The organism is Streptomyces sp. NPDC041796 (assembly GCF_055590785.1).
In genome coordinates this window covers 170875-283745 of sequence record NZ_JBVJAH010000008.1, presented here as the reverse complement: position 1 = coordinate 283745, position 112871 = coordinate 170875, and the positions used below count along the sequence as shown (strand labels likewise).

The following is a 112871-nucleotide window of genomic DNA, read 5'->3' as shown; positions in this document are numbered from 1 at the left end:
GTGCTGGTGTGGGTGCGGCTGGACCGGTGCGGTGGCGAGGAGCCGACGGACCTGCCCTCGGTGCCGGCCCGTCCCCACCCGGCCCGGTCGGTCGCGGCGGTCTGGTCGGGCGTGGGGCGGTGCGAACCGGAGGACGTCGTCGCCAACCGCCTCGATCCGTGGCACGGTGCCTGGTTCCACCCGTACTCCTTCGTCGATCTGACGGTGCTGGACACCGACGAGCGGGAGGACCACTTCCTGGTCGACGTGTCGTTCCGGCTCTCCGACCGGGTGGTGGTGCCGGTCAGGGCGCGGTTCACCGCTCCCGGACCGAGGACCGTCGTGATGGAGATCGAGGCGGGAGAGGGACGTGGCTCGGTCGTCGAGACGCATGCCACGCCGCTGGGCGCCGACGGTGCGGGACACCCCCGCACCAGCGTGGTGGAGGCGGTGGTCGCCACCTCGGGACGGCGGGGTTTCGCGGTGGCGAGGGCGAGTGCGCCCCTGATGCGTCCACTGATGCGGGCGGCGGCGGGACGGCTGTGGCGCGACGACCTGGCGTACGCCGAGAGGCGGTGGGAGCTGCGCTCGGCGGGCCGGTTCCCGGGCTGAACCGGCCCGGAGGGACGGGACGCGAGCGCCGGTTCCCGGGCCGAACCGGCCCGGAGGGACGGGATGCCCGGGACCGGCGGCGTGCGTCAGTCGGCCGCGAGCCGGGCCAGGGCGCGCAGCGGGGCCGACCGGCCCCGGGCGGGGACGGTCCACAGGGTCTGTCCGCGCACCCCCCACCGTTCCAGCAGGGCGTTCGCGGCCAGGAACCCGCTCGTGGCGGCCCGTTCCATCAGGGCCACCGGCAGGCCGGTGCGGACGAGGTCGCCCGCCACCATCACCGCCGGGTCCGGGGTGCGCACGGTGGGACGGTCCTCGTAGCCGCCCACGGGGAAGTGGGGGCAGTCGGCACGCCATTCGTGGCGCTCGTCGACGACGAGGGCGTCCCGGGTCTCCGGGTAGAGCGAGTGCAGCCGGGTCAGCATCCGCTCGGCGAAGGCCTGCCGGTGGATCCCGGGGGCGGTGGCGTACGCGTGCAGTTCGACGACGCTGCCGCCGGCGCGGGACGCCCACCGCGCCGCCTCGCCCTCCCAGCGTTCGAGGACGCTGACGTTGTCGAGGCCGTCGTACCCGCTGGTGGCGAGGAACCCCGGGCGGTGGCGGCCGACCGGGCGGTCGAGCCAGTAGCGGGAGACGAGGAAGGGCGGTGCCGTGCGCAGCCGGCGGATGCGGGTGCGCCAGGCCCGGTCGCCCAGCCGGGGCGAGTGAGCGACGACGCGGCGCAGGCCCGCCGTGTCGAGGGCGAGGACCACGGCGTCGTGGTGGTCGCTCCCGCCCTCCGCCGTGACGGTGAAACCGCCTCCCGGGCGGGGTTCCACGGCGTCGACGGCCCGGCCCTCCAGCAGACGGACGCCGTGTCCGGCGAGGTAGTCCCCGAGGGGCTCCCACAGCGCCTGGGGGAAGGGCTCGTCGGGGACGTCGAAGAGCAGCCCCTCGCTGGAGCCGAGGAAGTAGATGTGGAACATCAGCGCCAGCTCGGCCGCCGACAGGGTGTGCGGCGGGACGAAGAAACTGCGCGAGAACACCTCGAACGCCAGGTGGTGCGCCGCCTCGGGGAAGCGGATGCGCTCCAGCAGGTCGAGGGCGCTGACGCCGTCGAGCCGCCGGTACACGTCGGGTACGCGGACGTCGAACAGCGGCAGCGCCGCGCGGGGGTTCATACCCGTCAGGTCGGCGGCCCGGAAGCTCGGGCTGAGCGCGGCGAAGGCGAGGGCGTTCCAGGGCGGGGTGCGCGGGATGCGGGCGAAACTGTCGCGCAGTCCGCCGCTGTGCCACAGCGGATAGTCGGGCAGCGCGTGCAGCCGCTCGAGCCCCGGGTCGGCGCGGCGCAGCAGTCCTCGCAGGTTGTAGTACTGGCGGAAGAAGGCGTGGAAACCGCGGCTCATGGTCGCCGTGGTGCCGTCCGCCAGGGTCACCGGCCGGCCGGCGAGCCGCCCGCCGAGTTGCTGCTCGCGTTCGTACAGGGTGACGCGTACGCCGCGTTCGGCGAGCGTGGTGGCTGCGGCCAGGCCGGCGATGCCGCCGCCGATGACCGCCGTGCGGGGCGGCTCGCCGGTGATGCGCGCCCGCCCGGGCGGCGGTGCCACGACGCGGGCCTTGCGGTCGCGGCCACGCCGGGGAGCGGACCTCGCGCTTGAGCCGTTCGTGCGGCCGGACGCGTGGGCGGGGCCGGGCGGGGTGGTCGGGTCGCCCGCGTGGGGCCGATCCGGTGGATACGCAGGGGGTGGGGTCCCGCGGTCGGGTGCGGCGTACGCGGAGTCCGGCGCGTACGTGTGGTCCGGTGCGCGCGGGTGGTCCGCCGCGTACATGCGGTCCGGTCCCTCGTCGTGCGGCACGGTCATGGGCGGTTCCCTTCTCGACGGTCGGCCGGCGCCTGGCGGCGGGCCAGTCCGGGGAGTTCGGCGACGGTGCGCAGCATCGGCACCAGCGGGGTGCGCAGTCCGATGCCGAGGTCTTCCAGGAGGCCGGTTTCACCGTCGAGGAAGCGCAGGAGGCGTTCGGTCGGCACCGTGCGGAAGAGGCCGGTGAAGAAGGCCGGTCCGTCGATGCGCCCGGTGTCCAGGGCCCGCAGCACCACGGCGTCCATGGCCCTGGCCCGGGCCGGGTGCGGGAGGGGCGGCAGGGGGTCGCGCCCGTCCCGCAGCGCGGCGGCGACGGCCCGCGTCTGGCGCTGTACGCCGGCGAACGTGTAGCCGGTGGAGGGCCGCGTCGCGCCGCCCGCGGCACCGATACGGAACACGGAGCGTCCCGCCCGGCGCCGGTGGTGCCCGTCGCTCATGGGGATCACTCCGCGCTCGGTGCCGGTCACCTCGTACCGCCCGATGCCGAGCACGTCGTGCGCGTAGTGGTGCAGTGCCCGGTCGTATCCGGAGGGGTGGAGGGGCGCCGCGGAGAACTCGGTGTACTCGACGAGCGCGTGCCGGGCGCCGATCGGCAGCACGTACCCGAAGGCGAGCCCGTGGCGGGGCTGCGGGACGCGGAAGTCCATCAGCTCCACCGTGGTGTCGTCGAACACCGGCTCCTCGGTCCGCACGAACCAGCCCTGGAAGTGCTGCAGGAGCAGCGTGCGGGCGGGCGGCGGGCGCCGCGGCGGGCGTGAGTCGAAGACCCATCGGGCGCGTACCCGGAGGTGACGGCCGTCGGCGGTGACACCGAGCACCTCGGCCCCGCCGGTCCGGTCCCGTACGGCGCGGACGGCCGCCTCGACGCGGGTGACGGCGTCGAGGCGTTCGCCGATCGCGCGGGCGAAGTCGCCGGAGCGCAGCATCTTGTAGCGCAGCCGGCCCGGGCTGCCGGTGACGGCCCCGCCGTCCGGGGCGCGCACACGCAGCCGGTCCCAGGACCGGACCAGCAGGTCGTCCCAGTCGCCGCCGGGTTCCTCCCAGTAGCACCAGGTGCGGTCGGGCGGCCTGAGAGGTCCGGCCGGCGCGTCGACCAGCACGACGCGCCGCGCCCCCCGCAGATGGCGGACGAGGGACAGGCCGGCGGCGCCCGCTCCCACGACGGCCACCTCGGTGTCCACCACCAGGTCGCCGTCGCGACCGACGTGTTTCCCGTGCACGGGCGGCTCCTCCTCCTGCTGCGGCTCCTTCTTCCCTTCGGCGGGCGGAGGCCGTTCGGATGCGGTGGACTTCGCCCGACCGCCCGGCAGCGGCTCCGCGGGGCGGGCGGCTCCATCCTGTGGGGCGGTTCAGGGACGCCGGGCCGGTGGTACGAGGGTGTTCTCACCGGCTCGTCCGGCGAGGTAGTCCTCGATGTTGCGCACGGTGGTGTCGATGATCTGCCCGACGGCGTCCCGCGTGAAGTACGCCTGGTGGGAGGTGATCAGCACGTTCCGGAAGGTCATCAGGCGGGCCAGGGTGTCGTCGGTCATCACCTCCAGGGACTTGTCCATGAAGAAGACGCCGGCTTCCTCTTCGTAGACGTCCAGTCCCACCCCTTCGAGGCGGCCGTCGCGCAGAGTCTCCACCAGGGCCGGGGCGTCGATGAGGCCGCCGCGGCTGGTGTTGACCAGGATGGCGTCCCGTTTCATCAGTCCGAGCGCGGCGGCGTCCACCAAGTGGTGGGTCTCCGGCACCAGCGGCACGTGCAGGCTGATCAGGTCGGCCTCCGCGAAGAGACGGTCCCGCTCGACGTACTCCATGCCGAGCTGCCGGCATTCGCTGTTCTCGGCGATGTCCCAGCCGAGCAGGCGCATGCCGAACCCATGGGCGATACGTGCGAACGCGGTGCCGATCTTGCCGGTGCCCAGGATGCCGGCGGTCCGGCCATGCAGGTCACGGCCCATCAGACCGCTGAGGCGGAAGTCGAACTCACGGGTGCGGCGGCGTACGGGGAGTAGTACGACACCCGGGCCACACCGATGCCGAGCCTGCGGGCCTCCTCGACGTCGATGTTGTTGTAGCCGGTGGAGCGCTGGACGATCATCCGTGTGCCGCCCCGGCCGAGGGTCCGCAGGACGGCCGCGTCCAGGACGTCGTTCACACTGCTGCTGACGATCTCGTACCCGGCAGCCGCCACAGCGCTGTCCGCGTCGAGCGGGAACTCCAGGCACCGCACGCCGTGCCGCCCTTCGAGCGCCTCCTCCAGCAGCGGACGCTCGTCGGCCACCACCCCGTACGCGACGATCCGAGCCATGGACCTGCTCCTCTCCCGTAGCCGCCGCGCGGTACTCCCGGCACAGCGGCCGCCCGTGCGGAACGGTCGGCGGACACGCCGCTGTGCGGGAGCATGCGACCGACCCGGCTCCCAGCATGCCGCCGCGTCCCCCGATACGGCCGGAGCCACCCGCCGAGTGCCGCGGCCGGGCAGCCCTGACAGCCCAACGGGTGTGCGTACCGGTCGGAGGACGTCACGGGCCTCGACGCGGGACAGGGGCTGCCGTCCGCTTGCTGTCAGCGGACGGCAGCCCCTGTCAGAGGGTGAGAGGTGGGCTCAGTCGGGGAGTCGCTCGATGAGCCAGGCGCACAGCTCCTCGGTGATGGCCGTGTGCGCGGTGGTGGTGGACGAGCAGAGGTACTCGTCCAGCTCGCTCTCGTCCGGAGCCAGTCCGTACACGTCCGCGTACAGGTCGTCCTGCTTCTCGATGTCCCGGATGGCGACCGCGCTGACCGAGGGGACGAAACACACGTCCTCGTGCCGGAGGTCCGCCTTGCCGCCGAACCTTTCCACCGTGTCGGCGAGGATCTTGTAGGTGTGCAGCGTTCCGCCCGGCGCGCCGTCCAGTTCGGGGAACCCGCTGGTCGTGATGGTCTTCTCGGCCTTGGGGAGCCTGCGGTTGAGGTAGGCGGCCGTCACGTCGTTGCCCTGCGCCTGGGTGTAGAAGGTGGTGCCCGGGTAGATCTGGTCGATCCGCAGCGCGACCTCGCCGGGCTTCACCTGCGGCAGGCCGATCCCGTCGCCGCGGCCGTTGGCCACACCGATCGTCATCGGCACGCGCGGCCACCCGCCGACCCGGCGCAGGGCGTCCAGGAACTCCTCCCGCAGCGGGGAGACACCGATCTTGCCGGTGTCCGGGTCGTAGTGCTGCCACAGCATCTGGCGCGCCGCCGGGCTGCTCATCTGCCTCGCGAAGTTGTTCGGGAATGGGATGAAGTGGGAGAACGCCTGCACGCCGACCGGGATGGACGCGCCGCGGTGAGGGCTGTCGTAGGAGAAGTACAGCGCGGTCCGGTGGTCCATGCGCTGTACTTCGAGGCGGGCGAGCGCGTAGCGGGTGACGATGCCGCCCATGCTGAAACCGCCGACGACCAGCCGGCCGTCTCCCTGCTGCTCGGCGATGGTCCGCATGATGGCGGCCTCGGCCGCCCGCGCGTTGTCCAGGATCGACGCGCTGCGCTCGTCGAAGCCGAGCAGGATCACGTCCCTGCCGCGCCGGCGCAGCTCGCTGATGAACCGATAGCCGCTCTCCAGCCCGTGGTAGAGCACGTCGAGCTTGCTCCGGCCGAGGTTGAAGCCGTCGGCCATGATCACGGGCCGGACCAGACCGCTGTTGTTGCCCTCACCGGGAAAGACCCAGGCGAAGCCGTTCGGAAGGGGCCATTCCTTGTGCTCCGGCACCTCGATCGGCCCGGCGGGCTCGGCGGTCAGCGGACCGGCGAGAGTGAACGAGCCGACGTCGGGCTCAGTCGTCGCGGACATGGATGAGCTCCTGGCGTGGGGGGTGGGTGAGACGACGCCATCATGGAGGACGACACAGCCGCATCACGCCTCTGAACTGCGGGGTTCAGCACATCTGATGGAACAGTACGAGAAAGGTTTGACGCGCCCGGCATGTGCCACTGGCCTGTTCTCCCCGCTTGTCCGTTCGCCGCGCCCCCGCCGGGACGGCTCACCGAGCCGCTGTACGGCCACGATCGTGGCCCACCGGGTCATCAGTCCGTCACATCGGCCCTACGCGCGGTCCATCAGGCCCCTGTAGGCATCGGTCAGCATCTGCGGCCAGGTGCCGGCCCGAGGTGGACGCATCCGGACTTCGGCCGCGAGGAGGGAGGCAGACGGTCGGCGGCCGATCATGGCCAGCTTTAGGATCGAATTTGCGCCAAACCGCCCCAGAAGGATCGTTTCATTCTGTACAAACCACTCTGATCGCAGGCCGGTAATGGCTGCCCGGGGTTGTGGATCGGCCGGGGCGGGCAGGTTTGGGGCGCCAAAGTACTGGAACAGCTCGGTGTCCGTCCCGCGACAGCAGTGGATCGTCGCCCTATGGGCCGTCTCGGAGGGAGAAACGATGCCCCAGGAGCTGACATTCGCGATCACCTTCCCGTCACCACTCGAGGGACACGCTGCAGACACCCCGCCCCGCCCTTGCCGGTGGAACAGGGGGAGCCCGCGGGGGTGGCGCGGGGTGACGACGAGCAGTCGCGTGCTGGGACGCGCTTGAAGCCGTCGCACACGCCTCAGGACCGTCCCATGTGCCGGTTTCCCCACGTCGCACCTGTGTTTTCCCGCACGGGCTGCTGGATGCGCCTCGCCTCCACGTGTGCGCCGCGTGGCTGAACCCGTGGGCGGCAGCGGGACGAAGCGTGTCGCGCCTTTCCCGCCATCCGAATGTGCGGCGCGCTGCCTTGACGTGACGTACCCGGGCATGACCGGACTCTGCCGGGGCGAAGGAGGGGTCCCATGACCGTGCGGGCCATCAGGCTCACCACACCGTGGACACCCCGCCCGGCTCGCGTGGCGCCGTACCCGCCGGCCCCACGCGGGAAGGCGGTACCGGTGCCGCCGAGGGATCGCTCGCCTCCCGGCCCGCGCACATTCCGGCGTCGGCCGCTTCGCGGTCCACCAGGTCCTCGCCGCCCACGACGACGCAGTGAGCCCTGCGGGTGTAACCGAGGAACAGCACGTGCTGCTTCCAGATCACGGAGACGAACGTGACAAACGGCAAAGCACCAGAGGAAGTTCCGCAGATCATGCGGAGAACAGCGGAGTTGATGGAGAGCTATTCCGCCCCCGAGCACCATCGTGAGGACTGGACGCTCTTCACCAAAGTGACCCTGGAATGGACGATGCACTGGCTCGCCGGTGCCGACGAGACCGACTGCGTCCGTTACATCGTCTACGGAGCGTCTCACGACCGGCCCTGGCTCCTGGAAGAGCAGGGCAAGGCGAGCGTTCTGGACTGCACGGTCTTCGGGGAGACCATCGGTGAAACGATCGGCCGTCTGGCCAAGGGCGACCGTGAAGCGGAACGGCTGCTGGCCCAGGGCCTGGAGAAGGAGCTCGCCACCACCCACACCAAGGTGGATTTCGCCGGACAGCTCGACCGCGCCGTCCTCACCGACCCGGCCGCGTACTCCGCGTACATACGGTTCCGCACCGATGACTCCTTCATCCGGGCCACCCTGCACGCGCTGCTGTGTGCCAATGGCATCCCCAGCAGCTCCTGGGACCGGGCCTACATCGACAAGGTGGTGGAGGCGTGCATCCTCTTCCACGACCTCTACGGCTTCCAGCGCCACACCTACGAGCGGGAGTGCGCCAACATCTTCCTGATCGCCGGGCTCACCGGCTCCGACGCGCACCTCGTGGACCAGGTGCATCTCAAGGCGCTCTCACTGCAGTACGACGCGGCTCGCGACGCGGTCGTGCCGCCCCTGATGAAGGCGGTGTGCCTGCAGTACATCACCGGCTACCCCAGCAGCCACATGCACATGTCCCGCTACGGCATGCGCCAGCTCCTCAGCCAGGCCGTAGCGGGCAGCGTCACACGCACATACGCGAGCACCGGTAGCACCGTCAGTTACAGCTCATATCCGGGTAACGGAACCACCGCACGCCTGAAGCCGGTGAGTTCCCAGGCCTCGCGCTCCGCGCCGGCCCGAGGCGCCATGCTCATCGAGGGCGCCGACTTCCTCCTGAGCCCGCGGCCTCCTCGCCGGCAAACCGGTTAGCCGGCGAAGCCCCGGGCGGGGTGGCCGGAGGGGCCACCCGGTCGCAGCCGTCGCGCGGCGCGCCGTCACCGCGCAGCGGCTTCGGCTGTGAGAGGGCTGCCGGCCCACGCCGTCCGGCAGCCCTCTCGGCCGTGATGCCCGCCCTGAGGCGGCCTGAGGCGGCCTACCGTCCCCGCAGGAACCGCCTCACCCTCGTCCGCCAGGAAACGCGGGGTTCGGGTCGGTGGATCAACTCGGGCAGCGGCTGTGGCGATTCCATCGGCAGACCGCTGCTCGGCGAGGGCGGAGCCGGCAGCGGTGCCGGCAGATCACGGGCTTCCGGGGCACGGGAGGCGAACTTCACCGGCAGTGCGGTCAGGTGCCGCGACCAGGTGGAGGACCGCCAGGAGAGCTCGCTCTCCGGAACGGCCAGCGTGATGTCGGGCAGCCGGGTCAGCAGGATGTCGATGCCGGTGTCGGCGATGACACGGCTGATGTCCTGACCGGGGCACTCATGGGCGCCGGCGCTGAAGGCCAGGTGCGCGCGGTTGTGGTGCACGCGGGTCGAGGGATCGGGGCGGACCGCCTGGTCGACGTTCCCGGCGGCCAGGCCCAGCAGGAGCATGTCCCCCGCCTTGATCTTCTGTCCTCCCAGGGTGGTGTCACCGGTGGCCCAGCGGCTTGGGCACACCATCAGCGGTGGCTCGTCCCAGAGCACCTGTTCCACGGCTTCGGGCAGTGTCATCTGTCCGCCGGCCAGCGACCCCCGGAACCGGGGATCGGTGACGACCATCCGCAGGACGTTGGACATCAGGTTCGCCGTGGTCTCGAAGCCCGCGAGCAGGACGAGGCGCAGGTGATGCTGTACCTCCTCGTCCGTAAGGTTGGCGGGGTGGGCCATCAGTACGGATGCGACGTCCTTCCCCGGCAGGGCGCGCTTGGCGACGACGAGCTGCTCGAGCGTCTCCAGCACATAGGCGTTGCTGGCGATCGACGTCTCGGTTCCCTTGAACAGGTCGCGTGCGGCATGCACCAGCTTGGGGCCGTACTCGTCCGGCATTCCGACCAGGTGGGTGAGAACGAGCATGGGCAGGTGCTCGGTGAACTGCCCGACCAGCTCCGCCTTTCCCTTCTCACAGAATTCGTCGACCAGCTGGTGCGCGAAGCGCGTGATGTGGCGGCGGATACCGCGTTGGTCGAACTGGCTGAGGCTGGCTGTGACCGCGCCCCGCAGACGCTGGTGCTCCTCGCCGTCCGCCGAGACGCAGTCGGGACGCCACCCGATCATCGGCATCAGCGGCGAGGTGGCCGGGTCGATCTCGCCGCTCTTCCAGCCGTGCCAGATGCGGGAGTCACGGGAGAACTGCGTGGAGCGGCTGGCCACATCGCGGTTCTCGAGGTAACCCAGGACGAGCCAGGCACGTACGCCCCCCTCGAGCAGGACGGGCGCCACCGGGCCGTGGGTGGCACGCAACTTCTCGTACAGGCCCATGGGGTCCGTCTCGGCGACGGGGCCGTAGAGCCGGGTCACCCCGTCGGCTCCCGTGGCGTCGTGGGCCGGGCAGCCCGGGGGCGGGATCAGCCCCGGTTCTGTGGTGGTGTGGTCGGCCGGTGGGACGGTCATACGGACTCCTGAGCGGCGGCGAGGGTGCACAGGTAGCCCATCAACGAGAGCAGGGTGTCGCGACAGGAGGACCGGTCGCGTGCGTCACAGGTGATGATGGGCACCGATTCGTTGAGGGCCAGAGCAGTGCGCAAATCCCCTATCGGGTGCTTCGGGGCCTCGGGGAAGGTGTTGACGGCCACGACGAAGGGGACGCGGCGGTCTTCCAGACGGGTGATGATCTCGAAACAGACTTCGATCCGCCGTGTGTCGACGAGGACCACGGCACCGAGCGCCCCTTCGAAGATGCCGTTCCACAGGAACCAGAAGCGCTCCTGTCCCGGCGTGCCGAAGAGGTAGAGGATCAGCTCCTCGTTGATGCTGATGCGGCCGAAGTCCATGGCGACGGTCGTGGTGTTCTTGCCCTCCGCACCGGGATTGTGATCGATCCCGACACCGGCCTGGGTCATGGTCTCTTCGGTCGTCAGGGGCGGGATCTCGCTCACCGCCCCGACCATGGTCGTCTTGCCGACCCCGAAGCCGCCGACAATGACGACCTTGACTCCCTTGGCGCTGTGCGGCAGGAGCACGTCCGTGCTGCGGGGGCCGGAGACGCGTGCGTCAGAGCTTACGTAGTCCATGGATCACCGCCTCCAATAGGCCGAGTTCGGGTACCGCCGCCACAGGAACCGGAGCAATGGCCTCAACCCGCTCGCTGTCGACGAGCTTGGAGAGCAGCATCGTGACGACGCTGAACGGCAGACTGAGGTACGCGGAGATCTCGGCCACCGACAGCGGGTACTGGCACATGGTGATGATCGCCGCCTGCTCGGGCTGCATGCCGGGTTCGGGCGTGGACCTCGACGCGATGAGGGTGACGAGGTTGAAGGTCTTGGCTATGGGACCCGGGCCACCGGAAATGACATAGAGCGGCACGGGACTGCCTTCGTCCCACGCGTGCTGGTTCTCTGACGTCACATCGCCTGCCCGACGTCCTCACGAGGCGGGCTGGTCATGTGCTGGCCGATCCGGACCACCAGCGTACGCATGCGGTCGCCCAGCAACCCCGCGTCCACCTCCTCGTCGGCCAGAACCGCGAGATAGGCGCCGGGCCCGGCCGCCATCAGGGAGAAGTATCCGCCGTCGACCTCGATCCCGACCATGCGCGTCGAGCCGTCCCCGTGCGGGAACTTCTGCGCGATGGCCCTCGCCAGACTCTGGATACCCGAGCAGGCAGCGGCGATCGCGTCAGCGGTGTCCGTCTCCGTGTTCGCTTGACCGATGCACAGGCCGTCCGACGACAACACGATCACGTTTCGTACGTACGGGACGCCGGCTGTGAGCTCCTTGAGCATCCAGTCCATGTTGGGCAGTGGCGGCACGGTTACTCACCTTCATCTGATGGCTCGCTGTTGTGGACGGAAGGGTCGGTGCTCGGTCTCTTCTCGCCGCTGAACGCCTCCCACATCAGTCCCGGTTGCCGGGGTACGCCGGTTGTTTCCGGGGAGGAGGCCGGAGCAGTGGGGGGACGGGGGGGTGGGGGGGTACGGACGACCGGTGTCGGGACGGGCGACTCGCGTCGCCGCTGCGGGAGTCCGTTGGCGGTCCGTTTGGTCTCGCCGGAACCTGCTGCGGTGTCGCGCGGCATCATCGGCCTCGACACGGTCGGTGCGCCGGTGTGCTTCGGCGCGAACGGTTGGGACTTCGGGGAGGGCTGCTGGACCGTGGTGATCAAGTGCCTCGGAACGAGCACGACGGCCCGTACGCCTCCGTACGCCGAGGTGCGCAGGTCGACGTCGAGGCCGTGCTCACGGGCCAGCCGGCTGACGACGGGCAGGCCGAGCTGTGTGGCCTCGCCCAGGTCCGACAGGTCGAGGCCGGACGACGCCTGCGCCATGACGCGGTCGATGCGCTCCCTGACCTCTTCGGTGAGCCCGACTCCACGGTCCTCGATCTCGATCGCGATGCCGGAGGGCACCTCGATCGCGGTCACCTCGACGGGGGTGTGCGGCGGCGAAAAGGTCGTGGCGTTGTCCAGCAGCTCGGCGAGCAGGTGGATCAGCGGCTCGGCTCCCTGGCCGATCACCGCCACCTCTGTCACCGACTGCAGCTTCACGCGTGGATAGTCCACGATGCGTGACATGGCTCCCCGCACGACGTCGTACAGCGGGATCGCCTTCGACCACTGCCGTCCGGGACGGGCGTCGCCCAGTACGGCGATGCTGGCCGCGAGGCGCCCGATCAGGGCGTTGCGGTGGTCGATGTCCTGCAGGCCGTGGGAGACCACGAGATCCGTGCCGTGGAGGATCTGCATGTCGCGCAGGTCCTTGGCGAGTTGATGCACGATCGCCTGGACCCGGCGCGCGATCGCCACCAGGGCACGCTGGGAGGAGTCCCGGGTGTGCTCCTCCGCCTCCACGGCTTCCAGGAGCGTCCGCAGGGCCGCCCGGAGCGCCTCGGCGAACTCGCGGTCGAGGTGTTCCCCGAACTTGACGGACTGCAGGATCTCGGAAGCGGGGTCACCCTTCTGCATACGGGCGACGGCCGCGGGAAGGAGCTCTTCGGCGAGCCAGACGGTCGTCGCCCTCTGGTCGGACAAGCGGGCGAGCAGCGCGGCTTCGCGTTGCGCGTGGTAGTGCTGTACGTCGGCGGCCGCCCGGGCGTGGTGGGCCGTTTCCGCCGAACGCACCCGGCGTGTGGTCTCAGCCGACGTGATGGCCGTCAGGACGACCGCGACGAGGCCGCACCAGGCAACAGGCAGGCGTATCTGCGCGGGAACATTGACCAGCGCTATGCCGCAGGCCCCGGCGAGGACGCCGGGGGCGATGAGCCATGCTGAAAGCACTGCACGTGGCAGGGCTCTGGGGGTTGAACCTGCACGAACCATCAAGGGTCCCTAAACAGTCTGAAGTCAGTGGACTTGGGCTGATGCGGTACGCCGACGAATCGCGTCGCGACTTCGCCCGGCCGAGCACAAGGTTCCGATAGGTGCCCCCGATGGGTCGGTTCGAGATCGCATCGGGGGTCATGCCTCCCGGCGGCCAGGCTCGTCCGCACACAACACGGCGTTCGGTGACTCTCCGTGTGTGCACCGCAACATGCGAGGGGAGCATAGTCAGTTCGGGTTCGCCATGTGACCATGCCGGAACGGAGACCTCCGTTGGCCGATCTAGGCCCTCATTTGATCGCCAACCGCGATTACCCGCGCTGCGAATGCGCGAAATCGACCACATCGGCGACCAGCCGATCACGCCGCCCAACGGCCACCTGCCCACAACCGCACCACCCACCACTCGGTGCCCCTCGGGGGATGCGAGCCGTCCGTTGCACTGCCTCCGCCTCTGGCACCGGCCCGGCCGGCGAACCCATTACCTGCGAGTAGAGTCGCCAAGTGCCCTGCGGGACCTGGCCACTTGTGGAAGCATTTGCACGTCCCCGACCGGGCGAACGAATCGACCCGAACCGCACAGGCCGGAGACGCTCCGGACCATGGGCGGTCGGCACAACCTGTTCAAGGTCCGGTATCGCCCCAGGACGAGCACGGGCGAAGGCGCGGCCGGGTGCCGGGCCGAAGCGACGGAAGGACACCCCTTGTCCGGTCCTCCTACCGCTGCCGACCGGGCCATGGCGCTCCTGCGCGAGCTCGGTGCTGTGGACATCACCCATCCGGGCGGCACTCTCGCCGCCCATCTCCAGCGCGTCCAGGGGCAACTCGCCGCATGGGGTGCCCGTCCCGCGCTCCAGGTCGCGGGCCTGTGTCACGCCTTCTACGGCACGGACGGCTTCCCCACCTCCTTGCTGTCTCCGAACAGCCGTGCCGGACTCGCAGAGGTGATCGGCGCCGAGGCCGAAGCCATCGTGTACCTCTACGCCTCGTGCGACCGGAAGGCCACCTATCCGACGCTCGGGGATGCCGGCGGGGCCTTCCGGGACCGGTTCACCGGCCGTCTCCACACTCCCGAGCCGCAACTTCGACGGGACTTCGCCGAGTTGTCCGCCGCCAACGAACTCGACCTCGCCCGCATCGACCCTGCCTTCCGGGAGAGGTGGGGGACCGAACTCCTCACCCTGTTCACTCGCGTCCGCCCGCTGCTGAGCCGGCCGGCCTGGTCGGACTGCCACACGGTGCTCGCCGCGGACCGGCGGGGCTGAGCGGTGGTCGTCCTGGCCTGAACCCCCGGCCCCATGCCTCCGGAGAGCGGATCCACCCGCCCTCGCCGCGCCCGCGGCGCCCTAACCGGGGTGACGGAGGCGGTGTACGCGGGCGAGGACGAGCACCGTGTCGTCGTCGGGCGGGCCGGGCAGCAGGCCGGCCAGCATGCGGTCCGCCGCCGATTCCAAGTCGTGGCAGTCGCCGCGGAGTTGGGCGCGCACCGCCTCCAGTCCCTCTTCGATGTCCCGGCCGCGGGCCTCGATGAGGCCGTCGGTGTACAGGGCGACGACGGCGCCCTCGGGGAGCACGGCCTCGGTCGTCGCGAACGGCTGACTGCCCACACCGAGGGGGACGCCCAGCACGTCGTCGATCGTCTCGACCCTGCCCTCCGGGGTCCGTACCAGGGGTGGGGGGTGCCCTGCGCTGGCGATGCGGGCGCGGCCGGTGGCGGGGTCGTACTGGAGGTAGAGGCAGGTCGCCAGCTCGATTCCGGCCTCCTGGGCGCAGGCGTCCAGCTCGGCGAGCAGGTCGCCCGGTTCCTGGTTGTGCCGGGCGAGCGCCTTGGCCGTGATGCGCAGCCGCCCCATGGACGCGGCGGCCGGCACACCGTGACCCATGACATCGCCGACCACCAGGGCGATCCGGCCGCCTGACAGGCTGATGACGTCGTACCAGTCGCCGCCGACCTCGGTGATGCTGCTGCCGGGCACGTACCGGTGGGCGACCTCCGCGTACGGGCTGGTCGCCAGGGCGCTGGGCAGCAACGCACGCTGGAGGGTGAGCGCGATGTCCTGGACCCGGCTGTAGAGGCGGGCGTTGTCCAGGCACAGCGCGGCACGCGAGGCGAGCTCACCGGCCAGGCCGTGGTCCTGGTCGGTGAAGGCGGGACGAGCCGTCGACCGGCCGAACATGGCGAGGCCCTGGACCGTGCCCCGGGCGATGAGCGGGGCGATGAGGATGCAGGTCAGGCCGCTGTCCCTCAGCAGTTGTGCGCGGTCCTGGTGGATGACGGTCCGGGTCACGAACTCGTCGTCCACCGGGACGGAGACGACGCCGCCCGTCTCCAGCATTCGGTGGATCGCGGAACCGGGCGGGTAGGTCACGTGCTCCAGTCCGCTCACGAGTTCGGTGGCGGGTGGCGCCAGGGTGGTGCCGGAGGCGATCCGGCGGGTGATCAGTGGGCGGTCGGGGTCGAACACCTCGTGCTCGTCCATCCACTCCACGACCTCGACGACGGAGGCGTCGGCGAAGTCGGGTACCGCGGCGTCGACCAGTTCGCGGGCGGTGACGTTCACATCCAGGGTGGTGCCGATGGCGGCGGCGGCCCGGTTCAGGAGGGCCAGCCGCTGACGGCCGGCGGTGGCCTCCATGATCGCCTGCTCCCGGTCGGTCACGTCCACCAGCAGGCCGCCCAGGCCGGTTCGGCTGCCGACGGCCCCGCTGAGGGGGAAGAAGCTCACCGACCGCACCTGGTCGCGGTCCGGACGGCCCGGCGTGCGCACCCCCACCAGCGCGCCGACGACGGGGCGGCCCTCCCGCTCGACCTCCCGCAGCATCCGCAGGTACGCGCCGTCGTCGGACGTGACCATGATGTCGTCCATCCGCCGGCCGAGGTGCTCCTCGATGGAGAGTCCGTCCATGTCGGCGAGCGCCTGGTTGAGGTGGACGTAGCGCAGTTCCTCATCGAGCATGACCAGGCCGATGGGGCAGGTCTCGAAGAGGGAGTCGAGGAAGGCCAGGTTGGTCTTCACCCGGTCGAGCTGGTCGCTCCGGCTGGCCAGGGCCATGACCACGGTCGCCCCTCCGACGCCGGTCACCGGAAACACCCGGAAGCCGCAGTCGAAGTCCGTGCCGTCCCGGTGGCGGGCCCGCAGCCGGCCGCGCCAGTACCCGAGGGTGCGGCCCCGCTCCCCCAGCGACATCGGGGCGTCGGCCGCGTCGGGGTCCGGACCGGTGAGGAGAAGGCCGGCCGGCCGGGCCAGCGCCCCTGCCGGGTCGTGCCCGAAGAGCTCTTGCGCGCCGGGCCCCCAGTAGCAGATGCGGTTGTCCTCGCCGATACCGAAGACCGCCACACGTACGTGTTCCAGCAGCGTCCCGGGCTCGGACCGGAGTGAACCGGGAGCCTGCTCACGCTCAGCCCCGTCTGACGCCACCACCGGCCCCTTCCACACCTGGCACGGCGGTCCGAGTCCGCGCGGGCGGCACGGCCGGCACGTGATTCGGGCCCTTTGACTCCATTGTGCGGACATGGGCCCGCGTCGTCCCTCCGAACGGGCCGGCGGGGCCACGATGCCCCTCGCGCCCCCCACTGCCCGGTCGGTCGGCCGGAGGCGACCGGGGAGGGCGACTCCCGAGTGCTGCGGCAAGGAGAAGTGGAGCTTCAGCCTCCGGGCAGGCAGGCTGGATCCATGCGGTCAGTATTTCCCTCGCCCCTTCGACCAGGAGCGGGTGGGCAGGACCCGATCTTCTTCTCCCTGCTCCAGGGGCTGCCGTTCATGATCGCATGTGCCGTCCTGGTGATCGAGCTCACGCCGGCCCACTTCATCTACACCGGCCCTCTCCTCACCGCGACGCCGGCGCTGGCAGCGGTGACCATGGGACCCAAGGGCACACTCTCGGCGGCGGCCCTGGCTCTGGCCGTCAGCGTGATCACCGCCACCTACAACCAGGCGTGGGCCACCCTTCAGGTCTATACCAACTTCCTGGCTCTTGGCCTGGTGTCCGTCGCCGGCTTCATCACCAGCAGCGCCGTGCAGACGCGCAGGCGCGACGAGCTCGAGCAGGTCCGCAGGATCGCCCTGGCCGCCCAGGACGTCGTGCTGCGGCCCGTACCGGCACGCCTGGGCCCCGTACGAGCGGCCAGCCTCTGCCTCGCGGCCGGGACGGAGGCGCAGATCGGCGGTGATCTTTACGAGGCGGTGCAGACCCGCTACGGGGTCCGGATGATCGTCGGCGATGTCCGCGGCAAAGGACTCAAAGCCATGCGTGCGGTCGGCGTCGCGCTGGGCGCGTTCCGGGAGATCGCACACTACGAGCCCGACCTGACGGAGGTGATGAACCACTGCTCGGCCGCGCTACGACGCGAGGCCACCATCCTGGGCGACCAGGAAGTCGTGCTGGAGGGTTTCACCACCGCCCTCATGGCTCAAGTGCCCGATGAACCCGTGGTGCAGGTGGTCAACCGCGGCCATCCCCCTCCGCTGCTCCTGCGCCAGGGCAGGGTGCGGCCCCTGCTGCCCGCCTCGCCGCTCCCGCCGCTCGGTCTGGAGGACCTCGTCACCGGCGCTCCCGCCACATCCGAGAGCTATCCGTTCGCGTCCGGCGACCGTCTGCTGCTGTACACCGACGGGGTGATCGAGGCACGGAATCACGACAACGACTTCTTCCCCCTTCCGGAGGTCATGGAGGGCATCCGCGCCGGCACGACCCCGCCGGAGTTCCTGGAAGAACTGCATCAGGCACTGACACGCCACACCGCGGGCCCCCTGGCCGACGATGTGGCGATGATCCTGGTCGACCGGCTCGACGAGGAGACCGTGTCCCACCACGATCACCCCCGCGCTTGACGGAAGGCACGTGGGCCGCCGCCCCGGCCTCGGAGCCCGTGCGCCGTCCGGCCACGTACCGAGGTGGAGGAAGGGGTACGCCGAGGGTGCCGTGCCGGCCGGCCCGACTGTCAGGTTCCGAGCGTGGTGAAACCTCCGACGATGGCTCCGTAGCCGATGTGTGCGAGGACGGTGACCACGGGCGTGCTCGCTCCGTAGTTGAGCATGAGGAAGCCCGGTGGTTCCAGGAGGGCGGCATCGGGGGCGCTGGTGTGCGTGCTGCCCATCCGGGGATGGATGAGCGGCAGGAGCACGTTGACCAGCGCGGTGCCGGCGAACAGGCCGTGGAGGAGACCGAAGAGGGCGCCCAGCCACCAGCCGGCCTGGTCGATCGCGAGGAACACGGCGTAGTAGACGAACGCAAAGACCTCGCCGTTGAGGAAGTGCATCAGGTAGCCGACCGCCTTCGCGCGCGTACGGTTGGCGGTCACCGCCGTGCCGAGCAGGAACGGCAGGTCCATGCGCGTCAGGCGCATCTCGCCTGCGGCGCGCAACGCGGTGGTCAGCACCAGCGTGCCGACGAACGCCCCGGCGGCCGTTCCCCAGGCGCTCACCCGCCGGCCTCCTTGCCTGCGGTGTCGACAGCGGCGTTGACGGCGCAGGCGGCGCTGATCAGCGCCAGGTGAGTCAGTCCCTGGGGCAGGTTCCCGAGGAAGTCACCGGTGGCCGGGTCGATCTCCTCGCTGTACAGGCCCACGTCGTTGGCCAGACGCACCAGGTCGTCCATCAACGCGGTCGCCTCGGCGAGCCGTCCGGTGCGCGCCAGGGATTCGGCGAACCAGAAGGAGCAGGCGAGGAAGGCGCCCTCGGGCCCGCTGAGCCCGTCTTCGCCGGAGTACCGGTCGACGAACGGCCCGTGCCGCAGCTCGCGTCCCACGGCCGCGATCGTGGCCCGCATCCGCCGAGCGTCGCCCTTGTAGCCGTAGAGGTGGCCGAGCAGGACAGCGGCGTCCAGGTCCCCGGCGCCGGCGGAGCGCACGTAACAGTTGCGGCGTGGCGAGACGCACCGGGTCTCGATGAACGTGGCGATCTCTTCGCGGGCGGACCGCCAGCGAGCCAGGTGCCGGTCCGGGATCGAGCGGCGTTCGGCGAGGTCCGCCGCACGGTCCAGCGCCACCCAGCACATCATCTTCGACTGGGTGAAGTGGCGGGGCGCGCTGCGGACCTCCCATATGCCCGAGTCGGGCTCCCGCCACGTGGCGACGACGAGGTCGGCGAGTTCTGCCAGGCGGCGGGCGACGTCCACGTCCAGCGGTCCGGTGGCCCGTGCGTACAGCCAGGCTGTCTGCATCAGCTCGCCGTAGGTGTCGAGCTGGGTCTGGTCGGCGGCCGCGTTGCCGATACGGACCGGCGACGAGCCTCGGTAGCCCTCCCACGGGAGGGTGCCTTCCCTGGTGCGGGCGCCGCCGTCCAGCCGGTAGAGCACCTGCAGGCGCGGGTGGGTGCGCTGGGAGGCGTGCATCAGCCACCAGAAGTAGGCATGGGCTTCCGCGGGACAGCCGAGCTGGAGGAAGGCGGCGAGGGTGAAGGCGGAGTCGCGGACCCAGGAGAAGCGGTAGTCCCAGTTGCGCTCGCCGCCGACGTGTTCCGGCAGTGACGTCGTCGCCGCTGCCGCGACCGCGCCCGACGGGGCGAAGACCAGCATCTTCAAGGTCAGCAGGCTGCGCATCACCGCCTGGTGCCACCTGCCGGACGGGGTCCGGTCACCCGCCCAGCGCCGCCAGGCCGCGCACGTGTGCTCCAGGCGCGCGTCGCATTCGGCACGGGCCGGCAGGACGAGTGGTTCCTGATGCGCGTAGGGCATCGCGATCACGGCGCTCCGGCCGGGTACGGCGAGGAAGTCGCCGCTGATGGAATCCCGCTCGCAGCGGGGTTCGCCGGCCTCCCAGGCGCATATGGCGAGCGCGTCGGCACCGGCTGTCGCCATCGGGACCCCGGCGCGCTGGACCACGTCCGTGTTCGCGAGGCCGTAGCGGAACCGGGGCTGCACGCTCCACCGCATCGGCACGGCACCGGAGACACCGTCGGTACGCCGTTGCAGCTCGCGCAGCGGGGCGAGCGCGGCCTCGTCCCGCAGGGTCAGCACGTCGGTGACCCGCACAGTGCCTCGCGTGGTGATGAACGTGGTCTCCAGCACGTTCGTGTCGGGCAGATAGCGGCGTTCAGTCCGGTAGGGCACGGCCGGTTCCAGGCGGAACCGGCCGCCGCGGCCGGCGTCGAGCACGGCACCGAAGACCGTGGGCGAGTCCAGGTCGGGCAGGCCGAGCCAGTCCACCGATCCGTCGCGGGCGACCAGCGCCGCGCACCGGCCGTCGCCGATCACCGCGTAGTCGCGCAGGGGGACGTAGCCACCGGTCGGCGGGAGCGTGCCCGGCCGACGGCGATCGGTTCCGGCGGAACCATGCACGGTTCCCATGGCTTCACCATCTCACCGGGCGTGCTCCACCGCTCTTGCTGCGGGCAGGCAGAGCGGGCTCGGGGGTCAGCGGCGCTTGGCGTGGGGGCTGCCCGGGACGACGCCCGCGGGAGGCTGTGCGGACCACGTGGTGCGACGCCGGCCGCACCCCGTCGGCCGGGACGAGGCGGCCGCCGCCCTCGGGCCGGCCGGACGCCGCGCCTGCCCCAAGCCGTGGAGGAAGCCGAGCGACCGGTGAACCGGTACGGACCGCGCTGCACCACAAGACCGTGGAACTCGGCACGCGAGTGGGCGAGCAGAACGAGACGAACGTGTTCGACCTGCTGGAGCGACACGGTGGGCTCGCTGTCTCCGGGTACGCGGCACACGGGGATCGGGCCGGCGCACGATCCGCCTCGGCCATGCGGTGAAGGCGCCGCCCATGGTGATCCACCGCTCGGAGGAGTGCGTGGGAGTGGGGGCGCGCCGATCGGCGCGTGATCGGGACGGGATGCGCGACGGATGGCGGGTGACCCCCTCGGGGGGTGGCCGTGAGGATGGCCGTCATGGATCCCGAACTCGAAGCATTCATCCCGCTGTTCCCCTCGACCGACCTGACCGACCCGGTCACAGCACGCAAGGAACTCGCCGAACTGGCCGCCGCGGTCCCGGCACCGGACACCTCAGGGATGGTGGTCGAGGACCGCACGGTGCACGCCGGTCCGGACGTACCGGTGCGGATCTACCGCCCGCATCAGGCGCGGGGAGCCCTCGTCTGGCTGCACGGCGGCGGATTCGTCATGGGGGACCTGAACACCGAGCACCCCTGGGCCACCCGGCTCGCGGAGGGCTCCGGCGCGGTGGTGATCTCGGTGGGCTACCGCCTGGCCCCCGAACACCGGTTCCCGGCCGCCCTGGACGACGCGTACGCCGTACTGACCTGGGTCGCCGAGCACGCGGCCGAACTCGGCGTCGATCCCGGGCGGATCGCGGTCGGAGGCCACAGCGCCGGGGGCGGGATCGCGGCCGCCGTGGCGTTGCGGGCGCGGGACGAGCAGGGGCCGGCGATCCGGTTCCAACTGCTCAACCAGCCGGGACTCGACGACCGGCAGGAGACGTGGTCCGCCCGGAACTTCACCGACACCCCCTGGTTCAACCGCGGCAAGGTCACGGCATCGTGGCGGCACTACCTGGGTGCGCGGACCGCCACACCGTACGCCGCCCCCGCACGGGCCGCCGATCTGTCCGGCCTGCCACCGGCCCACATCGCCACGGCGGAGTTCTGTCCCAACCGCGACGAGGACATCGACTACGCGCTGCGCCTGCTACGGGCGGGCGTACCGGTCGAACTGCACCAGTGGCCCGGCACGTTCCACGGCTCACAGGCGATCCTGTCCGCCGAGGTCTCGCAGCGGCAGAACGCCGAACTCGGCGCAGCCCTGCGCCGCGCTCTGGCCGAGTGAGCCGGGAGGCCGACGAGCACGGGGCGGGACCCCGTCGCATCTCATGGGGAACAAGGCATGAAAGGACGACGTTGTGAAGACCCGAATGGTGTTGTGCGCCGGCCTGGCCGCGCTGAGCGTGTGCGCGGGAACGGTGGCGGCAAGTCCCGTTCCCAACGCGACAGGGGCCGCCCCGACGGTGGGCACGGGTTCATCGGCCCCCTTCGCTCCCGAGGAGCTGAGCTCCGCCCTCGACGGTGTCCACCGCGCGGGAATCCCTGGGGTGTACGCCGAGGTGCGCGACTCCGGCCGGACATGGCGCGGCGCCTCCGGAGTCGCCGATGTCGGCACCGGCCGTCCCGTGCGGCCCGACATGCGGCACCGCGTCGGCAGCGTCACCAAGACCTTCACCGCCGCGGCGATCATGCAGCAGGTGGAGCGCGGCCGGATCCGGCTCGACGCGCCGATCGGCGGCTACCTGCCGCGGCTGGTACCCGGCGAGCGCGGCAAGAGGATCACCGTACGGATGCTGCTGAACCACACCAGCGGCATCCCCGATTACATCCCCTACGCGTTCCCCTCCCTCCAGGAGTCCCCTCCCCGGGCGGAGAGCCTGGACAGCAACCGGTTCAGGCAGTTCAGCCCGGACCGGTTGATCGCGGTGGGACTCGCGGCGCCTCCCACCGGTGAACCTGGGAGCCCGACAGGGGTGTACTCCAACACCAATTACCTGATCCTCGGCCGGCTCCTGGAACAGGTGACCGGCACCACGGCCGAGCAGTACATCACCCGGAACGTCATTGAGCGGGCCGGCCTCCGGCACACCGGGTTCCCGGCCGGGCCGCGCGTCGAGGGACCGCACTCGCGGATGTACGAGGCGCTGCACGGCTTGATCGACCCGCCACGTGACTACAGCGTCTACAACATGTCCTGGGTGTGGATGACAGCCGATCTGGTATCGACCATGGAGGACCTCAACCGCTTCTTCGGCAAGCTGCTCGACGGCAGGATCGTCAACCACGCGTCGCTCGCGCAGATGCGGCGCACGGTGCCGGTCCGCGCCCTGGACGGAACGACGATCGAGTACGGCCTCGGTCTGCACAAGGTCAGCCGCCCGGGCTGCGGCACCTTCTGGGGCCACGACGGCACGACCTGGGGAGCCGGGACGATGTCCCTGACCCGGGCCGACGGCAAGCGCCGGATGTCCGTCGCGTTCAACCTCATCAGGTGGAACGAGCTGGACCCGTCGGGGAAGCCGCAGCCCCATCCCATCGACGACGCGCTGGACACGCTGTACCAGCAGGCGATGTGCGGTGACGCCCACGCCCGGGCCGGGGGTTCCTCTCAGGTCGTCTTGTAGTGGCCGGAGTGCCGCGCGGCGTGGTCAGCCCTGGCCGCGCCCGGTGAGCATCCGGCGGCCCCGGGTGGCGGGCTCGTGAGCTCAATGCGTCCGGGCCCGTCGCGCGACACCCGCCGCCGCACAGGCCAGCAAGGTGGCGGCGGTCAGCCGGCGCATCGCGGTGCGGCGGCGTCCGCCCCACCCACCATGGGCGGCGCCGGTCCCGGGCGCCGGCACGTGCAGGTTGCCATGACCGGCGGGGGCGGACTCCTCTCGGGACAGATGGGTCTTGTCCACCTGGCGGGCCATCATCCGCTCCACCATGCCGGGCATGATCCTGGACTCCAGCACCATGGAACGGCCCATGGGCCCGACCACGACTTCACGGCGGGGCACGCGCACCAGGTCCACGATGGTCCGTGCCACGCGCTCGGGGCTGTAGACCGGGGGCATCGCCAGCGGCTTGCGTCCCGTGTAGTTCGCGGCGTGCTCGAACAGCGGTGTGTCGATCGTGGCCGGCAGCACCGTGCACACGTGGACGCCCTTCGCCTTGTCCAGCATCAACTCCTGGCGCAGGCTGGCGCTCAGCGCCCGTGTGGCGTACTTGGACATGCCGTAGGCGTGGGTGTACGGCTGGCTGACGACGCCCACGATGGAGGACACGTTGATCAGCGTTCCGCTGCCCTGCTCGCGCATGACCCGCAGGGCGGCGCGGGCGCCGTGCACGTACCCCATGACGTTGACGTCCAGGACCTTGCGGAAGTCTTCCAGCGGGGTCTCCTCGAAGGGGCCGAAGACGGTGACGGCCGCGCAGTTGACCCAGACGTCGATACGGCCGAAGCGTTGCACCGCGCGCCGGGCGAGAGCGTCGACAGCCCCCGGGTCCGTGACGTCGGTCGGTACGACGAGTGCCTCCGCGCCGCGGTGGCGTTCGCATTCCTCCCTGACCGTCTCCAGTGCTTCCGCGCGCCGCGCCGCCAGGACCACGGGGCACCCCTTGCGGGCGAAGGAGATGGCGGTCGCCCGGCCGATGCCGCTGGAAGCGCCGGTGATCACGACCACGGAATCACGCACTCGCATGGAGAACCCTTTCTTCGTGCCAGGTCGGACGACTCACTCAATCACCGGATCGTTCGTTCCACCGCTCGGCGGGTGCCTTTCGGGTGTTCGGTGACGTCACCTGCGCCCGCACGAACGCGGACCGCCCCTCCCCGCGCCCCGGCGGCGACCGGCTTGCGCGGCGCCGTGTGCTCGGCTCGGCGCCTCCTCCTCCGCGCGGCGCTCCAGCCAGTGCGGCTCCCGGTATGGCTCCGCCTCGACGCCACGCGCATGCCGATCACCCCTTCCGACGGCGCCGAGACGGAAGCGTTGCCGGTCCACTTACCGCGCGCCGTCGTGGACCACGGGTGTGTCCGGTTGCCGGCGAGTGACGGCTCGTAGCCGCGTCACTGACCTTCGGCTCGGCATACTGTCGGATATGTGAGAGATGACAGCCATGGTGGGCCGGGAGGCGAGGCGTCGTCCTTGGATGACGTGCTCAGCGCCACGGTGCGTCGTACGGGGGCTTTCGCGGGAGGCTTGTACCTGTTGTCCCCGGCCGAGCCGGTGCTCGGTCTGGCGGCGGTGTGCGGGGTGCCGACGATGGCGGCGGCGCCGTGGTGGCGGGTGGCGGTCTCGGCCGCCGGCCCGCTGTCGGAGGCGGTACGCGAGGACCGTCTGGTGTGGGTGGGGCGGCAGGAGGACATGGCCCGCCTGTATCCCAACGCCGCGGCCGGTATCCCCTACCAGTGCGCGCTGGCCTTCGCTCCCCTGCACGGCGCCCGCAGGTGGGGGGCGCTCACGCTGGTGTGGTCCGCAAGCCACCCGCCGTCCCTGACCCGCCGCGAGCGCGGCCACATCCTCTCCAGCGCCCGTCGCCTCGCCCAGGCACTGGACCAGTCGCCCACCCACTGGACCGTTCCGGACACGCCTCGCGCCGTGCCCCTGCGCCGGCCGGGCCCCGACCCGGAACAGAGCGAGCTCGCCGCCGCGGACCTGGTCCAGCGGCTGCCCGTCGGTGCCCTCAGTCTCGACCTGGAGGGCCGCATCACCTACCTCAACGACGCCGCCGCACGGCTGCTCCACGGCAGCGCCGACCGCCTCCTGGGCACCCTGCCGTGGCAGGCCGCACCCTGGCTCGACGACCCGGTCCACGAGGACCACTACCGCACCGCGGTCTTCAGCCGGGAACCCGTCGCCTACACAGCGCCGCTCCCGCCCGAGCAGTGGGTCGACATCCGGCTGTACCCGAACGACAGCGGCATCAGCGTCCTGATCTCCCCCGCTCGCCACCACAACCCCCAAGAGGCGCCGCCGCCCCGCATCACCGCGCCCCTGGACGCGCCCAAGGGCGCCGGCACGGGGCGGATCCACCAGCTGATCCACCTGGCGGCCGCCCTGAGCCAGACCGTCACCGTGGCCGATGTGATCGGTGTCGTGGCCGACCAGATCCTGCCCGCCTTCGGCGCCCAGGGCATGGTGATCTCGGCCGCCGACGCCGGCCGTCTGAGGATCATCGGTCACCGGGGCTACGACCCCCGCAACATCGCCCGCCTGGACGGCCTGCCCCTGGACACCGACCTCACCCCCGCGGGTCACGTCCTCCGGAGCGGCGTCCCCGCCTTCTTCACCGAGCCGGATGAGATCGCCCGCGCCTATCCGCGGGCGCCCGTGGTCAGCACCAAGCAGGCGTGGGCGTTCCTGCCCCTGGTCGTCGGGGACCGCCGGGTCGGCTGCTGCATCCTGTCGTACGACCGGCCGCACCCCTTCAGCGCCAGCGACCGCGCCGTACTCGTCTCACTGGGCGGGCTGATCGCCCAGGCCATGGACCGCGCGCTGCTGTACGACGCCAAACACGACCTCGCCCACGGCCTCCAGCAGGCACTCCTGCCGGTGACACTGCCCCACGTCCCCGGCCTCACCGTCGCCGCCCGCTACCTGCCGGCCGCCCACGGCATGGACATCGGCGGCGACTTCTACGACCTGATCCGCCTCGGTGACACCACCGCTGCCGCCGTCATCGGAGACGTACAGGGTCACAGCATCTCCGCCGCAGCCCTCATGGGCCAGGTTCGCACCGCCGTCCACGCCTCCGCCGGCACGGCACCCGGGGAAGTCCTCGCCCGCACCAATCGCGTCCTGCTGGACCTGGAGACCGACCTCTTCGTTTCCTGCCTCTACGTCCACATCGACCTCGCCGCTCGTCGCCTCCACCTCGCCAGCGCGGGACACCCTCCCCCGCTCCTGCGCAGCCCCGCGCCCGCCGCGGAAACCCACGTCCTCGAGGTGGAGCCCGGCCCCCTGCTCGGCATCGGCCTGGGCATCGACCCCGTCTATCCGGTCACCACCACACCGCTGCCCGCGGGATCGCTCCTCACCCTCTACACCGACGGCCTCGTCGAACTCCCGGACGTCGACATCGCGCAGTCCATCGCCGACCTCGCGGACCAGCTCACCCGCAGCGGTGACCAACCGCTCGACCACCTGGCCGACAGTCTCGTCCACCACGCCTTCCCCAACGGCGCCTACACCGACGACATCGCCCTGCTCCTGCTGCGCAGCGGCTGAACGTCCGCCGACCACGCCGAGCCGCGGGGCCGCCGCCGCTCGAGCGACGTGGAGGCCCCGCCCGGGCACGCCAACGCTCGCCGGGAGGTCGGCCGCCGGGCGTCCCCGCATGGCGGTGTGCCCGCGAAACGAGCGGGAACCAGTCGACCATGGCCGACGTGAACCAGTTGCGAAAAGCGGACCGGCGCCTCACCCGCCGTGCAGCCGCCTGGACCTCACCCTTGGCGCGCCGGCTCCTGCCACGAGTGCGCTCCGCGGCCGAGCACACGAAGCTGTGGTGGGGTGCCGCGGCGATCATGGCCGCCGTCGGCGGCGTTCGCGGCCGGACAGCCGCGGCAGCGGGGCTCGTCGGCATGGGCGCGGCGGAGTTGGTCTCCAACGCGATCTGCAAGCAGCTCTACGAACGCCGCCGTCCGCCCGAGGACCTCGTCCCCCACAGCGGGGTGCGCGACCGGCCGGACAGCTCCTCCTTCCCTTCCGGGCACACCGCGGCCGCCGTCGGTTTCACCGTTGCCGCGACAGGTGCCTGGCCGGCGGCGGCAGCCGCCTCCGCCGTCCCGGCCGCGGTCGTGGCCGTGGAGCGGGTGCATTCGGGCGCGCACTATCCCAGCGACGTCGCCGCCGGTGCTGCCATCGGCCTGGCGATGGGCCTGCTGGTACGCCGGTCACCCCGCCTCCTGCTGAGCCACGCCATGAGGAAGGCCCACATCGGCCGAGTTGGATGAAGGGGTTGCCGCTGACTCGGACCGAGCATGGGCTCGGTGCCCTTCGGAAGCCGGATTCACGGAACCAGCATTCGCGGAAGCCGGATTCACCGGTTCGGCTCGACCACGGCGCGCGAGCCGCGTCCTGCCGCGCTCACCCGGTCGGGACGCGATCCGCTACGAACTTTCCGCCCGGCCGCGGGCTCGGCAGGTTCCGGGTGGTGGCGCCGGAAGCCCCGCACGACCTCCTCGGCTACACGGTGTGAGCGTGCCCGGCGACCCCGACGGCCGGGTGAACAACATCGAGTTGACCGTACGCGCCCGTAAACCGCGGGAGGCGGAGGAGACGTACGCGAAGATGTTCGCCGCGACCGGTCCCTGCCCGCGCGGATGCCGGTCTTCCGGGACGACTCGGGGATCATTTCCTACTCCGCCGCCGGCGAACCACCGCTGCGTTGTGTGACGTCCTGCCCCGACTCCGTCGTGGTCAGTGTGACGGTGCGGAACGTGTCCGAGCGGCTCAGCGCCTCGGCGACGGCCACCTGCCGGATCACCGGCCCCGACATCAGGGTGATGCCGCGGAACGCCGCGACGGACGAGGAAGGCCGAGGGGTCGTGCACTGGCGGACGTCGGACGACATCGTGTACGGGGACATCACCGCGCCGTCCCCTTCGGCGGAACTGGGGCGTTGCCCGCGATGGGGGCGCCGTCGAAACCGAACTCGGCCGGGACGACCACTCGTTGCCCTCCTGCTCGACGCGCATTCTGCCCATTTTCGCATTATTATATGGAATATGACTACAGAAGAGACGAACGTGACAATGTACACGATCAAGTCTGGTGACACACTCACCTCGATCGCCGCCCGGTTCGGGACGACGGTCGAACAACTGGTGAAGTGGAACGGGATACCCAACCCCGACTTCATCGTCGCCGGCCACCGACTGATCGTCGCCAAGGCGGACTCGCCCCAGGAGACCTTCTACACGGTCAAATCGGGTGACACCCTCACCTCGATCGCCGCGCGCTTCGGCACGACGGTCGAAAAGCTCGTCAAGTGGAACAGGATTCCCAACCCCGACTTCATCAAGGTCGGCCAGCGGCTGGTAGTGGCCCGGTCCGAGCTCATGTCGGCGTGAATCGAGTGAATCAGGAAGGCGGCACCATTGCGGCACACCCGGAGGCCGCGGTACCCGAGTCCTCGGTTACCGCGGCCTCTTCGTGGTTCCGGTGGTCACATGGTCGTGTGGTCGTGTGGTCGTGTGTGCGCGTGTGGTCGTGTGTGTGATGGTGGTTCCGGCGGTCGTGTGGTTCGGGCGGTCGTGTGGTTCCGGCGGTCGTGTGGTTCCGGTGTCGTTCGGCAGCTTTCGTCATTCGTCAGCTGGTGGGCGCCTGGGGTTCGCGAGCCGGTTTCCCCTGTGTGTTGTGCGGCCCGCCCACGGAGTTCAGGACCGTCTGCGCCTGATTGTCGACGAGCTTGGTGAACAGCTGTTGTGCGTATCCGAAGATGACGGCCCAGGCGATGATCTGCGCGGATGAGTCGAGGGCCTGCAGGCCGGGGACGAATTCACCGCGCATGAGCAACAGACCGAGTACCGCGGTCAGCGCACCTGTCGGAAGCTTGAGCAGGGCCAGCGCCACGGGCACGTTGTACGGGGTGGATGTTCCCTTGATCCGCCGCAAGGACGTGGCCGCCGCGACAGCGGCCGCGACGATGCCGGTGAACATGACGACGGGGTAGTCCCACTTTGAAGCCACCTGCGCGTAGAGACTGTCGATGTCACCCCCCGGCTCCGCGCTGAGCGACGACATGTCACTCCCCGTCGGGCAGACGATCCCGATCTTCTCCGGGCGGAAGCACAGGGGCACCGTCTCCGGGGACAGGGAACCGAAGACGCCCATGAGGACGACGACCAGGGACAGGACGATGGCCATCCCGTGGACGACGTAGGTGAAGCTGCGGACCCGGAGGTTCTCCCGCAGGTGCGACTGACGGGCAACAGCCACCGTGTCGACCACCACTTGGCGCTGCACCTCCTGCAGAGGCGTGCCGCTGCGAATGGCCAGCGCGATCTCCTCGACCTGCACTCTCCGTTCGTCGTTGACGGGCAGGTGTTCGCGGACGTACGCCACCAGGCCCGGCAGCATCGCCGTGACCTCGTCCGGCGTGGACAGCCGCAGCATGAGGTTGTGCGCCGCGTCGAAGCGCGTCTGGGCGACGGCCAGGTGCGCGGCGGGAATGAGCCGGCGGTGGTCGTGGCGGAGGGTGCTCCTGGCCTCCTCCAGCTCCTTGAAGGCCTGGGCGGCCAGGGCCTGCTCATCAGCCGGCATCACTTCCCGCGCCGCCCGGGACCGGAGGAGTGCCTCGAGTTCGCTGATGCGCGAACCGAGCCCCTCCCGTAGCTCCCACAGTCCCTTCTCACGGGAATCGGCTCGTCGGCGGTCGAACGGCCTCGGCCTGTCCGCCATGTGGATCAGGCTCAGCAGACGAAGTCGGGACTGTTGGCCCAGAAGGTGAGATGCGACCAGGTCTGTGCCCCGCAGAGGCCGTCGACCGTGATGTCCGCACACGCCTGGAACCGGCGCACCGCCGCGTCCGTGACGGGCCCGAAGATTCCGTCGACGAGGAGGTTCTCACCCGTGAGCGAGCTGTTGAGGTAGCACTGGGCCTGCCTGACGGCCGAGCCCGACGAGCCCTTCTTGATCGCTGGTCGTGCGGTGGTGTGGGTGCAGATGTCGGTGGCCATGGCGCACTCCTGTCTCGCAGCGTTCTCCCGAAGCGCCCTGGGCCGTCGCGCCACGACGGGATCCGTTCCCGGTGCGGCACCGGGAACCGGGCTCCTCCGGGTGGTGGGAGGCCGTGCCACGTCGTCCGGTACTGCGCGACCGCGGCGCCGATCGCGGCGGCGGCCGGTCCACGCAGGGTGCCTGTGCTCCGACGATGTGGGACACGCCTATACATATGCTCCTTTTCATGCTACATGTCCGGTTCACGGATTTCCACCGTCTGCCCTTGCTCTCAAAGGAGTTGAAGCCGGAGCACCCGTCCGCGACAACGTACGTCGTCCTTGGCCGAGTCACGATCCGTCCGGCGCGCATATTGTGCATGCGCGGCGGGCCCCGCGCATTTATGTGGAGATTCAACAAGGCAAGTTTCCACCACATTTGATTCCGCGGCTCACCGGCCCCGAGAGTTAGCGTGGTGTGGAGGAGTGAATTCCGTACTGCGCACGCGAGGGGAGCATCCATCATGGGCAGGCAGAACACCCACCATGCCTTCGAAACGTACCGGGCCGTCGCCAACAGTGACCGGGCCGAGGAGTTGGCGGCCACCACCTCTCCGTTCCAGATCGAGGTGCGGTTCGTCAGAGGGCTGACCAGCAATCAGAAGGACGTGTTCGCGGAGGCGGCGGACCGCTGGACCCAGGTCGTGGTCGGGGACCTGGAGACGGCGATCGTCCATGACTTCACCGGTGAAGTCGTGATCGACGACATCCTGATAGACGCCGAGGGCGTCCCCATCGACGGGGTGAACAACGTCCTCAACGTGCTCGGTGAGGCCGGCCCCACCCGGCTGCGCAGCGACGAGGCGGCCAGCGGTGCGGGGCTCCCGGCGACGGGGCACATGAGGTTCGACAGTGCCGACCTGGCCCAGATGGAGGAGGAGGGCACCCTCCTCGACGTCATCACGCACGAGATGGGACACGTCCTCGGAGTCGGCACCATCTGGACGGACTTCGGCCTCCTCAAGAACTTCCCGGGACCGGACCCCACCTTCGTCGGCCAGGGGGCCATGGAGGAGTACGGCAAGCTCAGGGGAAGAGGCCCCACCCCGGTGCCGGTGGCCAACGTCGGCGGCCCGGGAAGCGCGGGCGGCCACTGGCGGGAGAGCGTGTTCGACAACGAGCTGATGTCGCCGTCGATCGAGGAGCGCGACAATCCGCTGAGCCGGCTGTCAGTGGCGAGCCTCGGGGACCTCGGGTACACGGTCGACCTCGACGCCGCCCAGGACTACGGGCTCCCGGACCTGCTCGCGATCGCCAGCTCCGAGCGCGTCCCACCCCCGGTACCGCAGCACGTGGTACTCCCGACCCTCCCGAGCCGTGTCCCGGCGGGCCGGCCCTGACCGGCCCTGACCGGCCCTGACCAGCGGACGGCGGACGCACGGCCACTGCTGTCAGGACAGGACCGAAGACCGAAGACCGTGACGCCCCGGACCCACCGCCGGGGCGTCACGGCGTCATGGTGAGGCCGGGAGGCCGGTCCGCGGCGTCGCGTCCCGCCGTCGCATCCCGCCGCGGTGTCGCTGCGGGACGCGGCGCGCGCCGGGGCCGGAGCCCCGGAGCGCGCCCTCCCCCGGCCCCCCCGCCCCCGGCCTCGCCCTCATCGAGGCCGGGTCCACGGTGGCTCGGTGGTGCTCGGTCAGGCCGCGGCGATCACGTGCCCGATTTCCGCGGCAACCTCCGGGTGGGTGAGGTACTCCTCGATGTGGTGGGCCCGGTCACGGGAGTTGGTGACGGCCAGGTCGGTCAGCTCGCCCTTCCAGGTGTCCCTGAGCGGGCAGCCGATGGCCACGGCGTCGGTCGGGCACCAGGCGTTGATCCAGGTGTAGTCACCCTCGGGACGCTGGGGGCCGCCGACGAGGAGGCGCTGGTGGACGGAGTCCAGGCCCAGGGGGCTGCCGGCGGTGACGAGCAGGGCGATGTCCACCTCCGGCCCGAGCCGGGTGAGGAGATCCATGCCGACGACGGTGCCGAGGCTGTGGGCGACGAGGACGACCTCTCCCGAGGTCGGCATCGAGGCGAGCACGGTGTCCAGGACCGTGTCCCTGACCTCGGTGTCGTCGAGGTACGCCGCCACGTCACGCAGGATGGTCGCGATGACCCATTCGTCGAGGTCGCTCTTGGCGGCCAGCCAGCTCAGTTGCCGCTGCAGCGTGCCGACCACGGAGGCACCGAACCGCTCCTCCTCCAGCTCCGCCTGCGGCGGCATCTGCGCGCTCGCCGCCGCTTCGGCGATGAGCCGCTCGTAGGTGCCCCGGGCCGGACCGGTGGGCGCGCACGCCTCCGCCACCGGGGCGGCCGTCATCTCGGCGTACGGGCGGGGCACGGCCTCCTGCTGCTTGAGCGCCCCCACGAGGGCATCGCCGTAGAACGGGAACCACGCGTCCGCCGGGTCGATCGGTGGCATTCCGGCCCGTGTGAGCCCGTGGTTGAGTCCGGCGGACCAATCCCGGCGCAGGTTTTCCGTGTTCTTGCCCTGTTGGCTCCTGCCGTGCAGGAAGACCAGGTGCCGGTGACCGTCGCGGGCGGCCGTGTCGGGGCGGAGACCGACGCGTTCGGTGGTGGTGGAGCGCGCGGGAACGTGGCCGGTGGCAGGGGCGGTGTCCTGCAGTACGGCCGAGGCCGCCTGCGGTACGCCAGGAACCACCTGCGGTCCAGCAACCGCCTGCGGTCCGGCGCCGCCCTCCGAAAGACCCGAGTCCTGCCCCATCTCGGCCAGTAGCGCACGCCTTTCCGGATCGAGCCGGACGGCGGCGAGGTGCCGCAGGATGGAACTGATGCGTACGCCTTCGTTGGCCACCCAAGCGACAGCGTCGTCACCGTCACCGGACTCCCACACCTTGCCGTCCTTGCGCAGGGTGCGACCCTCGGCGTCCTTCTCCGGCACACCGCTGTGGTGGAGGGCCACCACTTCCCATTGGTCGTTGAAGACCGGTGAACCGGAGTTGCCGGGCTCGGTGTCGGTCTTGTAGTGCAGGAAGTCGTCCAGACGGACCTGCAGTGCGTTGTCGCGGACGGCGATCTCCTTAAGGCGGCCCATCGGGTGGCCGATGACGTTCACCGGTTCTCCGACGACCAGCTTGCCGAGCTCGACGCTGAGCCTGTTCCACCCGTAGACCTCGCCCGGCGGCCTGCCGTCGGCCGTGGGACGCACCAGCACCAGGGCGAAGTCGAGGCGCTCGTCGGCGACGAAGAACGCGCCGGGATCGAACTCCAGCCTGGTCGATGTCCCTGGGGCGTTGTCGATGGTGACCTGGGCGTCGAACTCGAGGAGGCACTGCCCCGCGGCCGTCGCGTCGGGCAGGACGTGGTGGTTGGTCATCAGCAGGCGTGGGGAGACCAGGAAGCCGGTGCCGATCGGCAGTTCGCGGCCGTTCTGCCGGATGAGGATGCGGGCCACGGTGCGCGCGGCACGTGCGCCACGTGGCAGGAAGCTCCAGGCCTGCAGCTCCTTGGAGAGGCCGAGGATGCGTTCGTACGCGGCGGGCGCGGTCAGCTGCTCCTCGCGGATGCTCTCCACCGCCGCCACGGCCGGCAACGCCCGGCGATCGAGCAACCGTGTGGCGCGGACGGCGATCGCCTCGGGCGAGTCCGGGAACTTGACCCCGGCGTCCATCCGCCGTTCGACGTCATGACGCTCGGTGCTCGTCCGTTGGTACCGCTCCGCCGCGGCCTCGGCCTGCTTCAGCCATTCCGCGCGTGCGCTGCTCGTCACTGCCATGACCAACCCTCCGGTCCTGTTCCGGGGATGTGTTGCCGGCCGCAGAGGCCCGTGGGGCGGGACGGGGCCGGGCGATCGCCTCTTCCGGCGATCGCCGACTCTTCCGGCCGGTGCCGCCGGTCTCCCGCCGGTCTCGCGTCGAAGCGCACACCTCCATCGGAGGCACTGTGCGTTGTACGGTGCCATGTCGCCCGGGTGGCCCGGCACGGGTGATATGCGGCCCCGGTTCCGGGCTCTCTTCCATTCTCCGAACCGTCACGGGCCAGTGCCCACAGTGTGTCGCCCGTCTTTACTGTGTGCTAAGCGCCTTCCGATTCCATAAGTTCATGGTAGGCACGCCCACCGCCGCTTGCCTACGGGAACTCCTCATTTTCCAGAACAATCTCGGCCGGTATCGGCTTTACCGATGGGTAGTTGACGCCCGGTCCGCAGACGCCCGTGGATATCGAGCCCGTACCGCCCGAAAAAGTTCCGCAAGGTTGACCAGGTGATAATTGCATTGGTGACCAACAGTGAAAGCGGAAAACGGCGCACAGGGAAAAGCGGACTCCGGGCGCATCGCGAACACACCGACGGGGACGCTCCAAGTGCGTGCGCGTCAGGGCGCCCCGGTCACGGATCCGGCACCGCGGGAACCGGTTGGACAGCGGTCCGGCGGGACGAGATCGTCGACGGCCGACGTCATCCGCGACCGCGAGAGGAGCTCGCCCGAGCAGATCAGGGGGCGCTCGACCTCGTGACGCACTCCACACGACCAACAACGCCCTCTAAATGGGAATCTCGGGTTCGTATTTGTTAGCCTCCGGCCGTGCGACTGACCAAGTTCACCGACCTGGCACTGCGATCCGTCATGCGCCTGGCGGTCTGTGCCGACGACGAAGTGCTCACCACCCGCGAGGTGGCCGAAGCCATGGACGTGCGGCACACCCACGCGGCGAAAGCGATCACACGCCTGCAGCACCTCGGGGTCGTCGAGGCCCGGCGCGGCCGTGGTGGGGGGCTCGCCCTGACCCATCTGGGCCGGCACGCATCGGTGGGCTGGCTGGTGCGGCAGCTGGAAGGCGAGGCCGAGGTGGTCTCCTGTGACGACCCGCCGTGCCCCCTGCGCGCGGCCTGCCGCCTGCGGCGCGCACTGCACGATGCCCAGGAGGCGTTCTACGCCACGCTCGACCCGCTGACCGTGGCCGACCTCATCACCTCGCCCACCGGGCCGGTGCTGTTGTCCCTGGTCGGCCCTCCACCGCCGTAGCCCGAGCGCATCACGCCCACCCCTCAACCGTGCGTCACGGTGGCACGGCACACACACTTCAAAACACGAAGATTATCTACCTATTAGAAGGAGGAGTCGCAGTGCTCTCCGAGCAGTCCGCCGCCGTCGTCCGGGCCACCCTTCCGGTGATCGGAGCCTCCATCGGGAACATCACCGAGCTGTTCTACCGAAAGCTGTTCGATGCCCATCCCGACCTGCTGCGCGACCTGTTCAACCGCGGAAACCAGGCCAACGGAGAGCAGAAAAAGGCACTGGCCGGCTCCATCGCGGCGTTCGCGGGCCTGCTGCTGGAGAAGCCGGACGCACGCCCCGACGTGATGCTCGCGCGCATCGCGCACAAACACGCCTCGCTGGGGATCACGTCCGACCAGTACAAGGTCGTCCACAGGCACCTCTTCGCGGCGATTGCCGAGGTGCTCGGTGACGCGGTCACGGACGAGGTGGCGTCGTCGTGGGACGAGGTCTACTGGCTGATGGCCAACGCCCTGATCGCCCTCGAGGCCGGCCTCTACCAGGAGGTGGGCGCCGCCGAGGGCGAGGTCTGGCAGCGCATGGAGATCACTGAGCGACGCCAGGAGACGCCCGATGTCGTCTCCTTCCTCCTTCGGCCCCGCGACGGCCGCCCGGTCACGCCCTTCCGGCCGGGCCAGTACGTCAGTGTCCAGGTGGAACTCCCCGACGGTGCCCGGCAGATCCGCCAGTACAGCCTCTCTTCCGCCCCCGGCGGGCCGAACTGGCGGATCAGCGTCAAGCGCGTCCGCGACGCCGAGAGGCCGGACGGCGAGGTCTCGTCCTGGCTCCACCGGCACGCGCAGCCGGGCGATGAGCTGACCGTGTCGGCGCCGTTCGGCGACCTGGTCCTGCCGGAGGGCGACGGCCCGCTGCTGCTGGCGTCCGCGGGGATCGGCAGCACGCTCATGCTGTCCATGCTCGACCACCTGGCCTCCACCGGCTCGGACCGCCGCGTCCTCGTGGTCCACGCCGATCGCTCCCCCGCCGACCACCCGCACCGCGCGGAGCAGATCCGCCTGGTGCGGGCGCTCCCGGACGCCCGGCTCCACCTCTGGTACGAGGAGCCCGACGACCAGGCACCGGAGGTGGCGACCGGCCTGGCCGACGTGAGCGGCCTGGAGCTCCCGGCAGACCTGACCGCCTACCTCTGCGGGCCGCTGCCCTTCATGCGGGCGGTCCGTGGCGACCTGCTGCGGCGCGGCGTGCCCGCGGAAAGGATCCACTACGAGGTCTTCGGCCCGGACCTCTGGCTGGGCCACGAGTAGGATCCGACGACCAGGTGGCGCACCGGGAGCGGGGGGACGGGTGCCGGGAGGGACGGGTGCCGGGCGTGACGGGCGCAACGGGCGTGACGGGCGCACCCGGACCGTCCACCTCGCCATGCCCAGCGCTGGCCGGCCCCTGTCCGGCGTCCGCCCCTCCGCGGGCCGCCAAGTGCCTCACAGCACTCGCAGGTCGTGGGCGCGGAACTGGTCGCGCACGCGCTCGACCAGAACACCGTCCGGTACGGGGTTGTCCCGGAGGGGGAAGGGGATGCCGAGCGCGTCGTACTTGGGTGCGCCGAGCTTGATCCGGCCGCGCCCGTAGGCGTCGGGGAGGCCCGTGATGATGCCGGCCACCGCTGACCGGCCTTGTCGTGTCGGGTGAACAGGGCCGGTGGTCCGGTGGGCCCGAGGGACCTTCAGCCCTCCCTCACGAGCGGGGCGGCGCCTTCGTCGTCGCCGAAAGAGGCGGGAGCTACCCGCCGGGGCGGCTCGGCTGCCCGTCTGTCCTGGGCGGATGCGGAACCGGCGGGTTGCATTGGTGTGCGCCGCTCGGCCGTCGGGCCCGTTCAGTCGTGCGGTACGACCGCGACCGGGGCCAGGCAGTGGTGCAGGACCGCGTGGGTGACGGCCCCGATGTGGGTGCCGATCCGTGCGCGCCGGACCCTGCGGCCGACGACGACGAGCCGCGCGTCCTGCGACAGCTCGATCAGGTCCCGCGCCGGCCGCCCCTGACGGCAGTCGCGCACCACCACCACGCCCGGGAACTTCTCGGTCCAGGGCGCCAGCGCCTCGTCGAGCGCCCGTCGGGCGTCTTCGGCGACCTCCGTCATGAGCAGCGGCAGGGCGCCGCCCATGTCGGGTCCGTAGAGCGCGGGGACGGCCCAGCTGTGCACCACCCGCAGGCCACAGCCGTACCGCTCGGCCGCGGCGAAGCCGAAGGCGAGCACCTCGTCACTGGGGGCGGACACGTCCAGACCGATCACCACGTCCCCACCCACGGGGTCCTCCTCGGGCTCCAGGGGGTCGTGCGGGCGGACGAGGACGACAGGTCGCCGCGTGCGGGCGAGCACCGCCAAGGAGACCGATCCCGCGAGGAAGCCGGCCAGGCCGCCCAGACCGCGGGAGCCGAGCACCAGCAGTTCCGCTTCCTCGGCAGCGGCGCACAACTCCTCCACCGGGTCGCCGGCCACCCACTTCGTCTCGACGTCCAGGCCCGGGTGGCGGCGCCGCAACCGCCTCTCGGCCGCGGCGAGCGTGCGCTCACCCCATCCGCGTGCCGTTGCCGGGTCGACGAGACGGGTACGCGGGTCCTCGTCGCCGCTCCATGCCCGGAGCACCCGCAGCGGCACCGCGCGGCGCAGTGCCTCTTGGGCGGCCCACTGCGTGGCGTTGAGACTTTCCTGGGATCCGTCGAGGCCGACGGTGACGGTGCGGGACATGGGGACTCCGTGGGTCTGGCGGCCGGAAGGGCCGGATGCGGCATACGTGGGCCGGCCTTCGGCGGCTCCCAAAGGAGTTGGCCGTCCGGCACTCCGAGGGGCCCTGCTGGGCGGGCCTGCCCCTCCACAGTGATCGGCCGGGGCGGTTCGCGCAGGGGGCCGGAGGTCCCTGTGGCGGGCCAGTGGACCTCGCGGCCGCGTATCACCGGCTCGACGGCCACGGCACCGTGACCGAACGGCCGGGAGACAGGGCCGATGGGCCCTCGGCGGATCGCCACATCCTCACGCATGCTGAGGACAGGAGAGGGCGGCCGCAGCGGCCGTGCCCGTCGAACCGTATGGAGGCACCCCCCATGAGCAGCGCCATCACCGTAGGAGTGGACGGTTCCGCGGAGAGCCTGGCAGCGGCCGATTGGGCGGCACGCGAAGCCGAACTGCGTGGGATGCCGCTGCGTATCGTGCACGCCTGGCTCTGGCAGCCGCTGGATGTCCCCGTCGTCCAGGACAGGGAGACGCAGGCCAAGTCCGCCCACACGGTGCTCCGCGAAGCCGAGACACACGTCGCCGGCCGTCACCCGGCGCTCACGGTCACCGCCGAAGTCGTCCAGGACACCGCGGTCACCGCTCTGTTGAGGGAGGCCGAGGCGTCCGAGATGCTGGTGCTGGGTTCGCGGGGGCACGGGGCGCTCGTCGGCTTCCTCCTGGGCTCATACGGCCAGCAGGTGATCTCGGCCGCGAAACGGCCCGTCATCTCCGTGCGCGCCCGTGACGGGCGGACGGAGGCGGAAGGCGGCGAGATCGTCGTGGGCCAGCAGGGCACACCGGAGGACAGCGACGCGGTGCTCGGCTTCGCCTTCGAGGAGGCCGCAGCACGCGGCGCGGCCCTGCGCGCGGTACGGGCCTGGAGCCTGCCGCCGATCTTCGCCTACAGCCCCGGCTCGATGCGCCTGGCGGACGAGGCCGGAGGACTGGAGCCGTTCGAGAAGAAGGCTCTGGCCGAGGCGCTCGCTCCGTGGCGGGAGCGGTTCCCCGACGTGCTCGTGACCGAGCACGTCGAGATCGGCAGCGCGGGACAGGTGCTGCTGTCGGCCGTGTCGAACGCGCAGCTGCTCGTGGTCGGCCGACGGACGCGGCGCGCACCCGTCGGTACCCGCATCGGATCGGTCGCCCATGCCGCACTGCACCACGCCCCCTGCCCCGTCGCTGTCGTTCCGCACGACTGACGACCTCCGCCGGCGGGGACACGCCATATGGCCGGCCCCCGCCACGAGACGACACAGCCCGGACTGCCGAAACGGCCGGATCGCAAAGCAACCTGACGACAAGCCACGACGAGTCACGACACGGACGTACCGGCTCCAGGGGTCTGGGCCAGGGCTCTCATCGATTCTGGCCCGTTCGCGCCGACTGTGTCAGCTGAGCGTTGTCCCGTAAAGGATCTTCGGGTGGGTGCGGGCTGGCTGGCTGGCTGGCTGGCTGGCCAGTGTTCGGTCCGCTTGTCTACCCGACGAGAATGAGGTTGTGCAGGCGGGCGATGCCGCTCACCGCGTGGTGCAGGCCCTCGCCCTTCAATCGGCAGTCGCGGAGAATCTTCCAGGGCTTCATCCGGGCGAAGGCGTGCGCAACGCGGGCACGGACCTGACGGTGGGAGGTGTTGTGCTCTTCCTTCCGAGCCGGCAGTTCGTGCTGCCCGCGTGCGCGACGGTGAGGGATGACAGACCAGTGCCCCGGTAGCCACCGTCGGCGACCACAGCGGTGCGGCCGACAGCGGCTTCGGCGCCGGACGATTCCCATGCCTTGCAGTCATTACGGTTGCCAGTAGCGGTAGTTCTGACTGCTCGGCCACGATGTGAGCACAGTGTCCTTACGGAACCGCTTGCACGGCCGGAGGAGCGCGAGCAGGGGGCCGAGGTGTCTGATGACGCGGTCGGCCGCGGACTTCGATGTCCCAACGAGCGGGACAAGCCGGCGCAGCGTCAGTTCGTGCGCCAGGACGTCGTGGCCAGCAGGACCCGATCCTCCAATGGCAGCCCCACGGCCGACCTCACCGCACCTCATCGGCCCCCTCTCGGCGTAGCGCGGTCACCAGCCTGTCGAAGCAGTGTGGGCTCAGCCCCGTGAACGGGGTTGTCCAGGACGGTGCCGAACGCCGTGATCACCCCAGTCACAGCGAAATCATGACGCCAAGCCGGGGCCCCCTGTAGCACCGCCCCGTCACGGGCCGCCTGGCCAGGGCCTCACCCATAGCTGCACCATGCTCAAGACACCGCCGGGGCCGGCACGACGATCTTATGAGGAGCAGGACGTGGGAAGTCTGTTGAGGAGCGCCTGCGGGGTCCGCTGGGGAGAACTGCGAGACGCGACGGGCGCCACGGCCAGCGGTATCCCCTCTCTGCTGTCCCGGATCGCCTACGGCGATGCGGACACGGCCCGCAACGCCATCGACGACCTGGGAGACGCCATCTGTGCGCTGGGGTTCGTCGTCGGCGAGGCGACAGCTCCCACGGTGCCGTTCCTTCTTGAACTGGTCGGCTCCCCGCACGTGGCCTGCAAGGCCGAGCTGCTGGACCTTCTGGGAAGTATCTGCAGGGCCGACCAGTGGCACTCCGCCGCTGCGGCGACGCAGGACCGCGCGCACGATGCGAGCCACCGGCAGCAAACCGGTTGGGAGACAGCCTCAAGGACAGCCGTGTACGTAGGCCGGTCAGTCATCGAGGGCATCGCCTCCTCTGTACGGCCAGAGGAGGCGACACCTGCTCGGAAGCTGTTGCAGGTGATGGACGACACCCCGCCGCTCCCGGAGCTGTGAGCGGTCATCGCGGGACAGCCCTTGGGCAGCGGGCCGACCCCAGGACCCGGACCTGAGGTGATCACCGCAGGCACCCCCTTGACGGCAGGGCCGGGTCTCCTCCTCTCCACGCGGCGCGGAAACCGGCTCCGCGAGGACAACCGGGCCACGCCCGTCCGGTGTTCCCGAAGCCGACCTGGGGCCAGGGCAGAGCTCACGCGCGACACAAGATCGGCAGCCGTCCAGGTCGGCAGTCGCCTGCCCTGCTGCCGAGCCGGTCGTGCTCTTCGTACGCCGAGGATGCCAGGGGTGCCGAGGATGCCAAGGGTGCTGAGGATGCCGACAGCGGCCCCTGGTCGGCTCCGGGCGAGACATCGAGCAGGGGCCGTTCATCCCTACCCAGACGCGTGTGGGGCCGGCGTTCAGCCTCGCGGGCGTCCCTCGCGTCCGGCCGAACCACCCTGGTCGTTCTGGGCGGCCAGTGCCTGGGTGGCGATCACGGCGGCCTGCACCCGGCGTTCGACACCCAACTTGGCGAGCAGCCGGGAAATGTTGTTCTTGACCGTCTTCTCCGCCAGGTACAGCCGCTTGCCGATCTCCCGGTTCGTCAGTCCTTCTCCCACCAGAGCGAGGATCTCCCGCTCCCGTTCCGTCAGACCGGGCAGGCCCTGAGGTTGCTCCTCCTGGGGGGCTCCGCCACGCAGCCGGGCCATCACCCGTGCCGTGGCGCCGGGGTCGAGCATGGACTGGCCGGAGGCCACCGTGCGCACGGCGGTGACCAGGTCCGTGCCGGTGATCTGCTTGAGGACGTAACCGGACGCGCCGGCCATGATCGCGTCGAGCAGCGCCTCCTCGTCGTCGAACGAGGTCAGCATCAGACAGGCCAGGTCGGGCATGCGGGAGCGCAGTTCCCGGCACACGCTCACGCCGTCCCCGTCCGGCAGACGCACGTCGAGCACGGCGACCTGCGGCCGCAGCGCGGGCACCCGCACCAGTGCCTGCTCGGCCGTGCCGGCCTCCCCGACCACGGTCAGGTCGGGCTCGGCGTCCAGCAGATCGTGCACACCGCGGCGCACCACCTCATGGTCGTCGAGGAGAAAGACCCTGACCGGCTCCTTCTCCGTGAGGCCACCACTGCTGTCCGTCATCGCACACTCCGTGTTCGCCGAGGGGTCCGCCGTAGGCGGATCCGTCTGCATCGTGCCGCTTCACCGGGCCCGCCGACCAGGGCCGGATGGCCCTCATCCCCCTGTCGGATCCCGGAAGCCTCGGTACCCGGTGCCGCGGAGCCCCATGCACTCCCTGCGGCCGACGATCTCGGAACGGGTGCACGGCGCACGGGGGTCCGCCCCATGGCGGTTACGCGTTCCTCTCGCGACGACGAGGCGTCACCGGAGAGGGACCTTCGGCCCCCTGCGAGGGACCCGCCGGACCTTCTGCCTTCGCTCGCGTTCTGGTGGACTTCCCTGCGCCGGCACGACCGGGGAAAGCAGGGCCCCGGGACACCGCCTGGACCGAGAGAGCAAGGCTGCCGCCATGACGACACCCCAGATCAGCCTGACCACGACCCCCCTGGACCACAGCACGACCGCCGTCGCCCTGGCCGGGGAGCTCGACCTGTACTCCGTTGCGCACATCGAGCCGGAGCTGACCTCCCTCACACGGGACACCGAGCGTGAACTGCTGCTCGACCTGACAGACATGACCTTCTGCGACAGTTCCGGCGCGGCGTTGTTCCTTCGGATGCACCGCCGGTGCACAGCGGCCGGTGTGCGTTTGAGCCTGTGCCGCATCCAGCGGCTTCCTGCTCGTGTCATCCGCGCCCTTGGTGTGGACCGCGCCGTGCCCTGCTCCTTCGCCTGACCAATCAGCGAGATCCGGCCGGCGGTGATGGGGAACCGGCCCGGCTGAAGGTCCGATCGGCCCTACTGAGGCAGCGGGCAACGGGAGACGCTGGCCGCAGGCAGCGAAGTCGTCCAGGACCGAACTGGAGCACGGCCGAACGGCCCGCGGTACAGGTCTTGACCGGTTCTGTCCCCTCCTTGCGCGTCGCACGTGCGGCCGGAATCGCGTGCTGCGGCCGCTGAGGTCGATCGCACACGCCCACCCCACCGCTCCACCCGCGCCGACGGCCGGCGGGCTGATGTCCACTCCCGCGGTCACTGTGCGTCCCGAACAGCGTGTGGTCGAGGCAGCGCGGATCACGGAACGCTGCCGCATCGACCGGCTGCCCGTCGACGGTGGCGTACCGGAGTGCCTGGTGGACGAGGAAGACCGTCTCATCGGCATCACCACACGCCGCGACCTCCTGCACGTCTTCCTGCGCACCGATGAGGAGATCACGAAGACGTGGCCGGCGCTGTCCGCCTCCACAGTCCCGCCCACGACGCCGACAACCTCCACGTCGATGTTCGGGACGGCGATCGTCACCGTCGAGGGCGCCGCCGGACCGCAGATCAACACCACGGCGCTGATCCGGGCCGCATGGCGGGGCGACGGCGTCGTCGGCGTGGTCAACCGGCTGACGGCCGACCGTCGAGACGCCTCGTCCGTACCGCCGAGCGATGCAGAGCAGTTGGGCCTTCCGGAGTGCTGAACGTTCGGCGCCACCGCCTGTCGGCGGCGTTGCCTGCGAGGGCCTCCAACGGGGCGCCCTCGCAGGCGTACTGAACCGGCAGGATCACCTGGTGACCGGTACGAGGTGACCGGAACGACAAGCGGGTGCCGGGGCCGTTGGTCCCGCGCAGCCGGCCGGACGGCGCTGCATCAGCGGTGGCACCCGGCCGGGACAGCCGGCGTCGCGGGATACGACGCGGGGACGGTGGAATCATGCCGGATGCCGGTCGTTGCTCCAGGTCCAGTCGGTGACTTCGGGCAGGTCGGTGCCGTGCTCGCGGATGAAGGCGTGGTGACGGGTGCGGGCGTCGGCCATGGCCTGGCGCACGCCCACGGCTCGTACGGCGAGGCCGGGCACGCGGTCGATCACGTCCATGACGAGGCGGTAGCGGTCGAGGTCGTTGCGCACGACCATGTCGAAGGGGGTCGTGGTGGTGCCCATCTCCTTGTAACCACGCACGTGCAGGTTCGGGTGACCGGTACGGCGGTAGGCCAGGCGATGCACCAGCCACGGGTAGCCGTGGTAGGCGAAGATCACCGGCTTGTCGCGGGTGAACAGGGCGTCGTATTCCAGGTCGGTCATGCCGTGCGGGTGTTCCTCGTGGGGCATGAGCCGGGTCATGTCGACGACGTTCACCACGCGTACGGCGAGATGGGGCAGATGGTGCCGCAGGAGGCCGGCCGCCGCGAGGATCTCCTGGGTGGGTACGTCACCGGCGCAGGCAAGGACGACGTCCGGGTCGCGCGTGCCGTCCTCGGTGCCTGCCCAATCCCATACGCCGGCTCCGCGGGCACAGTGGACGCGGGCCTCCTCCAGGGAGAGCCAGTCGAAGCACGGCTGCTTGCCGGCGACGATCACGTTCACGTAGTCACGGCTGCGGAGCGCGTGGTCGGCGACGGACAGCAGGGTGTTGGCGTCCGGCGGCAGGTAGACCCGGACGACCTCGGGGCTCTTGTTCAGGACGTGGTCGACGAAGCCGGGGTCCTGGTGGGAGAAGCCGTTGTGGTCCTGCCGCCACACATGGGAGGTAAGGAGGTAGTTGAGGGAGGCGATGGGTGCGCGCCAGTGCAGGGTGCGTGAGGTCCTGAGCCACTTGATGTGCTGGTTGACCATGGAGTCGACGATGTGGACGAACGCCTCGTAGCAGGAGAACAGCCCGTGCCGGCCGGTGAGCAGGTAGCCCTCCAGCCAGCCCTGGCAGGTGTGCTCGGAGAGGATCTCCATCACCCGGCCGTGCCGGTCGAGATGCTCATCGGTGTCCTGGACCGGGTCCTGCCATGTCTTGCCGCTCGCCTCGTACACGGCCTGGAGGCGGTTGGAGGCGGTCTCGTCCGGGCCGACGAGGCGGAAGTCGCGGCGCTCGCTGGTGGAGGCCATGACGCTTTCGAGCAGTTCTCCGAGTACCCCGGTCGGCTCGTGGCGGGTTGCGCCGGGCTTGTCCACGGGCACGGCGAAGCGTTCGAGCGGAGGCAGGGGCAGGTCCCGCAGGAGCAGGCCGCCGTTGGCGTGCCGGGTCGCACCGAGCCTCCGTTCGCCCTCCGGCACGCATTCCAGCACCTGGGGGATCGGTCGGCCGGTCTCGTCGAAGAGCTCTTCGGGACGGTACGAGCGCAGCCACGCCTCGAGCTGGGCCCGGTGGCCGTCGTTGTCGCGGACTTGCGCGAGGGGAACCTGGTGGGAGCGCCATGTTCCCTCGACGGGCAGGCCGTCGACCTCGGCGGGCCCGGTCCAGCCCTTGGGCGTGCGCAGGACGATCAGCGGCCAGCGCGGCCGGCCGGCCCACGGGCCGGTGCGGGCTTGCTGCTGGATGTGCCGGATGCGGTCGAGGGCCGTGTCCATCGCGGCGGCCATGGCCCGGTGGACTTGGCGCGGGTCGTCACCGGTTACGTGCAGGGGATCGTGGCCGTAGCCGCGCAGCAGCTCGTCGAGCTCCGCCTCGGGCAGCCGGGCGAGCACGGTGGGGTTGGCGATCTTGTATCCGTTGAGGTGGAGGATGGGCAGGACCGCTCCGTCGTGGACGGGGTCGAGGAACTTGTTGGAGTGCCAGGAGGCGGCGAGTGGTCCCGTCTCCGCCTCGCCGTCGCCGATGACGCACGCCACCAGCAGGTCCGGGTTGTCCAGGGCGGCGCCGTAGGCGTGCGACAGGGAGTAGCCCAGTTCGCCGCCCTCGTGGATGGAGCCGGGAGTTTCGGGCGCCACGTGGCTCGGCACGCCGCCGGGGAAGGAGAACTGCCGGAACAGCCGGGCCATGCCCTCCTCGTCCCGGCTCACGTCCGGGTAGACCTCGCTGTAGCTGCCCTCCAGCCAGGAGTTGGCGAGGACGGCCGGCCCGCCGTGTCCGGGACCCCAGACGCACAGCGTGTCGATGCCGTGCCGCTTGATGATCCTGTTGAGGTGGGTGTGCACGAGGTTGAGGCCCGGAGAGGTGCCCCAGTGACCGAGCAGCCGGGGCTTGATGTGCGCCGGTTCCAGTGGCTTCTTCAGCAGCGGGTTGTCCATCAAGTAGATCTGGCCCGCCGACAGGTAGTTGGCGGCCCTCCAGTGCGCATCGAGCGCACTGAGCTCCTCGTCGGTCAGCGGGACGCCGCCCGGTCGCTCGTCCTTGCGCATGCTTCCTCCATTGTGTGGTGGCGGGTGGCAGGCGGGAGCCCGGCCGGCGTAGCCGAAGCGTGTGGCACCCCGCGTCGCAGGAATGCGAACCGCCTCAGCACCGCCCGGGCATGGTCCTCCCGCGATTCCACGGGCACATACCCCCATGGTTGTCAGTGCGTGACCACCAACGACGCTGACACGGCGGAGGCGTCGCAGTAAGGGCCGGATGGGCCACTTCAGCAACCCGCCCCTGCGATGCCCCGGCAAACCAGGGCCACGTGCCTGTGCCTGTACCAGAAGGAGCAACCAAGATCATGTACATGCTGTGGTGCGGCGATCAGGTCGGCATGGCGGCTGTGGCTGTTCGCGGTACGGCTCCAGTGCCTCCGGGGACGCTGAGGGTGATGTGCGCGTAAGGCGGCGTGGATCAATCCGTCCCCATCCCACACCCCTCCCGCAGCGCCGAAGGCGCAGCAACCCACCGGCGCAGGGTTGAAGCCGTCGACCGCGGCCGGCGTCCTTGGCGCTGTCGTTGTGCTCGCCCCGAAGAGGATGTCTCACGTGACAAGTTCGGCGCCCTCCTTGGAGCAGGTCAGGGCGGCGACCACGGCCAGACCTCGCCTCTGCCTGTCGTTGCGGACCTCGTACGCGATCTTGAGACCACGAGCAGCCCATGGCAGGCTCGTGCCGCATGATCGATGAATTCGCGAAAGACAACCTGCACGGGAGACTGCGGCGAGACCGCAAGGCGCTGCTCTGGAAACTCGACGGCTTGTCCGAATACGACGCCCGCCGACCTTTGACAGCCACAGGGACCAACCTGCTCGGTCTGGTCAAACACGTTGCCACCGTCGAAGCAAGGTACTTCGGCGAGGTTTTCGACCGACCGTCCCCGGAACCGCTGCCCCGGTGGCAGGACTCCAACGGCAGCGACCTGTGGGCGGCCGAGGACGAGACCCGCGATCAGATCATCGGGTTCTACCGGCGTACATGGGAACACTCGGACACGACGATCAACGAGCTTCCTCTCGACGCCCCCGGCCACGTGCCCTGGTGGCCGAAGCCTTATGCCGACACCAACCTGTTCGCCGTCATGGTCCATGTTCTCGGCGAGTCCATCCGGCATGCCGGGCACGCCGATATCCTGCGCGAGGGCCTCGACGGCCGGACCGGGTTGCGCGCCGAACTCGAGAAGCAGATCGATGGAGAAGCCCGTGAAGCGTACTGCGCGAAGATCGAGCAGGCCGCCAGGTCGGCCGCACCAATCAAGGCCTAGAGGTCGTCTCACGTGATGTGAAGTCCGTGCGGCATGATGCCGGTCGCGGGTGCCGACCCAACAAAGCGTCTGGTTCCTGATGAACTCTGGAAGCAGACCATCCCCGTTGCTGCCGTCGCTCGCTGCTCGTCCGCAAGGTAGTAGGACCGCTCCGTGGGACGAGCGGGCCGTGGTCACGGCAGCGGTGTACGCGCTGACCAGCGGCTGTGCCTGACGGCATCTGCCGCCGACGTTCGGCACGTCGCCCAGCGCTGGACGAACTCAGGGCCCGGGGCGCAGGGATTGGGTCTCGGTGATCGTTGACGCGGCCTCCGTCCGCGCCAAAAAAAGGGGGTGGTCAGCGGGGCCGGCTCAAAGGAGTCGGAGTACGCGCGGAATCGGTCGGTGGCCAAGGCCCCGAACTCCCGCTCGCCGAGGACGCGATCCGTGATCAGCTGCCGGGCGGCGGGCTGTGCCGGCGTCTCGCTCAGCAGGTCCGCGAGGAGGTGGACGCGCGCGCCGCGGTCGGGGAGCGTGTCGGCGAAGGCGTCGTGCTCCTCGCGGGTGCGCTTGACCCACAGCACGTCGTCGAGCGTGGGCTCCGTCACGCGTCCTGGTGTGGCACCACGGCCACAGGGGACACGCAGTGGTGCAGCACGGCGTGTGTGACGGAGCCCGTATGGGCGCCAAGCTGCGACCGGCGCGTGCGGCGGCCCACGACGAGCAGTCCCGCGTCCCGCGAGGCGTCGACCAGATCACGTGCAGGACGTCCGAGCCGGCACAGCGGGGTAACGGGCACCGAGGGGAACTTGTGACGCCAGGGCTGCAGCGCCTCGTTCAGTGCTTCCTCCTTCACGATCGCCACCCCGGCCGTCAACGCCCGCCCTGACTGGGTCGATTCGGCTCCACACAAGGGCGGAGGGCTCCAGCTGTACACGACCCGCACAGATCGACCGTGCCGGGCAGCGTGAGCGAAGGCGAACCCCAACACCTCGTCGTTCCCGCCCGATAGGTCGACCCCGACAACGACGGGACCGGAGTCCTGCCGTGCGGGAAGACCCGGCAGCCCCGGACTCTCCCGCGGCGCGCGGACGAGCACGACCGGCCGGGAGGCGTGTGCCACCACGGACAGCGACACGGAGCCGAGGACGACCCCGGCTACGGCGCCGAGCCCCCGCGAACCGAGAACGAGCAGTTCCCCCTCCTGCGCGAGATCGCACAAGGTCTCGACCGGATCGCCGCACACGTACGCGGTCTCCACGGTCAGGCCCGGATGGGCGTCGCGCACATGCGCAGCGACTCGGCGGGGACTCCATTCGGGCCGGTGGTACGCCGCGTCCCGGCCGACGAACGGCGTGTGGACGTCAGGCCGGATGTCCCACACATGAACCAGCTTCAGCGCCGCACGCCGACGTGACGCCTCCCAAGCGGCCCAGCGGACGGCTTCCCTGCATACTCGGGAACCATCGAGGCCGACGGTGACGGTGCTGGACATACGCGGACCTCCGGTGTGCAATCGGGTGTTCCCGTCAGCATGCTGGCCGCAGCAGCTTCGCTGCAGGGGCCGCTGGTCCCTTCCACAGGTCCGGCCTGCCCTTCGCGTACGTGGCCCGCCTCACCACGCCCAGGGACGGCGGGGTCACGCCAACGTCGGGGCAGCAGGGTGCCCTTGAGCTCGCCCGTTGGCGGCGAACGGCTCGCATCCGGTGTTGGCGGTGTCGCGCCCGTTCAGTCGGCGCTACGTTGACGGGTCGGCCTTGAGTCGACAGGCAACGGTGCGGCTTGTCGGTTCTGCCTCGTGGCGCCACGGAGCCCCGGTCCGCAGCGACCCCAGCACCCGCGACCTACCGGTGATCACGCCACGGGACGACCACACCCATCCAGCCGGGCGACAAGGGCGCTGTTCGCTCCCACTCCGCGTCCGCCAACTCACCTCGACCTGCCACAGGGTCAGTGATCAGCGGACTTGTGCTCGGACTCCCGCCCGGAGCCCGTCACGAACCGGCTCAGCCGGTAGGTGGTCGAGAGCGCCGGACGCCCGCACAGCGTGTCGATCCGGATCATCGACCCGTCGACTCCCGCCTCGCGAAGGCGGCGCAACTGCGTACGCACCTCCGCCCGGTCCCCAGTCTCAACGATCACTTCCCACTGCCCCGCGTCCGGCGCGGTGCGAGCGGCAAGCCGCTGACTCTCGGCCTGTCGTCGCCGCCTTCTTCTCCCTTGCCCTGGCACCAGCCCAGACTCGCTCGCCGACGTCAGGACGGCAAGGCAATTGGGCCGGGCACCGGAGGGCGGTCGCCATGCGAGCCGCACACGACGCGGTTGGCCGCCTGGTCGGACCTCCTCCGGGATGACGTGCCGGATACCTCGTCTGCGCGGGCGGGTAAACCCGCGTGCGGCGGTTGCTGCAGGTCTTATCGGCACTGACGCCTCCGGGCGGGTACGGGGACCGTCGGCACCGATGCGCGGGGCACGAATCTTCTCCATGACCGGCTCGAACTCGTTGCAGTCCGCCCGCTGCCCCGGCCGTAACGACCCGGGACAGCGGGCGGCACCGGCCGTCGGCGGCCAGGGCCTGCCTCAAGGTCCGGCCCATTCGATCTTGTGGCAAGATCACGGGATGCTTCGACTAACCGACTTCATCATCGATTGCCCGGACACGATGAAGCTGGCAGCCTTCTACTCCGCGGTGACAGGTCTCCCGGTCAAGAAGGGCAGCAACGAGAACTGGGCCGGTATCCAGTTCGGCGAGATCGAACTGGCCTTCATCCAGGTGGATGACTATCGCGCTCCGCAGTGGCCCGACAGCGAGCACCCCAAGCAGTTCCACCTCGACTTCGAAGTCGACGACATCGAGGCCGAACAGCACCGCGTCCTGGCCCTCGGCGCGACCCTGCAGCGGGACTGCATCGGCCCCGACGGCTACGGCTTCCGCGTCTACACCGACCTCATTGGCCACCCCTTCTGCCTCTGCCGCAACAAGGGCGTCATCTGGACCGATCAGGGCCCCATCTGGCCCGAGCGCGACCAGTAGGCCGCGTCTCTGTTGCTCGTGCCGGTCGAACCGGCACGAGCAACAGGCAGGTGGGTGCCGCCAACCGCAAACGTCGGCGCTTTCGACCGGGACGCCCGGCTTACTCGCGGTCCGCTACAAGGCGACCGTTCTCGTCGCAACCCCCAACGAGCGGCCGTGACCAGCACATTCCCACGGCGTCCGGCCGTGGTCGGGGTGGGCCGCCGACACCCATATGTCGAAGCCAGCGGGTTCACGGTGGGCGTGGGGCACCAGTCCTGAGCCGGGGTTACGGCAACTCGCGGCGCACCAACGCACGCGCGAACGGTTCACCGGTCCTTCGCGCGTATGTCATCCGCTCGCGCACCTCGCTGAGTGTGCGCGGACGGTAGCCAGGGCCGCCACAGCAACTCTTGTGGAAGCGGACACCGGCATGCAAGAGCACCGACAGGGTCCGCCAGGCAGCAGTGTCGCGCCGCCGCGGCGTTGCGAAGGCGGAACCCACATGGATCAACGGCTCGGCACAACGCGGGCAGAGCCGGTCGTGGCCACCGAGGTAAGGCTGCTTGTAGGAGGCCCGACAGGGCAGGCAGACGTAGGAGGTCTTCGCGTGGGCCATGCCGGCCAGAGTACGGCCCGTCCGGGATGAATTCGAGCAGGTTTTCGTGACGTTCAGCCCACCCGAGGACCACGATGCCGGCCACGAAGCTCGGGACTGCGTGGCCCGGAGCAGGACGGCGAGCGGGTGCGTCGGCGGGGCAGAGACAGGGGCCGACCGGCCCCGTCCACTCCGGGGAGAGGACCGGATGTCCGCAGTCCGCGGCGCGGGCCCGCCGCAGGAGATGGAGGAGGGCCGTTCGGCCCCGAGCTCTGCCTGAGAGGCCCTTCAATCGGGACCGCACCCCGGCGCACCCTCGGAAGTGGAACCACTCGCACACCGGGCGGAACGCGTTCAGCACACCGCCCGGCGCTCGGAGAAGGGCGGTGGAGACAGTGCCCAGGAAGGTACTGGTCACCTATGGGACCAAGAACGGTTCGACCGCCGAGATCGCCGACTTCATCGCCTCCGTCCTGCGGGACGAGGGGCTGGAGGCGGAGGCCCGGCCGCCGTCGGAGGTGACCGACGTCGCGCCCTACGACGCGGTCGTGATCGGTGGCGCCCTCTACATGGGCCGCTGGCACCGGGACGCCAGGCACTTCACCCGGCAGCACCGCCGGGCGCTGCGGGAACGGCCGGTCTGGCTCTTCAGCAGCGGCCCGCTCGACCCTTCCGCCTCGGAGCGCGGGATCCCACCCGTCCCGGGCGCCCGGCGGGCACAGCGTCGCATCGACGCGCGTGATCACGTCACCTTCGGCGGGCGGCTCCAGGCCGGAGCAAAGGGCCGCATGGCCAAGGCGATCCTCGACGAGGACCGTGGCGGTGATTTCCGCGACCTGCCCCGCATCGCGGAGTGGGCCGCCGGCGTGGCCACCGGGATCAGGGCCCCGGAAGGGGTATGAACCCCATGCCCGCGCCGGTCTGGACACGCGGATGGCGCGAGCATCCCCTGCGCCGGCGCGTGGACGTTCTCGAAGCGCGGCTGCTCCTGCTCATCGGCGGCGCGGTCCTGGTCGGCGCACCGGCGGTCGGCGCGACTGCCGGCTGGTACGCCTACGACCACGACCGGGCCGCCGCGGCCGTGCAGGAGGCATCACGACGCCCTGTGCGGGCGGAAGTGCTGGAGGACGCGCCCGCGTCCTCCCTCCGGACCGGGGAAACCGGGCGCCTGGCACAAGTGCCCGTACGGGTCCGCTGGACCACCACCGACGGGCACTACGCCACCGGGGCCGTCTCGGTGCCGGCGGGAACCGGCCGCGGAGCTCGCACGGAGATCTGGCTGGACCGGGAAGGCCGGGTGGTGACCGCCCCGCTGAACGGCCGCGACGTCTGGGTGGGCGCACTGACCGCCGGTCTGTTGGGCGGCGCGCTGGCCGCGGGTGCCGGTGCGTTCGCCGCGACGGCTGTACGCGTCACCTGCGGTCGACGCCGCGCGGAGGGCTGGGCGAGCGAATGGGGCCGGGTGGAGCCGGAATGGAGGCGCCGTCTTGCCTGAGGTGTGGCTAGAGACAAGCGAACGCCGCGTCGGTGCAGGCCGGCCGGCCTGAGCCGAGGAGGCTTGCGACGACCGCGTCACCCCACACCGTGACCGGCGTCATGACCGTACACCGTGACCCCGTCATGACCGTGATGAACCCGTGCTCACTGCGTGAGCCGACGCCCCTCCCCGGCGCAGGCCCGGGCAGCCGGCGGTCGGCGGTCGGCCCGGGCAACCGGCGCCAGGGCCTTTCGGCCCAACACGTGCCCGATCGGCCCCTGCCCGTCCGCTGTCTGACAGGCGAGGCTGGACGTGTGACCGAGAGGTACGGCCCTCCAGCCCCGGAGGAGGCTCCCATGAGCGGCAACGTCACCGTCGGCGTCGACGGTTCGGCGGAGACCTCACAGCCGGCGTCCCGACGACTCCGCACCCGCCGTGTCCTGCACGTATGGGGTCTGCCCGCCACGTACAGCCTGACGGAGGACGCCGCCCCGGAAGCCGGGCTCGAATTCCGGACGGTGGTGAACAAAGCCCTCGAAGAAGCACTCGCCCCTTGGCAGCAGGAATTCCCGGCGGTCCCAGTGGTGGCACAGGCCGTTACCGGCGTCGCCGGACCCCGATTGGTGTACGCATCCGCCGGCGCCGACCTGCTGATCGTCGGCCGTCACGAGCGAAGAGCCCCCTTGGGACCACGCCTGGGTCATGTGGTGCACGCGGTGATCCATCACGCCGCCGCTCCCGTTGTCGTGGTACCGCAGACCGCCATCCATGACCGCATCTCTCGGAGGTGGCTTCGATGACCACTCGTACACCCGACACGATGTCCATGACCTCCTGGGTCACCGACGCCACCCTGGCGCCGTCCATGCACAACGCCCAGCCCTGGCTGTTCCACTACAGCCGGGCCGATGGTGTGCTGTCGCTGCGCATGGACTCCGCGCGCACGATGCCGCACACCGACCCCACCACCCGCGGGCTGCACATCGGCTGCGGTGCCGCGCTGTTCAACCTGCGGGTCGCCGCGGCGCACGTGGGGTGGGAAGCGCGGATCCGGCCGATGGCGGAGGGTGCGGACCCCGAACTGCTGGCCGTGACGACCTTCGTACAGTCCGGCGAGCGCAACGACATCGCCGACCTGTATCCGGCGATCCGCAGGCGGCACACGAGCAGGGAACCGTTCAGTGACGAGTCGGTCCCGGAAACCCTGCTCGACGGACTGCGCGGTGCCGCACGGGCCGAGGGGGCACGTCTCGACCTGCCGGGTGACTGGCAGATCGAGACCGTGCTCGAGCTCGTGTGGGACGCCGAACACGCGGAGGAACTCTCCCCGGGCGTGCGTGAGGAGATCGCCCGCTGGACCACCGGCACGGAGAGCGCGAGGCCCGAGGGCATCCCGTCCTACGCACTGGGCCCCCGGCGCTACGACGGACGGGCGCCCGTCCGTGACTTCACCGGTGGCCGCCAGGTCGAAGGCCGTCGGTCCGCGGTGTTCGAGCAGTCGCCCTGTCTGGCGGTCCTCGGCACGCGGGAGGACGAGAGGGAGGACTGGTTGCGCGCCGGCCAGGCGATGGAGCGGGTTCTGCTGCAGGCGACGCTGGACGGGCTGTCCACGTCCCTCAACTCCCAGGCCCTCGAATGGCCGGAGCTGCGTTGGGCCGTACGTGATCCGGCGTCGGGGACGAGCTACCCACAGATGCTGATCCGACTCGGTTACGGCCCCGAAGCCCCCGCGACCCCTCGCAGGCCCGTCTCCGAGGTCCTGGTCGTCACCTGACGATCCGCGTCCACGGGGTGTACCTCACTGGTCCCCTACGACGATCCGGCGCCCGGTCACCCGACCGGGCGTCACCGTGATCCACAAGTCCCTCACACCGCCCGCCCAGGGCGTGCTGCGGCTGTGCGTCTCCAGTCTTTCCACGGCTGCGGATTCGGTGACCGTACGTGCCTCACCCACGACGAGGACGCTCCATCCCCGGCTGAACGCGTCGTCGATGCGGTCCACCTCGAAGGCGACCTCGTGTCCGGCGGCGCGGGCCGGCGCGGCGTCCGGGGACGTCCGGTAGGCCACCTCACGACCGAGCACCAGGTAGTTGACCGGAAGGATGGCCGGTCCTGCCTCGGTGGTCACGCCGACACGGCCCACGCCGTTGCTTCCGAGCAACTGCCGGCACTCCGCTTCGCCGAGCTCGACAAGTTCCGGACGGTAGGCGGCCTGACCGATGCCCGGCGGGAGGTCCACGTTGCCACCGGTCAGCTCGTCGACGCTCGTTTCGAGGGCGTCGGCCAGCCGGAGCAGGAAGCCGATGCCGTGCGTGGCCGGATGCGTCTCCAGGTACTGGATGTACTCGGGTGCCGCACCGGTGCGCCGGGCGAGGTCCTCGTACGACATGCCGAGCTGCTCGCGGCGCGTCGCCACTCGCCTGCCGAGATCACCGCCCCTGGCACGCGGTCCGGACGGCGCCGCACCGGTCTGCGGTCGGTCGGACATGACGGCTCACACTCCTGTCTCGGCTGCCCCGGGCCGGCTGGGCGCACGGGACACAGCGGTGCCGGGGGTCACCTCGGTTCCGGATGTGCCCGCGCGATCTCCACGCTAGGCAGTGACGGAGGTGGTCGCACCAGGAGGCCAGGAAGCCAGGAGGCCAGGAGGCCGGGAGGCCGGTTCATGTGCCGGCCGGGGCCGCGGTCGCCGCGGTGGCTTGCAGGGCCGCGCGTCCGGCTTCGAGCCGCGCGATGGGCACCCGGAAGGGGGAGCACGAGACGTAGTCCAGGCCGGCCCCGTGGAAGAAGTGGACGGAGTCCGGGTCTCCGCCGTGTTCCCCGCATACGCCGATCTTCAGCCCGGGCCGGGTCGCCCGGCCTTCGGCGACGGCGATCTCGACCAGACGTCCCACGCCTTCGCGGTCGATGGTCTCGAACGGGGAGGTCTGGAAGATGCCCTTGTCGAGGTAGGCGGAGAAGAACGCGGCCTCGACGTCGTCACGGGAGAAACCCCACGTCGTCTGGGTGAGGTCGTTCGTGCCGAACGAGAAGAACTCCGCGTCCTCGGCGATCCGGCCCGCCGTGAGAGCGGCGCGCGGCAGTTCGATCATGGTCCCGACCGGGCAGTCCAGAGGGATGCCGCTGCCGCCGGAGACCCGCTCCAGTACGCGGGCGACTTCCTCCCGTACCAGCCGGAGCTCCTCCACCGCGTCGACCAGCGGCACCATGATCTCGGCGCGCGGATCGCCGCCGGCCCGTTTGCGGGCCACGACGGCCTCCGCGACGGCGCGCACCTGCATGGCCACGAGCCCGGGAACGACCAGCCCCAGCCGTACGCCACGCAGCCCCAGCATCGGGTTCTCCTCGTGCATACGGGTGACCGCCGCCAGCAGTTCGGTCTCTCGGGGGTCCGGCTGTCGCCCCTGGGCGTCGTGCCGGGCGACGCGTACGGACAGCTCGGTCAGGTCGGGCAGGAACTCGTGCAGGGGCGGATCGAGCAGCCGGATGGTCACCGGCAGGCCGTCCATCGCTTCGAGGATGCCGATGAAGTCCTCGCGTTGCAGGGGCAGGAGGGCGTTGAGCGCCGCTTCCCTCCCGGCGTCGTCAAGCGCCAGGATCATCGCCTCGACCAGGGGGCGGCGGTCGCCGAGGAACATGTGCTCGGTGCGGCACAGACCGATCCCCTGAGCCCCGAACCGCCGGGCGCGGGCGGCGTCCTCCGGTGTGTCGGCGTTGGCCCGCACCTCCAGGCGCCGGACCTCGTCCGCCTGCCCCATCAGCCGGTGCACATCGCGTACGACCTGCGGGGCCGGCTCCCTGGGCGGCTGCCCGCCGTCTTCGAAGTACCGCATCACCGGAGAGTCCACGAGGGGCGCGGCGCCCAGGAACACCAGGCCCTCGGACCCGTCCACGGAGATGACAGTGCCTTCCCGCACGGTGGCCGAGGAAGTCGAGAAGAGCCGTCCGTCCGGGTCGACGGTGAGGTCCTCGGCCCCGCACACGCAGACCTTGCCCATGCCCCGGGCGACGACGGCCGCGTGGCTCGTCTTCCCGCCGCGGCTGGTGAGCACGGCCTCGGCGGCGATCATGCCGGGCAGGTCGTCCGGGGTCGTCTCCTGGCGTACGAGGACGACCTTCTCCCCGCCGGCGGACCGGCGGACCGCTTCGGCCGAGTCGAACACCACGGCCCCGACGGCCGCGCCCGGCGAGGCGGGAATGCCCCGGGCCAGCACCTCGCGCGTACCGGAGGTGTCGAAGCGGGGGAACATCAGCCGGGCCAGCCCTTGACCGTCGACCCGGGCCAGCGCCTCCTCCTCGGAGATGAGCCCCTCGTCGGCCAACTGCCCCGCGATGGCGAACGCGGCCTGCGAAGTGCGTTTGCCGACCCGGGTCTGCAGCATCCACAGCGTGCCGCGCTCGATGGTGAACTCGATGTCGCACAGGTCCCTGTAGTGCTCTTCCAGCCGCCGCATGCAGTCGCGCAGCCGGGCGAAGGAGGCCGGGTCGAGGCTCTCCAATTGCTGGAGGGGCACGGTGTTACGGATGCCGGCGACGACGTCCTCGCCCTGGGCGTTTTGCAGGTAGTCGCCGTAGACGCCGGGGCGGCCGGTCGCCGGATCGCGGGTGAAGGCGACACCGCTGCCCGAGTCGGGGCCGAAGTTGCCGAACACCATGGTCTGGATGGTGACGGCGGTGCCCAGGTCGTCGGGGATGTGCTCGCGGCGCCGGTAGATCCGGGCCCGCTCGCCGTTCCACGAGGTGAACACGGCGAGGACGGCACGCCGTAGCTGCTCGGCGGGGTCCTGCGGGAACTCCTCGCCGGTGTCCTCCAGGATCACGTCCTGGTACGTCTCGACCAGCCGGATCAGGTCGCAGGTGTCGAGCCGCGTGTCGTCGGTGACATGGTGCTGCTTCTTGATCCCGGCGAGGACCTTCTCGAAACGCGCGCTGTCGACTCCCATGACCGTACTGCCGAACATCTGCACGAGGCGGCGGTAGGAGTCCCAGGCGAACCGTTCCCGCTCGGGGGTCTTGCCCAGGCCGAGGACGGACAGGTCGTTCAGGCCGATGTCGAGGATGGTCTCCATCATGCCCGGCATGGAGAACCGGGCTCCGGAGCGGACCGAGAGCAACAGCGGGTCGTCCACCTGACCGAGCCGCCGGCCCGCCGCGCGTTCCAGGGCGGCGAGGTGCTCGCCGACCTGGCGCTCGAGCTGCGGGGGCGGCTCACCGGTCTCCAGGAAGACCCGGCACGCCGCTGTGGTGACAGTGAAGCCCGGCGGTACGGGCAGGCCCATCCTGGCCATCTCCGCGAGATTCGCGCCCTTGCCCCCCAGCAGGCCGGCCATCTCCCGGCCGCCCTCGGCGAAGTCGTACACGTACTTCGGATCCATGACGCCACCCATCCGTTGATGCGGGCCGGGTCCCCCCGATGCCCCGGTCGATACGACCGGTCGTCAGTCGTGCGGGACGACTGCCACAGGAGCCGCCGTGTGATGCAGTACGGAATGGATCACAGGCCCGATGTGTGCCCCGAGCCGGGAGCGCCGGTGCCTGAGGCCGACCACCACGAGGCGGGCCTCCCCCGCGGCCTCGACGAGGTCCTGCGCCGCCCGCCCCTGGCGGCACTGACTGCTGACGGCGACCGCGGGGTACTTCTCGATCCACGGCGCCAGCGCCGCTTCGAGTTCCTTCTGCCGTTCGGCCGCCACCTGGTCGATGAGCATCGGCAGGACGCCGGCCGTGTCGGGCCCGTACACCGGCGGCAGGATCCAGCTGTGCACGACCCGCACGGCGCAGCCGTAGCGGTCGGCGCAACCGAATGCGAAACCCAGTGCTTCCTCACTGGCTCGGGGCAGATCCAGCCCCAGGACGACGTCGGCCCCGGTGCGCGTATGCTCCGTGGGTTCCGCCCGCGGCGCCCGGACCAGAACGACCGGGTGCCGGACACGCGCCAGGACGCCCATGGAGACCGACCCGGCGATGAATCCCGCCATGCCGCCGAGGCCACGCGAGCCGAGGACCAGCAGGTCCGCCTTGTCACCTGCGGCGGTCAGCGCCTCGACCGGATCTCCGGCGGATTGTGACGTCTCCATCCGTACGGCCGGGTGCCCTCGGCGGACGTGCTCCGCCGCCGTGTGAAGCAGGCGCTCGGCCCGGCGGCGTTTCGTCTCGGGGTCCGTCGGCGTGACGACGTCGGCGTCGTTGCTCCACACGTGGACGAGCCGCAGAAGCCGGTCACGGCTGACGGCTTCGCCGGCGGCCCAGTCCGCAGCAGTCCGGCTCGTTCGCGAACCGTCGATACCGACGGTGACAGGGCGGGACATGATGTGCTCCTCCCGGTGAGGACGAGGCCTTCTCCTCCCACACTGGTCCACTGCGGCAGCACGCGAGAGGGGCCGGAGGGCCCTGGCCGGGCCCATTGGACTCGCGGTGGACGACGGTCGCCGCCGTTCGACCCCGGCGAGCCCGGGCGCTGACCGGGCTCGACCCGGCGTCAGCCGGCGTCTGCGCCCAGCACACCGCGTGCCAGGGGCCGTCGTATGACCCACCGGCGAGGAGAAGGGAGTTCCTGGTGTGCGGGGATCGGCTGTTCACCGCACGCTCCCTTCGGGAGTGTGCACCTGTGGAGCGCCGGATGGGTGAGTTCTTCACCTTCAGTGTGCGCATGGTGTACGCGGCGCACCAGGGCCGAGCGGCCCGCCGTACGGCCCGGAGTGAGCGTCCGGGCCGTCGGCCGCGTGTCACGAGTGCCGGGGCACCACTGCGACGGGGCAGGACGCGTGGTGGAGCACCGTGTGCGCGACCCTGCCCAGTTGCATGCCGAGCTGGCTGTGCCGGCGGCGGGCGCCGACGACCAGCAGGTCGGCCGCCGCGGACCGGGCGAGCAGGACTTTGCGCGCGGGGCCTTCGACGGTGGCTCGCTGCACCCGGACACCCGGGTGGTCGCTCAGGGCCGCCTCCAGAGCCTCGTCGAGCTGGTTCGACGCCTCGTCCTTGTAGGAGTGGGCGGGGTCACCGGTCAGCAGCGGATGGTCCGTGGTTTCGTGAGCCGGGCGGCGCCAGGCGCGCACGACGTCCAGGGTGCAGCCCCTCAGCTCGGCCTCGCGGAAGGCGAACCGGACAGCGGCGGAATCGATGTCGGAGTCCCCCACGCCGAGGATGATCCGCTCGTGCGTGCCCGCCAGTCCCGCCTTGTCCCCCCGCACCACGATCACCGGGCAGTGCGCCCGGGCGGCCACGGCCAGGCTCACCGAGCCGAGCAGGAGGCCGGCGATGTCGCCGCGGCCCCGTGAGCCGGTGACGAGGGCGAAGGCATGCCGGCTTTCCCTCAGCAGCGCTTCCACGGTGTCCTCCGGGAGGACATCGGTGACGACCTTGAGGTCGGGGGTACGTCGCATGACGCGCTCCGCCGCCGTTCCCACGATGTTCTCGGCGACGACCTGTTCGTCGGGACGGCCGAGACCGGTCGCCAGGGCGGCGCCCTCGTAACGGTGCCACTTGGACGCGTACACCAGGCGTAGGGGCAGCCCCTGGCGGAGTGCCTCGTCGGCCGCCCAGTCGGCCGCCTGGAAGCTGGGGGCCGAACCGTCCACGCCGATAACCAAGGGCGACTCCATTGTCCCCACCGCCTTTCTCGCAGGGTCGTTCGGGCTCGTTCTCAGGATCACGCGCGTAGGCCGCCCTGTGCAGGGCCGGTCGGCCACCAAGCACAGCCGTACTGGCCCGGATTCGTGCACAAGAGCACCCTCGGGGGCGTCGTCCTCGACCGTCGTGGTCCCGAGCACGTGCGGTCGGCGTACCGGGACATGGCCCGGCGCTTCAGTGGCCGGATGACCGGTCCGGCGGTGAAGCCGCCGCGCCGGTCAGAGCCAGCCAGCCGTTCAGCCCGGCCGCGTCCGCGGCCCCGCACGTGAAGCCGACATGGCCGTCCGGGCGGACGGCCATCAGTCCGTGTCCGGGGCTGTTGCCCAAGCGGAGGACATGGACGTGCGGTCCGGACATCGCGTCCGCCGGCGGGTCGGCGTCGCGCTGCAGGAGCAGGTGCACACCCGGACGGGCCAGTAGGTGGTGCAGCCGCCGGGGAGTCCCCCCGACGGTGACGGTCGCGTCCGGAAGGCGGTCCCCCGGGCGGGGAGCGCCCCGGAGTCGTGGTGTTCCCTCCACCGACAGGGGGCTGCGCCGGTAGTCGGCCCGAAGCTGGGAGATGACACGGATGCCCTCGGCGACCAGCCGTCGTCGGTCCAGGAGGACCGGCACAACGGGCGCGCCGTACGGGGCCGCGACCGCGCGCAGCCACGACGGGACGCGTCCGGTCGACGCCTCCGCCCAGAACGCCGCGTGTGTCAGGAGCAGGCGCCGCTGGGCAGCCGGTCTGCGTTCTCTGTCGTAGGAGTCGAGCAGTACGTCGGTACCGGGCGGGCCTGCCGGTTCGCCTTCGGCGGCGCCGATCGCGAAGGCGAGCTTCCAGCCCAGGTTCACCGCGTCCTGGATGCCGGCGTTCATACCCTGGCCGGTGGCTGGTGAGTAGGTGTGAGCCGCGTCCCCCAGCAGGAAGAGCCGCCCCCGGCGGAACCTCCGGGCCAGGCGGTACTGCAGCGGCACCCGGGCGGACCACACGAGCCGCTCGATACGTGCGTCCGTGCCGGCATCGCTCAGGAGTTGTTGCACTTCGGCGCGAGGGACCGCTGGGCCCGGCCGGCCGAAGGCTGTCCTGGAAACGGGACCGGGACCGGGACCGGGACCGGGACCGGGACCGGGACCGGGACCGGGACCGGGACCGGGACCGGAAGGCCGCGTGGCCAGCAGCCGCCAGGCCGCCTGCTCTCCCAGGGGAAAGAGCAGCAGGAGTCCTTGGCGCCCCACGAAGGCTTCGGCTCCGTTGCGTCCGGGGGCCCGGCTGAGGTCGACGTCGGCGAGGACCGCCTCCACCGCGTAGGGCCTGCCGTACCACCCGACGCCGGCGCAGGCCCGCACGGTACTGGCCGGGCCGTCGCAACCCGCGACGAAGGGACACCGGATCACCTCCGTGCCCGTCCCGGAGCGCAGTACGGCGTCCGCGCCGTACCCGCCGTCACGCACGGCGACCAGTTCGGTGCCCCGCTCCACCTCCACCCCACGGTCGGCGAGGGCGGCCGCCAGCACCCTCTCGACGTCCGTCTGCCGGATCAGTGACAGGTGCGGAAAGGCCGTGTCCGGCAGCGCGAGGTCCGCCAGTCCGGCCCTCACGACGTGCGGCCCGAGATGGAGACGAACCGTCGGGGCGGTGTCCGCCCGACCCAGCAGGGCGTCCGTGACACCGAGCGGGCGCAGGGCCTCCAGGGTGCGCGGGTGCAGGATGAGTGCGCGGGAGGGCCGGAACGCCGTGGGGCGCCGCTCGACGACACGGACGTGAGCGCCGTGGTCGTGGGCCTGCAGCGCACACGTGAGGCCGGTCGGGCCGGCTCCGACGACAAGGACGTCCGCGGGTCCCGTCACGTCGTGTCCTGAACGCGCCACCACGCCTCGGTGCCGTCCGGCCCCAGGCCCTCCACCCGCCCGGGATCGGCGAGGAACTCGTCACGGCGCAGCCCGGGCAGTACGGCGTAACGGATCGATCCCGGCACACTGACCAGCGCCAGCACCCGCCACAGGCATCGCGCGTAGTGCTCGGCGCGTTCCGGGCTGTCCCACTCGTAGACACCGCGGTAGCGGTCACGCTCGTCGTGGGCCAGCCACAGCTTGGAGGCGAAACCCGGAAAGCCGACGAACAGCGGGGTGTTCAGCAGACTTTCCCGGCGGAAGAGGGCGTGGCCGGGCCCGGTGACCAGGCGCAGTCGGAAGACGACCACCAGCGTGCACGGATTCTTCGCCAGGCCACTGCCGAGGCGGGTCTCCCTGTACACCGGGGCCGAAGTGCCGTCGGCGAAGTGGAGCCGCATGTCCAGCCGTTCCTTCGGCAAGTGGACTCGGCATCGCGTGACCAGCGCAGAAGAGGCGAGGAAGCAGTCGGCGACACCGAGCCATGCCTCTCCATGACCAAGGGGTCTTTGTTCACCCATGGTGGCCTCCTCCCGAAGGTCTGGAAGGTCTAGGGGGAATGCGGCACCACGGCCAGCGGGCAGGCCGCGTGATGGATCATCGCGTGCGTCACGGGTCCCAGGCGCGTGCCGGCGTCGGCGCGGTGACCGACGACGAGGAGACTCGCGTCCTCGGCGGCCAGCCGCAGGCAAGGGGCGGCACGCTCCTCGTCCAGCCGCTCCGTGACCGGCACCTCCGGGTACTTCTCGCGCCACGGGTGCAGCGCGGCGGCGAGGGACAGCCTTGCCGCGTTGCGCATGGTGTCGGCCTCCGCCGGCGTCACCGGGCCGCCCGTCCGGCCGTGGGGGCGGAGAGCGGGCGCTTTCCACGCGTACACCGCCGTCAGCGACGTCGCCCTCGCCTTCGCCGCCTCGAAGGCGAACGACAACAGTTCCTCACCGGGATGTTCCACGTCGAGGCCGACGACGACCCGCCGGAACGGCGCGCCTGGGGACACCGCGCCGGGGGAGGCATGGGCATGTTCGTCCTGTGCCCGCTCGCCGGCGCGGACGAGAACGACAGGGCCTCGCGCCCGAGCCGTGACGTCCAATGCCACGGAACCCACCATGAAGCCCTCCAGGCTGCTGAACCCATGGGATCCGAGGGCCAGCAAGCTGGACGACTCCGCCGCCGCCAGAAGGGCCGGGACCGGTGCCTCCGCGATGCGGCGGGGGACGAGACGCAGGCCGGGGTGATCCGCCAGAAGCCTCCTGCCGATGAAGTCCAGTGCCCGGTCCTCACGCTCGGCCGGCACGTCGATCTCCGGCAGGTGCGTACGCGGTGTCGGCTCGTAGCCGGCCTGGAGCAGGGTCAGTGGCAATCCCCGGAGCACCGCCCCACGAGCGGCCCACGCGGCGGCGGCATTGCTCTCGGCGGAGCCGTCCATGCCTACGGTGATCGTCTTGCGCATGATGCGCCTCCCGGTGGCGTCGCGGCTGTACGGCAGGTTCCGGCGACCATGTCGGCGTGGCAGGGGGCAGCCGCTGCGAGGCGAAAGGAGCCCATCCGCTTCTCGCGGATCCTGATTGCGCGGTGCGCGGTTCACGAGCGCTCCCCCGCGCCTGTGTCGGGCTCCTTCCGTCCCTCACAGGTAATCACCGTCACCACCCGGCCACTAGGGCCTACCGGCCCCTTCTCGTACGCGGTCGGCGCGGCCGGCGACCCGGGACGTGCGACCGCGCGCCGGGCTCATGGGCGGTGCTCCGCCGCAGGCACCGCTGGGTGCCCCGTCCGCGTACCGCCACCGCGTCAGGCGGCCACACTGACCTCGTCATGCCGGGGGCCGCCCAGCACCACCTTGAGCGCTCCGGTGTGCGCCGCGCCGGCGAAGACCTCGTACGCCTCCTCCATCTGCCCCAGCTCGAACCGGTGGGTCACCATCGCCGACGCGGCGGGAAGCCGCCCGGCGGCCATCATGCGCAGCAGCAGCGGAGTGGAGTGGGTGTCGACGAGCCCCGTGGTGATCGTGACGTCCTTGATCCACAGGTCTTCGAGGTGGAGCGCCGCAGGCTTGCCGTGGACGCCGACGTTGGCGACGTGCCCTCCCGGCCGGACCATCCGGGTGCACTGCTCGAACGCCTCGGGCACCCCGACGGCCTCGACCACCACGTCGGCACCCAGGCCGTCGGTGAGGTCCATGACCAACTGCTCCGGGCCTTCGGCGGCGCTGACGGTGGCGTCCGCGCCCATGGAGCGCGCCGCTTCCAGCCGGGAATCCGCGAGATCCACCGCGATGATCCGCCCGGGGGTGTACAGCTGGGCGGTCGCGACGGTGGCGAGCCCGATGGGCCCCGCCCCGACGACGACGACCGTGTCCCCCGGCCGCACGCGCCCATTGAGCACGCCGACTTCGTAGCCCGTGGGGAAGATGTCCGCCAGCAGAACCGCGTCCTCGCTGGTCACCGCGCTCGGCAGGGGATGCACCGAGAGGTCGGCGAAGGGCACGCGGACGTATTCGGCCTGGGTGCCGTCGATGAGGTGCCCGAGCACCCAGCCGCCACCACCACGGCACTGGCCGTAGCGGTTCTCCCGGCAGAACCCGCAGCGGCCGCAGGCGGCGATGCAGGAGATCAGGACACGGTCGCCCGGACGGACCGTCCGTACGTCGCCGCCGACCTCCACGACCTCGCCCACCGCCTCGTGGCCGAGGACCGTTCCGGGGGTCACCTCGGGCACGTCGCCCTTGATGATGTGCAGGTCGGTGCCGCAGATGGTGACGGCCTCGACGCGGATCACCGCGTCGGCCGCGTCCCCGATGCCGGGGTCGGGAACGTCCTGCCAGGACGTCTGTCCGGGGCCTTGGAACACCAGTGCCTTCATGACGTCGTCCTTCTTTCCTGTTCGCGGGTTCACCGTGGGGAACCAGGGTCACGCCGCCGCCTCCCCGGGGGCGCTTGGCCGGTCGGCCTGAGGGGACGTACGAGCCGGTCCGCACCGGATCGACGGTTCCACCGTGAAGGTGAGGGCGGCGAGCCGGAGGTGGTGCGATCATGGAGAAGCTCTTTCAGGCCGTCGCCGGGAGCCGGTTCCACACGGGAAGTGATCACACGCGGGTCCTTCTCCACCGTGGTCCTTCCAGGGTCTCGCCGACCTGCGACGGCGCAACCGGCGCCCGATTCCCCGTGTCGCCTCGGACGTCCGTGCGGCCGTCGTCACGCACGCGCATCGTCGTCACGCACGCGCATCTGGACCATTGCGGGTACCCGCCCCGGCCGGTCCACCACGGTTGCGCGGCCCGATCGGTGTGAGCCCCCACGCTGCGCGTGAGCCCCCACGCTGCGCGGCTCGCGGAGGTCGTCCTGCGTGACAGCGGTGTGGCGCGATCGGCCGGCGGACGCAAGGCCCGCAGCGGGGCCGGTGGGCCCTGTCTCGTCATACGCGCGACGGCATGTGAGCCGCCCTCGGGAAGAGTGAAGCCCCGACGCGAGGGGGGGCGCGCGGCGGGGCGTACTCGACGTGTGCCCGCGGCGAGGCCACGTACACCCACGTCTTTCAGTACGGCGCCGAGGGAGAGACCCTCGGCCACACGGAGCTCCCGATGGCCTCGGCAGCCGCGCGTGCACGGTTGCTCGTAGTCGGTCGTCGCGTGTTGCCGGCCCCCGCCCGAGGAGAGGCGGAGGCCGGGACCTGTCGCGGTCGGCGCGAGGGAGACTTCGGCTCAGCTCCGCCGCCGGCTGTCCCGGGTCGCGGTGGAGCCGCTGTGGCCTCCTTGGTCGGACAGTGCTTGGGTGGCGATGACCGCGGCCTGCACCCGGCGTTCCACGCCCAGCTTGGCCAGGAGCCGGGAAATGTTGTTCTTGACCGTCTTTTCGGCGAGGTAGAGCTTCTCGCCGATCTCACGGTTGGTGAGTCCCTCGCCGACCAGGGCGAGAATCTGCCGCTCCCGATCCGTCAGCCCGGGCAGGCCCTGCGGTTGCTCTTCCTTGGGAGAGTCGCCCCTCAGCCGGGCCATCACCCGTGCCGTGGCACCGGGGTCCAGCATGGACTGGCCGGACGCGACCGTGCGCACGGCGTTGACCAGGTCGGTACCGCTGATCTGCTTGAGGACATAACCGGACGCGCCGGCCATGATCGCGTCGAGCAGCGCTTCTTCGTCGTCGAAGGAGGTCAGCATCAGGCAGGCGAGGTCCGGCATGCGTGAGCGCAGCTCCCGGCACACGCTCACACCGTCCCCGTCCGGCAGTCGCACGTCCAAGACGGCCACCTGCGGGCGCAGTGCCGGAACACGAACGAGCGCCTGCACCGCTGTGCCCGCTTCGCCGATCACGGTCAGGTCCGGTTCGGCGTCCAGGAGGTCGTGCACGCCGCGGCGCACCACCTCGTGGTCGTCGAGAAGGAATACCGTGACCGGTGCCTCCTCGGTGGACCGGCCGCTGCTGTCCGTCATCGCCTGCTCCGTATTCGCTGAGCCCGCCCGCGCGGGCGGACCTATATGCATCGTGCGCGTACGCGGGTCGAACGGCCAGGGCCGGATGGCCCTGATGCGCGGCCAGGGGTGCCGCTCCTTCCCGCTCTCGGCAGGCCGCTCGTTCTCATGCCTGTGTTCGGCGGCTGAGGAAACCGGCCCTCCTGAATGGCCCGTTGGACCCTGCCGAGGGGGCGGCGACCACGGGAGGCTGGCTGTCGGGCACCCCCGGTGACCCGAGACGGTGAGTGGGAGAAGAAGGTGGGCACGATGAACGACGTAGCCACGCATCGATCGGTGGGCAGCCACCGTGAGGCGGTGGCACCCCGGCGCATGACAGGACTCGACCGCGACGAAGCTCTGCGGTTGCTGGGCACCGTCTCGCTGGGGCGCATCGTCTTCACCCAGCAGGCCCTGCCCGCCGTGCGGCCGGTCAACCACCTCATGGACGGTGAGGACATCGTCGTCCAATTGCACGACGGCGCGACGCTCGCCTCCGTCGTGGCCCCGGCCGACGCGATGGGGGTCGTGGTGGCCTACGAGGCGGACGTCATCGACCCGGTGACGCATCTCGGCTGGAGCGTCGTCGTCACCGGGTACGCCCGGCTGGTCACCGATGAACGCGACCTCGCCCGTTATGCGGCAGCCCTCCGCCCCTGGGTGCAGCACGAGGCGATGAACGCGGCGCTGCGCATCCGGCCGGATCTGGTCACGGGCTCCCGGCTCACTGCGGAGCCGGCGCGTCCCGCATCGGGTGCGGAAAGCACCGTCGACGATTCATGATCATTCCGGCTGGGCGACCGGCGCCCGCCAGAGGAGTCTGGCGCCGCCTTCGGCCGGCGCCTGGATGTCGAAGGCGCCGCCCACACTCCTGGCCCGCTCCTCCAGGTTGCTCAGGCCGCTGCGTCTGCCGTCGGCCGGGATGCCCCTGCCGTTGTCCGTGACGGTGAGGACGACCTCGTCCGCCGTGGCCCGCAGGGACACCTCGACGCGAGTCGCGTGCGCGTGGCGGGCCGCGTTGCTCAGCGCTTCGCCCAGGGCCGCCATGACATGGTCGGCCACCCGCGGCGGGACATCGGTGTCGAGCAGGCCCTCCATGCTCAGGCGGGGCGGGAAGCCGAGCGTGGTGCCGGCCTCGCCGACGGCGCGCGCCGCACGAGCGCGCAGGCTCGGGCCCGTGTCCTCTTCTCGGGCCCGCAATCCGAAGATCGTGGAGCGGATGATCTTGATGGTCTCGTCGAGGTCCCCGACAGCGCGCGAGACGCGTTCGGCGGCGCCCTCGTGCTGGACGAGCCGTGCGGCGCTCTGCAGGGTCATCCCGGTCGCGAACAGGCGCTGAATGGCGAGGTCGTGCAGGTCCCGGGCGATGCGGTCGCGGTCCTCCAGCAGCGCGAGCTGCTCGGCGTCGTTGCGCCGCTCCGCGAGTTCCAGGGCGAGCGCGGCCTGACCGGCGAACGCCCGCAGCGGTTCGAGCTCCCCCTCGGTGAACACCGGCTCGCCCACGGGACGTGCCAGCAGCAGAACACCCCGGACGTCCTTGGCCTCGGTGCCCAGCGGAACGGCCACGGCCGGGCCGAGGCCGTCGAAGCGACGGGGCCCGGCCGTGTAACGGTCGTCCTCTGCCAGCCCTGTCGTGGTCACCGGCGTGCCCGCCTGGTAGGCGGCCCCGGACAGCGTGCCCTGGACGGGCACCACCAGGCCCCGCCGAGTGTCGTCGTCGGCGCCGATCGCGAGTTCCACGACGAGGTCGTCCGTACCGGGGACGGGCACGGACACGTCGGCGAGCGCTGCCCCCGTGATCTCCTGGGCACGGCGGGCGATCAGCTCCAGGACCGCCAGTCGCGGGCTGCCCGAGAGGAGGCTGTTGGTGATCTCGGCGTTCGCCTGGAGCCAGCGCTGCTGGCGCTGAGAGGCTTCGTAGAGCCGGGCGTTGTCGATCGCCACACCTGCGGCCACCGACAGCGTGGAGATCACCGACTCGTCCTCGGCGTCGAAGTCCACACCGCCGTGCTTGTCGGTCAGGTAGAGGTTGCCGAAGACCTCGTCGCGTACGCGGATGGGGACGCCGAGGAACGTCCGCATCGGCGGATGGTGCGCCGGGAAGCCGTACGACGCCTCGTGCGCACCCAGGTCGGTCAGCCGCAGCGGTTCGGGGTTGCGGATCAGCTCCCCCAGGATGCCGTGCCCGGCCGGCAGCGGCCCGATCTTCGCGATCTCCTCCTCGGTCAGCCCGACGGTGAGGAACTGCGACAGCGTCCGGCCGCCCGGCCCGATCACCCCCAGAGCGGCGTACTGCGCGTCGACGAGCAGCGCGGCGGCCTCCACGATGCGCCGCAGCACCTGCGACAGGTCCAGCTCCCTGCCCACCGAGACGACCGCCTCCAGCAGGCTGTGCACCCGGTCCCGGGTACCCCTGGCCGCATTGATGCGCGCCTGGAGCTCCTCCAGCAGCTCGTCGAGCCGCATCTGAGGCATCCGCGACAGCGGCTCCTCCACGCTCACCGCGTCCTCCTCCACCGTCACCCGCTCGATGCGACCAGCGTATCGGCCGCCCACCGCCGGCCCGGCTGTTGTTCAACCAGAGGGTGCGGTAGCGCCCGCACGGAAACGGGCCGGAATACGGGACCACCCACTCGTGCGGAGGGACCCCGGTCAGGTGGCCCTGCACCCACTGGTTGCCGCGCAGCTCGTCGGAGCGTAGACCCCGCCCGTCGGCAGGAAGCATTGGAGGGCCTGATGAGCCGCATTGTCAGTGCGGTGCGCTTCACTGTCCGCCATGGAGCTCACGCAAGCGGCCGTCAACGACCTTCTGGCCCGACTCGGCCCGGAGGACAGCCACATGTACCTGCCGGGCGATCTTGACCCGCGGGACCTGACCGACCTGCTCTCGGGCAGGTACGGCGCCCCGCGCACCCTCGTCCTCGACGGCTTCACCGATCCGACGGTCGACGATTCCAGGGGCGCGGCTCTCCTCGTCCCCTTCGAGGACCGCGCCGTGACGCTACGGGCGTGGGCGTACGGGGATCAGTGGGTCGGCGCGGGTACGGCGCGGGACGCCGAGGGGACCGAGCGGTCGGTGCTGGTGATCGCACACCGAGAGGTGCCCGAACCCTTGGGTGTCGCTCCGGAGGAGGACGAGGACGAGGACGAGGACATCGACTGGATGGAGCGGCTCAGATTGATCACCGGCTGGACCCGGTCCGACCAGCGGCCGGACATTGACTGGGCGGATATGGAGTCCCGCCTGGGCACCGCGCTGCCGAGCGACTACAAGCGCATGGTCGAGACGTTCGGCAAGGGCGCCTTCGACGGATTCCTGGACCTGAACCAGGAGCCGTGGACGGACCTCAGGGAGGACGGCCTGCTCATCTGGGCAGGTACGGAGCACGAGAACCTGTATTGCTGGAGGGCCGACGGCGGCGACCCCGACCGCTGGCCCGTCGTGGTCCGGTCCTTCGACGGTGAGGACGTCCCCTTCGACTGCCAGGCCGCCGAGTTCGTCTGCCGCGTCCTCATCGACCCGCACCACCCGTTCACGATGGCCCGCTTTTTCGACACTCACTGGTTCATGAACTACGGGTAGAGCCACCGACCTTACGCCGGTGGCACGGTTGTCGTTGGCTGCCTCGCGCTCTCCGTACCGGTGCCCTCCTTGCCATTTTCGCGGCAGTCGTCACGGTCGTCGTCCTCCGTCATGACCTCCTCCCGCTTCCCGGGCGCCACGTGCTGATTTCCGGTCCCCGGCATCCGCTTGAGCGCCTGGCCCGGCAGATGCACTGATGGAGGCACAACACGTTTGCTCGCACTGCTGCGGCCTGGCAATCTTGAGGACGTTTTGATGCCGGCAACCGCATTTCGGTGCCCGGGTGCGACCTTGGCATCCACACGTCAGGGAGCCGGTATCGATGCGACAAGAACAGGGGAACCAGCCATGGTGGAACGCGGCTCAGCCGAGGAGTACATGGACGGGTACGCCCACATCCTCGCCGACGCCTGCGCCACCGGCAGACGTCTGAACCGCGACGAGGTGGCAGCGCTCCGGTCACAAGGGGAGCGGGCCGCCGAGGCCGGCGTCGGCCTGCGCCTCTTGGTGCGCGCCCACCTCTCCGCCGCCCAGGACGTACGGGGCGGCTTGCGCGGAGCGGCCGCCGACCACCTGCTCGCAGCGGTGGAGCAGGCCGTCGACGCCTTCGCGGAAGGCCACGAGCGGGCCCAGCGGCTCGCGATCCGCCAAGAGGAGGCGACCCGCCGCGAGTTCATCGACGACCTGCTCCACGGCCGGAGCGACCTCGGCCGTCTCGCCGAACGAGCCGAGCGGTTCGGGCTGTTGCTGTCACACGCCCACGCGGTCGCGGTGGCGCAGGGAACGGAGCCGTACGACGACGGCTACGCGGCCACCCGCAGCATCGAGGCGCTCCTCGGGGCCCGTTTCGGGGACCGCCGGATCCTGCTGACCACCAAGAACGGCCGCCTCATCTGCGTCGCGCCCGGCGACCAGGCCGACGTACTGGCGTTGTTCGCCAAGCAGGCGTACGCCGCGACCGACGGCGGCCGTGTCGCCATCGGGCGCCCCCACCCTGGCGTCGGCGGAGTCGTCCACTCCTATGAAGAGGCGCTCAACGCCCTTGACCTGGCCGAGCGCATGGACCTGGAGGAGCCGGTGCTGCACGCTGCCGACCTCCTCGTATTCCCGGTCCTCACCCGCGACCGTCAGGCCATGGCCGACCTCGTGCGCAGTGTGCTCGGCCCGTTGCGGCAGGCCCGTGGCGGCGCGCAGCCGCTCCTCGACACCCTCACCGCGTACTTCGACACCGGGTGCGTGGGCGCCGAGGCCGCCCGGCGCCTCTCCCTGAGCGCCCGGGCCATGACGTACCGGCTGGAGCGGATTCGCCGGCTGACCGGCGCCGACCCCGGCGATCCCGTCCACCGCTACACGCTCCAGACCGCTGTCATCGGCGCCCGCCTGCTGGACTGGCCGAACCAGGAGCTCTGAGGGCAGCCAGCGGGCTTCTTACTCAGTCGCCGATTTCGATCTTTCCGTTGTGCGGTGCGGTCGCTCCTGTCTCATGGGCCGCCGTGACCCCGGCGGTCCGGGTGGTGACGCCCTTGAGCAGTTCCGCAAGGTCTACGCCCGTGGCGGAGCCGAGCAGCTCCATCCCCTGGGCGACGTTGTCGGTGACCGTGCGCGTCAGCTTGCTCGCGCCGTCGGTGGAGATGACCGTCATCTTGTCGATCGCAGCCAGTGGTTCGGCTGCCTTGCCGACGACCTGCGGCAGGACCTCGACCAGCATCTGGAGCACCGCCGCGTCACCGTACTGGGCGAAGGCGTCGGCCTTCTTGCGCATGGCCTCGGCCTCCGCCGACCCTCGGGCGGCGATCGCGGCGGCCTGTGCCTCGCCCTCGATGCGTACGGCGTCGGCGAGCGCGGCCCGGTGGGCCTTCTCGCCCTCACCGGTCAGCCGGGCACGCTGCGCTTCCGCCTCGGCCTCCTTGACCTGAGCGACACGACGCGCCTCGGCCTCCTGCTCGGCCTGGTAGCGGGCCGCGTCGGCCGGCTTGCGGACCCTGGTGTCGAGCTCCCGGTCGGTCAGCGCGGCCTGCCGCTCGGCGACCTTCTCCTGTTGGCTGAGGATCTCCTGCTGCCGGTCGGCCTCGGCCAGGGGGCCGGCGGCGGCGGCCTTGGCAGCAGCCTCGTCCGTCTCGGCCTTGATCTCGGCCTGCTTGAGCGCGAACGTCCGCTGGGCGATCGCGATCTCCTCCTCGGCCTTCAGCCGGGCCTGCTCCGACGCCCGGCGGGCGACCGCCTCGGCGATGTCCGCCTCCTGCTTCGCGCGGGCCGCTTCCGGGCGACCGAGGTCCTCCAGGTAGGAGCCCTCGGTCGTGATGTCCTGGATCTGGAAGGCGTCCAGGACCAAGCCCTGGCCGGAGAGGCTGGCCTCGGCCTCTTCGGCGACCTGTCCGGCGAACGCGGCCCGGTCCCGGATGATGTCCTCGACGGACATCCGGCCGACGATGGACCGCAGTGCACCGGACAGCACCTCCTGCGTGAAGCCGACGATGCCGTCCTGTTGCATCAGGAACCGCTGGGCGGCCGCCCGGATCGAGTCCTCCCCACCACCGACCTTGACGATGGCGACACCTTCGAGGTTGGCCTTCACGCCGCGCAGAGTGACCGCGCCGCGGACGGCGACGGGTATGTGACGGGAGGAGAGGTCGAGAGTGAACTTCTGCTGGACGAAGGGCACGACGAAGACCCCGCCGCCGACCACGACCTTCTGGCCGCTGTTGTCGGTGAAGACGCGTCCCGTCTCGGGGTCGGTGGACTTCTTCCCCCGGCGTCCCGTGATGATGAAAGCCTCGCTCGGACCTGCGACCTTGTACCGCGTGATCACGACGAGGGCGAGCAGTACGAGGAGTACGACGACTCCCACCACTGCGACGACGACCGGACTCATGGCGTATCCCTCCTGCCTTCCCGAGGAGGGCAGATCGATGGGCGTGGTCTATGGGGAAGGGTGAACAGGCCCGTCAGCGCTCGACGAGACGTACGCGAACCGAAGTGGGCGACAAGGTTTCCTCGACCCACACCTCGGCACCGCGCCGCACGGGATCGTCCGACTTGGCGGCGAACTTCACCGGCTGGCCGGCCACCCTGAGCAGCACCTCGCCGTAGCCGTCCGCCGGGATGGCCGTGACCACGGACCCGGCGATGCCGATGAGGTCGCTGCCACGCGGGGCGGCTGCGCTCCGGTCCCTCATGAGGCTCCGGCTCAGTCGCCAGGTCAGCCACCCGGCGCCGATGCCGGTCAGCGCCCCGACCGCGGTGGCCGGGCCCGCACCCAGACCGGTGCTGCCGAGAACGATCGCGCCCGTGAAGCCCAGCATCGAGACGAATCCGGCGATGACCGGCAGCGACAGCCAGCCGTCGAAGAGCCCGCCCAAGGCCCCGTCGAAGAAACCTTCCAGCACTCCGTCCAGGACGAGCGAGGCAGCGAGCAACACGATCCCCGCTGTGCCGAGACCGAGAAACAAGCCCATACGCACCTCCCCGCCGCGGGGTGATCCCCGAGGTAACCGGATGATCCCACCCGCCCCACCAGCATTCATTGCCGACCACCGGCAGTCTTTTACGCCTCCTTGATGCCGACCTCGTGCGCCGTGGGCGCCTGCGTGTCGCGGTCGGTTCAGCGATCAACGTCACGCACCGCTCGGGCTTCCCGCACATGGTGCAAGCCCGGCAGTTCGGCCAGGCCCTGGCGGCCGGAGCCGGTATCGACCTGACCCGGCCCTACCGGGTGGTCGCACAGGGTGGGTCGTAGGGCAGGGGGACGACGTACCGGCTCCATTGCTGCCGGGTCAGGGCGCCGGAGCTCCCGGCGCAGATGCGGCTGATGGCGGACTCGACGTTCAGGTCCCAGAGCGTGGCCACGCCGTCGTCGGTGGTGGCGGCCAGGGTACGACTGTCCGGGCTGAAGGCCAGGACGGCGACGAATCCGGTCTCCACGGTCAGCGGCCCGCCGATGGCGGTGGGGTGGTCGGGATCGGAGACGTCCCACAGGTGGATGGTCCCGCTGCCGGTGTGGCCGGCCGCCGCGAGGGTGCGCCCGTCCGGGCTGAAGGCCACCGACCACAGGCTGCCCCCGGGTACGGTCAGGGGGCTGCCCCTGCGCGAGAGGCGGTGGGGGTCGGTGGCATCCCACAGGGTGACGGTGCCGCGACTGTTCCCGGTGGCGAGGGTGTGGCCGTCCGGACTGAACGCCACCCAGGTGCTGGTGGCGGTCGGCTGGTCGATCGGCTGCCCGATGCGGACCCCGGGGGCCGTCGTACTCCACAGTCCGACCGTGCCGTTGCTGCCGTCGCCGCCGGCCGCCAGCATCGTGCCGTCACGGCTGAACGCCAGCGACATGACGGACGACGTACGGGAATTGGAGATGCCGGCCCGGGAGACCGGGTGTGCGGGGTCGCTGACGTCCCAGAGGGCGATGCTGCCGGACCTGTGGTCGCCGGCCGCGGCCAGGGTCTTGCCGTCGGGGCTGAACGCCAGCGCGAAGATGAGCCCGCCGGCCCCGGTGAGGGTTTCACGGAGGCGAACGGGACGGCCGGGGTCGGTGGTGTTCCACAACGTGACGGTGCCGCCGCTGTCGCCCGCGGCCAGGGTGCGGCCGTCCGGGCTGAACGCCACGGCGTCGACCGGTTCGTCGGGGCCGGTGAGCGGATCACCGCGGGGAACGGGGTGATTGGGGTCGGCGGTGTTCCACAGCGAGACGGTGTTGTTCTGGTTCCCGGCGGCCAGGGTCCGCCCGTCGGGGCTGAACGCCACGGATGCCACGTTCCCGCCGGCGCCGATGATCCGGGTCGGCGGCAGATTCCACAGATCGACGTTGCCGTCGGTGTTCCCGGCGGCGAGGGTACGGCTGTCCGGGCTGAACACCACCTCGGTCACCGCGTCGCCGGGACCGGTCAGCGGCCGGCCCAGAGGGCCGATGGCCTTGGGATGGGTGACGTTGTACAGATGGATGGTGTGGTCGGCGCTGCCGGCCGCCAGCGTGTGACCGTCGGGGCTGAACGCCACCGACATGACGGACTGGGTGGGACCCGTCAGCGGCTTGCCCAGAGGGGCGGGGCGGCCGGGATCGGCGACCTTCCACAGGTGGACCCTGCCGGGGTTGGACCCGGCGGCCAGGGTGCCGCCGTCGGGGCTGAACGCCAGGGAGTTGACGTGGTGCCCGGCCTTGACGGAACGGCCGCGGCCGGGGCGGGCCGGGTCGGTGGTGTTCCACAGGCTGATGGTGCCGGCCTCGTCGTCGCACGCGGCGGCCAGGGTACGCCCGGTGGGGCTGAACGCGATGCGACCGGAGAAGACTCCGGGGCAGCCGAGGTTCAGGGGCGCTTCCGCGGGGTCGACGTCGTCGGGGCGGGTGACGTTCCACAGGCTGACGAGTCCGGCGTGCCATCCGGCGGCCAGGGTACGGCCGTCGGGACTGAACGCCAGCGATTCGACGGCCGTCGCGGCGTCGAAACCCTGAATGGCGGGAGCCTTCGGCCGGCCGAGCGGGACGGGGTGACTGGGGCTGGTCAGGCTCCACAGGTCGACGAATCCGCCGGAACCGCCGTCGCCCTTGTCACTGACGCGGCCCCCGACGGCCAGCACCCGGCCGTCCGGGCTGAACGCGAGCGACCGGATCGACGCCACGGAACGGCTCACGGATATGGGCCGGCCCAGCTCCACCGGACGGCCGGGATCGGAGACGTCCCACAGCCGGACGATGTTCCGGCGGACGTTCCCGGCCGCCAGCATGTGCCCGTCGGGGCTGTACGCCACGGTGTTCACCGCGCCCTGCGAGCCGGGCAGCCGGGTGGCCAGCGGTGTGTTCTTGGTGCTGATGAGCCGGGACGCCGCCTCCGCGGTCGGGTCCATGCGATAGGCGGTCAGCGCGAGTTGGGCGGACAGCGAGGGATCGGTCGGCGCCAGCTGTACGGACGCGGAGGTGACGGCGGCGTTGACGGCCTGGTCGCGGGCTCGCAGGGCCTCGGCCGCGGCGTCCCGGGCCCGGGACTCCTGCCGGAAGGCGAACACCGCGGTCAGCGAGGCGATCACGGCCAGGGCGGTGATGGTGGCGACCGCGGCGCGCCGGAGCCATTGCCCGCGCCGCTGGTGGTGGCGGGCGGCTGCCAGGAACGCCCGGGCGGCGGCGCTGAGTTCCGGCCCGTGCGTCCCGGCCCAGGCGAGTGCGGCTTCCAGGCGGTTGCCGCGGTACAGCGCGGCCGCCTCCCGGCCGGCCCGTTCCCAATGCGTGGCCGCCTCTTCGAGATCCTGCCGTACGAGGTTCCCGCTGCGGTCGTGCTCGATCCAGCCCCGCAGCCGGGGCCAGGCGCGGATGAGCACCTCATGCGTCATCACGACCGTGTCCTCGTCCCGGGTGAGCAGCCGGCCGCGGGTGAAGTCGTCCAGGACCCTGACGGCCGCTTCCCGGTCCGGCGCGTGACGCAGCAGCTCGTCGTACCGGACGCGCCGGCGGCTGTCGTCGGCATCGCGCCCCACGATGACGAGCCGCAGGAACACCCACCGCGCGACCTCCTGGCAGGGCGGCGGCAGAATGTCGTAGAGCCTGTTCGCCGTGGTGGCGATGGCGCCCTGGATGCCGCCGGTGACGCGGTAGCCGTCCACGGTGAGCGTGTGCCCGTGCCGCTGCTGCCAGGTGGCCCGCAGGGCGTGCGCGAGCAGCGGCAGCCGGCCCGTGGTGCTGGTACCGACCGGTCCGCCGACCGCGCCCAGGTCCGCCAGCAGCACCTCGACCAGGCCGTCCTCGACGTCGAGGCCCACGCTGCCGGCCGGGCGGCGGATCGCGTCCTTGAGTTCGTCCTCCACCATCGGTTCCAACAGGACCGGTCCGGCCCGCAGTGCCGCCCGGAGCTGCGGATGGGCCGTGCACGCGGCGTAGAAGTCCGCGCGTACCCCCAGCACCACGACCGCACCGCCCGTGGGCCGGGCCAGGCGGTCGAGCACGTCGATGAGCCACTGCCGGTCGGTCTCGTCGCCGCAGGCCGTGAAGATCTCCTCGAACTGGTCGACCACGACGACCAGTCCCGCGGGCGGGGCGTCCCCGGCGGGCGCCGGGTCGCCGGCCCCGGTGATCTCGCGCAGTTCGGCGAGGCACCGCTCGGGATCGGCCCGCCACGCCTCTGCCGTGCTCCGGGCGGCCCCGGCGTCGAACCCGGCGGCGGCGGCCAGCGCCAGGGCCGGGGACGTCGTCGGGGTCAGCAGCAGCCGCGGCCATGTGCTCGAACCCGCCACCGGAAACCGGCCGTCGTCCAGGGCCGGCAGTACCCCGGCCGCGAGCAGGGACGACTTCCCGGCCCCCGAGGGGCCGATCAGCACCAGCGGGCCGCCCTTACGCATCCGGGCGTCCATCCGCTCGCACACGAGGTGGACCATGCGCTCACGGCCGTGGAACCACTGCTTGTGCTGCGCGCCGAACGGGGCCAGGCCCGGGTACGGGCACAGCACTCGGTCGGCTCCGGGGCCGGGCACGGTTCTTCGCCCCTCGGCGCCGTAGCGGACGTGGAGGTCTCGGCCGGCCTGGAAGACGCTGCCGCCGCCGGTCGCGCTCGCCTCCTGCCGTTTCGGCTGCCAGAGGGGCGGCCCGTCGGGGGACGGGGCGCCGGTGCCGCGTTCCGTCACGCCTGTCCGCCTCTGGTGACGGTCATGTCCCGGCCCGCCAGGTAGGCGTCGCCGCCGGAGACATGTGCCTCCATCGTCATCGAGCCCGTGATCAGCTGTTCCGGGGCTCCGGCGGAGCGCGGTTCCCCGCCGAGCAGCGCGCGCAGCTCCTCGACGGCGTCCGGCCGCGTGGCCATGAGCCGGACGATGCGGGCCTGCCACTCGGCGACCAGCATCCCTTGGAGCTCCTGCCCGTCACCGGTCCGCCGTGCCTGGAGCAACTCGCCCCTTGCTTCGCCGAGTTCCTCCTCGACGCGCTCCGGGTGCGCGGACCGCCACAGCGACAGGACCGAGGACTTGACCGCGGCCCAGCCGTCCGTCGCCAGCAGATCGATCAGACGCGCCGCGGCCACCGATGCCAGGCCGGCGAGTTCCACACTCGTCTCCATGCTTCTCCCCGTTCCTTACCGTGCGTGGGCCGCGATCGCGGTCATCGTCAGGTGCGAGGCGACGAACACGCGGTCGCCGCCCACCGTCCACAGGAACCCCACGTCCGGCTGCCCCGGGTCGCTGTATCTCCACCGGGCTCTGCCGGTGGCCGCGTCGATGGCCCACAGCGTCTTGGCGCTGTCGGTGGCGAAGACGGTGTCGGCCGAACACTGCGCGCTCTTGCCGGAGATCCTGAGGGAGGCGTTGAACATGGTGGAACCGCCCGTCTCGCTCGCCCCGTCGAGCCTCGCGACCCACCGGGGCGTACCGTCGGCGGTGGCCAGGGCGGCCAGGTCGCTGCCGACGGGTACGTAGACGGTCGCACCGTCGAGGCCGGCGAACGGGGCGCCGATCCGGACCCGGTCCCCGCTCTTCGACTCGAAGCGCTGATGCCACTTCTCGCTGCCCGTGGCCGCGTCGACGGCGAACAGCGTGTCGCCGTCGCCGCCGGCGAACAGGAACAGCCCGGCGGCGTAGCACGTCAGCGGCCAGCCGGTGGTGAAGTAGAACCCGCCGTACGGGACGGACACCTTCCAGCCGCGGGCGCCTCGTCTGCCGGCGTCGATCATCTGGACGCGGCCGGGCTTCCTCGCCGGTACGGCCGAGGTGGCCAGCAGGCGAGAACCGGTGGGTGGCACCAGCACGTTGTTGATGTCGGTGCCCTTGACCCGCCACAGTCCCTTGCCGGTCGCGGCGCTGAACGCACGGATGTAACCGGTGGTCGGGGACGTGGACGAGTACGACCCGTCCAACACGCTCATCGTCCCGCATACGTACACCGTGTTCCCCGCGACAGCCACATAGGTGCTCCGGTACATCGCGGTGGGCTTGCCCCCGCCGGATTCGACCTCGGCCATCCTGGTCGCCCACTTCGCCTTCCCACTGGCGGCGTCGAACGCCGCCAGCAGGCCCGACTGATCGGGGGTGTCGCAGAGCAGGTAGAACACTCCGTCCGCGTACGCCGTCGGGTACTTGAAGCTGGTCGTGCCGTATTCGTTGACCGTGTTGAGCCCGGGGAATTTGGATTTCCCGGTCGCGGCGTCCAGGAAGGACGTGGCGGTGTCCGTGACCACCATGACCACCTTGCCGGAGGCTTCCAGGCAGGTGGGGGCGTGTTTCCCGGCGCGCGACCATGCCTTGACGGCGTCGGGTCCGGCCAGCACGAGCGCTTCCGGTCCGTCCGTCGGGGACGGCGACGCGGAGGAGGCCGGGGAGCGCACACCCGGCGGAGTGGCCGGCCGTGCGGTGGGTCCGGGCCCGCCGGCCCGGCCGCCGGGCGTCGGCGACGGGTCGCCGGTGAAGGCGAGTGCCGCCGCGGTCCCGCCGAGTACGGCCGCGCCCCCGGCCAGACCGATGAGCAGCTTCCGGCGGCTGACACCCGCGCCGGCGGCGTTCACCGGCGGCGGGGGTAACGCCGTGCCCCGGCCTCCGACCCCGGCGGACGCCGATCCCACCGCCGCGGTCGCGGCGGCCATGTCGGCGGTCACCGCCGGCGGCAGCCAACTGCCCGCGGGGGCCGGAAGGTCCTGACGCCTCAGGTACTCGACGAGTTGCTCCGCGGTGGGACGGTCCGGCGGGTCCGGGTACAGGCAGCCGCCGATCACGTCGCGGAGCGACCCAGGGAGGGCGCCGGTGTCCGGCTCGCCCCCGGAAGCCGCGTACAGCACGGTCGACCCGAGGTCGAACATGTCGTCCGTCGGTGAGGGTGCCGGACCGCCGGTGGGCCCCGTGAGCCCCACGGCGGTGACGCGGGGCCCGTCCATGGTCAGCAGCACCGCGTCCGGGCTCACCCCGCCGTGGACCCTCCCGGCCGCGTGGATTACGGCCAGCGCCCGGGCGAGACCGTCGGCGAGCACCCGCAGAGCCGGTTCGGGCAGCGGACCGTGCCGGTCCACCGCCTGCCGGAGCGGCAGTCCGGCGGTGAACTCGGTCGCCAGCCAGGGAACCGGCGCGTCCGCGTCGGCATCCAGCACCGGTACGAGGAAGGCACCGGAGAGCGTCCGTGCCGCCTCGACGTCGGTACGGAACCGGTCCCGGAAGCCCGGCTCCGTGGCGAGTCCGGGTCCTATGACAGTGACCGTGACGAGCAGCCCGTCGTCCGTGCGGGCCGCGAAGACTTCGCTCCCGCCGACCGTGCTCTGCCTTCCGAGCAGCGTGTAGGGCCCGATCCGCTGAGTACCGCCTGCTCCGGGATGATCCATCGTCCGCCCCTCACGCCAGCCTGATCGTCTGGTCCCGGGCCGCCTGGTAGGCGCTGCCGCCGCCGGACACATGGGCCGTCATGGTCGTCGGCGGCACGGCATCCGCGGCCGGCGCCGTGCCGTGCCCGGGTTCTACGGGCGCACCGGCACCGGACAGCAGAGTGGTCACCGCGTCGACCAAGTGCGCGAGCCCGTCCGGCAGATGGGTCTCCGGGACGCGGAGGAACTGAAGGCCCGCCAGCTCCGCGATCTCGGCCGGCAGCGCGGAGGCGTCGGGCAGCATCGTCGCGTCTCCCAGGAGGACGGGGACGACGCGGTTTCCCGCCCGCAGAGCCGTCGCGATCTCCAGGCGGACCCAGTCGTGATCCCGGTCCAGGAGCCGCACACCGTCCTCGCCCCGCGCGTCGAGCCAGCCCGGCCCGATCAGTACGCACATGAGCTCGCACTCGGCGGCCTGCCGCCGCAGGATCCCGGCGAAATCGGCCCCGGGCGGAATCGACTGACCGGACTTGAAGATCTCGTCGGCACCCAAGCGGTCGGACAGCGCGCGGTAGACACGGTCTCGCATCCACCGGGAGTCCGGTTTGCGAAAGCTGAGGAAGATGCGCGGCACAATTGCCCCCTCTCCGGCAGGTCTTGCCTTCAGGAATCGTGTTCACCCTAGGGCTGGCGTACGCGCCAGGTGGCTATTCGCCGGGGATTGAATAGCGGCCGCGCGGCTCCGTACGCTGACTGGTATGGACCCGGTGGACGGCGCGGCAGGGACGGTCCCGACAGGGAGATCGGACGGCACCCGTCTGCCGCCGGGCGACTTCGGCGTCGTCCTGGCCACGCTCCGGGCACGCCGGGGCTGGAGCGTGCGCGAGTTCGCCCGGCGCGCGAACGTGTCCGAAGGGCAGATCTGCAATCTGGAGAGCGGGCTGCGCAACCCGACGCCCGCTGTGGCGGCGGCATGCGACGCGGCCTTCGGCACCGGCGGGGAACTCGTCGAGCTGGCCGGGGCCGGCCGCCGCGGCGCCCGGGCCGAGGGCGTCGTCGAGACCGTCGTCGAGGCCGGCCCCGTGGTCGCCGGGTATGAGCGGGTCCTGCGGGAGCTGAAGGACATCGGCAGATCGACCGGACCGACGTTCGTCACCGCTTCGATGAAGTCGATCACGCGGATCCTGACGGACGCCGGTTCGCACGCCGTAGGTGAGCAGCGTGCCGAGATCTGGCTACTGGCGTCGAGGTTCGCCGAATACACGGGGTGGATGGCGCAAGAGGCGGGAAATCCCGCCGAGGCGCTGCGCTGGACGAGTCTCGCTGTCCGCTGGGGCGCGCACGGCGGGGACGAAACGGTGGCCGCGTACGCCCTGGTCCGCAAGGCGTTCATCGCCCAGCACCGCGGTGACACCTGTGCGGTGATCCGCTTCGCCGACCAGGCGGCCGGGCACCCGGCGGCCACCCCGGTGATCCGCGCGCACGCCGCGCGACGCGCCGCCCAGGGGCATGCGCGCCGTGGCGACGCGGAGGCCTGCCGGGAGGCACTGGAGCGGTTCAGAAGCCACGCCGCCGAGGTCATCGACGACCCCGAGGCCATCGGCGACCGGACCCCGCATTGGGGCCCGCGCATCGAGAAGGGCAACCTTCGGCTCATCGAGGCGTCCTGCATGCTCAGCCTCCATCGCTTCGAGCCCGCCGCCGACCTTTTCGCCGCCGAGCACCGGCCGGCCGTCCCGGCGGACAGCAACTCCCGAGCCCGCTTCGCGGTTCGGCGGGCGACAGCCCTGGCTGGCGCCGGCCGCCTCGACGACGCCTGCCAGATCGTCGAGACGACGCTTCCCGTGGTCGAGCGCATCGACTCGGCCACCGTCCGCGCGGAGCTGGGCCGTTTCGTGGAACAGGCCCGGACCAGGAGAGCCGGCCCGGGCCAACTCGCCCTCATCGACGCGTCGGCCGCCCTCGCGGCCGGCTCACAAGTGAGCGGTATCAGCTCGTCGGGCGAGGGATGACCCTCGTGTTCGTTCGCGCGGAGGACAGCGAGGAAGGCATGCGCGAGCATGGCCAGGGTGACCCAGCGGGACCAGGACGGGTAGCGGCGGACGGTGCTCGTCCAGGGCCGCCAGGCCCTTGCCGGACTGGAAAGACTTCTCGACCCGCCACCTTGATCCAGCGACGCGCACCAGGGTGGTCAGCGGCACTGCGGCAGGCGAGTAGCAGCGGTAGTGTGCATGTTCGCCGGTGCTGCGGTTGCTGCGGATCAGCAGCTGCCGGCTCCCGGGCCGGGGATCGGTGAGGTCGATGACGGCCCAGTCGTAGAAGCGGTGGCCCTTGGCTCCGGCCCCACCGGACAGCTTCTGCCAGGCCCTCTTGGGCACCTTCCTGGCCAGCATGTCGGCGTGAAACCTCCCGGCGCCTGTGGTGACTTCGTGCGAGCAGGCCACCGCGAGGACGTAGCCGGTGCCGCGTTCCTCCAGTGCGGTGCGCAGCCTCGGGTTGCCGCCGTAGACCTCGTCTCCGGCGCCCCAGGCGGCCCGATGGCGGGCGTCGAGGAATCGGGTGACCATGCGGGCGGCCGGCTCCGGCTTGGTCGCGAACTCCGTATTGTCATCGAGGCCGGCGGCCCGGCAGCGGTCGGCATCGGAGGCCCAGGAACGCGGAACTAGAGTTCCCGGTCCACTGCGGCGTGCCCGCGGCGGCCGGGCGTAGACCAGGTAGACGACGACCTGGGCGTTCTCGATCCTGCCCGCCGTGCCGGTGTACTGCCGCTGGACTCCAACGGTGTCGGTGCCTGTCTTCACGTCGCCGGTCTCGTCGACCACCCGCACCGCCTCGTCGTCGTGCAGATGCTCCACCACGTAGTCACCCACCTCGTCGCGGACTGGTCGGCATCCCACTCCGCCCTCCCGAGCAGGTGCTGCATGCCGTCCGGGGTCCTGTCCCCGGCCCACTCGGCGATGGTCCAGCAGCTCTTGCGCGGCAGGTCCGACAGCAGGCCGAGTACCGACTTCCGGGCCCGGCGTCGGGATTCGACCCGTGTGAAGCGTCCCGCTATCCGGCTCATCATGCCCTCGAACGCCTCCTGCCAGCAGGCAGGGTCTACGCTGTGACCTGCGGCCACTGCATGATCGTTTGTCTTCACACACCGGTGATCAACCGTGGCCGCACCCGTCTCCACACCGCGTCAGGTCACGCAGCGTCTGCCTGCCGTCCTGTGTATCGGAGGGCTTGTGCAACGTGGCGAAGTCTGGTGGATCCAGTTCGACGAGCGCAGGTTGGTCGTACTGCTGTCAGGAGACGACGCGTCCGGGTTCCAGGTGATGCAGGTCGTCGCTCCGGCGGGCCTCGACATCAGCGGTCTGGGCATCGAAGTGACGGTCGGCGCCGGTGAAGGGCTGCCGATCGAAGGCGTGCTGCGGCTCGCGTTCCCACGTCCGGGCTTCACCCCGTGCACGTGGCTGACCACCGTGTCCCGCGACGACCTGATGGAGCGGGCGGCCGTCCTGTCCTCCAGGAAGCTCAGCGAGATCGACGATGCCCTCCGACTCGCTGAACAAGCACAGGAGCTGACCCCGGCAACGACCGCGAAGCTCAGCGAGACAAGGGACGCCCTCCGTCGCGGTGAACTCGGGTAGACGGAGAAGGAGCCGACGCCCGCGACGGCATGGGCGATCTCGGGCGAGATGATCCACGCTGGACACCTGCCGCCTCGACACCCCTCACCATCGAGATCACGGTCTACGGCTGGGGTACTAGTGGCCGCTTACGATGTGAAAGACACCCGTCCATCGCTCGTCGAGCAAGCAGGCGTTCATCGATTTGACCCGTGTCTTGTGATCGGGGTGGTTGCGCCACTCCCCCAGGGATTCGAAGCTCGCCCATTCGCTGGTGAGCAACCATTGATCCGGGTCGTCAACGGAGCGGCACAGCTGTTCATTGACGTGTCCGGCAGACCGCTGGGCGCAATCGAGCACGCCCTGATAGGCCTGCAGGAATTCCGCTTCCATTCCCTCTTGCATCCGGAGCAGCCGGATCACTCGTACGCGTTGTGTCATGACGGGTTCAGGGCGATGGGCAGTTCGGCCAATCCGCGGAAGGCGGGGAATGGTACGGTCAGCCACCGCGCGTCTTCCGGCGCTCCTGCCAGAGCCATTCGAGGGTAGCGCGTGAAGAGCGTAGCGAGGGCGATTTGCATCTCCATGCGGGCCAGCGGTGCCCCGATGCAGTAGTGGGGACCGAAGCCGAACGCGAGATGGCTGCCTTGAACGTTCGGGCGCTTGACATCCATTTGGTTCGGCGCGTCGAAAACGTCGGGATCGCGGTTGGCGGCGACCAGCGAAATCTGAACGAGCGCCCCCTTGGGGATGAGGGTGTCGCGGATCACGACGTCTTCTTTTGCATAGCGGAATGTCGAGTTCTCGACAGACCCTTCGAACCGGAGGATCTCCTCGAGGGCTTGACCGATTGAGGCCTCGTCCTGGAGCGCCAGGCGCTTTTGCTCGTCCTGAGTGAGCAGGTGGTAAACGGCGTTGCCGATCTGGTAGGCCGTCGTCTTGTGTCCCGCGAAGAGCAGGACCCATGCGGTCGAGACGAGTTCGCTGTCTGTGAGTGCGCCGTCCTGGTCCTTCGCGGTGACGAGTGCACTCAGGAGGGCGCCGTCCGGCTCCTTCCGCTTGCGGGCGATCAGGTCGACCAGGTAGTCGCGGAGGTTTCCCTCGGCCAGTTCCAGCTTCTTCCTCGCCTCGGGACCGAATCCGGTCCGCGCGACAGTGCTCGACCATTCTTGCGCTTTGCCGCGTTCTCCCTCCGGGACACCGAGGAGTTCGCAGATCACGTGCAGCGGGAGCGGGAAGCAGAACTCTGGAAGGAGGTCGATGAGCTCATTTGCCGAGCACCTGTCCAGCAGGTCGTCGGTGATCTGCTGAATGCGCGGGCGCAGTGATTCCACCCGCCTTGGGGTGAAGGTGCTGCCGACGATCCTCCGGAGCCTGGTGTGCTTAGGAGGGTCCGAGAAGAGCATGTTGTCGTCCAAGGCGATCGACGAATCACCGAAGATGCGGTGATAGGCGTCAATGGCGCCGTACATGTCCTTGCTCAGACGAGGGTCGGCCAGGGCGGCGCGTGCGTCGTCGTACCTGGTGATGAGGTAGGTCTCCACCCCATGCGGAGGCGACAGCGGGCAAACCGGGGCTGCCGTGCGGAGCGCGGCGTAGACGGGATGTGGATTGGCGCGGAATTCCTTGGTGCAGGCCGCGGCCGCGGCCGCGGCCTCTTCCGGCGTCATTTCGTCAGAGGTGGTCAACGCTTGCGTCATGCTTGATCCCGGGGTTCGAGCTGCCGGCTGCAGCGGTGAGGCACGAGTCCATTCCGGAGCGTCCTCTGACGACTGAGGTGCGTTCCGTTGGCCAGTGGCACGGTTCCCCGTCCACCGCGGCGGCTAAACGCCACTAAGCCATACGTGTGGCGCCTCATTGGCGTTGCAGATTTCCGTTGACTCGGTCGGCCCAACACTGGGCGCGCCTCGGCGGCTGCTACGGGTCTCACCTGATAATCAATCACGACCAGGCCGGTCCCCCTTCGCGGCGAGACACCGCTAGACGGGAAGGAAACAAGTGAGCGGACGCGCAGAGGAATCCGTACCGGTTCTCATCGTGGGAGGGTCCCTGGTCGGGCTTTCAACCTCGGTGTTTTTGGGGCGGCTTGGTATCGCGCACATGCTGGTGGAGCGACATGCTGACACCTCGACGCACCCGCGTGGCCGCGGAAACAACGTGCGCACCATGGAGATTTTCAGGACTGCGCAGTTGGAGCCACGCATTCGAAATGCCGCTTCGGCTCTGGCCGGTAACGAGGGCGTACTACAGGTCGACACACTCACTGGCGAGCGCCGCCGCTGGATCATTCCAGACATCTCCGCCGGCATCGATATGTCTCGGGTCAGCTCGTCGAACTGGTGCCTGTGCAGCCAGAATGATCTCGAGCCGGTATTGTTGAGCGCTGCTCGCGAGCAGGGGGGTGATATTCGCTTCAGTTCCGAGCTGCGCTCTTTCGGACAGAGCCCTGAGGGGGTTCAGGCGGAAGTGTTGCATCGGGATACCGGCGAGATCTATACCGTCGCTGCAGACTTCTTGGTGGCCGCCGATGGACCTCGCAGCCCCGTCCGTCGGAGCCTTCGAATCGGCCAGTCGGGAGCCGGCAACCTGTTCAACGCTGTCAGCATCACCTTCCGCAGCAAGGAACTCAAGAACCACATCGGGGATAAGCGGTTCATTGTCTGCTATGTCACCGACCCGGTCGGTGAGGGGGCTCTGCTCCCTGTGGACAACGAGGAGCGATGGGTGATCCATGTTCCCTGGCACCCTGAGCGCGGTGAGACCCTTGAGGACTTCAGCACGTCTCGATGTGAGGCGCATATCCGCGCTGCCGTCGGGGTTTCAGATCTCGATGTGGAGATCACTGGCAAGGCTCCTTGGCACGCTTCGGACCGTGTGGCGGACAGCTACGGACAGGGACGGGTTTTTCTGGTTGGCGATTCGGCACACGAGATGCCACCCACCGGCGCATTTGGCTCCAATACCGGCATTCAAGACGCCCATAATCTTGCCTGGAAGCTGGCCGCAGTACTCCGTGGACATGCAGGCCCTCAATTGCTTGACACTTACCAGCAGGAACGTCGGCCGGTTGCCGTTGCCACAAGCGCGCGGGCATCACTGCAGGCAGTCGAGGAGCAGCACCCGGGGTTCAATTCTGCTGGGGGCCCCAGCAACGGGTCGGCGGACCTCCTGACCGTCGCACTCTGCTACAGGTACGCGTCGAATGCTGTCGTGGGCGCCTGCTCGGAGCGGCCGGTAGTCCCTCACGCCTTCGAGCTCGGAGGCCACCCGGGTAGCCGGGCACCTCATATGTGGGTGCGCAAGGGGGGTGTCAAGCTTTCCACCCTTGATCTTTACGAGCGTTCGTTCGTCGTTCTTGCCGGCCCCAAGGGCCATGCATGGCGGAATGCAGTCGAGAAGGTCTCGAAGGAGACGGGGGTCCCTGTCGAGGCGTATCTCGTGGGGACTGGGCCTGATCATGACCTTGTTCCGGAGACGGACACCGAGTGGGGAAGGTTGCATGGTGCGGCTGAGGACGGTGCCGTCCTCGTCCGCCCCGACGGTTTCGTCGCATGGCGCGGGGAGGTGGGGATGCCGCATGCGGATCGCGTCTTGATGAGCGCCCTGCAGACGGCGCTTTGCCGAAGCTGAAGTATGCCCTTGCCGTTCGAAAAGAAGGCCTCATCCATGAACTTGCTGCATACCCCGGACGTGGGCCGCGTGGACGTCCACCATCATTTCACCGCGCCGGCCTGGCTGGACTGGGCAGAGCAACGCGGCGTCATCGACCGCGGCAGACTTCCGTGGTGGACGCGCTGGGATCTGAACACAGCCCTCGAGGTCATGGACAAAACAGGCATCAGTACTGCCGTCATGACGGTCGCGATGCTCGGGAGGATGCGCGACCGCGAAGAGCGGCGGGAGAGCACGCGTGTCGCTTTGCAGGCAGCGGCTGACGTCGCTGGGGAACATCCCGCACGCTTCACCTTCTTCACTCCGGTCTTCCTCGATGACCTGGAGCTCTCCCTGTGGAACCTGCGCTACGGCATCGACGAACTGGGTGCTGTCGGGGTAAGCACGAGAACGAGCATGGACGGCGTGTTTCTCGGTGACAGCGCACACGACCGCCTCCTCGCGGAGCTCAATGACCGGTCCGCGGTAATCAGCACACACCCCATGGAAGTTCCGGCGGGTGGCGGCACTACCGGGCTACCAGGCATGCCGCCCTTCGTGTGCGACTTCCTGATGGATACCACGCGTGCCGCCATCAACCTCATCCGGAACGGCACCCTCGACCGCTACCCCAATCTCACCTTCATCCTTCCCCACGGGGGCGGGTTCCTTCCCTACATGGCCGCCCGTCTCGAACTCTTCGGCGAGCACCTCACTCCCCGGATCGAACCGGGCCGGGTCCAGGATTACCTGCACCGGTTCTACTTCGATACGGCAGGCCCCATGTCCCCCGCATCCACGCCCACGCTGCTGGCCACCGTGGACCCCGGGCATATCTTGTTCGGCACGGACTGGCCGCCCACGCCCGCCCATGTCATCACCGACATCGCGGCACCAGCCCTGGACAACGACCCGGCCCTCTCCGATGAGCAGCTCCAGGGGATCAACCGGGAAAACGCCATGCGTCTGATGCCGGCGCTCCGCCGCTGACCCTCACTGCCCGACCGCCCTCGAACGAAGCCGCTGCCCGCAGGATGGACCACGCCGGCAGCGGCTGTCGGCTTCGCCCCTACTGTGGGCCCGCGTCTCGTTCCCAGCGGTAGAAGCAGTTCGCCATGGCGTCCTTCGGGCCGCGCCATGTCTGCGGGTCGTACGGACTGACGTAGGCTTCGAGCTTCTTGCTGATCTCACGGAACGCGGGGTGCTGCGCCACTCGTGCGACGGCGGGGCCTGGGTCCTGGTCGGCTTCGATGTAGTGCATGTACACATCACCGAACTGAAACAGGGACCGCCGGGTCACACCCACGAGGTGCGGGAGTTCGCCGCGATCGGACGCCGAAAAGACGTCAGCGATGGCGGGAGCGGAGTGCGGCGCCATCCGGGCGACAATCAGGGCGTGGTGCATGAGGACTCCTTCTGCGACCGAGTCGCTCAGGCGGGTGTCGTGGGTACGGTTCGCTGCTCGGCGGCGACCTGCTCGATCCGGTCGCGGATGAGGGCCATCTGGATGGGCGAGTTGCGGTTGATGATCTCCGTCATCCCGGCGTCGTCCACCGGAGCATCGGGCTTCATGGCGAAGTCCTGTGTCCAGTGCATCCGGGTACCGGCCGGCGTCTGTTCGTACTCCCACCGGATGTTCATGTACTGGAAGGGTCCGGGTTCGACCCGGCGGGCGTTCACGGTGAGCTTGTCGCGGTCGGTGACCCGTTCAGACACCCAGCTCCACACCGTGCCATTGGCATCGGGGTGCATCGTCAGTCGGAAGGTCACGGTGTCGCCATGGCGGGACAACACTTCCACGGCCGCGTACTCGCTGAACAGGTTCGTCCAGTTGTCGAGATCGTTGGTCATGTCCCATACGAGGTCGACGGGTGCGGCGATGGTGATCTCGTTTTCGGTGTGTCCTGCCATGTCAGGCTCCAGCCGTGAGGGTGCTGTTGACGAGGTCGAGGAAGTCTCGGGGGGTTTTGCAGCGATCCGCGTCGGCGGGAAGGGGCCGGCCGTGTCGATTCTCCAGTTCGCCTACGATGCCGAGGAGACCGAGCGAATCCAGCCCGAATTGGGCAAAGGGGGTGTCTGTGCGGCGCTCGAGTTCGTGCGGGTCGACGACGACGCCGGCGGACTTCTTCATCAGTGTGGCCAGCTCTTCGACGGTCAATTCGGGGTGCATGCGTGTTCTCCTTTGTGGGAGCCAGGTGCTGGAGTGTGCTGGAGTGGTGCCCGCGTAGCCGACCTGTTCAGGCGGCCGCTTCGGGGCCGCGGCGCAGTACCAGCGCCGCGTTGGAGCCCATGAGTCCCCGGCTGAGGACGAGAGCTGTGTGCAGATCTGCGGGGCGAGCCCTTTCGGTCACCAGGTCGATGTCGTGACAAACGTCGAAGACATTGGGGGTGGGCGGTACCTGGCCGTGCTCCATGGCCAGCACGGCAGCCGCGACATCCAGAAGCGGTGCTCCGCAGTAGGACCGGCCCGTACCGGTCTTGGGCGCCGTGACGGGCACGCGAGTGCTGTGCGAGCCGAAGGCGTCGGCGATGGCAAGGGCTTCGGCACGGTCCGCGTCCGCAACGCCCATCGCGTCGGCGAAGATGACGTCGATCTCCTCCGGTGCGCAGTCGGCCTCGGCGAGGGCACCACGAATGGCGTGGGCCAGACCTTCCCGTGAGCGATCCCAGCGTGAGGCACCGGTGAACGTGGCGGCATGTCCCGCCACGGTGGCGCGCACACGAGCGTTGCGTCGGCGTGCACTGTCGCTGTCTTCCACGACCAGCATCGCGCCCCCCTCGGCCGGCACGAAGCCACAAGCGGCCGAGGTAAAGGGGCGGTACGCGGTCGTGGGATCCTCCACGGTGCTCAGTTCGGGATAGCCGAGCTGGCAGACCATCGAGTAGGGAGCGAGCGGCGCTTCAGCAGCGCCGACCACGACCGCGTCGATGCCCCGCCTCACCAGCCGAGAGGCGTGGGCGACGGCGTCCAGACCGCCCGCCTCGTCGCTGGCCACCACCCCGCAGGGACCCTTGAAGCCGCTTCGGATGGAGATCTGGCCCGTGCTGGCCGCGTAGAACCAGGCAATGGACTGGTAAGGGCCGACGAAGCGGGATCCTTGGCCCCAGAGCTTTTGCAGTTCTCGCTGGCCGAATTCACCCCCGCCGGATCCGGCGGCGGTGACCACACCGACGGAGTACGGTGAGTCGACCGCCATGCTGCTCAGTCCCGCGTCTTCCAGGGCGGCGCTGGCGGCGGCCATGGCAAAATGTGTGAACCGGTCGGTCTGGACAAGGAAGGTCTCTTCGATCAGTCCTGAGGGGTCGAATTCTCGGACCTCGCCGGCGACGCGAAGCGGCAGGTGTCCGCATCCCTCCCGGGTGATCCGGTCCAGTACGCTCAGGCCTTCCTTGACCGACTTCCAGTAGGTTTCGAGCTCGAGTCCGTTGGGCGCGACCACACCCATTCCGGTAACCGCGGTGCGCCCGGTTCGCTGAGTCTTCATCGGTTTCTCCCGCCTGGTGCGGTCAGGAGCACCGCAGACTGAAATCCGCCGAACCCGCTCCCAACGGACAGCACATTGCGGAGCTTGCGGGGACGTGCGGTGCGCGGCACGTAGTCCAGGTCACACTCCGGATCCGGCTTTTCGTAGTTCGCCGTAGGCGGCACCACCTGGTGGGTCAATGCCAGCACGCAGGCGACGAGCTCGATCGCGCCAATCGCACCCAGTGAGTGGCCCACCATGGACTTGATCGAGCTCATGGGGGTTTCGTAGGCGTGTGCGCCCAAGGACCTCTTCACTGCCGCGGTCTCGTGACGGTCGTTTTGGCGGGTGCCCGAGCCGTGGGCGTTGACATAGTCGATGTGTGCGGGGTCCAGGCGGGCGTGGTCGAGCGCGTCGTCAATGGCCCGGGCCATCTCCAGCCCCTCAGCGGTCAGCCCGGTCATGTGGTACGCATTGCCGAAGGTGGCGTAGCCGCTCATCTCGCAGTAGATGTGTGCGCCACGGGCACGGGCGTGTTCAAGCTCCTCCAGCACAAGCACCGCGGCGCCCTCGCCCATCACGAATCCGTCCCGGCGGTCGTCGAAGGGCTTGGAGGCGTGGGCCGGGTCGTCGTTGTTCGGTGACGTCGCCTTGATGGCGTCGAAGCAGGCCATGGTGATCGGGGAGATGGGTGAGTCCGACGCTCCTGCGATGCAGATGTCCGCCCGGCCGTCCTCGACGGTGTGGAAGCCGTACCCCACCGCGTCAAGTCCCGAAGTGCAGCCCGTCGATACGGTCTGTACCGGCCCCTGGGCACAGAACCGTTCCGCGACAACCGAAGCCAGTGTGCTGGGCGAGAAGGCCAGATGCAGCTGCCGGCCGGCGGCGCGATGGTCCACATCCCATCGCTGCCCTCGTGCACTGACTTGGACGTAGTCGTTCTCCAGGCGAGTCGTACCTCCCACTGCGCTGCCGAGGGAAACGGCCACACGCCAGGGGTCCTCCCCGCTGAACTCGATGCCGCAGTCGCCTACCGCCTCCTCCGCCGCGGCGACGGCGAATTGGATGTACCGGTCGGCGCGTTCGACCAGCTCAGGTTCAAGCCCGTGCACGAGCGGGTCGAAGTCACATTCGGCCGCGATGCGGGAACGCAACCCCTCGGGGTTGAACAGCGTGATGCCGCGTGTCGCGGTACGGCCATTGGCAAGGAGGTCCCAGAACGCCGGCGCACCCACCCCGCCAGGGGCGACCACGCCTATGCCTGTGACCACCACTCGCCGGGTCACGACGGTGCCCCACGTCGTTCAGGCCGCACGTCCTCTTCCTGTACGACCGGATAGGGCTCCACTGACTCGCTCCCCTCCAATGTCTCCGTGTCGACATGGCCCAGGCTTGGCTTCGGCGCCAGCGGACTCAGGTGGAAGACCATGCGGGCGTCCTCGTCACCGATGTTGCGGAAGCGGTGCCGCATGTGCTTGGGGATCATGAGGCCTTGATCGGCACGGAGAGGAAACGTTTCGTCATCCAGATCGACCTCCAGCCGGCCGTTGACGACGTACACGAACTCCTCGGAGTAGGGGTGGTAGTGCTCGCTGATGCGTTCGCCCGGCCGCATGATGGCCAGGCCCATGAAACCGCTCGTGGAACCCACCGTGAGGGGGGTGAGCATGGTGTGCAGGCTGCCGCCACGCTTGCCGTTCGGCTCGGTGTCGCACAGGTCCACAATGCGCGGGCGCGTCTTGTACATGGTCCGTCTCCCAGTCGATCGGTCGGATTTGTCGGTCACTGTCCTCACCGCGTGGCCAGGCGGTCGGTAACCAGCGTCATGTCGACGTGCGCCAAGAGCCGGTTGGCATCTCGCTCGGTCGTGGGCGGTCTTTCCAAGCCCAGGGCGACACCGTCAAGCAGGCGCGCCAGTACGGTGGACTTCCTCGTGTTCTGGACACCAAGGACCCTGACCGCATCGGTCTCGGGGTCGCCCGACACGTCGATGAGACGGACGACGATGTCGTCTCGATGAAAAACGGTGCTGCGGTACACGGGACTCGCCGGGTCATCGGTGGCGGCCTCATCCAGCTGGGAGATCAGCCGGGCCAACACCATCCCGCAGCTTGCCCTGGCCGGGTAGTACAGGGCATGACGCCGCAAGTCGGCCGGCTGTTGTCCACCCCGAGCCACATGGTGCACGGCCGGCATGGCTGCGCGAGTGAAGAAGGCCCTGGCGGACTCCGGATCAGTCAGGTCCCTGCTCAGCTCCAGATGCGGATTGAGGGCTTCCTCAACGGCCCGCACCTCGGGCTGACGCGACACGTGGCGCAGCGCCGCCATCAGGTCGCCCTCCACCTCGACGGTGCGCACCACGCGGTTGCCGTGCATGAACAGCGTGGTACGACGCAGCCGGGTGACATCGTCCACACGCGACTTCGGTGGTGCGTACTCGGCGAGGATCTCCGCGACCTTCGACTCTGAACCCGGCTTCACAGTGAAGGTGAGTGCGTGGCGCGTTACCCCATCGCCCACCCGCGGGGCGATGCGCACGTCATGATCGGGCGCGGCAGCGGCCGGTTGGGCCTTCCCGGTCTCGCGGAGAATGCTGTACCGCATCGACCGGAGGTCGCGGACACAGCGCTGCATGGGCTTGACGGTCTCGATGTGATCCTCACTGTTCACCCAAGCGAGGAAGGACGGAGCACTTTCCCATTCGCTCGTGATGAGCCACTGGGAGGAGTTTTCCAGTGACTGACACAGCTGGTCACTGATGTGACCCGGAAGCGACGCGACGCGACGCCGCATGTGCTCGTACGCGTCGAGAAACTCTTGCTGGGCGTTTTCGTGGAGATCGACAAGCAGGATGACTCGCAGCCGGGCGCCATCGAACGCCGACTGGCCTATGCGGGTCGAGGTGATCATCCGGCAGGCCCTTCCTTCGTGAGCTCGCCACGCCGCCGTGTACAGCAGCCCGAGCGCGCCATGTGCATGGGCCTTCATCGTGTGTGGGCGGTGCGGACTGCGCGAGCCGCGCGGGCCGATCGAGGGAACGGGCCCTCGCGCCCCGGTGCCCGGACCGGGCCGTCACAGGCGGCCGACCAGATGCGGCCGCCGGGCCTGCCGCCGAGTCGATCCTCACCGCCCTGAAACAGCTGGGGCTGAAGACCACGGCACGAACCGTGCCAGCCTGGTGCGCCCCCCGGCCGGCCCGTCCAGTGTGGCCGCGGCCCGCACCACGACCTGCGTTCTGGCTGAGTACGCGGGCCGCCGACCGGCCTTCACCACAAACGCAGCCGGTGAGCGTGTGCCGGCTCCCTGGCTTTGTCGTCGGCGCAGAATACGGCTCTCATCCGCCGCACCCTCCGGCCCGAGGTCAGCTTCGGCGCCACCGCGCCACACACTCGCTCGGGTCTCAACGACGTGGCCCGCCGGGCGACGACCGAGAACCGAGCCCCCCACCCGGGCGACGCGCGGGCGCCTGACCTGCTGGACCACGACGTCACGGATCCGGCCCCAAACCGAAGATGGATCAACGGCTCCCTCTGCGTCCGCACATACGCAGGACTCACCCTGCTACTCCCCCAGCGACACGCCGACCGGGCCCAGAGCCACCAACACGCCCCTGCGCGGGGTCGAACCGCGGCTCGCGCAGGACCGGTTGCGTCGCCAGGAGCCGGCTCGGGCCGTCTGCACCGACCGGGACAGCGCCCGCCTGTGGCGGCTGGAGCGACATCTGGACGACCTGTCCGTCCTCAACAGGGCGCCGTTCAGGGACACGATCCTCCCCTGAAGACGAGCAACGGTCGCGGTACCGCAGCCCCCACGCCAACCAGAACAGCAACCGACAGAACCTGGCACCTAGTCACCAAAGTCAGCGTCGGGTCACATTGGGTCTACCGAAGCAGCCTGGGCATGACCACACCTTGCACTGACAGTCGCCCTCGCCGGAGATCGCGAGCGACATCTAGCACGCGATTCCGCTTCACGGCCACCGAGTTGATTCCCCCTACAAGAGGGCGCCCACCCATGTCTTGACAGGGCAGGTCAACGGACCCTTCCCCGTGGCTTCAGCGCCACAGGCGGGAGTTCAGGGGCGGGCAGCCGACCCCCGGCATACCCCTCCACCTCCCCGAAGCGGGAGCCATGCGTCCAGTCGGCGCGCGCCTGCTCGATCTCCTCGTGGCTCCGCCCCACGAAGTTCCACCACATGACGATCTCCTCCTCGAACGGTTCACCGCCCAGGAGCATCAGTCCCGCGTCCGATGCGGCGCGGAGGGGGAGGGAGGTGCGGCCGCAGCCGAGGTAGAGCATCGAGCCGGGGAGGACCGGGACGTCGTCGACGTGGACCTCGCCGGACATGGAGAGGACCGCGTACTCGAAGTCGGGGTCGAGCGGCAGATTCGTTTCCGTGCCGTGGGTCAGGGCGAGGTCGGCGCCGATCAGGGGGCTGTAGGTGGTGCCGGGTGAGAGCGCGCCGTCGAGCTCGCCGAGGACGACCGTGGCCGTCAGGCCGGGCGCCGTGACGCGCGGGAGGTCGGCGTGGTGCTGGAAGTGGGGGTCGACGTGACGGTGGGCGTCGGGCAGGGCCACCCACAGCTGGGCGCCGTGCAGGAAGCGGGCGTGCGGGCGGGGGCTTTCCTCGGAGTGGGAGATCGCCCGGCCGGAGGTCATCAGGCCCAGCTCGCGCGGGCGTACCGTCTGGAGGCTGCCCGTGCTGTCGCGGTGCAGAACCTCGCCCTCGTGGAGCCAGCTGACGGTCTGGAGGCCCATGTGCGGGTGGGGCGGCACCTGCATTCCGGGCTCGTCGGCGATGTCGTCGGGGCCGTAGTGGTCGACGAAGGCCCAGGCGCCGACCATGCGACGACCGAGGTTGGGCAGCAGGCGGCGTACCTCGGTGGACTCACCGAGCTGTACGCGGCGGGGGCTGAGGAGCTCTCGCACCGGCTCGGCGACGACGAACCCCCGGCCGCCGCAGACGGAGAGCGCGGCCTGACGATCAAGGTTGCTCATACCGCCCAACCTAGTCGCGGGAGCGCCTCCCGGGTGAGGGTTTGTCAGGCTTGGCCTCCGCTGCGTCATACCACCCGTATGCCGGGGCAACAAGCGGAGCAAAGCGGGCATATGACGTGCCATATGGAAACTCACATGCCCGAGCTCCGTGCCGCCGCCCGGCTGATGGGGCGTCGCAACTTCCTCACGGTGGCCGCCGCCGCGGCCGCCCTGGCGTTCACCACGCACCTGCCGGCCGCCGGTGCGGCGAGCCCCGCCGTACTGGACGCGCGGAAGATCAGCGCGTATCCCTTCACCCTGGGTGTCGCCTCCGGTGACCCTCTGCCGGATTCCGTCCTCTTGTGGACGCGGCTCGCGCCCAGTCCGTACGAGCCGGACGGCGGGCTGCCCGCGCAGCGGGTGGAGGTGCAGTGGGAGGTGGCGTACGACGAGGGATTCTTCGCCGTCATCAAGAGCGGGACCGCGACCGCCCACCCGGAGTACGCCCACAGTGTCCATGTGGAGGTGCCGGGGCTCGGCGAGGACCGCTTCTATTACTACCGTTTCCGCGCGGGCGCCTGGATCAGCCCGGTGGGGCGTGCCCGTACCGCCCCTTCGCCCGACTCCTACTGGGTGCCCTCCCTGAACTTCGCGGCGGTCGCCTGCGCCGCCTATTTCGACGGCTACTACACGGCGTACAAGCACCTGGCCGCCGAGGACCTGGACATGGTGGTGCACCTGGGCGACTACATCTACGAGTACGGGGTCGACTCCGCCGGGGGCCACCGCGGCTACACCGACCGGCGGCTGCCCGCGCACTTCAACCAGGAGACCGTCACCCTCCAGGACTACCGGCTGCGGTACGCCCTCTACAAGAACGACGCCGATCTGCAGGCCGCGCACGCCGCGCACCCGTTCGTCGTGACGTGGGACGACCACGAGACGGAGAACAACTACGCAGGAGCGATTTCTGAGAACGGCGTACCGCCCGAGGAGTTCCTGCTGCGCCGCGCCGCCGCGTACCGCGCGTACTGGGAGAACCAGCCGCTGCGTCCGCCGCAGCAGCCGGTGGGTGCCGACATGCGGCTGTACCGGCGGCTGCGCTTCGGGCCGCTGGCCCAGTTCGACATCCTGGACACCCGGCAGTACCGCTCCAACCAGGCCTACGGCGACGGCTGGCAGACACCCGGACCCGAGTCCGAGGACCCCGCACGCACCATGACCGGCGCCGAACAGGAACGCTGGCTCCTCGACGGCTGGAAGGCCTCGGACGTCGTGTGGAACGTCGTCCCCCAGCAGGTCACCTTCGCCCAGCGGCGCAGCACCCCCACAGCCGACTACAAGGTCTCGATGGACGCCTGGGACGGTTACGGCGCCTCCCGCAAGCGCCTCCTGGACGGCGCGGTCTCCGCCGGTCTGGACAACCTGATGGTCCTGTCCGGTGACGCCCACGTCGGGTACGCCTTCGACCTGAAGGCGGACTTCAACAACCCGGCCTCCCGCGTCGTCGGCACCGAGATCTCCACGACGTCCGTCACCAGCGGCCGGGACGGTGCCGCGAGACCGGGCAACTGGAACAGCCTCACCCAGGCCAACCCGCACCTGAAGTTCTACGACGGCCGCCGGGGCTACACCGTCATCCGGCTCGGTCAGACCGCCGCCGAGATCGACTTCAAGACCGTCTCCACCGTCACCAGGCCGGGTGGCACGCTGAGTACGGCCGCCTCCTTCTCCACCGGTACGGGCATGCCCGGCCTCCACCCCGCCTGACGGTGGCCGGCGGCGCGCGGTTCACCCGTTCGGCGCCACCCACGGGCACGCCGGGCCCGCCCGGCATTGCATGGGGCCATGGGCGACCTCACCTACCGGACCGTGCTCGTGTCGGCGGCGGCCCTGCTCACCCTCGCGGGGTGCTCCGCCGACGCCCTCACACCCAAGCAACGGGCGCTGGCCGCCGTCGACGCGCTGTGCGAGGACCTCGGGGCGTTGCGGATGGACGCGGGCAGGATGGCCGACCTGAGCCCCAGGTCGCGAGGGCGCGACGAGCTCAGGGACCTCCGGGAGGACGTCGCCCACGACCTCGACCTCGTGGCGCGCAGCGCGCGCGGCGTGCGCAAGGCGCGGGCGGGTGCCGTCTCGGACGCGTACGACCGGGTCAGCAGAGCCATCGACGAGTTGCCCGGCGGCACCACGGGGGCGCAGGCCGCCCAGCGGATCAGGCCCCAGCTGGAGGCGCTGGACCGTGCCATCGCCGCCTCGCAGACATCCGTGAAGTGCTGAACGGGGAGGGCCGGAGGCCGCCTGCCGGAAGGTGCGCCGCACGCGCGCCCGTACGCGGGTGACATCGGCGTGGGGTATTTCCCCAGGGGTGACACCCCCGTCGGGCCTCCTCCTGAGCCCTGGGCGGGGCAGCTGCTCGGGCGGGCGGTCAGCCCCGGTAGCCCTCCAGCAGCCGGAGCCACACCTCGCTGATCGTGGGGTACGCCGGAACCGCGTGCCACAGGCGGGCGATCGGCACCTCGGCGGTGACGGCGATCGTGGCGGAGTGGAGCAGTTCGCCCACCGCCGGGCCGACGAGGGTGACGCCGAGGAGGATCTCGCGTTCGAGGTCGACGACCATGCGGGCGCGGCCCCGGTAGCCGTCCGCGTAGAGGCCGGAGCCCGCCACCGCGGCGAGGTCCTGGTCGACCGCCCGTACGCGGTGGCCCGCCGCCTCCGCCTCGGCGAGGGTGAGGCCGACGGACGCGGCCTCGGGGTCGCAGAAGACGACCTGGGGCACGGCGGCGTGGTCCGCGGTCGCGGCGTGCGCACCCCAGACGCCGGTGTCGAGCGGGGCCTCGCCGTCGGCGCGGACGCCGATGGCCGCTCCGGCGATACGGGCCTGGTACTTGCCCTGATGGGTGAGGAGGGCGCGGTGGTTGACGTCGCCGACCGCGTACAGCCAGTCGCTCCCGTCGACCAGGCAGGTGTCGTCGACGGTCAGCCAGGAGCCCGGTTCCAGGCCGACGGTCTCCAGGCCGAGGTCGTCCGTGCGCGGGGCGCGACCGGTGGCGAAGAGGACCTCGTCGGCCTCGACGCGCCCGCCGTCCTCCAGGACCACCGTGACCGGTCCGGCGGGATCCGGGCGCTCGACGGCGGTGACGGAGACGCCGGTACGGATGTCCGCGCCCGCCTCGGTCAGCGCGCCCGCGACGTACTCGCCGACGAACGGCTCCATCCGCGGGAGGAGGCCCCGCCCGCGTACCAGCACGGTGACGTGGGAGCCGAGCGCCTGCCAGGCGGTGGCCATCTCGGTACCGACCACTCCCCCGCCCACCACGACGAGCCGGCCTGGCACCCGCTGCGAGCTGGTCGCCTGGCGGCTTGTCCAGGGCCGGGCGTCGGCGAGGCCGGGCAGGTCGGGCACGACGGCGCGGCTGCCGGTGCACAGGGCGACGGCATGCCGGGCGGTGAGGACCTGCCGTTCGCCCTGGGGGCCCTCGACGGTGACCCTCTTGCTTCCGTCCAGCCTCCCGTGGCCCCGGTGGAGACGGGCGCCGATCGAGTCGAGCCAGCCGGCCTGGCCGTCGTCCTTCCAGTGCGCCACGTACGCGTCGCGGTGGGCGAGCACCGCGGGGGCGTCCAGGGGGCCCTGCACGGCGCCCCGGAGGCCGGGAACCTTGCGGGCGTCCGCACGGGCGAGGGCGGGACGGAGCAGCGCCTTGCTGGGCATGCACGCCCAGTACGAGCATTCGCCGCCGACCAGTTCGCTCTCGACCACCGCGACGCTCAGCCCCGCGGCGGCGGCCCGATCGGCCACGTTCTCCCCGACGGGACCGGCACCCACCACCACGACGTCGTACTCCACCGTTTGCGTCATGCGGTCAGTCTGGTCGTACGTGTGCGCCGTGGCCACATGGGCAGGCAGTCGGAATAGCGCGGCTCCGGGCACGGTTGTCCGGGGTCCGGGGCGATCCCCACGTATACCGGAAGAGGTAGGCAGCATGAGCACCGTAGAGCTCACCAAGGACAACTTCGATCAGGTCGTGACGGACAACGACTTCATCCTGATCGACTTCTGGGCTGCCTGGTGCGGGCCGTGCCGCCAGTTCGCGCCGGTCTTCGAGGGCGCCTCCGAGCGCCACCCGGACCTGGTGTTCGCCAAGGTCGACACGGAGGCGCAGGCGGAGCTGGCCGCGGCGTTCGAGATCCGGTCGATCCCCACCCTGATGATCGTGCGGGACAACGTCGCCGTGTTCGCCCAGCCCGGGGCGCTGCCCGAGGCGGCCCTGGAGGACCTGATCGGACAGGCCCGCAAGCTGGACATGGACGAGGTGCGCAAGTCCATCGAGCAGGGGAAGACCGAGGCCGAGGCCTGAGAAAGACCTTTGTGCGGTTGGACCCCTGGGCACGGTGGGCCCAGCACCACCTGAGAAGGCCTTCGTGCGGGGGCGGGGTCGCGCCACCGCCCTGGAGCAGGGCTTGGTGCGGGGCGCGCCACTGGGGCTGCCTTCGTGCAGGCTCCCTGCAAGGGCAGCGGATGCCAGGGCCTTCGTGCAAGGGCAGCGGATGCCACCGCGCCTGGCCCTCGTGCAGGGCCGCAGATGCCGCCGCGCCCGGACGAGGCCTTGGTGCGGGCGCGACCGCCCGGGCGGCGCGGCCGGCCGCGCCTCTCAGCGTTCCAGTACCAGCGCCAGGCCCTGGCCCACCCCGATGCACAGCGCCGCGAGGCCGGTCCCCGAGCCCGCGGCCGCCAGTTGGTGGGCCACGGAACCGGCCAGGCGGGCGCCCGAGGCGCCCAGCGGGTGGCCGATGGCGATGGCGCCGCCACGCGGGTTCACCACGGAGGGGTCCAGCTCGGGCCACTCGGCGAGGCAGCCCAGCGACTGAGCGGCGAACGCCTCGTTCAGTTCGAACGTGGTGAGGTCGGCGAAGGTGCGCCCCGCCTTCGCGAGGGCACGCTGCACCGCCTCGACCGGTCCGAGCCCGAAGAGCTGCGGCTCGATGCCGGTGACGGCCGACGCGCGGACACGGGCGAGCGGCTCGCGGCCGCAGGCTTTCAGGCCCTCCTCGTCGACCAGCAGCAGCGCGGCGGCACCGTCGTTGAGCGGTGAGGCGTTTCCGGCTGTCACGGTGCCGGTGCCGCCGGTGCGGAAGGACGGCTTCAGCTTGGCCAGCGCCTCCATGGACGTGTTGTCACGTACGCATTCGTCGCGGTTGAGGTCCACTCCCCCGTACGGCACGACCTCAGCGTCGTACAGCCCCTCCGACCAGGCGGCGGCGGCCTTCTGATGGCTGGCCAGCGCGAAGGCGTCCTGCTGCTCGCGGGTGATCGCGTGCTTGTCGGCGATCAGCTCGGCGCCCTCACCCAGCGGAACGGTCCATTCGGCGGGCATCCTCGGGTTGGTCATGCGCCAGCCCAGCGTGGTCGAGTGAAGCTGCTGGTGACCGGCCGGGAAGGCCCGCTCGGGCTTCTGGAGCACCCACGGCGCCCGCGACATCGACTCCACGCCACCGGCGAGGACGACCGAGGCGTCACCGACGGCGATGGCCCGGGCGGCCTGGATGACGGCTTCCAGCCCGGAGCCGCACAGGCGGTTGACGGTCACACCGGGCACGGACACGGGGAGCCCGGCGAGCAGGACGGCCATGCGGGCCACGTCGCGATTGTCCTCGCCGGCCCCGTTGGCGTCGCCGAAATAGACGTCGTCGAGGCGTACGGGGTCGAGGGCGGGCGTGCGGTCCATGAGCGCCTTGACGACATGCGCGGCCAGGTCGTCCGGCCGTACGGAGGAGAGGGCGCCCCCGAACTTGCCGATCGGCGTGCGGACGGCGTCGACGATGTAGACGTCGCGGATGCTCATCGGGTGCTCTCCCACAGGACTTCGTGACCGCTTGTTCGCCAGGTGAAGTTATCTTCATCTCCGGCCTCGCCCGAGTCTCCGCCCGGCGCCCGCCGCATGTCAACGGACCATGGTCGCCGGACCGCCCGGTCGACGGGCGGTCCGAAACGGACCTGTGGTCGAGACGGACGCTGCGGTCGGGACCGACCCGGCGGTCGAGACGGAACCGGTGGTCGGGACCGACCCGGTGGTCGTGACGGAACCGGTGGTCGACGTCCGTGGTCAGCGGATACGCACGCTCAGCCCGTAGTCCAGCTCCGCGCCGTCCACCAGCAGGGCCTCCACCGTGCGGGTCTCGGGGTCGATGTCGGCCTCCACGCCCTCGCCGGAGTAGTGGGGATAGCCCGAGGCACCCCTCTCGCCCGTGGCTTCGACGACGGCCGAGCGGATCGCGCTCCGGGCGAGGTCCGCCGCGTCGCGCCCTTCCACGTGCTCGGGCACCAGCAGGATTTCGAAGCGCTGCGGATGTGTGCTCATGCAGGCGACGCTAGAGACGTTCCGCCCGCGCCGCACGTCAGGTGGATTCGCGGTGGATCGCACGGGCGGCCATCAGGTCCTGCCCGCCCGGCGTACCGTCCGGGTCGGCGACCACGCGGTCGACCAGCTCGGCCAGGTGCTGGCCGGTCTCCATGTCGATCTGGACCGTGCTCAGCCGGGGCCGCAACAGCTTGCCGAGCAGCAGGTCGTCCGCGCCCATGACCGCCGCGTCGCCGGGTACGGACACGCCCGCGTCCAGCAGGGCGCGCATCAGGAGCATGGCGTACTCGTCGTTGTACGCGAAGACGGCGTCCAGGCCGAGGGCGGGCCAGCGGGCGGCGAGGGCCTCGGCCGACTCCTCCGTGTAGGCCAGCGGCAGCGGTACCACCTCCGCGCCGGTGCCGGACACGGCACGGCGCATCCCTTCGAGGCGGGGCTCGGAGAACAGCTCGAGACCGGCCTCTTCCGGCATCACGACGCCGATGCGCCGGTAGCCGCGCTCCAGCAGATGGGCCCCCGCGCAGCCGCCCACCCGGCCGTGGTCCATGGCCAGGCTGTGGGCGCCCTCGACGGGCCGCGGCCCGAGGGTGATCACGGCCCTCGCACCCGACCGCTTGAGGACGTCGACCCCGTACGGCGTGAGCTCCACCGAGCCGAACGACACCACGGCCACGGGACGCAGCTCCGCCCAGGCGCGGGCCGCCTCGTCCCCGTCCAGACCCATGCTGCCGTACTGGACGACCGTGTAGTCCAGACGCCGCAACGCCCACTGGAGTTCGTTGAAGAAGTGGCCGTAGAGCGGCCCGACGGGGACGTGCGCGGTGGGCAGCAGCACGATCCGGGTTCGGCCGGCGCGCAGGCTGCGTGCGGCGGCGTGCGGGACGTAACCCAGCTCCTCGGCGGCCTCACGCACGCGACGGCGGGTCGGTTCGCTGATCCGTACGGCCGAGGTGTTGTTGAGCACGTACGAAACGGTGGCCCGGGAGACTCCGGCCAGCCGGGCGACATCGGCGCTGGTCGGAACGGGACGCGGGGCCGGCGGTCCGGCGGGTGGCGGAACGGGTGTCTGGGTCATCGCTCTCCGCATCTTTCCAGATCGGTGCCCTCCCGGGTCTGGCGGATGGCAGGAAGGGGGTGCTACACAGTCCTCAACCTGCCAATTGACACGTGTCATCGCCTACCGCGTGGCTCCCCGTCCTCCCGGAGGGCAGCGCCCCGCACTCCGCGCCCGGAAGGCATCACCATGCTTCTGCACACCATCACATGGGGCGAGGGCGATCGTGTCGCCCTGCTCATCCACGGCATCATGGCCGACCACCGCACCTGGCGGCGGGTCGGACCGGCCCTCGCGGAGCGGGGCTACCGCGTCCTCGCCGTCGACCTGCGCGGCCACGGCGCCAGTGGGCGAGCGCGGACGTACACGGCGCGGGACTTCGCCGACGACGTGGTCGCCACCCTGCCGACGGGCGCCGACCTCGCCATCGGGCACTCGCTCGGTGGTCTGACGCTGTCACTCGCCGTCGAGCGCCTCGCACCGCGCCGGGCGGTCTACTCGGACCCGGCGTGGCACCTTCCGGCGGGTGAGGACGGCTTCCGGGGCGAGTTGTTCGCGGGGTTCAAGGCCGCGACGAGGGAGCAGGTCACCGCGATGAACCCGCGCTGGGACGTGGTGGACGTCGACATCGAGCTGGAGACGCTGAAGGTGTGGGACGAGGCGACGGCGTACGGGCTGGAGCCGGTCGCCGGGACGGACCTGCTGCCGCCCGCACCCGTCGTCCCGTCGCTGGTGACGCTTGCCGATCCGAGCCAGTTGGTGTCACCGGAGCGGGCCGCTCTGCTCAGGGAGCGCGGTTTCGAGGTCCGGACGGTCGAGGGGGCCGGACACACGATCCACCGGGACGACTTCGACGCCTTCATGGCGGCGCTGGAGGGGTGGGTCTGATCCGCCCCGGTCAGGTGGCGGTGGCCGCCGCGAACGTGTCGCGGAACGCGCCCAGGGTCGTCGCCCCGCGCGTCCGGTCCAGGACCGCGAAGACGACCTCGTCGAAGTGCCGGGCGAACCTGCCTTCCCCGGTCAGCAGCGCCCGGAACGCGGCGGCCACCTGCCGGGGGTCGTTGCGGAAGACCCCGCACCCCCAGGCGCCCAGCACGAGTCGTCGGTAGCCGCACGCCACCGCTGTCTCCAGCACCCTTTCCGAGCGGGAGGCGAGCGCGGCCGGGATGCCTCCGGCGTCCTCGGGGGTGCGGCTGGTGATCACCCCGGCGTTGGGTGCCGGGGACGTGAGAAATCCCACGCCGTAAGGGGAGTTGAGCAGGCGGCCCCGGTCGTCGCGGAAGACCGGGACGCCCGGTGAATGGATGACCCGGTCGGTGTAGAAGGGGCTGCGTTCGGCGCGGTGGTGGTCGTAGAACTCAGGGACGCGCAGCAGTGTGGCGTACAGCGCCGAGGCACGGCAGAGGGCCTCCTCCTGCGCCTGTGCGCCGTTGAGGTAGCCGCCGCCGGGGTTGCGGGCGGAGGAGAAGTTGAGGACGGCGACGGGGGACGCGGGCGCGGCGCCGGTGAGGCGGTGGGCCGCTTCGAGGCTGGACTCGCCCGTGACCTCGATACGGGTGCTCCGGTCGGTGTCCGGGGTCACCGGGACGGGCTCCGGACCGTACATCGCGGTCCCTTCGAGACTGGCCGTGACCTGGGGTCCTATGGTGACCGTCCGGCCGTCGGGGGCCTGGTACCGGCCCACGGCCACGATCTCCTCGGTGTCCTTCGCGATGCCTCGCAGACGTGCACTCATACCCGGCATCGTCGATAATCATTCGAGCATGAGGCAACCGGATTTCCGCCTCGGAGGGCACTCTTGTGCGATCACGGACCGGTGGCTTAGGTGGGACGGAACGCTTTCGGACAGCCCTTCGACTGGAGGAGCCCGCATGCCCCTGAGCGATGTGCCGGACAGCGGCGGTCCGCTCGCCGAGGACGAGGCGGAGGACCTGCTGCGCTGTATCTGTTTCAAGACCGGACCCCCTCGCACGGTCGGGGTCGAACTGGAATGGTTCGTCCATGACCTGCGCCTCCCGCGCCTCCCCGTCACCCCCGACCGGCTCCGCACCGCCTTCGGCGCACTGCGGGCCCTGCCGCTGAAGTCGGCACTCACCGTCGAACCCGGCGGGCAGCTGGAGCTCAGCTCGCCGCCCGCCGCGTCCCTCATGGACTGCGTCACCACCGTCTCGGCCGATCTGGCGGCCGTACGGGCGGCGCTGGGCGTCCTGGGACTCACCCTCACCGGCTCCGGAACCGATCCCTGGTCCCCGCCGCGCGACCGCCTGCTGCACGAGCCGCGGTACGACGCGATGGAGCGCTACCTGGACCGTACGGGTCCGGCGGGGCGCGCCATGATGCGTGACTCCGCCTCCGTGCAGGTGTGCCTCGACGCCGGTCACGAGGAGCCCGGGCCGCTGGGCTTCGAGCGGCGCTGGCGCCTGGCCCATCTGCTGGGCCCGGTCCTGGTCGCCGCGTTCGCCAACTCCCCCACCCTGCACGGCGAACCGTCCGGTCTGCGCTCCACCCGGCAGGGCCTGTGGGCCGATCTCGATCCGGTACGCGGCACGGCGCCGGACACCGGTCGGGAGCCGCGCGCCGCGTGGGCGGCGCACGTCCTGGACGCGCCGGTGATGTGCGTCCGCGGCGGGGACGGGCCGTGGACGGTTCCCGAGGCCCTGACGTTACGGCAGTGGTTGCGGTCCGGGGAGCCGAGACCCGCCACCCGCGCGGACCTGGACTACCACCTCACCACGCTGTTCCCGCCGGTCCGGCCGCGCGGCCACCTCGAGCTGCGCATGATCGACGCCCAGGCGGGCGAGGACGGCTGGATCGTGCCGCTCGCCGTCACGACCGCGCTGTTCGACGACCCGGAGGCGGCGGAGGGCGCGTACCGCGTGGTCGAACCGCTGGCGGCGTCGACCGGTGCGGACGGGGCGCCGCCGCCGCGTGACGCGCTGTGGCGCGGTGCCGCGCGTGACGGCCTGACCTCGCCCGCCCTGCACCGGGCCGCCGTCGCCTGTTTCGCGCTCGCGCTGGAGGCCCTCCCGCGGAGGGGCGCCACCACCGCCGTCCTGGACGCCGTCGCCGCGTTCCACGAGCGCCATGTCCTGCGGGGCCGATGTCCCGCCGACGACCAGTTGCTCCCCGTGACCGTGACCGGGGCGCCCGGGAAGGACCTTCGTACATGACCGACCCCGAGAGGCTCAGGCGGCTGGCGCTGGACGCGCTGACCACCGCCCGGGCTCGCACCGCCTTGCTCACCGACTGTGTGGACGACGGCGAACTGACCTCCCAGCACTCCCCGTTGATGTCCCCCCTGGTCTGGGACCTGGCCCACATCTCCAACCAGGAGGAGCAGTGGCTGCTGCGCGCCGTGGCGGGACGTGAGGCGTTGCGCCCGGAGATCGACTCCCTCTACGACGCGTTCGAGCACCCCAGGGCCACCCGGCCCACGTTGCCGCTGCTGGCGCCCGCCGAGGCACGTGCCTACGCCTCCGACGTACGCGGCCGGGTCCTCGACGTCCTGGAGCGCACCCCGTTGGAGGGTGGCCGACCGCTGGTCGACGCGGCGTTCGCCTTCGGGATGATCGCCCAGCACGAGCAGCAGCACGACGAGACGATGCTGATCACGCACCAGCTACGGCGCGGGCCCGCCGCGCTGGACGCCCCCGAGCCGCCGCCGGGCCCGGGCACGGTGGGTCTGCCCGCGGAGGTGCGGGTGCCGGGTGGCCCGTTCACCATGGGCACGTCGGCGGAACCGTGGGCGCTGGACAACGAACGGCCGGCGCACGCGCGCGTGGTACCCGATTTCTTCATCGACACGGTGCCGGTGACCAACGGCGCCTACATGGCGTTCATCGCGGACGGCGGCTACGGCGACGAGCGCTGGTGGGCGCCGGAGGGCTGGGCGCAGATCCGCGAGCACGGCATCGGCGCGCCGCTGTTCTGGCGCCGGGAGGGCGGGCAGTGGCTGCGGCGCCGGTTCGGTGTCGTGGAGCCGGTGCCGGAGGACGAGCCGGTGCTGCACGTGAGCTGGTACGAGGCCGACGCGTACGCCCGCTGGGCGGGGCGCCGGCTGCCGACCGAGGAGGAGTGGGAGAAGGCCGCCCGCCACGACCCGGTCTCGGGCCGCTCGCTGCGCTACCCGTGGGGTGACGAGGACCCGACACCCGAGCACGCCAACCTGGGCCAGCGCCATCTGCGGCCCGCACCCGCGGGGAGCTACCCGGCGGGGCAGTCGCCGCTGGGTGTACGGCAGTTGATGGGTGACGTGTGGGAGTGGACGTCCAGCGACTTCCTCCCGTACCCCGGATTCGTCGCCTTCCCGTACCGGGAGTACTCGGAGGTCTTCTTCGGACCGGGCCACAAGGTGCTGCGTGGTGGTTCGTTCGCCGTCGACCCGGTGGCGTGCCGGGGCACGTTCCGCAACTGGGACCTGCCCGTGCGGCGGCAGATCTTCTCCGGGTTCCGCACCGCGAGGGACGCGGGGGGAGCCTGATGTGCCGCCATATCGCCTATGTGGGGCCCGCCGTACGGCTCGGTGAGGTTCTTGTGGAGCCGGTGCACGGCCTGTACCGGCAGTCCTGGGAGCCGCGTCGCCAGCGGTACGGGACGGTGAACGCGGACGGCTTCGGCGTCGGCTGGTACGCGGACCGGGACGGGGACGGGGAGTGCGATCCCGTACCGGCCCGGTACCGGCGCGCCGGGCCGATCTGGGCCGACCTGTCGTTCGCCGACCTGGCCCGGGTGGTGCGCACCGGGGCCCTGCTGGCCGCCGTCCGGGACGCCACGCTGTCCGGCGCCGACGCGGAGGCCGCCGCCGCGCCGTACGCCGCCGGGCCGTGGCTGTTCAGCCACAACGGGGCGGTCAAGGGCTGGCCCGGGTCCCTGGCGGCGCTCGCCGCGCGGCTCCCGGCCGAGGAGGTGCTGTCGCTGGAGGCCCGCAACGACTCCGCTCTGGTGTGGGCGCTGGTCCTGCACCGGCTGCGGGACGGTGACGAGCCCGGTCAGGCGCTGGCCGACACCGTGCTGGAGGTCGCCGCCGCGGCCCCGGGCTCGCGCCTGAACCTGCTGCTCACCGATGGCGAGACGGTCTGCGCGACCGCCTGGGGCGACACCCTGTGGTACCTGGCCGAACCCGGCCGTGGCCGCACGGTCGTGGCCTCGGAGCCGTACGACGACGATCCGGGCTGGCGCGAGGTCCCCGACCGCACCGTGCTCGCCGCGACCCGTACCGATGTCCTTCTGACCCCGCTCAAGGAGCCGCCCGCGTGAGCCCGTTCCTCCTGACCCGTACCCTCCCCGAGGACGCCACCGGCGCCGATCTGCGGGCCGACGTCCTGCACGGGCTGACCCGTACGCCGAAGGACCTGCCGCCCAAGTGGTTCTACGACGCACGGGGCAGCGATCTGTTCGAGGAGATCACCCGCCTGCCCGAGTACTACCCGACGCGGGCGGAGCGGGAGATCCTGATCGCGCGTGCGGCGGAGATCGCCGACGCCACGCGTGCCCGCACCCTGGTGGAGCTCGGCTCGGGCTCGTCGGAGAAGACCCGGCACCTGATCGAGGCGCTGCTGCCGGGGCTGGAGAACTACGTACCGGTGGACGTGAGTGAGAGCGCGCTGCGTGGGGCGGCCGAGGCGCTGACCGCCGAGCACCCGGGGCTGCTGGTCCACGCCCTGATCGCCGACTTCACCCGCGGTCTCGCCCTGCCGGGCACCCCGGGGCCCCGGCTGGTGGCCTTCCTGGGCGGCACGATCGGCAATCTGCTGCCCGAGGAGCGGAGGGTGTTCCTGCGTTCGGTGCGTTCGCTGCTCGCTCCGGGTGACACGCTGCTGCTGGGCACGGACCTGGTGAAGGACGAGGAGACGCTGGTCGCCGCGTACGACGACGCGGCGGGCGTGACGGCCGCGTTCAACAAGAACGTGCTGGCGGTGCTGGCGCGTGAGCTGGGCGCGGACGCCGATCCGGCCGACTTCGACCATGTCGCGGTGTGGGACCGGGAGAAGGAGTGGATCGAGATGCGGCTGCGGGCCCGGGAGGCGCTGACCGTGAAGATCCCTCAGCTCGATCTGGCGGTCACCTTCGAGGCCGGTGAGGAGATGCGTACGGAGGTGTCGGCGAAGTTCCGTCAGGAGGGGGTGCGCGGCGAGCTGGCGGCCGCCGGGATGGAGCTGGCGCACTGGTGGACGGACGACGACGGGCGGTTCGCGCTGTCGCTGGCGACGGCCGTGTGAACGGGCGTGTGTGCGGGCGGGTCGGTGGGCGCGTGCACGGCCCGCTGAGCCGCGCGCGCCAGTGAGCGGCGGTCGGTGTGCCGGCCGGCGGGGATCGGGGCGAGGATCCGGATCTCCGCGGTGAGCCCGCCGGCCGCCGCGACGCGCCACAGGGAGGCGGTGAGCGGGTCGTCCCCGACGAAGGCCGCCGGGCCGGGCGGGTGGTAGGCGATGCGTACGGGCAGGACGGCGGCGCCCGCGTCCAGCGCCGCCTGGAACGCGGCCGGCCGGAACCGGCCCCCGGCGCGGCCGCACCACGTGGAACCCTCGGGGAACACCACCACGCGGGAGCCGCTCCCCAGCGCCCCGGCGATGCCCCGGACCGTGCCGGGCAGGGCGCGCAGCCGGTCGCGCTCGACGAAGAGGGTGCCGCCCCGGGCGGCGAGCGGGCCGAGCAGCGGCCACCCTCGTACCTCGCTCTTGGCGAGCATCCGGCCGGGCAGGACGGCGGCGACGAGCGGTACGTCGAGCCAGGAGATGTGGTTGGCGACCACCAGGCCCCGGACGGCCCCCGGCGTACCCGTGACGCGGACGCGGACGCCGAAGGCGCTGAGCACCGTCCGGCACCAGAGCCGGGTGGCCCGGTCGCGGGCGGCGCGGCCGAGGGGCGCGGTGAGCGGCGCGAGGAGCACACCGGCGAGGACGGCCAGGACACCCGCCGTCAGCCGCCCCACGGCCCGGACGCGGGAGGCCACCGGCCCCGGCGTACGGGCGCAGTGGTGGGGCGTGCAGGGCGCGATGGGCAGCCACGCGCTCATCGCACCGGGGCGAGGGACAGGAAGTGGCGCAGGTAGCGGGGGTCGGTGCGGCGCAGCGACAGCAGGACGTACAGGTCGGCGACGCCGAAGTCCATGTCGTGGGCGGGCGCCCCGCAGACCCAGGCGCCGAGGCGCAGGTAGCCGCGCAGCAGCGGGGGCAGTTCGGTGCGTCCCGTGGGCCGGGTGACGCCGTCGGCGGACCAGAGCTTGTGCGGGGTGACCCAGTACTCCTCCGGGGCGAGGTGCCTGGCCTTGACCGTGTCCCAGGTCGTGGCGGCGAGGGCGCCGCCGTCGGCGAGCGGGAGGGAGCAGCAGCCGGCCAGCCAGGTGTGGCCGGTGCGGGTCATGTAGCGGGCGATGCCGGCCCAGATGAGGGAGATGACGGCGCCGTTGCGGTGGGCGGGGTGCACGCAGGACCGGCCGACCTCGACGAGGTCGTCGCGGATCGGGGCGAGACGGGTGAGGTCGAACTCGCTCTCGGAGTAGAGGCGGCCGGCGATGCGGGCGCGGTCGGGCGGGAGCAGCCGGTAGGTGCCGACGATGTCGCCGGTGGCCTCCTCGCGTACCAGGAGGTGGTCGCAGTACGAGTCGAACTCGTCGCCGTCCAGGCCCGGTTCCGGCCCGTCGAGGTGCGCGCCGAGCTCCCCGGCGAACACCTGGTGGCGCAGCCGCTGGGCGGCACGCACGTCCTCCTGGTCCTGGGCGAACGAGACGACGTAACGGGGCTGCGGGGCCGCGGGGGCGAGCGGGGGGTGGGCGAGCGCGGCGGGTGTTGCGGGCATGGTGGTCTCCTGTGCCGGAGGGAGGGACCCGGACCGCGGCTGCGCCGGCCCGGCCCCTTACTTCTTCCGTGGCCGGCTGGATTCGACATGACCGGGCGGCGGAGAGTGGGTGTGCGACGGCTGAATGCCCGGTACGCGGAGGGGTCCCGCATGGGGCTGTCGCCTCCAGCGGGCCTCCGGCACGGCCGAAGGGCCGCTCACCCTCACCCGGCCCGACGATCCGGACGAGACCGTGCTCACCACTCGGGGCCGCCCGCTGTCGCCCCACGACGAGATCCGCATCGTCGACGCCGACGGCCGGGACGTGCCCCACGGGGAGCCCTGCGAACTCCTCGTCCGCGGTCCGTGCACGCCGCGAGGCTCTTACCGGGCGCCCGGCCTCGACGCACGCTCCTTCACCGCCGACGGCCACCTCCGCACCGGAGACCTCGCGCGGCGCACGCCGGACGGCGGCCCTGGTGGTGACCGGCCGTCACCGGGACGGCCGGCGGCGGTACCGACGGACCCACCACCGTGGAGCCGGGTGTCTGTCAGCCCGCCGACGGGGCCGCGCGCCGGACCGCTGTGGCGAGGGCCTGGCCGACGGCCTTGGCCCCGTTGGCGTTGGGGTGCAGGGGCATGGCGGCGCGGGTGCGTACCCACCCTTCGATGTAGCGGTCGGCGGGTGCGGCGCACGCATCGTGCCCGATGCCGAGGCGATAGGTGTCGACGAAGTGCGCACGGTGCTGTCGGGCCGCCTGCCTCAACCGGGTGTCGAGGTGCTGGAACACGCTGTGGAGGTAGTCGGCGTCCGTGTCCCAGACGGGCTGGACGGGGAAACAGCCGCCGGGGCGGATCACGTTGCCGTAGCCGACGACGAACACCTTCGCGCGGGGGGCCCGGCGGTGGATCGTGTCCAGTGCCGCCCCGAACTTCGGCGCCCACGCGTCGATGACGGCCTTCACCTTGTCGGAGCCGCCCGCGGTGTTCCCGGCGGCGCAGCTGACCCCCGCGGGCTTGGGGCCGAGGTTGAGGCAGGCGAGGGCCAGGCCGGGCAGGCCGGTGTCCACACCGCCGACGGTGATGCTGACGACGTCGGTCCGGGACGACAGCGCGTCGTACTGTGCTCCGGTGCCCGGGTACTGGGAGCCGCTCAGGTCTTCGACGGTGGCGGCCGAGCAGCTGACGTCGGTCAGCTCGGCGCCCAGGGCCTTGGCGGCGGCGTGCGGGTAGTTGGCGAGTGAGCGCAGGCACAGCAGGTTGGAGACGTCGGGCGGCGGAACCTGCGGTGAGGCGGCATAGGAGTCGCCGAGGGCGACGTACCGGAGAGGCTCATCCGCTGCCGCGGGCACCGCCGGCGCCGCTCCCAGACAGGCGAGCATTCCGGCGGTGACGGACACCGAAAGGAAACTGCGCGGGACGAATCTCACCGGGCGACCCCTTCTCGCGGGAGTGACGTAAGTCGTGCGGTTCCACCCGTTCCAGCGTGCTGCCTGTTTTATTCCGGTTGTTCCCCGCCCCGGGTGCGGCGTGACGGCCTCCACCGCCGGGGGCGGTCAGGCGGGCACGCTCGTCGATCCGCTTCTCCCCGGTCCGGGACGCTCACCCGGTCGGCGCAGCCTCCGGCTCACCGGTCGCCGCTCAGGATGGCGGTGATCCTCGCCGAGGCGGTCTTCGCGGCGCGCTTCGGCGACTCGCCCTCCAGGACCGCAGTCATGTACGGCTTGATCGGGTTGGCCTCCTCCACGGCCGCCCATTCCGGCGAGTTGGGGGTGGCCCGGCCGCGTGCGGCGCCGACGGCCATCGCCGCGGTCGCCTCCTGGCCCTCCACGGCGCCGGCGAGGGACGCCTTGTTGGGGACGTAGTTCATGGTGCGGGCGAGGTCGGTCTGCCACTTCTCGCCGGCGAGGGCCGCGACGACTCCCAGGGCGGCGTGCCGGTCGTCCGAGTTCAGCGGGATGATCAGGTCGGAGCCGCCGGTGAAGACCGCGCACGGCTTGTCGGCGGTCCTGCCGGGAATCGGGAAGAAGCCGAGCTTGTCCTTGAGGGCGGGGTTGCGTTCCT

At 70.8% G+C, this 112871-nt stretch carries 98 protein-coding genes and 4 pseudogenes (2 of these 102 only partly in view); 38 read left to right on the top strand and 64 right to left on the bottom strand.

The genetic code is table 11. From position 1 onward, the window contains the following. Positions 1 to 591, top strand: the 3' portion of a protein-coding gene (locus tag ACZ6C1_RS18865; RefSeq protein ID WP_469242218.1) for a DUF5914 domain-containing protein. It extends 405 nt beyond the left edge of the window; 591 of the gene's 996 nt are visible here — the last part of the coding sequence; its start codon lies beyond the left edge, outside the window; its stop codon occupies positions 589 to 591. A gap of 86 nt (positions 592 to 677) precedes the next feature. Here the strand turns inward: ACZ6C1_RS18865 and ACZ6C1_RS18860 are convergent, their stop codons facing one another. The 6 genes and pseudogenes from ACZ6C1_RS18860 to ACZ6C1_RS18835 all read right to left on the bottom strand — a co-directional run bounded on the left by ACZ6C1_RS18860 (position 678) and on the right by ACZ6C1_RS18835 (position 7450). After that, positions 678 to 2429: an FAD-dependent oxidoreductase gene (locus tag ACZ6C1_RS18860; RefSeq protein WP_469242217.1), complete on the bottom strand. Its 1752-nt coding sequence runs from the start codon at positions 2427 to 2429 to the stop codon at positions 678 to 680. Beyond that, entirely contained in the window at positions 2426 to 3613 is a 1188-nt protein-coding gene (locus ACZ6C1_RS18855; protein WP_469242321.1) for a lycopene cyclase family protein, read from the bottom strand. Before ACZ6C1_RS18855 ends, ACZ6C1_RS18860 begins: the two co-directional genes overlap by 4 nt. A gap of 165 nt (positions 3614 to 3778) precedes the next feature. Continuing rightward, positions 3779 to 4725: pseudogene (locus ACZ6C1_RS18850) on the bottom strand (2-hydroxyacid dehydrogenase). A 297-nt stretch (positions 4726 to 5022) separates the two neighbouring features. Continuing rightward, the gene (locus ACZ6C1_RS18845; protein ID WP_469242216.1) at positions 5023 to 6228 is read right to left on the bottom strand and encodes an esterase/lipase family protein; all 1206 of its coding nucleotides are present in this window, start codon (positions 6226 to 6228) and stop codon (positions 5023 to 5025) included. Positions 6229 to 6480: 252 nt separating this feature from the next. Next, a complete protein-coding gene (locus tag ACZ6C1_RS18840; protein ID WP_469242215.1) occupies positions 6481 to 6846 on the bottom strand; it encodes a hypothetical protein in 366 nt (121 codons plus the stop codon). Positions 6847 to 7231: 385 nt separating this feature from the next. Further along, the gene (locus ACZ6C1_RS18835) at positions 7232 to 7450 is read right to left on the bottom strand and encodes a hypothetical protein (RefSeq protein ID WP_469242214.1); all 219 of its coding nucleotides are present in this window, start codon (positions 7448 to 7450) and stop codon (positions 7232 to 7234) included. Positions 7451 to 7499: 49 nt separating this feature from the next. Between ACZ6C1_RS18835 and ACZ6C1_RS18830 the strand changes: the two genes are divergently transcribed. Then, positions 7500 to 8480 carry a hypothetical protein gene (locus ACZ6C1_RS18830; RefSeq protein ID WP_469242213.1) on the top strand — a complete coding sequence of 327 codons (981 nt, stop codon included), beginning with the start codon at positions 7500 to 7502 and terminating at the stop codon, positions 8478 to 8480. 163 nt (positions 8481 to 8643) lie between these two features. Here the strand turns inward: ACZ6C1_RS18830 and ACZ6C1_RS18825 are convergent, their stop codons facing one another. Genes ACZ6C1_RS18825 through ACZ6C1_RS18805 form a run of 5 tightly spaced genes read right to left on the bottom strand, consistent with a single transcriptional unit; the run spans position 8644 to position 12907 of the window. Further along, positions 8644 to 10083, bottom strand: coding sequence for a cytochrome P450 (locus ACZ6C1_RS18825; protein WP_469242212.1), 1440 nt, complete (start codon positions 10081 to 10083; stop codon positions 8644 to 8646). Then, on the bottom strand, positions 10080 to 10703 hold the full coding sequence (locus ACZ6C1_RS18820) for a GTP-binding protein (RefSeq protein ID WP_469242211.1): 624 nt from the start codon (positions 10701 to 10703) through the stop codon (positions 10080 to 10082). The genes ACZ6C1_RS18825 and ACZ6C1_RS18820 overlap by 4 nt, the downstream gene beginning before the upstream one ends. Next, positions 10684 to 10998, bottom strand: a complete 315-nt coding sequence (locus ACZ6C1_RS18815) for a DUF742 domain-containing protein (protein ID WP_469242210.1) — start codon at positions 10996 to 10998, stop codon at positions 10684 to 10686. The genes ACZ6C1_RS18820 and ACZ6C1_RS18815 overlap by 20 nt, the downstream gene beginning before the upstream one ends. Before the next feature lie 38 nt (positions 10999 to 11036). Further along, positions 11037 to 11426 (bottom strand): roadblock/LC7 domain-containing protein, encoded by a 390-nt coding sequence (locus ACZ6C1_RS18810; protein ID WP_469242320.1) that lies wholly within the window; start codon positions 11424 to 11426, stop codon positions 11037 to 11039. A gap of 20 nt (positions 11427 to 11446) precedes the next feature. Then, positions 11447 to 12907: a sensor histidine kinase gene (locus ACZ6C1_RS18805; RefSeq protein ID WP_469242209.1), complete on the bottom strand. Its 1461-nt coding sequence runs from the start codon at positions 12905 to 12907 to the stop codon at positions 11447 to 11449. A gap of 779 nt (positions 12908 to 13686) precedes the next feature. On the opposite strand from ACZ6C1_RS18805, the gene ACZ6C1_RS18800 reads away from it, so the two are divergent. Further along, entirely contained in the window at positions 13687 to 14214 is a 528-nt protein-coding gene (locus ACZ6C1_RS18800; RefSeq protein WP_469242319.1) for a DUF6817 domain-containing protein, read from the top strand. An 81-nt stretch (positions 14215 to 14295) separates the two neighbouring features. Here the strand turns inward: ACZ6C1_RS18800 and ACZ6C1_RS18795 are convergent, their stop codons facing one another. Then, complete coding sequence (locus ACZ6C1_RS18795) at positions 14296 to 16368, bottom strand: SpoIIE family protein phosphatase (protein WP_469242208.1); 2073 nt, start codon at positions 16366 to 16368, stop codon at positions 14296 to 14298. A gap of 255 nt (positions 16369 to 16623) precedes the next feature. Here ACZ6C1_RS18795 and ACZ6C1_RS18790 point away from each other — a divergent pair, with 255 nt between their 5' ends. Next, a complete protein-coding gene (locus ACZ6C1_RS18790; RefSeq protein ID WP_469242207.1) occupies positions 16624 to 17781 on the top strand; it encodes a PP2C family protein-serine/threonine phosphatase in 1158 nt (385 codons plus the stop codon). Between the two features lie 110 nt (positions 17782 to 17891). Here ACZ6C1_RS18790 and ACZ6C1_RS18785 read toward each other — a convergent pair whose 3' ends face one another. After that, on the bottom strand, positions 17892 to 18374 hold the full coding sequence (locus tag ACZ6C1_RS18785; protein WP_469242206.1) for a hypothetical protein: 483 nt from the start codon (positions 18372 to 18374) through the stop codon (positions 17892 to 17894). After that, positions 18371 to 20236: a glycoside hydrolase family 15 protein gene (locus ACZ6C1_RS18780; RefSeq protein WP_469242205.1), complete on the bottom strand. Its 1866-nt coding sequence runs from the start codon at positions 20234 to 20236 to the stop codon at positions 18371 to 18373. The genes ACZ6C1_RS18785 and ACZ6C1_RS18780 overlap by 4 nt, the downstream gene beginning before the upstream one ends. A 545-nt stretch (positions 20237 to 20781) precedes the next feature. Here ACZ6C1_RS18780 and ACZ6C1_RS18775 point away from each other — a divergent pair. Both ACZ6C1_RS18775 and ACZ6C1_RS18770 read left to right on the top strand, forming a co-directional pair. Continuing rightward, positions 20782 to 21678, top strand: coding sequence for an alpha/beta hydrolase (locus ACZ6C1_RS18775; RefSeq protein WP_469242204.1), 897 nt, complete (start codon positions 20782 to 20784; stop codon positions 21676 to 21678). A gap of 73 nt (positions 21679 to 21751) precedes the next feature. After that, positions 21752 to 23017, top strand: a complete 1266-nt coding sequence (locus ACZ6C1_RS18770) for a serine hydrolase domain-containing protein (protein WP_469242203.1) — start codon at positions 21752 to 21754, stop codon at positions 23015 to 23017. An 81-nt stretch (positions 23018 to 23098) separates the two neighbouring features. Here the strand turns inward: ACZ6C1_RS18770 and ACZ6C1_RS18765 are convergent, their stop codons facing one another. Then, positions 23099 to 24076, bottom strand: a complete 978-nt coding sequence (locus ACZ6C1_RS18765; RefSeq protein WP_469242202.1) for an SDR family oxidoreductase — start codon at positions 24074 to 24076, stop codon at positions 23099 to 23101. A 444-nt stretch (positions 24077 to 24520) separates the two neighbouring features. On the opposite strand from ACZ6C1_RS18765, the gene ACZ6C1_RS18760 reads away from it, so the two are divergent. Together ACZ6C1_RS18760 and ACZ6C1_RS18755 are read left to right on the top strand one after the other, a co-directional pair. Continuing rightward, positions 24521 to 26602: a PP2C family protein-serine/threonine phosphatase gene (locus tag ACZ6C1_RS18760; protein ID WP_469242201.1), complete on the top strand. Its 2082-nt coding sequence runs from the start codon at positions 24521 to 24523 to the stop codon at positions 26600 to 26602. Between the two features lie 149 nt (positions 26603 to 26751). Continuing rightward, positions 26752 to 27327 (top strand): phosphatase PAP2 family protein, encoded by a 576-nt coding sequence (locus ACZ6C1_RS18755; protein WP_469242200.1) that lies wholly within the window; start codon positions 26752 to 26754, stop codon positions 27325 to 27327. 404 nt (positions 27328 to 27731) lie between these two features. On the opposite strand, the gene ACZ6C1_RS18750 is transcribed toward ACZ6C1_RS18755, so the two are convergent. Further along, the gene (locus ACZ6C1_RS18750) at positions 27732 to 27962 is read right to left on the bottom strand and encodes a hypothetical protein (RefSeq protein ID WP_469242199.1); all 231 of its coding nucleotides are present in this window, start codon (positions 27960 to 27962) and stop codon (positions 27732 to 27734) included. A 160-nt stretch (positions 27963 to 28122) separates the two neighbouring features. On the opposite strand from ACZ6C1_RS18750, the gene ACZ6C1_RS18745 reads away from it, so the two are divergent. Continuing rightward, positions 28123 to 28446 (top strand): LysM peptidoglycan-binding domain-containing protein, encoded by a 324-nt coding sequence (locus ACZ6C1_RS18745; RefSeq protein ID WP_469242198.1) that lies wholly within the window; start codon positions 28123 to 28125, stop codon positions 28444 to 28446. Between the two features lie 238 nt (positions 28447 to 28684). Here the strand turns inward: ACZ6C1_RS18745 and ACZ6C1_RS18740 are convergent, their stop codons facing one another. Continuing rightward, entirely contained in the window at positions 28685 to 29776 is a 1092-nt protein-coding gene (locus ACZ6C1_RS18740) for a hypothetical protein (RefSeq protein WP_469242197.1), read from the bottom strand. An 11-nt stretch (positions 29777 to 29787) separates the two neighbouring features. After that, positions 29788 to 30054, bottom strand: a complete 267-nt coding sequence (locus ACZ6C1_RS18735; RefSeq protein ID WP_469242196.1) for a peptidoglycan-binding domain-containing protein — start codon at positions 30052 to 30054, stop codon at positions 29788 to 29790. Between the two features lie 503 nt (positions 30055 to 30557). Between ACZ6C1_RS18735 and ACZ6C1_RS18730 the strand changes: the two genes are divergently transcribed. Beyond that, on the top strand, positions 30558 to 31433 hold the full coding sequence (locus tag ACZ6C1_RS18730; RefSeq protein WP_469242195.1) for a leishmanolysin-related zinc metalloendopeptidase: 876 nt from the start codon (positions 30558 to 30560) through the stop codon (positions 31431 to 31433). Positions 31434 to 31729: 296 nt separating this feature from the next. Here the strand turns inward: ACZ6C1_RS18730 and ACZ6C1_RS18725 are convergent, their stop codons facing one another. After that, positions 31730 to 33811 carry a trypsin-like peptidase domain-containing protein gene (locus ACZ6C1_RS18725; RefSeq protein WP_469242194.1) on the bottom strand — a complete coding sequence of 694 codons (2082 nt, stop codon included), beginning with the start codon at positions 33809 to 33811 and terminating at the stop codon, positions 31730 to 31732. An 808-nt stretch (positions 33812 to 34619) separates the two neighbouring features. Between ACZ6C1_RS18725 and ACZ6C1_RS18720 the strand changes: the two genes are divergently transcribed. Beyond that, the gene (locus ACZ6C1_RS18720; RefSeq protein WP_469242193.1) at positions 34620 to 35060 is read left to right on the top strand and encodes an RrF2 family transcriptional regulator; all 441 of its coding nucleotides are present in this window, start codon (positions 34620 to 34622) and stop codon (positions 35058 to 35060) included. A gap of 101 nt (positions 35061 to 35161) precedes the next feature. Beyond that, positions 35162 to 36358, top strand: a complete 1197-nt coding sequence (locus ACZ6C1_RS18715) for a globin domain-containing protein (protein ID WP_469242192.1) — start codon at positions 35162 to 35164, stop codon at positions 36356 to 36358. 174 nt (positions 36359 to 36532) lie between these two features. Here ACZ6C1_RS18715 and ACZ6C1_RS18710 read toward each other — a convergent pair whose 3' ends face one another. Both ACZ6C1_RS18710 and ACZ6C1_RS18705 read right to left on the bottom strand, forming a co-directional pair. Then, positions 36533 to 36712, bottom strand: a complete 180-nt coding sequence (locus tag ACZ6C1_RS18710) for a hypothetical protein (protein WP_469242191.1) — start codon at positions 36710 to 36712, stop codon at positions 36533 to 36535. 212 nt (positions 36713 to 36924) lie between these two features. After that, the gene (locus tag ACZ6C1_RS18705) at positions 36925 to 37797 is read right to left on the bottom strand and encodes a universal stress protein (RefSeq protein ID WP_469242190.1); all 873 of its coding nucleotides are present in this window, start codon (positions 37795 to 37797) and stop codon (positions 36925 to 36927) included. A 353-nt stretch (positions 37798 to 38150) separates the two neighbouring features. Here ACZ6C1_RS18705 and ACZ6C1_RS18700 point away from each other — a divergent pair, with 353 nt between their 5' ends. Continuing rightward, entirely contained in the window at positions 38151 to 39020 is an 870-nt protein-coding gene (locus ACZ6C1_RS18700) for a universal stress protein (RefSeq protein ID WP_469242189.1), read from the top strand. Between the two features lie 277 nt (positions 39021 to 39297). Here the strand turns inward: ACZ6C1_RS18700 and ACZ6C1_RS18695 are convergent. Beyond that, positions 39298 to 39965 (bottom strand): annotated as a pseudogene (locus ACZ6C1_RS18695) (transposase family protein). Positions 39966 to 40051: 86 nt separating this feature from the next. Between ACZ6C1_RS18695 and ACZ6C1_RS18690 the strand changes: the two are divergent. Then, the gene (locus tag ACZ6C1_RS18690) at positions 40052 to 40606 is read left to right on the top strand and encodes a hypothetical protein (RefSeq protein WP_469242188.1); all 555 of its coding nucleotides are present in this window, start codon (positions 40052 to 40054) and stop codon (positions 40604 to 40606) included. 401 nt (positions 40607 to 41007) lie between these two features. Here ACZ6C1_RS18690 and ACZ6C1_RS18685 read toward each other — a convergent pair whose 3' ends face one another. Next, entirely contained in the window at positions 41008 to 41733 is a 726-nt protein-coding gene (locus tag ACZ6C1_RS18685; RefSeq protein WP_469242187.1) for a response regulator, read from the bottom strand. Between the two features lie 388 nt (positions 41734 to 42121). On the opposite strand from ACZ6C1_RS18685, the gene ACZ6C1_RS18680 reads away from it, so the two are divergent. Together ACZ6C1_RS18680 and ACZ6C1_RS18675 are read left to right on the top strand one after the other, a co-directional pair. After that, positions 42122 to 42448, top strand: coding sequence for an STAS domain-containing protein (locus ACZ6C1_RS18680; RefSeq protein ID WP_469242186.1), 327 nt, complete (start codon positions 42122 to 42124; stop codon positions 42446 to 42448). A gap of 280 nt (positions 42449 to 42728) precedes the next feature. Further along, positions 42729 to 43181, top strand: a complete 453-nt coding sequence (locus ACZ6C1_RS18675; protein WP_469242185.1) for a CBS domain-containing protein — start codon at positions 42729 to 42731, stop codon at positions 43179 to 43181. Positions 43182 to 43412: 231 nt separating this feature from the next. Here ACZ6C1_RS18675 and ACZ6C1_RS18670 read toward each other — a convergent pair whose 3' ends face one another. Beyond that, positions 43413 to 45812, bottom strand: a complete 2400-nt coding sequence (locus tag ACZ6C1_RS18670) for a phosphoketolase family protein (protein WP_469242184.1) — start codon at positions 45810 to 45812, stop codon at positions 43413 to 43415. Positions 45813 to 46485: 673 nt separating this feature from the next. Between ACZ6C1_RS18670 and ACZ6C1_RS18665 the strand changes: the two genes are divergently transcribed. Continuing rightward, entirely contained in the window at positions 46486 to 47070 is a 585-nt protein-coding gene (locus tag ACZ6C1_RS18665; RefSeq protein ID WP_469242183.1) for a DinB family protein, read from the top strand. 173 nt (positions 47071 to 47243) lie between these two features. Here the strand turns inward: ACZ6C1_RS18665 and ACZ6C1_RS18660 are convergent, their stop codons facing one another. The 3 genes from ACZ6C1_RS18660 to ACZ6C1_RS18650 form a co-directional block, all read right to left on the bottom strand. Continuing rightward, positions 47244 to 47657 carry an arginine deiminase family protein gene (locus ACZ6C1_RS18660; RefSeq protein ID WP_469242182.1) on the bottom strand — a complete coding sequence of 138 codons (414 nt, stop codon included), beginning with the start codon at positions 47655 to 47657 and terminating at the stop codon, positions 47244 to 47246. Further along, positions 47654 to 48544, bottom strand: coding sequence for a universal stress protein (locus ACZ6C1_RS18655; protein ID WP_469242181.1), 891 nt, complete (start codon positions 48542 to 48544; stop codon positions 47654 to 47656). Before ACZ6C1_RS18655 ends, ACZ6C1_RS18660 begins: the two co-directional genes overlap by 4 nt. 455 nt (positions 48545 to 48999) lie before the next feature. After that, positions 49000 to 49191 carry a hypothetical protein gene (locus ACZ6C1_RS18650; protein WP_469242180.1) on the bottom strand — a complete coding sequence of 64 codons (192 nt, stop codon included), beginning with the start codon at positions 49189 to 49191 and terminating at the stop codon, positions 49000 to 49002. Positions 49192 to 49669: 478 nt separating this feature from the next. On the opposite strand from ACZ6C1_RS18650, the gene ACZ6C1_RS18645 reads away from it, so the two are divergent. Then, a complete protein-coding gene (locus tag ACZ6C1_RS18645) occupies positions 49670 to 50083 on the top strand; it encodes a VOC family protein (RefSeq protein ID WP_469242179.1) in 414 nt (137 codons plus the stop codon). A 268-nt stretch (positions 50084 to 50351) separates the two neighbouring features. Here ACZ6C1_RS18645 and ACZ6C1_RS18640 read toward each other — a convergent pair whose 3' ends face one another. Further along, positions 50352 to 50681, bottom strand: coding sequence for a deoxyxylulose-5-phosphate synthase (locus ACZ6C1_RS18640; protein WP_469242178.1), 330 nt, complete (start codon positions 50679 to 50681; stop codon positions 50352 to 50354). Between the two features lie 374 nt (positions 50682 to 51055). Between ACZ6C1_RS18640 and ACZ6C1_RS18635 the strand changes: the two genes are divergently transcribed. The 4 genes from ACZ6C1_RS18635 to ACZ6C1_RS18620 all read left to right on the top strand — a co-directional run bounded on the left by ACZ6C1_RS18635 (position 51056) and on the right by ACZ6C1_RS18620 (position 53911). Beyond that, a complete protein-coding gene (locus tag ACZ6C1_RS18635; protein ID WP_469242177.1) occupies positions 51056 to 51562 on the top strand; it encodes a flavodoxin domain-containing protein in 507 nt (168 codons plus the stop codon). A 5-nt stretch (positions 51563 to 51567) separates the two neighbouring features. Beyond that, positions 51568 to 52155, top strand: coding sequence for an Rv1733c family protein (locus tag ACZ6C1_RS18630; protein WP_469242176.1), 588 nt, complete (start codon positions 51568 to 51570; stop codon positions 52153 to 52155). A 338-nt stretch (positions 52156 to 52493) separates the two neighbouring features. After that, on the top strand, positions 52494 to 52937 hold the full coding sequence (locus tag ACZ6C1_RS18625) for a universal stress protein (protein ID WP_469242175.1): 444 nt from the start codon (positions 52494 to 52496) through the stop codon (positions 52935 to 52937). Continuing rightward, the gene (locus tag ACZ6C1_RS18620) at positions 52934 to 53911 is read left to right on the top strand and encodes an Acg family FMN-binding oxidoreductase (protein WP_469242174.1); all 978 of its coding nucleotides are present in this window, start codon (positions 52934 to 52936) and stop codon (positions 53909 to 53911) included. The genes ACZ6C1_RS18625 and ACZ6C1_RS18620 overlap by 4 nt, the downstream gene beginning before the upstream one ends. A 24-nt stretch (positions 53912 to 53935) precedes the next feature. Here ACZ6C1_RS18620 and ACZ6C1_RS18615 read toward each other — a convergent pair whose 3' ends face one another. From ACZ6C1_RS18615 to ACZ6C1_RS18575, 9 genes are all read right to left on the bottom strand, one after another. Next, positions 53936 to 54625 (bottom strand): helix-turn-helix domain-containing protein, encoded by a 690-nt coding sequence (locus ACZ6C1_RS18615; protein ID WP_469242173.1) that lies wholly within the window; start codon positions 54623 to 54625, stop codon positions 53936 to 53938. Positions 54626 to 54800: 175 nt separating this feature from the next. After that, on the bottom strand, positions 54801 to 57524 hold the full coding sequence (gene ppdK / locus ACZ6C1_RS18610) for a pyruvate, phosphate dikinase (protein ID WP_469242172.1): 2724 nt from the start codon (positions 57522 to 57524) through the stop codon (positions 54801 to 54803). A gap of 51 nt (positions 57525 to 57575) precedes the next feature. Continuing rightward, positions 57576 to 58445 carry a universal stress protein gene (locus ACZ6C1_RS18605; protein WP_469242171.1) on the bottom strand — a complete coding sequence of 290 codons (870 nt, stop codon included), beginning with the start codon at positions 58443 to 58445 and terminating at the stop codon, positions 57576 to 57578. A 417-nt stretch (positions 58446 to 58862) separates the two neighbouring features. Next, the gene (locus ACZ6C1_RS18600; protein ID WP_469242170.1) at positions 58863 to 59738 is read right to left on the bottom strand and encodes a universal stress protein; all 876 of its coding nucleotides are present in this window, start codon (positions 59736 to 59738) and stop codon (positions 58863 to 58865) included. 202 nt (positions 59739 to 59940) lie between these two features. Continuing rightward, positions 59941 to 61596 (bottom strand): FAD-dependent monooxygenase, encoded by a 1656-nt coding sequence (locus ACZ6C1_RS18595; protein WP_469242169.1) that lies wholly within the window; start codon positions 61594 to 61596, stop codon positions 59941 to 59943. Beyond that, positions 61593 to 62159: a hypothetical protein gene (locus ACZ6C1_RS18590; protein ID WP_469242168.1), complete on the bottom strand. Its 567-nt coding sequence runs from the start codon at positions 62157 to 62159 to the stop codon at positions 61593 to 61595. Before ACZ6C1_RS18590 ends, ACZ6C1_RS18595 begins: the two co-directional genes overlap by 4 nt. A 29-nt stretch (positions 62160 to 62188) precedes the next feature. Beyond that, positions 62189 to 63088 (bottom strand): universal stress protein, encoded by a 900-nt coding sequence (locus tag ACZ6C1_RS18585; protein ID WP_469242167.1) that lies wholly within the window; start codon positions 63086 to 63088, stop codon positions 62189 to 62191. A 338-nt stretch (positions 63089 to 63426) separates the two neighbouring features. Then, complete coding sequence (locus tag ACZ6C1_RS18580) at positions 63427 to 64497, bottom strand: zinc-dependent alcohol dehydrogenase family protein (protein ID WP_469242166.1); 1071 nt, start codon at positions 64495 to 64497, stop codon at positions 63427 to 63429. A gap of 838 nt (positions 64498 to 65335) precedes the next feature. Next, positions 65336 to 66064: a response regulator gene (locus tag ACZ6C1_RS18575; protein ID WP_469242165.1), complete on the bottom strand. Its 729-nt coding sequence runs from the start codon at positions 66062 to 66064 to the stop codon at positions 65336 to 65338. Between the two features lie 288 nt (positions 66065 to 66352). On the opposite strand from ACZ6C1_RS18575, the gene ACZ6C1_RS18570 reads away from it, so the two are divergent. Next, the gene (locus ACZ6C1_RS18570) at positions 66353 to 66865 is read left to right on the top strand and encodes a pyridoxamine 5'-phosphate oxidase family protein (RefSeq protein WP_469242164.1); all 513 of its coding nucleotides are present in this window, start codon (positions 66353 to 66355) and stop codon (positions 66863 to 66865) included. On the opposite strand, the gene ACZ6C1_RS18565 is transcribed toward ACZ6C1_RS18570, so the two are convergent. Continuing rightward, positions 66866 to 68584 (bottom strand): sensor histidine kinase, encoded by a 1719-nt coding sequence (locus ACZ6C1_RS18565; RefSeq protein WP_469242318.1) that lies wholly within the window; start codon positions 68582 to 68584, stop codon positions 66866 to 66868. 274 nt (positions 68585 to 68858) lie between these two features. Here ACZ6C1_RS18565 and ACZ6C1_RS18560 point away from each other — a divergent pair, with 274 nt between their 5' ends. Together ACZ6C1_RS18560 and ACZ6C1_RS18555 are read left to right on the top strand one after the other, a co-directional pair. After that, positions 68859 to 69665, top strand: coding sequence for a hypothetical protein (locus ACZ6C1_RS18560; protein WP_469242163.1), 807 nt, complete (start codon positions 68859 to 68861; stop codon positions 69663 to 69665). Positions 69666 to 70013: 348 nt separating this feature from the next. Then, the gene (locus ACZ6C1_RS18555; protein WP_469242162.1) at positions 70014 to 71075 is read left to right on the top strand and encodes a PucR family transcriptional regulator; all 1062 of its coding nucleotides are present in this window, start codon (positions 70014 to 70016) and stop codon (positions 71073 to 71075) included. A 22-nt stretch (positions 71076 to 71097) separates the two neighbouring features. On the opposite strand, the gene ACZ6C1_RS18550 is transcribed toward ACZ6C1_RS18555, so the two are convergent. The 6 genes from ACZ6C1_RS18550 to ACZ6C1_RS18525 form a co-directional block, all read right to left on the bottom strand. Continuing rightward, on the bottom strand, positions 71098 to 72537 hold the full coding sequence (locus ACZ6C1_RS18550) for a flotillin family protein (RefSeq protein WP_469242161.1): 1440 nt from the start codon (positions 72535 to 72537) through the stop codon (positions 71098 to 71100). A gap of 73 nt (positions 72538 to 72610) precedes the next feature. Further along, positions 72611 to 73120, bottom strand: coding sequence for a hypothetical protein (locus ACZ6C1_RS18545; RefSeq protein ID WP_469242160.1), 510 nt, complete (start codon positions 73118 to 73120; stop codon positions 72611 to 72613). 250 nt (positions 73121 to 73370) lie between these two features. Beyond that, complete coding sequence (locus ACZ6C1_RS18540) at positions 73371 to 77264, bottom strand: NACHT and WD repeat domain-containing protein (RefSeq protein ID WP_469242159.1); 3894 nt, start codon at positions 77262 to 77264, stop codon at positions 73371 to 73373. Beyond that, the gene (locus ACZ6C1_RS18535) at positions 77261 to 77692 is read right to left on the bottom strand and encodes a hypothetical protein (RefSeq protein WP_469242158.1); all 432 of its coding nucleotides are present in this window, start codon (positions 77690 to 77692) and stop codon (positions 77261 to 77263) included. Before ACZ6C1_RS18535 ends, ACZ6C1_RS18540 begins: the two co-directional genes overlap by 4 nt. A gap of 15 nt (positions 77693 to 77707) precedes the next feature. Beyond that, positions 77708 to 79933: an outer membrane protein assembly factor BamB family protein gene (locus tag ACZ6C1_RS18530; protein WP_469242157.1), complete on the bottom strand. Its 2226-nt coding sequence runs from the start codon at positions 79931 to 79933 to the stop codon at positions 77708 to 77710. A gap of 10 nt (positions 79934 to 79943) precedes the next feature. Next, entirely contained in the window at positions 79944 to 80546 is a 603-nt protein-coding gene (locus tag ACZ6C1_RS18525; RefSeq protein WP_469242156.1) for a toll/interleukin-1 receptor domain-containing protein, read from the bottom strand. Between the two features lie 124 nt (positions 80547 to 80670). On the opposite strand from ACZ6C1_RS18525, the gene ACZ6C1_RS18520 reads away from it, so the two are divergent. After that, positions 80671 to 81924 carry a helix-turn-helix domain-containing protein gene (locus ACZ6C1_RS18520; RefSeq protein WP_469242155.1) on the top strand — a complete coding sequence of 418 codons (1254 nt, stop codon included), beginning with the start codon at positions 80671 to 80673 and terminating at the stop codon, positions 81922 to 81924. On the opposite strand, the pseudogene ACZ6C1_RS18515 reads toward ACZ6C1_RS18520, so the two are convergent. Then, positions 81886 to 82976 (bottom strand): annotated as a pseudogene (locus ACZ6C1_RS18515) (IS701 family transposase). The gene ACZ6C1_RS18520 and the pseudogene ACZ6C1_RS18515 overlap by 39 nt on opposite strands. A gap of 166 nt (positions 82977 to 83142) precedes the next feature. Here ACZ6C1_RS18515 and ACZ6C1_RS18510 point away from each other — a divergent pair. Next, positions 83143 to 83547 (top strand): type II toxin-antitoxin system PemK/MazF family toxin, encoded by a 405-nt coding sequence (locus ACZ6C1_RS18510; protein ID WP_469242317.1) that lies wholly within the window; start codon positions 83143 to 83145, stop codon positions 83545 to 83547. A gap of 117 nt (positions 83548 to 83664) precedes the next feature. Here ACZ6C1_RS18510 and ACZ6C1_RS18505 read toward each other — a convergent pair whose 3' ends face one another. Together ACZ6C1_RS18505 and ACZ6C1_RS18500 are read right to left on the bottom strand one after the other, a co-directional pair. After that, positions 83665 to 83949 carry an antibiotic biosynthesis monooxygenase family protein gene (locus ACZ6C1_RS18505; RefSeq protein WP_469242154.1) on the bottom strand — a complete coding sequence of 95 codons (285 nt, stop codon included), beginning with the start codon at positions 83947 to 83949 and terminating at the stop codon, positions 83665 to 83667. Positions 83950 to 83963: 14 nt separating this feature from the next. After that, positions 83964 to 85226, bottom strand: coding sequence for a cytochrome P450 family protein (locus ACZ6C1_RS18500; protein ID WP_469242153.1), 1263 nt, complete (start codon positions 85224 to 85226; stop codon positions 83964 to 83966). Between the two features lie 298 nt (positions 85227 to 85524). On the opposite strand from ACZ6C1_RS18500, the gene ACZ6C1_RS18495 reads away from it, so the two are divergent. Both ACZ6C1_RS18495 and ACZ6C1_RS18490 read left to right on the top strand, forming a co-directional pair. Beyond that, positions 85525 to 87156, top strand: a complete 1632-nt coding sequence (locus ACZ6C1_RS18495; protein ID WP_469242152.1) for an FAD-dependent oxidoreductase — start codon at positions 85525 to 85527, stop codon at positions 87154 to 87156. Positions 87157 to 87192: 36 nt separating this feature from the next. Then, entirely contained in the window at positions 87193 to 88167 is a 975-nt protein-coding gene (locus tag ACZ6C1_RS18490) for an amidohydrolase family protein (protein ID WP_469242151.1), read from the top strand. 79 nt (positions 88168 to 88246) lie between these two features. Here the strand turns inward: ACZ6C1_RS18490 and ACZ6C1_RS18485 are convergent, their stop codons facing one another. The 8 genes from ACZ6C1_RS18485 to ACZ6C1_RS18450 all read right to left on the bottom strand — a co-directional run bounded on the left by ACZ6C1_RS18485 (position 88247) and on the right by ACZ6C1_RS18450 (position 95639). After that, positions 88247 to 88582: a TcmI family type II polyketide cyclase gene (locus tag ACZ6C1_RS18485; RefSeq protein WP_469242150.1), complete on the bottom strand. Its 336-nt coding sequence runs from the start codon at positions 88580 to 88582 to the stop codon at positions 88247 to 88249. Positions 88583 to 88608: 26 nt separating this feature from the next. Next, the gene (locus ACZ6C1_RS18480; protein ID WP_469242149.1) at positions 88609 to 89088 is read right to left on the bottom strand and encodes an SRPBCC family protein; all 480 of its coding nucleotides are present in this window, start codon (positions 89086 to 89088) and stop codon (positions 88609 to 88611) included. 1 nt (position 89089) lies between these two features. Next, a complete protein-coding gene (locus tag ACZ6C1_RS18475; RefSeq protein WP_469242148.1) occupies positions 89090 to 89347 on the bottom strand; it encodes an acyl carrier protein in 258 nt (85 codons plus the stop codon). 67 nt (positions 89348 to 89414) lie between these two features. Then, positions 89415 to 90662 carry a ketosynthase chain-length factor gene (locus ACZ6C1_RS18470; protein ID WP_469242147.1) on the bottom strand — a complete coding sequence of 416 codons (1248 nt, stop codon included), beginning with the start codon at positions 90660 to 90662 and terminating at the stop codon, positions 89415 to 89417. Further along, positions 90659 to 91927, bottom strand: coding sequence for a beta-ketoacyl-[acyl-carrier-protein] synthase family protein (locus tag ACZ6C1_RS18465; RefSeq protein WP_469242146.1), 1269 nt, complete (start codon positions 91925 to 91927; stop codon positions 90659 to 90661). The genes ACZ6C1_RS18470 and ACZ6C1_RS18465 overlap by 4 nt, the downstream gene beginning before the upstream one ends. Then, entirely contained in the window at positions 91924 to 92388 is a 465-nt protein-coding gene (locus tag ACZ6C1_RS18460; RefSeq protein WP_469242145.1) for a cupin domain-containing protein, read from the bottom strand. The genes ACZ6C1_RS18465 and ACZ6C1_RS18460 overlap by 4 nt, the downstream gene beginning before the upstream one ends. 44 nt (positions 92389 to 92432) lie before the next feature. Then, positions 92433 to 93551, bottom strand: a complete 1119-nt coding sequence (locus ACZ6C1_RS18455) for a SchA/CurD-like domain-containing protein (RefSeq protein ID WP_469242144.1) — start codon at positions 93549 to 93551, stop codon at positions 92433 to 92435. 1122 nt (positions 93552 to 94673) lie between these two features. Continuing rightward, positions 94674 to 95639, bottom strand: a complete 966-nt coding sequence (locus tag ACZ6C1_RS18450; RefSeq protein WP_469242143.1) for a pirin family protein — start codon at positions 95637 to 95639, stop codon at positions 94674 to 94676. Between the two features lie 135 nt (positions 95640 to 95774). On the opposite strand from ACZ6C1_RS18450, the gene ACZ6C1_RS18445 reads away from it, so the two are divergent. Both ACZ6C1_RS18445 and ACZ6C1_RS18440 read left to right on the top strand, forming a co-directional pair. Then, the gene (locus ACZ6C1_RS18445; RefSeq protein ID WP_469242142.1) at positions 95775 to 97388 is read left to right on the top strand and encodes an alkaline phosphatase D family protein; all 1614 of its coding nucleotides are present in this window, start codon (positions 95775 to 95777) and stop codon (positions 97386 to 97388) included. Between the two features lie 78 nt (positions 97389 to 97466). Continuing rightward, positions 97467 to 97898 carry a hypothetical protein gene (locus ACZ6C1_RS18440; protein ID WP_469242141.1) on the top strand — a complete coding sequence of 144 codons (432 nt, stop codon included), beginning with the start codon at positions 97467 to 97469 and terminating at the stop codon, positions 97896 to 97898. 148 nt (positions 97899 to 98046) lie between these two features. Here the strand turns inward: ACZ6C1_RS18440 and ACZ6C1_RS18435 are convergent, their stop codons facing one another. Next, complete coding sequence (locus tag ACZ6C1_RS18435) at positions 98047 to 99477, bottom strand: dihydrolipoyl dehydrogenase family protein (protein WP_469242140.1); 1431 nt, start codon at positions 99475 to 99477, stop codon at positions 98047 to 98049. 124 nt (positions 99478 to 99601) lie between these two features. Between ACZ6C1_RS18435 and trxA the strand changes: the two genes are divergently transcribed. Further along, a complete protein-coding gene (gene trxA / locus ACZ6C1_RS18430) occupies positions 99602 to 99976 on the top strand; it encodes a thioredoxin (RefSeq protein ID WP_469242139.1) in 375 nt (124 codons plus the stop codon). A gap of 294 nt (positions 99977 to 100270) precedes the next feature. Here trxA and ACZ6C1_RS18425 read toward each other — a convergent pair whose 3' ends face one another. The 3 genes from ACZ6C1_RS18425 to ACZ6C1_RS18415 form a co-directional block, all read right to left on the bottom strand. Continuing rightward, on the bottom strand, positions 100271 to 101461 hold the full coding sequence (locus ACZ6C1_RS18425) for a thiolase family protein (RefSeq protein ID WP_469242138.1): 1191 nt from the start codon (positions 101459 to 101461) through the stop codon (positions 100271 to 100273). Between the two features lie 261 nt (positions 101462 to 101722). Next, positions 101723 to 101977, bottom strand: coding sequence for a hypothetical protein (locus ACZ6C1_RS18420; RefSeq protein ID WP_469242137.1), 255 nt, complete (start codon positions 101975 to 101977; stop codon positions 101723 to 101725). Between the two features lie 37 nt (positions 101978 to 102014). After that, positions 102015 to 103052, bottom strand: a complete 1038-nt coding sequence (locus tag ACZ6C1_RS18415; RefSeq protein ID WP_469242136.1) for a LacI family DNA-binding transcriptional regulator — start codon at positions 103050 to 103052, stop codon at positions 102015 to 102017. Between the two features lie 168 nt (positions 103053 to 103220). Between ACZ6C1_RS18415 and ACZ6C1_RS18410 the strand changes: the two genes are divergently transcribed. Then, entirely contained in the window at positions 103221 to 103919 is a 699-nt protein-coding gene (locus ACZ6C1_RS18410) for an alpha/beta fold hydrolase (RefSeq protein WP_469242135.1), read from the top strand. Between the two features lie 10 nt (positions 103920 to 103929). Here the strand turns inward: ACZ6C1_RS18410 and ACZ6C1_RS18405 are convergent, their stop codons facing one another. After that, positions 103930 to 104766, bottom strand: a complete 837-nt coding sequence (locus tag ACZ6C1_RS18405) for a TIGR02452 family protein (RefSeq protein WP_469242134.1) — start codon at positions 104764 to 104766, stop codon at positions 103930 to 103932. A 136-nt stretch (positions 104767 to 104902) separates the two neighbouring features. Between ACZ6C1_RS18405 and egtA the strand changes: the two genes are divergently transcribed. The 4 genes from egtA to egtD are packed head-to-tail and all read left to right on the top strand — an operon-like array spanning position 104903 to position 109249. After that, positions 104903 to 106201, top strand: coding sequence for an ergothioneine biosynthesis glutamate--cysteine ligase EgtA (gene egtA / locus ACZ6C1_RS18400; RefSeq protein WP_469242133.1), 1299 nt, complete (start codon positions 104903 to 104905; stop codon positions 106199 to 106201). Next, positions 106198 to 107511 (top strand): ergothioneine biosynthesis protein EgtB, encoded by a 1314-nt coding sequence (gene egtB / locus ACZ6C1_RS18395; protein WP_469242132.1) that lies wholly within the window; start codon positions 106198 to 106200, stop codon positions 107509 to 107511. Before egtA ends, egtB begins: the two co-directional genes overlap by 4 nt. After that, positions 107511 to 108287: an ergothioneine biosynthesis protein EgtC gene (gene egtC / locus ACZ6C1_RS18390; RefSeq protein WP_469242131.1), complete on the top strand. Its 777-nt coding sequence runs from the start codon at positions 107511 to 107513 to the stop codon at positions 108285 to 108287. The genes egtB and egtC overlap by 1 nt, the downstream gene beginning before the upstream one ends. Then, a complete protein-coding gene (gene egtD, locus ACZ6C1_RS18385) occupies positions 108284 to 109249 on the top strand; it encodes an L-histidine N(alpha)-methyltransferase (protein WP_469242130.1) in 966 nt (321 codons plus the stop codon). Before egtC ends, egtD begins: the two co-directional genes overlap by 4 nt. Here the strand turns inward: egtD and ACZ6C1_RS18380 are convergent. Both ACZ6C1_RS18380 and ACZ6C1_RS18375 read right to left on the bottom strand, forming a co-directional pair. Continuing rightward, on the bottom strand, positions 109144 to 110046 hold the full coding sequence (locus tag ACZ6C1_RS18380) for a lysophospholipid acyltransferase family protein (protein WP_469242129.1): 903 nt from the start codon (positions 110044 to 110046) through the stop codon (positions 109144 to 109146). The genes egtD and ACZ6C1_RS18380 overlap by 106 nt on opposite strands. Next, positions 110043 to 110828: a GNAT family N-acetyltransferase gene (locus ACZ6C1_RS18375; RefSeq protein ID WP_469242128.1), complete on the bottom strand. Its 786-nt coding sequence runs from the start codon at positions 110826 to 110828 to the stop codon at positions 110043 to 110045. Before ACZ6C1_RS18375 ends, ACZ6C1_RS18380 begins: the two co-directional genes overlap by 4 nt. 124 nt (positions 110829 to 110952) lie before the next feature. Here ACZ6C1_RS18375 and ACZ6C1_RS18370 point away from each other — a divergent pair. After that, positions 110953 to 111129, top strand: a pseudogene (locus ACZ6C1_RS18370) (AMP-binding protein); the annotation flags it as partial. A gap of 229 nt (positions 111130 to 111358) precedes the next feature. Here ACZ6C1_RS18370 and ACZ6C1_RS18365 read toward each other — a convergent pair. Both ACZ6C1_RS18365 and ACZ6C1_RS18360 read right to left on the bottom strand, forming a co-directional pair. Further along, positions 111359 to 112237 carry an SGNH/GDSL hydrolase family protein gene (locus tag ACZ6C1_RS18365; RefSeq protein WP_469242127.1) on the bottom strand — a complete coding sequence of 293 codons (879 nt, stop codon included), beginning with the start codon at positions 112235 to 112237 and terminating at the stop codon, positions 111359 to 111361. A 197-nt stretch (positions 112238 to 112434) separates the two neighbouring features. Beyond that, positions 112435 to 112871, bottom strand: partial view of an extracellular solute-binding protein gene (locus ACZ6C1_RS18360; protein WP_469242316.1) — the end only. 832 nt of this gene lie beyond the right edge of the window; 437 of the gene's 1269 nt are visible here — the last part of the coding sequence; its start codon lies off the right edge, out of view; its stop codon occupies positions 112435 to 112437.

What these genes read in the sequence shown, in the direction of transcription:
- ACZ6C1_RS18640 (WP_469242178.1), bottom strand. Translation starts at nt 50,681, where the DNA reads ATGGCCCACGCGAAGACCTCCTACGTCTGCCTGCCCTGTCGGGCCTCC.
- ACZ6C1_RS18825 (WP_469242212.1), bottom strand. Translation starts at nt 10,083, where the DNA reads ATGACCGTCCCACCGGCCGACCACACCACCACAGAACCGGGGCTGATC.
- ACZ6C1_RS18780 (WP_469242205.1), bottom strand. Translation starts at nt 20,236, where the DNA reads ATGGGAACCGTGCATGGTTCCGCCGGAACCGATCGCCGTCGGCCGGGC.
- ACZ6C1_RS18580 (WP_469242166.1), bottom strand. Translation starts at nt 64,497, where the DNA reads ATGAAGGCACTGGTGTTCCAAGGCCCCGGACAGACGTCCTGGCAGGAC.
- ACZ6C1_RS18410 (WP_469242135.1), top strand. Translation starts at nt 103,221, where the DNA reads ATGCTTCTGCACACCATCACATGGGGCGAGGGCGATCGTGTCGCCCTG.
- ACZ6C1_RS18735 (WP_469242196.1), bottom strand. Translation starts at nt 30,054, where the DNA reads ATGGCCACCGACATCTGCACCCACACCACCGCACGACCAGCGATCAAG.
- ACZ6C1_RS18440 (WP_469242141.1), top strand. Translation starts at nt 97,467, where the DNA reads ATGGGCGACCTCACCTACCGGACCGTGCTCGTGTCGGCGGCGGCCCTG.
- ACZ6C1_RS18415 (WP_469242136.1), bottom strand. Translation starts at nt 103,052, where the DNA reads ATGACCCAGACACCCGTTCCGCCACCCGCCGGACCGCCGGCCCCGCGT.
- ACZ6C1_RS18790 (WP_469242207.1), top strand. Translation starts at nt 16,624, where the DNA reads ATGCGGTCAGTATTTCCCTCGCCCCTTCGACCAGGAGCGGGTGGGCAG.
- ACZ6C1_RS18625 (WP_469242175.1), top strand. Translation starts at nt 52,494, where the DNA reads ATGAGCGGCAACGTCACCGTCGGCGTCGACGGTTCGGCGGAGACCTCA.
- ACZ6C1_RS18450 (WP_469242143.1), bottom strand. Translation starts at nt 95,639, where the DNA reads ATGAGCAACCTTGATCGTCAGGCCGCGCTCTCCGTCTGCGGCGGCCGG.
- ACZ6C1_RS18750 (WP_469242199.1), bottom strand. Translation starts at nt 27,962, where the DNA reads ATGTCCCCGTACACGATGTCGTCCGACGTCCGCCAGTGCACGACCCCT.
- ACZ6C1_RS18500 (WP_469242153.1), bottom strand. Translation starts at nt 85,226, where the DNA reads ATGACGCAAGCGTTGACCACCTCTGACGAAATGACGCCGGAAGAGGCC.
- ACZ6C1_RS18775 (WP_469242204.1), top strand. Translation starts at nt 20,782, where the DNA reads ATGGATCCCGAACTCGAAGCATTCATCCCGCTGTTCCCCTCGACCGAC.
- ACZ6C1_RS18690 (WP_469242188.1), top strand. Translation starts at nt 40,052, where the DNA reads ATGCTCAAGACACCGCCGGGGCCGGCACGACGATCTTATGAGGAGCAG.
- ACZ6C1_RS18460 (WP_469242145.1), bottom strand. Translation starts at nt 92,388, where the DNA reads ATGTACAAGACGCGCCCGCGCATTGTGGACCTGTGCGACACCGAGCCG.
- ACZ6C1_RS18480 (WP_469242149.1), bottom strand. Translation starts at nt 89,088, where the DNA reads ATGGCAGGACACACCGAAAACGAGATCACCATCGCCGCACCCGTCGAC.
- ACZ6C1_RS18830 (WP_469242213.1), top strand. Translation starts at nt 7,500, where the DNA reads ATGCGGAGAACAGCGGAGTTGATGGAGAGCTATTCCGCCCCCGAGCAC.
- ACZ6C1_RS18560 (WP_469242163.1), top strand. Translation starts at nt 68,859, where the DNA reads ATGGAGCTCACGCAAGCGGCCGTCAACGACCTTCTGGCCCGACTCGGC.
- ACZ6C1_RS18860 (WP_469242217.1), bottom strand. Translation starts at nt 2,429, where the DNA reads ATGACCGTGCCGCACGACGAGGGACCGGACCGCATGTACGCGGCGGAC.
- ACZ6C1_RS18575 (WP_469242165.1), bottom strand. Translation starts at nt 66,064, where the DNA reads ATGACGGACAGCAGCGGCCGGTCCACCGAGGAGGCACCGGTCACGGTA.
- ACZ6C1_RS18680 (WP_469242186.1), top strand. Translation starts at nt 42,122, where the DNA reads ATGACGACACCCCAGATCAGCCTGACCACGACCCCCCTGGACCACAGC.
- ACZ6C1_RS18685 (WP_469242187.1), bottom strand. Translation starts at nt 41,733, where the DNA reads ATGACGGACAGCAGTGGTGGCCTCACGGAGAAGGAGCCGGTCAGGGTC.
- ACZ6C1_RS18485 (WP_469242150.1), bottom strand. Translation starts at nt 88,582, where the DNA reads ATGCACCACGCCCTGATTGTCGCCCGGATGGCGCCGCACTCCGCTCCC.
- ACZ6C1_RS18755 (WP_469242200.1), top strand. Translation starts at nt 26,752, where the DNA reads ATGGCCGACGTGAACCAGTTGCGAAAAGCGGACCGGCGCCTCACCCGC.
- trxA (WP_469242139.1), top strand. Translation starts at nt 99,602, where the DNA reads ATGAGCACCGTAGAGCTCACCAAGGACAACTTCGATCAGGTCGTGACG.
- ACZ6C1_RS18375 (WP_469242128.1), bottom strand. Translation starts at nt 110,828, where the DNA reads ATGCCCGCAACACCCGCCGCGCTCGCCCACCCCCCGCTCGCCCCCGCG.
- ACZ6C1_RS18590 (WP_469242168.1), bottom strand. Translation starts at nt 62,159, where the DNA reads ATGGGTGAACAAAGACCCCTTGGTCATGGAGAGGCATGGCTCGGTGTC.
- ACZ6C1_RS18645 (WP_469242179.1), top strand. Translation starts at nt 49,670, where the DNA reads ATGCTTCGACTAACCGACTTCATCATCGATTGCCCGGACACGATGAAG.
- ACZ6C1_RS18630 (WP_469242176.1), top strand. Translation starts at nt 51,568, where the DNA reads ATGCCCGCGCCGGTCTGGACACGCGGATGGCGCGAGCATCCCCTGCGC.
- ACZ6C1_RS18675 (WP_469242185.1), top strand. Translation starts at nt 42,729, where the DNA reads ATGTCCACTCCCGCGGTCACTGTGCGTCCCGAACAGCGTGTGGTCGAG.
- ACZ6C1_RS18700 (WP_469242189.1), top strand. Translation starts at nt 38,151, where the DNA reads ATGAGCAGCGCCATCACCGTAGGAGTGGACGGTTCCGCGGAGAGCCTG.
- ACZ6C1_RS18425 (WP_469242138.1), bottom strand. Translation starts at nt 101,461, where the DNA reads ATGAGCATCCGCGACGTCTACATCGTCGACGCCGTCCGCACGCCGATC.
- ACZ6C1_RS18655 (WP_469242181.1), bottom strand. Translation starts at nt 48,544, where the DNA reads ATGTCCAGCACCGTCACCGTCGGCCTCGATGGTTCCCGAGTATGCAGG.
- ACZ6C1_RS18545 (WP_469242160.1), bottom strand. Translation starts at nt 73,120, where the DNA reads ATGGGCTTGTTTCTCGGTCTCGGCACAGCGGGGATCGTGTTGCTCGCT.
- ACZ6C1_RS18455 (WP_469242144.1), bottom strand. Translation starts at nt 93,551, where the DNA reads ATGATCACCTCGACCCGCATAGGCCAGTCGGCGTTCGATGGCGCCCGG.
- egtB (WP_469242132.1), top strand. Translation starts at nt 106,198, where the DNA reads ATGACCGACCCCGAGAGGCTCAGGCGGCTGGCGCTGGACGCGCTGACC.
- ACZ6C1_RS18470 (WP_469242147.1), bottom strand. Translation starts at nt 90,662, where the DNA reads ATGAAGACTCAGCGAACCGGGCGCACCGCGGTTACCGGAATGGGTGTG.
- ACZ6C1_RS18605 (WP_469242171.1), bottom strand. Translation starts at nt 58,445, where the DNA reads ATGTCCCGCCCTGTCACCGTCGGTATCGACGGTTCGCGAACGAGCCGG.
- ACZ6C1_RS18600 (WP_469242170.1), bottom strand. Translation starts at nt 59,738, where the DNA reads ATGGAGTCGCCCTTGGTTATCGGCGTGGACGGTTCGGCCCCCAGCTTC.
- ACZ6C1_RS18435 (WP_469242140.1), bottom strand. Translation starts at nt 99,477, where the DNA reads ATGACGCAAACGGTGGAGTACGACGTCGTGGTGGTGGGTGCCGGTCCC.
- egtC (WP_469242131.1), top strand. Translation starts at nt 107,511, where the DNA reads ATGTGCCGCCATATCGCCTATGTGGGGCCCGCCGTACGGCTCGGTGAG.
- ACZ6C1_RS18445 (WP_469242142.1), top strand. Translation starts at nt 95,775, where the DNA reads ATGCCCGAGCTCCGTGCCGCCGCCCGGCTGATGGGGCGTCGCAACTTC.
- ACZ6C1_RS18530 (WP_469242157.1), bottom strand. Translation starts at nt 79,933, where the DNA reads ATGGATCATCCCGGAGCAGGCGGTACTCAGCGGATCGGGCCCTACACG.
- ACZ6C1_RS18670 (WP_469242184.1), bottom strand. Translation starts at nt 45,812, where the DNA reads ATGCGCAAGGACGAGCGACCGGGCGGCGTCCCGCTGACCGACGAGGAG.
- ACZ6C1_RS18725 (WP_469242194.1), bottom strand. Translation starts at nt 33,811, where the DNA reads ATGGCAGTGACGAGCAGCGCACGCGCGGAATGGCTGAAGCAGGCCGAG.
- ACZ6C1_RS18490 (WP_469242151.1), top strand. Translation starts at nt 87,193, where the DNA reads ATGAACTTGCTGCATACCCCGGACGTGGGCCGCGTGGACGTCCACCAT.
- ACZ6C1_RS18535 (WP_469242158.1), bottom strand. Translation starts at nt 77,692, where the DNA reads ATGGAGACGAGTGTGGAACTCGCCGGCCTGGCATCGGTGGCCGCGGCG.
- ACZ6C1_RS18550 (WP_469242161.1), bottom strand. Translation starts at nt 72,537, where the DNA reads ATGAGTCCGGTCGTCGTCGCAGTGGTGGGAGTCGTCGTACTCCTCGTA.
- ACZ6C1_RS18820 (WP_469242211.1), bottom strand. Translation starts at nt 10,703, where the DNA reads ATGGACTACGTAAGCTCTGACGCACGCGTCTCCGGCCCCCGCAGCACG.
- ACZ6C1_RS18845 (WP_469242216.1), bottom strand. Translation starts at nt 6,228, where the DNA reads ATGTCCGCGACGACTGAGCCCGACGTCGGCTCGTTCACTCTCGCCGGT.
- ACZ6C1_RS18555 (WP_469242162.1), top strand. Translation starts at nt 70,014, where the DNA reads ATGGTGGAACGCGGCTCAGCCGAGGAGTACATGGACGGGTACGCCCAC.
- ACZ6C1_RS18800 (WP_469242319.1), top strand. Translation starts at nt 13,687, where the DNA reads ATGGCGCTCCTGCGCGAGCTCGGTGCTGTGGACATCACCCATCCGGGC.
- ACZ6C1_RS18730 (WP_469242195.1), top strand. Translation starts at nt 30,558, where the DNA reads ATGGGCAGGCAGAACACCCACCATGCCTTCGAAACGTACCGGGCCGTC.
- ACZ6C1_RS18475 (WP_469242148.1), bottom strand. Translation starts at nt 89,347, where the DNA reads ATGCACCCCGAATTGACCGTCGAAGAGCTGGCCACACTGATGAAGAAG.
- ACZ6C1_RS18520 (WP_469242155.1), top strand. Translation starts at nt 80,671, where the DNA reads ATGGACCCGGTGGACGGCGCGGCAGGGACGGTCCCGACAGGGAGATCG.
- ACZ6C1_RS18810 (WP_469242320.1), bottom strand. Translation starts at nt 11,426, where the DNA reads ATGGACTGGATGCTCAAGGAGCTCACAGCCGGCGTCCCGTACGTACGA.
- ACZ6C1_RS18570 (WP_469242164.1), top strand. Translation starts at nt 66,353, where the DNA reads ATGAACGACGTAGCCACGCATCGATCGGTGGGCAGCCACCGTGAGGCG.
- egtA (WP_469242133.1), top strand. Translation starts at nt 104,903, where the DNA reads ATGCCCCTGAGCGATGTGCCGGACAGCGGCGGTCCGCTCGCCGAGGAC.
- ACZ6C1_RS18740 (WP_469242197.1), bottom strand. Translation starts at nt 29,776, where the DNA reads ATGGCGGACAGGCCGAGGCCGTTCGACCGCCGACGAGCCGATTCCCGT.
- ACZ6C1_RS18705 (WP_469242190.1), bottom strand. Translation starts at nt 37,797, where the DNA reads ATGTCCCGCACCGTCACCGTCGGCCTCGACGGATCCCAGGAAAGTCTC.
- ACZ6C1_RS18620 (WP_469242174.1), top strand. Translation starts at nt 52,934, where the DNA reads ATGACCACTCGTACACCCGACACGATGTCCATGACCTCCTGGGTCACC.
- ACZ6C1_RS18585 (WP_469242167.1), bottom strand. Translation starts at nt 63,088, where the DNA reads ATGCGCAAGACGATCACCGTAGGCATGGACGGCTCCGCCGAGAGCAAT.
- ppdK (WP_469242172.1), bottom strand. Translation starts at nt 57,524, where the DNA reads ATGGGTGGCGTCATGGATCCGAAGTACGTGTACGACTTCGCCGAGGGC.
- ACZ6C1_RS18665 (WP_469242183.1), top strand. Translation starts at nt 46,486, where the DNA reads ATGATCGATGAATTCGCGAAAGACAACCTGCACGGGAGACTGCGGCGA.
- ACZ6C1_RS18420 (WP_469242137.1), bottom strand. Translation starts at nt 101,977, where the DNA reads ATGAGCACACATCCGCAGCGCTTCGAAATCCTGCTGGTGCCCGAGCAC.
- ACZ6C1_RS18405 (WP_469242134.1), bottom strand. Translation starts at nt 104,766, where the DNA reads ATGAGTGCACGTCTGCGAGGCATCGCGAAGGACACCGAGGAGATCGTG.
- ACZ6C1_RS18615 (WP_469242173.1), bottom strand. Translation starts at nt 54,625, where the DNA reads ATGTCCGACCGACCGCAGACCGGTGCGGCGCCGTCCGGACCGCGTGCC.
- ACZ6C1_RS18380 (WP_469242129.1), bottom strand. Translation starts at nt 110,046, where the DNA reads ATGAGCGCGTGGCTGCCCATCGCGCCCTGCACGCCCCACCACTGCGCC.
- ACZ6C1_RS18765 (WP_469242202.1), bottom strand. Translation starts at nt 24,076, where the DNA reads ATGCGAGTGCGTGATTCCGTGGTCGTGATCACCGGCGCTTCCAGCGGC.